The organism is Pseudomonas sp. R3-18-08 (genome assembly GCF_003852065.1).
Lineage (GTDB): Bacteria > Pseudomonadota > Gammaproteobacteria > Pseudomonadales > Pseudomonadaceae > Aquipseudomonas.
On sequence record NZ_CP027729.1, the window covers coordinates 628,504 to 742,403 of the forward strand.

At 61.6% G+C, this 113,900-nt stretch carries 100 protein-coding genes, 2 tRNA genes and 2 pseudogenes (2 of these 104 only partly in view); 57 read left to right on the top strand and 47 right to left on the bottom strand.

Annotated elements, in window-relative coordinates:
- A protein-coding gene (locus C4J92_RS02755; protein ID WP_124402877.1) for an MFS transporter crosses the window boundary here: on the bottom strand, positions 1 to 372 show its start. It extends 945 nt beyond the left edge of the window; only the first 372 of its 1,317 coding nucleotides appear in the window; the start codon lies at positions 370 to 372; the stop codon falls past the left edge of the window.
- Between the two features lie 222 nt (positions 373 to 594).
- Positions 595 to 1,515 carry a LysR family transcriptional regulator gene (locus C4J92_RS02760; RefSeq protein WP_124402878.1) on the bottom strand — a complete coding sequence of 307 codons (921 nt, stop codon included), beginning with the start codon at positions 1,513 to 1,515 and terminating at the stop codon, positions 595 to 597.
- Positions 1,516 to 1,737: 222 nt separating this feature from the next.
- Between C4J92_RS02760 and C4J92_RS02765 the strand changes: the two genes are divergently transcribed.
- The 5 genes from C4J92_RS02765 (at position 1,738) to C4J92_RS02785 (ending at position 8,508) form a co-directional block, all read left to right on the top strand.
- Positions 1,738 to 2,343 (top strand): YqiA/YcfP family alpha/beta fold hydrolase, encoded by a 606-nt coding sequence (locus C4J92_RS02765; protein ID WP_124402879.1) that lies wholly within the window; start codon positions 1,738 to 1,740, stop codon positions 2,341 to 2,343.
- 46 nt (positions 2,344 to 2,389) lie between these two features.
- Positions 2,390 to 4,294 (top strand): DNA topoisomerase IV subunit B, encoded by a 1,905-nt coding sequence (gene parE / locus C4J92_RS02770; protein ID WP_124361004.1) that lies wholly within the window; start codon positions 2,390 to 2,392, stop codon positions 4,292 to 4,294.
- The gene (locus C4J92_RS02775) at positions 4,294 to 5,289 is read left to right on the top strand and encodes an esterase-like activity of phytase family protein (RefSeq protein WP_124402880.1); all 996 of its coding nucleotides are present in this window, start codon (positions 4,294 to 4,296) and stop codon (positions 5,287 to 5,289) included. The genes parE and C4J92_RS02775 overlap by 1 nt, the downstream gene beginning before the upstream one ends.
- Before the next feature lie 70 nt (positions 5,290 to 5,359).
- Positions 5,360 to 7,624, top strand: coding sequence for a DNA topoisomerase IV subunit A (parC, locus tag C4J92_RS02780; RefSeq protein ID WP_124369376.1), 2,265 nt, complete (start codon positions 5,360 to 5,362; stop codon positions 7,622 to 7,624).
- Positions 7,625 to 7,797: 173 nt separating this feature from the next.
- Positions 7,798 to 8,508, top strand: coding sequence for a membrane integrity-associated transporter subunit PqiC (locus tag C4J92_RS02785; protein ID WP_124402881.1), 711 nt, complete (start codon positions 7,798 to 7,800; stop codon positions 8,506 to 8,508).
- A gap of 187 nt (positions 8,509 to 8,695) precedes the next feature.
- Here the strand turns inward: C4J92_RS02785 and C4J92_RS02790 are convergent, their stop codons facing one another.
- On the bottom strand, positions 8,696 to 10,228 hold the full coding sequence (locus C4J92_RS02790; protein WP_124402882.1) for an AhpA/YtjB family protein: 1,533 nt from the start codon (positions 10,226 to 10,228) through the stop codon (positions 8,696 to 8,698).
- Positions 10,229 to 10,361: 133 nt separating this feature from the next.
- Between C4J92_RS02790 and serB the strand changes: the two genes are divergently transcribed.
- Positions 10,362 to 11,576 (top strand): phosphoserine phosphatase SerB, encoded by a 1,215-nt coding sequence (gene serB / locus C4J92_RS02795; RefSeq protein ID WP_124402883.1) that lies wholly within the window; start codon positions 10,362 to 10,364, stop codon positions 11,574 to 11,576.
- Between the two features lie 116 nt (positions 11,577 to 11,692).
- Here the strand turns inward: serB and asd are convergent, their stop codons facing one another.
- The 3 genes from asd to C4J92_RS02810 are packed head-to-tail and all read right to left on the bottom strand — an operon-like array spanning position 11,693 to position 14,978.
- On the bottom strand, positions 11,693 to 12,553 hold the full coding sequence (gene asd, locus C4J92_RS02800) for an archaetidylserine decarboxylase (RefSeq protein ID WP_124365614.1): 861 nt from the start codon (positions 12,551 to 12,553) through the stop codon (positions 11,693 to 11,695).
- A 16-nt stretch (positions 12,554 to 12,569) separates the two neighbouring features.
- Positions 12,570 to 13,385: a thiosulfate sulfurtransferase gene (gene rhdA, locus C4J92_RS02805; protein WP_124369381.1), complete on the bottom strand. Its 816-nt coding sequence runs from the start codon at positions 13,383 to 13,385 to the stop codon at positions 12,570 to 12,572.
- A gap of 57 nt (positions 13,386 to 13,442) precedes the next feature.
- Positions 13,443 to 14,978 (bottom strand): HDOD domain-containing protein, encoded by a 1,536-nt coding sequence (locus tag C4J92_RS02810; RefSeq protein WP_124402884.1) that lies wholly within the window; start codon positions 14,976 to 14,978, stop codon positions 13,443 to 13,445.
- A 167-nt stretch (positions 14,979 to 15,145) separates the two neighbouring features.
- Between C4J92_RS02810 and motA the strand changes: the two genes are divergently transcribed.
- Positions 15,146 to 15,997, top strand: a complete 852-nt coding sequence (gene motA, locus C4J92_RS02815) for a flagellar motor stator protein MotA (protein ID WP_124402885.1) — start codon at positions 15,146 to 15,148, stop codon at positions 15,995 to 15,997.
- Positions 15,998 to 16,000: 3 nt separating this feature from the next.
- On the top strand, positions 16,001 to 17,020 hold the full coding sequence (gene motB / locus C4J92_RS02820) for a flagellar motor protein MotB (RefSeq protein WP_124361014.1): 1,020 nt from the start codon (positions 16,001 to 16,003) through the stop codon (positions 17,018 to 17,020).
- Between the two features lie 169 nt (positions 17,021 to 17,189).
- Here the strand turns inward: motB and rsgA are convergent, their stop codons facing one another.
- Complete coding sequence (rsgA, locus tag C4J92_RS02825) at positions 17,190 to 18,221, bottom strand: small ribosomal subunit biogenesis GTPase RsgA (protein WP_005784215.1); 1,032 nt, start codon at positions 18,219 to 18,221, stop codon at positions 17,190 to 17,192.
- A 108-nt stretch (positions 18,222 to 18,329) separates the two neighbouring features.
- Here rsgA and orn point away from each other — a divergent pair, with 108 nt between their 5' ends.
- Together orn and C4J92_RS02835 are read left to right on the top strand one after the other, a co-directional pair.
- Positions 18,330 to 18,872: an oligoribonuclease gene (gene orn / locus C4J92_RS02830; protein ID WP_010213620.1), complete on the top strand. Its 543-nt coding sequence runs from the start codon at positions 18,330 to 18,332 to the stop codon at positions 18,870 to 18,872.
- Positions 18,873 to 19,029: 157 nt separating this feature from the next.
- Entirely contained in the window at positions 19,030 to 19,647 is a 618-nt protein-coding gene (locus tag C4J92_RS02835; protein ID WP_177412764.1) for a trimeric intracellular cation channel family protein, read from the top strand.
- Here C4J92_RS02835 and queG read toward each other — a convergent pair.
- Positions 19,644 to 20,708, bottom strand: coding sequence for a tRNA epoxyqueuosine(34) reductase QueG (queG, locus tag C4J92_RS02840; RefSeq protein ID WP_124402886.1), 1,065 nt, complete (start codon positions 20,706 to 20,708; stop codon positions 19,644 to 19,646). The genes C4J92_RS02835 and queG overlap by 4 nt on opposite strands.
- A gap of 63 nt (positions 20,709 to 20,771) precedes the next feature.
- Between queG and C4J92_RS02845 the strand changes: the two genes are divergently transcribed.
- From C4J92_RS02845 to C4J92_RS02900, 12 genes are all read left to right on the top strand, one after another.
- Positions 20,772 to 21,632, top strand: coding sequence for an NAD(P)H-hydrate dehydratase (locus C4J92_RS02845; protein ID WP_124402887.1), 861 nt, complete (start codon positions 20,772 to 20,774; stop codon positions 21,630 to 21,632).
- Positions 21,620 to 22,090, top strand: coding sequence for a tRNA (adenosine(37)-N6)-threonylcarbamoyltransferase complex ATPase subunit type 1 TsaE (gene tsaE / locus C4J92_RS02850; protein ID WP_124402888.1), 471 nt, complete (start codon positions 21,620 to 21,622; stop codon positions 22,088 to 22,090). The genes C4J92_RS02845 and tsaE overlap by 13 nt, the downstream gene beginning before the upstream one ends.
- Positions 22,091 to 22,105: 15 nt before the next feature.
- The gene (locus C4J92_RS02855; protein ID WP_124361020.1) at positions 22,106 to 23,527 is read left to right on the top strand and encodes an N-acetylmuramoyl-L-alanine amidase; all 1,422 of its coding nucleotides are present in this window, start codon (positions 22,106 to 22,108) and stop codon (positions 23,525 to 23,527) included.
- The gene (mutL, locus tag C4J92_RS02860; RefSeq protein ID WP_124402889.1) at positions 23,527 to 25,440 is read left to right on the top strand and encodes a DNA mismatch repair endonuclease MutL; all 1,914 of its coding nucleotides are present in this window, start codon (positions 23,527 to 23,529) and stop codon (positions 25,438 to 25,440) included. The genes C4J92_RS02855 and mutL overlap by 1 nt, the downstream gene beginning before the upstream one ends.
- On the top strand, positions 25,440 to 26,411 hold the full coding sequence (miaA, locus tag C4J92_RS02865; RefSeq protein WP_124402890.1) for a tRNA (adenosine(37)-N6)-dimethylallyltransferase MiaA: 972 nt from the start codon (positions 25,440 to 25,442) through the stop codon (positions 26,409 to 26,411). Before mutL ends, miaA begins: the two co-directional genes overlap by 1 nt.
- 93 nt (positions 26,412 to 26,504) lie before the next feature.
- A complete protein-coding gene (hfq, locus tag C4J92_RS02870) occupies positions 26,505 to 26,765 on the top strand; it encodes an RNA chaperone Hfq (RefSeq protein ID WP_016976904.1) in 261 nt (86 codons plus the stop codon).
- A 12-nt stretch (positions 26,766 to 26,777) separates the two neighbouring features.
- The gene (gene hflX, locus C4J92_RS02875; RefSeq protein WP_124402891.1) at positions 26,778 to 28,079 is read left to right on the top strand and encodes a ribosome rescue GTPase HflX; all 1,302 of its coding nucleotides are present in this window, start codon (positions 26,778 to 26,780) and stop codon (positions 28,077 to 28,079) included.
- Positions 28,080 to 28,175: 96 nt separating this feature from the next.
- The gene (hflK, locus tag C4J92_RS02880) at positions 28,176 to 29,351 is read left to right on the top strand and encodes an FtsH protease activity modulator HflK (protein WP_124365625.1); all 1,176 of its coding nucleotides are present in this window, start codon (positions 28,176 to 28,178) and stop codon (positions 29,349 to 29,351) included.
- Positions 29,351 to 30,217 carry a protease modulator HflC gene (gene hflC / locus C4J92_RS02885; protein ID WP_003188064.1) on the top strand — a complete coding sequence of 289 codons (867 nt, stop codon included), beginning with the start codon at positions 29,351 to 29,353 and terminating at the stop codon, positions 30,215 to 30,217. The genes hflK and hflC overlap by 1 nt, the downstream gene beginning before the upstream one ends.
- 292 nt (positions 30,218 to 30,509) lie before the next feature.
- Complete coding sequence (locus tag C4J92_RS02890; RefSeq protein WP_124402892.1) at positions 30,510 to 31,697, top strand: ATP phosphoribosyltransferase regulatory subunit; 1,188 nt, start codon at positions 30,510 to 30,512, stop codon at positions 31,695 to 31,697.
- A 54-nt stretch (positions 31,698 to 31,751) separates the two neighbouring features.
- Positions 31,752 to 33,041, top strand: coding sequence for an adenylosuccinate synthase (locus C4J92_RS02895; protein WP_124402893.1), 1,290 nt, complete (start codon positions 31,752 to 31,754; stop codon positions 33,039 to 33,041).
- 140 nt (positions 33,042 to 33,181) lie between these two features.
- Positions 33,182 to 35,116, top strand: coding sequence for a methyl-accepting chemotaxis protein (locus C4J92_RS02900; RefSeq protein ID WP_124402894.1), 1,935 nt, complete (start codon positions 33,182 to 33,184; stop codon positions 35,114 to 35,116).
- A 90-nt stretch (positions 35,117 to 35,206) separates the two neighbouring features.
- On the opposite strand, the gene C4J92_RS02905 is transcribed toward C4J92_RS02900, so the two are convergent.
- From C4J92_RS02905 to C4J92_RS02915, 3 genes are all read right to left on the bottom strand, one after another.
- A complete protein-coding gene (locus tag C4J92_RS02905) occupies positions 35,207 to 36,760 on the bottom strand; it encodes an iron ABC transporter permease (protein ID WP_124402895.1) in 1,554 nt (517 codons plus the stop codon).
- Complete coding sequence (locus C4J92_RS02910; protein ID WP_124402896.1) at positions 36,760 to 37,785, bottom strand: iron ABC transporter substrate-binding protein; 1,026 nt, start codon at positions 37,783 to 37,785, stop codon at positions 36,760 to 36,762. The genes C4J92_RS02905 and C4J92_RS02910 overlap by 1 nt, the downstream gene beginning before the upstream one ends.
- Positions 37,786 to 37,927: 142 nt before the next feature.
- Positions 37,928 to 38,014, bottom strand: a tRNA-Leu gene (locus C4J92_RS02915).
- Between C4J92_RS02915 and C4J92_RS26905 the strand changes: the two genes are divergently transcribed.
- Positions 37,989 to 38,159, top strand: a complete 171-nt coding sequence (locus tag C4J92_RS26905) for a hypothetical protein (RefSeq protein WP_164485227.1) — start codon at positions 37,989 to 37,991, stop codon at positions 38,157 to 38,159. The two genes, C4J92_RS02915 and C4J92_RS26905, sit on opposite strands and share 26 nt — an antisense overlap.
- Positions 38,160 to 38,167: 8 nt before the next feature.
- Here C4J92_RS26905 and C4J92_RS02920 read toward each other — a convergent pair.
- Positions 38,168 to 38,254: transfer RNA gene (locus tag C4J92_RS02920), tRNA-Leu, on the bottom strand.
- Between the two features lie 225 nt (positions 38,255 to 38,479).
- On the opposite strand from C4J92_RS02920, the gene rnr reads away from it, so the two are divergent.
- The 7 genes from rnr to dnaB all read left to right on the top strand — a co-directional run bounded on the left by rnr (position 38,480) and on the right by dnaB (position 45,766).
- Entirely contained in the window at positions 38,480 to 41,113 is a 2,634-nt protein-coding gene (rnr, locus tag C4J92_RS02925) for a ribonuclease R (protein WP_124402897.1), read from the top strand.
- Positions 41,110 to 41,871: a 23S rRNA (guanosine(2251)-2'-O)-methyltransferase RlmB gene (gene rlmB / locus C4J92_RS02930; RefSeq protein ID WP_124402898.1), complete on the top strand. Its 762-nt coding sequence runs from the start codon at positions 41,110 to 41,112 to the stop codon at positions 41,869 to 41,871. The genes rnr and rlmB overlap by 4 nt, the downstream gene beginning before the upstream one ends.
- A 309-nt stretch (positions 41,872 to 42,180) precedes the next feature.
- Positions 42,181 to 42,603 carry a 30S ribosomal protein S6 gene (rpsF, locus tag C4J92_RS02935; protein WP_003236224.1) on the top strand — a complete coding sequence of 141 codons (423 nt, stop codon included), beginning with the start codon at positions 42,181 to 42,183 and terminating at the stop codon, positions 42,601 to 42,603.
- 28 nt (positions 42,604 to 42,631) lie between these two features.
- Positions 42,632 to 42,862, top strand: coding sequence for a 30S ribosomal protein S18 (rpsR, locus tag C4J92_RS02940; RefSeq protein ID WP_002551829.1), 231 nt, complete (start codon positions 42,632 to 42,634; stop codon positions 42,860 to 42,862).
- Positions 42,863 to 42,898: 36 nt separating this feature from the next.
- Positions 42,899 to 43,792, top strand: coding sequence for a hypothetical protein (locus C4J92_RS02945; protein ID WP_124361031.1), 894 nt, complete (start codon positions 42,899 to 42,901; stop codon positions 43,790 to 43,792).
- A gap of 18 nt (positions 43,793 to 43,810) precedes the next feature.
- Entirely contained in the window at positions 43,811 to 44,257 is a 447-nt protein-coding gene (gene rplI, locus C4J92_RS02950) for a 50S ribosomal protein L9 (protein WP_003171376.1), read from the top strand.
- 111 nt (positions 44,258 to 44,368) lie between these two features.
- Complete coding sequence (gene dnaB / locus C4J92_RS02955; RefSeq protein WP_003188079.1) at positions 44,369 to 45,766, top strand: replicative DNA helicase; 1,398 nt, start codon at positions 44,369 to 44,371, stop codon at positions 45,764 to 45,766.
- A gap of 6 nt (positions 45,767 to 45,772) precedes the next feature.
- On the opposite strand, the gene C4J92_RS02960 is transcribed toward dnaB, so the two are convergent.
- Positions 45,773 to 49,579: a dermonecrotic toxin domain-containing protein gene (locus tag C4J92_RS02960; RefSeq protein ID WP_256657447.1), complete on the bottom strand. Its 3,807-nt coding sequence runs from the start codon at positions 49,577 to 49,579 to the stop codon at positions 45,773 to 45,775.
- A 367-nt stretch (positions 49,580 to 49,946) separates the two neighbouring features.
- Here C4J92_RS02960 and C4J92_RS02965 point away from each other — a divergent pair, with 367 nt between their 5' ends.
- From C4J92_RS02965 to C4J92_RS02990, 6 genes are all read left to right on the top strand, one after another.
- The gene (locus C4J92_RS02965; protein ID WP_124402900.1) at positions 49,947 to 52,250 is read left to right on the top strand and encodes a YgiQ family radical SAM protein; all 2,304 of its coding nucleotides are present in this window, start codon (positions 49,947 to 49,949) and stop codon (positions 52,248 to 52,250) included.
- Positions 52,251 to 52,462: 212 nt separating this feature from the next.
- Positions 52,463 to 53,395 (top strand): NAD synthetase, encoded by a 933-nt coding sequence (locus C4J92_RS02970; protein ID WP_124402901.1) that lies wholly within the window; start codon positions 52,463 to 52,465, stop codon positions 53,393 to 53,395.
- A complete protein-coding gene (locus C4J92_RS02975; protein WP_124402902.1) occupies positions 53,392 to 53,841 on the top strand; it encodes a hypothetical protein in 450 nt (149 codons plus the stop codon). The genes C4J92_RS02970 and C4J92_RS02975 overlap by 4 nt, the downstream gene beginning before the upstream one ends.
- A 187-nt stretch (positions 53,842 to 54,028) precedes the next feature.
- A complete protein-coding gene (locus C4J92_RS02980) occupies positions 54,029 to 57,319 on the top strand; it encodes a DUF2126 domain-containing protein (protein WP_124402903.1) in 3,291 nt (1,096 codons plus the stop codon).
- Positions 57,320 to 57,476: 157 nt separating this feature from the next.
- Positions 57,477 to 59,963, top strand: a complete 2,487-nt coding sequence (locus C4J92_RS02985; RefSeq protein ID WP_124402904.1) for a circularly permuted type 2 ATP-grasp protein — start codon at positions 57,477 to 57,479, stop codon at positions 59,961 to 59,963.
- On the top strand, positions 59,963 to 60,853 hold the full coding sequence (locus C4J92_RS02990) for a transglutaminase family protein (protein WP_124402905.1): 891 nt from the start codon (positions 59,963 to 59,965) through the stop codon (positions 60,851 to 60,853). Before C4J92_RS02985 ends, C4J92_RS02990 begins: the two co-directional genes overlap by 1 nt.
- A 115-nt stretch (positions 60,854 to 60,968) precedes the next feature.
- Here the strand turns inward: C4J92_RS02990 and C4J92_RS02995 are convergent, their stop codons facing one another.
- Positions 60,969 to 61,151: a hypothetical protein gene (locus C4J92_RS02995; RefSeq protein ID WP_057724239.1), complete on the bottom strand. Its 183-nt coding sequence runs from the start codon at positions 61,149 to 61,151 to the stop codon at positions 60,969 to 60,971.
- 333 nt (positions 61,152 to 61,484) lie between these two features.
- Between C4J92_RS02995 and azu the strand changes: the two genes are divergently transcribed.
- Positions 61,485 to 61,931, top strand: coding sequence for an azurin (gene azu / locus C4J92_RS03000; protein ID WP_124402906.1), 447 nt, complete (start codon positions 61,485 to 61,487; stop codon positions 61,929 to 61,931).
- Between the two features lie 126 nt (positions 61,932 to 62,057).
- Here azu and nadE read toward each other — a convergent pair whose 3' ends face one another.
- The 3 genes from nadE to C4J92_RS03015 form a co-directional block, all read right to left on the bottom strand.
- A complete protein-coding gene (gene nadE / locus C4J92_RS03005; protein ID WP_124402907.1) occupies positions 62,058 to 62,885 on the bottom strand; it encodes an ammonia-dependent NAD(+) synthetase in 828 nt (275 codons plus the stop codon).
- A 3-nt stretch (positions 62,886 to 62,888) separates the two neighbouring features.
- A complete protein-coding gene (pncB, locus tag C4J92_RS03010) occupies positions 62,889 to 64,103 on the bottom strand; it encodes a nicotinate phosphoribosyltransferase (protein ID WP_124361042.1) in 1,215 nt (404 codons plus the stop codon).
- A 208-nt stretch (positions 64,104 to 64,311) separates the two neighbouring features.
- Positions 64,312 to 65,202 (bottom strand): LysR family transcriptional regulator, encoded by an 891-nt coding sequence (locus tag C4J92_RS03015; protein WP_124402908.1) that lies wholly within the window; start codon positions 65,200 to 65,202, stop codon positions 64,312 to 64,314.
- 154 nt (positions 65,203 to 65,356) lie between these two features.
- Here C4J92_RS03015 and C4J92_RS03020 point away from each other — a divergent pair, with 154 nt between their 5' ends.
- From C4J92_RS03020 to C4J92_RS03065, 9 genes are all read left to right on the top strand, one after another.
- Complete coding sequence (locus tag C4J92_RS03020; protein ID WP_124402909.1) at positions 65,357 to 66,847, top strand: aldehyde dehydrogenase family protein; 1,491 nt, start codon at positions 65,357 to 65,359, stop codon at positions 66,845 to 66,847.
- 175 nt (positions 66,848 to 67,022) lie between these two features.
- Positions 67,023 to 68,306 carry an FAD-binding oxidoreductase gene (locus C4J92_RS03025; protein ID WP_124402910.1) on the top strand — a complete coding sequence of 428 codons (1,284 nt, stop codon included), beginning with the start codon at positions 67,023 to 67,025 and terminating at the stop codon, positions 68,304 to 68,306.
- A gap of 374 nt (positions 68,307 to 68,680) precedes the next feature.
- Positions 68,681 to 69,817: a branched-chain amino acid ABC transporter substrate-binding protein gene (locus tag C4J92_RS03030; RefSeq protein WP_124402911.1), complete on the top strand. Its 1,137-nt coding sequence runs from the start codon at positions 68,681 to 68,683 to the stop codon at positions 69,815 to 69,817.
- 200 nt (positions 69,818 to 70,017) lie between these two features.
- Positions 70,018 to 70,932: a branched-chain amino acid ABC transporter permease gene (locus C4J92_RS03035; RefSeq protein ID WP_048727385.1), complete on the top strand. Its 915-nt coding sequence runs from the start codon at positions 70,018 to 70,020 to the stop codon at positions 70,930 to 70,932.
- Positions 70,933 to 70,934: 2 nt separating this feature from the next.
- The gene (gene livM / locus C4J92_RS03040) at positions 70,935 to 72,212 is read left to right on the top strand and encodes a high-affinity branched-chain amino acid ABC transporter permease LivM (RefSeq protein ID WP_124361047.1); all 1,278 of its coding nucleotides are present in this window, start codon (positions 70,935 to 70,937) and stop codon (positions 72,210 to 72,212) included.
- The gene (locus C4J92_RS03045; protein ID WP_124384883.1) at positions 72,209 to 73,084 is read left to right on the top strand and encodes an ABC transporter ATP-binding protein; all 876 of its coding nucleotides are present in this window, start codon (positions 72,209 to 72,211) and stop codon (positions 73,082 to 73,084) included. Before livM ends, C4J92_RS03045 begins: the two co-directional genes overlap by 4 nt.
- Entirely contained in the window at positions 73,081 to 73,797 is a 717-nt protein-coding gene (locus tag C4J92_RS03050; protein ID WP_124361049.1) for an ABC transporter ATP-binding protein, read from the top strand. The genes C4J92_RS03045 and C4J92_RS03050 overlap by 4 nt, the downstream gene beginning before the upstream one ends.
- A gap of 787 nt (positions 73,798 to 74,584) precedes the next feature.
- Complete coding sequence (locus C4J92_RS03060; RefSeq protein WP_124402913.1) at positions 74,585 to 75,352, top strand: SDR family oxidoreductase; 768 nt, start codon at positions 74,585 to 74,587, stop codon at positions 75,350 to 75,352.
- A gap of 179 nt (positions 75,353 to 75,531) precedes the next feature.
- Positions 75,532 to 76,437: a cation diffusion facilitator family transporter gene (locus C4J92_RS03065; protein WP_124402914.1), complete on the top strand. Its 906-nt coding sequence runs from the start codon at positions 75,532 to 75,534 to the stop codon at positions 76,435 to 76,437.
- A 108-nt stretch (positions 76,438 to 76,545) separates the two neighbouring features.
- Here the strand turns inward: C4J92_RS03065 and C4J92_RS03070 are convergent, their stop codons facing one another.
- The 5 genes from C4J92_RS03070 to ureE form a co-directional block, all read right to left on the bottom strand.
- Complete coding sequence (locus C4J92_RS03070) at positions 76,546 to 77,646, bottom strand: AGE family epimerase/isomerase (protein WP_124402915.1); 1,101 nt, start codon at positions 77,644 to 77,646, stop codon at positions 76,546 to 76,548.
- A 156-nt stretch (positions 77,647 to 77,802) separates the two neighbouring features.
- The gene (locus C4J92_RS03075; RefSeq protein WP_124402916.1) at positions 77,803 to 78,375 is read right to left on the bottom strand and encodes a HupE/UreJ family protein; all 573 of its coding nucleotides are present in this window, start codon (positions 78,373 to 78,375) and stop codon (positions 77,803 to 77,805) included.
- Between the two features lie 20 nt (positions 78,376 to 78,395).
- Entirely contained in the window at positions 78,396 to 79,010 is a 615-nt protein-coding gene (gene ureG / locus C4J92_RS03080) for an urease accessory protein UreG (RefSeq protein WP_017849719.1), read from the bottom strand.
- A 22-nt stretch (positions 79,011 to 79,032) separates the two neighbouring features.
- Complete coding sequence (locus C4J92_RS03085) at positions 79,033 to 79,707, bottom strand: urease accessory protein UreF (RefSeq protein ID WP_124402917.1); 675 nt, start codon at positions 79,705 to 79,707, stop codon at positions 79,033 to 79,035.
- Positions 79,704 to 80,204, bottom strand: coding sequence for an urease accessory protein UreE (gene ureE / locus C4J92_RS03090; RefSeq protein ID WP_124365654.1), 501 nt, complete (start codon positions 80,202 to 80,204; stop codon positions 79,704 to 79,706). The genes C4J92_RS03085 and ureE overlap by 4 nt, the downstream gene beginning before the upstream one ends.
- A 339-nt stretch (positions 80,205 to 80,543) precedes the next feature.
- On the opposite strand from ureE, the gene C4J92_RS03095 reads away from it, so the two are divergent.
- Positions 80,544 to 81,041, top strand: coding sequence for a C40 family peptidase (locus C4J92_RS03095; protein ID WP_124402918.1), 498 nt, complete (start codon positions 80,544 to 80,546; stop codon positions 81,039 to 81,041).
- Between the two features lie 4 nt (positions 81,042 to 81,045).
- Here the strand turns inward: C4J92_RS03095 and C4J92_RS03100 are convergent, their stop codons facing one another.
- Both C4J92_RS03100 and C4J92_RS03105 read right to left on the bottom strand, forming a co-directional pair.
- The gene (locus C4J92_RS03100) at positions 81,046 to 81,678 is read right to left on the bottom strand and encodes a TetR family transcriptional regulator (RefSeq protein ID WP_057702615.1); all 633 of its coding nucleotides are present in this window, start codon (positions 81,676 to 81,678) and stop codon (positions 81,046 to 81,048) included.
- Positions 81,679 to 81,829: 151 nt separating this feature from the next.
- The gene (locus tag C4J92_RS03105) at positions 81,830 to 82,201 is read right to left on the bottom strand and encodes a hypothetical protein (protein WP_124402919.1); all 372 of its coding nucleotides are present in this window, start codon (positions 82,199 to 82,201) and stop codon (positions 81,830 to 81,832) included.
- A 357-nt stretch (positions 82,202 to 82,558) separates the two neighbouring features.
- Here C4J92_RS03105 and C4J92_RS03110 point away from each other — a divergent pair, with 357 nt between their 5' ends.
- Positions 82,559 to 84,625, top strand: a complete 2,067-nt coding sequence (locus tag C4J92_RS03110; protein WP_124402920.1) for an AsmA family protein — start codon at positions 82,559 to 82,561, stop codon at positions 84,623 to 84,625.
- Between the two features lie 134 nt (positions 84,626 to 84,759).
- Here the strand turns inward: C4J92_RS03110 and C4J92_RS03115 are convergent, their stop codons facing one another.
- Positions 84,760 to 85,290 (bottom strand): bacterioferritin, encoded by a 531-nt coding sequence (locus tag C4J92_RS03115; RefSeq protein ID WP_124402921.1) that lies wholly within the window; start codon positions 85,288 to 85,290, stop codon positions 84,760 to 84,762.
- A gap of 236 nt (positions 85,291 to 85,526) precedes the next feature.
- Between C4J92_RS03115 and C4J92_RS03120 the strand changes: the two genes are divergently transcribed.
- Together C4J92_RS03120 and C4J92_RS03125 are read left to right on the top strand one after the other, a co-directional pair.
- A complete protein-coding gene (locus tag C4J92_RS03120; protein WP_124369412.1) occupies positions 85,527 to 85,826 on the top strand; it encodes a PsiF family protein in 300 nt (99 codons plus the stop codon).
- Positions 85,827 to 86,031: 205 nt separating this feature from the next.
- Positions 86,032 to 87,045 (top strand): AI-2E family transporter, encoded by a 1,014-nt coding sequence (locus C4J92_RS03125; protein WP_124361062.1) that lies wholly within the window; start codon positions 86,032 to 86,034, stop codon positions 87,043 to 87,045.
- Positions 87,046 to 87,170: 125 nt separating this feature from the next.
- Here the strand turns inward: C4J92_RS03125 and C4J92_RS03130 are convergent, their stop codons facing one another.
- Positions 87,171 to 88,439 carry an Hsp70 family protein gene (locus C4J92_RS03130; protein ID WP_124361063.1) on the bottom strand — a complete coding sequence of 423 codons (1,269 nt, stop codon included), beginning with the start codon at positions 88,437 to 88,439 and terminating at the stop codon, positions 87,171 to 87,173.
- A 236-nt stretch (positions 88,440 to 88,675) separates the two neighbouring features.
- Here C4J92_RS03130 and C4J92_RS03135 point away from each other — a divergent pair, with 236 nt between their 5' ends.
- Positions 88,676 to 89,614 carry a DnaJ C-terminal domain-containing protein gene (locus C4J92_RS03135; protein WP_124402922.1) on the top strand — a complete coding sequence of 313 codons (939 nt, stop codon included), beginning with the start codon at positions 88,676 to 88,678 and terminating at the stop codon, positions 89,612 to 89,614.
- A 128-nt stretch (positions 89,615 to 89,742) separates the two neighbouring features.
- On the opposite strand, the gene ureC is transcribed toward C4J92_RS03135, so the two are convergent.
- From ureC to C4J92_RS27110, 17 genes and pseudogenes are all read right to left on the bottom strand, one after another.
- Complete coding sequence (gene ureC / locus C4J92_RS03140) at positions 89,743 to 91,443, bottom strand: urease subunit alpha (protein ID WP_124402923.1); 1,701 nt, start codon at positions 91,441 to 91,443, stop codon at positions 89,743 to 89,745.
- Between the two features lie 114 nt (positions 91,444 to 91,557).
- Positions 91,558 to 91,863 carry an urease subunit beta gene (locus C4J92_RS03145; RefSeq protein ID WP_124402924.1) on the bottom strand — a complete coding sequence of 102 codons (306 nt, stop codon included), beginning with the start codon at positions 91,861 to 91,863 and terminating at the stop codon, positions 91,558 to 91,560.
- The gene (locus C4J92_RS03150; protein ID WP_124402925.1) at positions 91,860 to 92,393 is read right to left on the bottom strand and encodes a GNAT family N-acetyltransferase; all 534 of its coding nucleotides are present in this window, start codon (positions 92,391 to 92,393) and stop codon (positions 91,860 to 91,862) included. The genes C4J92_RS03145 and C4J92_RS03150 overlap by 4 nt, the downstream gene beginning before the upstream one ends.
- Before the next feature lie 5 nt (positions 92,394 to 92,398).
- Entirely contained in the window at positions 92,399 to 92,911 is a 513-nt protein-coding gene (locus C4J92_RS03155; protein ID WP_124361068.1) for a GNAT family N-acetyltransferase, read from the bottom strand.
- A gap of 9 nt (positions 92,912 to 92,920) precedes the next feature.
- Entirely contained in the window at positions 92,921 to 93,223 is a 303-nt protein-coding gene (gene ureA / locus C4J92_RS03160; RefSeq protein ID WP_003171437.1) for an urease subunit gamma, read from the bottom strand.
- Positions 93,224 to 93,367: 144 nt separating this feature from the next.
- On the bottom strand, positions 93,368 to 94,207 hold the full coding sequence (locus C4J92_RS03165) for an urease accessory protein UreD (protein WP_124402926.1): 840 nt from the start codon (positions 94,205 to 94,207) through the stop codon (positions 93,368 to 93,370).
- A gap of 31 nt (positions 94,208 to 94,238) precedes the next feature.
- A complete protein-coding gene (gene urtE / locus C4J92_RS03170) occupies positions 94,239 to 94,937 on the bottom strand; it encodes an urea ABC transporter ATP-binding subunit UrtE (protein WP_124365663.1) in 699 nt (232 codons plus the stop codon).
- A gap of 68 nt (positions 94,938 to 95,005) precedes the next feature.
- Entirely contained in the window at positions 95,006 to 95,839 is an 834-nt protein-coding gene (gene urtD / locus C4J92_RS03175) for an urea ABC transporter ATP-binding protein UrtD (protein WP_164487513.1), read from the bottom strand.
- Positions 95,836 to 96,903 carry an urea ABC transporter permease subunit UrtC gene (gene urtC, locus C4J92_RS03180; protein ID WP_124402928.1) on the bottom strand — a complete coding sequence of 356 codons (1,068 nt, stop codon included), beginning with the start codon at positions 96,901 to 96,903 and terminating at the stop codon, positions 95,836 to 95,838. Before urtC ends, urtD begins: the two co-directional genes overlap by 4 nt.
- Positions 96,903 to 98,404: pseudogene (urtB, locus tag C4J92_RS03185) on the bottom strand (urea ABC transporter permease subunit UrtB). Before urtB ends, urtC begins: the two are co-directional and overlap by 1 nt.
- Positions 98,405 to 98,540: 136 nt before the next feature.
- Complete coding sequence (gene urtA, locus C4J92_RS03190; RefSeq protein WP_124402929.1) at positions 98,541 to 99,806, bottom strand: urea ABC transporter substrate-binding protein; 1,266 nt, start codon at positions 99,804 to 99,806, stop codon at positions 98,541 to 98,543.
- A 196-nt stretch (positions 99,807 to 100,002) separates the two neighbouring features.
- Positions 100,003 to 101,364 (bottom strand): PepSY domain-containing protein, encoded by a 1,362-nt coding sequence (locus C4J92_RS03195; protein WP_124402930.1) that lies wholly within the window; start codon positions 101,362 to 101,364, stop codon positions 100,003 to 100,005.
- Positions 101,365 to 101,494: 130 nt separating this feature from the next.
- Complete coding sequence (locus C4J92_RS03200; protein ID WP_124402931.1) at positions 101,495 to 103,555, bottom strand: TonB-dependent copper receptor; 2,061 nt, start codon at positions 103,553 to 103,555, stop codon at positions 101,495 to 101,497.
- A gap of 93 nt (positions 103,556 to 103,648) precedes the next feature.
- Positions 103,649 to 104,038 (bottom strand): DUF2946 domain-containing protein, encoded by a 390-nt coding sequence (locus C4J92_RS03205; protein WP_124361077.1) that lies wholly within the window; start codon positions 104,036 to 104,038, stop codon positions 103,649 to 103,651.
- Between the two features lie 10 nt (positions 104,039 to 104,048).
- A complete protein-coding gene (locus C4J92_RS03210; RefSeq protein WP_124402932.1) occupies positions 104,049 to 104,531 on the bottom strand; it encodes a copper chaperone PCu(A)C in 483 nt (160 codons plus the stop codon).
- Positions 104,532 to 104,578: 47 nt separating this feature from the next.
- Positions 104,579 to 104,971 (bottom strand): DUF2946 domain-containing protein, encoded by a 393-nt coding sequence (locus C4J92_RS03215; RefSeq protein WP_124402933.1) that lies wholly within the window; start codon positions 104,969 to 104,971, stop codon positions 104,579 to 104,581.
- A gap of 96 nt (positions 104,972 to 105,067) precedes the next feature.
- Positions 105,068 to 105,160, bottom strand: a pseudogene (locus tag C4J92_RS27110) (DNA-binding protein); the annotation flags it as partial.
- Between the two features lie 410 nt (positions 105,161 to 105,570).
- Here C4J92_RS27110 and C4J92_RS03225 point away from each other — a divergent pair.
- On the top strand, positions 105,571 to 105,816 hold the full coding sequence (locus C4J92_RS03225; protein WP_124402934.1) for a DUF6124 family protein: 246 nt from the start codon (positions 105,571 to 105,573) through the stop codon (positions 105,814 to 105,816).
- A 58-nt stretch (positions 105,817 to 105,874) separates the two neighbouring features.
- On the opposite strand, the gene C4J92_RS03230 is transcribed toward C4J92_RS03225, so the two are convergent.
- The 4 genes from C4J92_RS03230 to cbiE all read right to left on the bottom strand — a co-directional run bounded on the left by C4J92_RS03230 (position 105,875) and on the right by cbiE (position 108,691).
- Positions 105,875 to 106,363, bottom strand: a complete 489-nt coding sequence (locus C4J92_RS03230) for a PIN domain-containing protein (RefSeq protein WP_124369426.1) — start codon at positions 106,361 to 106,363, stop codon at positions 105,875 to 105,877.
- A complete protein-coding gene (locus C4J92_RS03235; RefSeq protein WP_124402935.1) occupies positions 106,360 to 106,638 on the bottom strand; it encodes a hypothetical protein in 279 nt (92 codons plus the stop codon). The genes C4J92_RS03230 and C4J92_RS03235 overlap by 4 nt, the downstream gene beginning before the upstream one ends.
- A 125-nt stretch (positions 106,639 to 106,763) precedes the next feature.
- Entirely contained in the window at positions 106,764 to 107,489 is a 726-nt protein-coding gene (locus C4J92_RS03240) for a cobalt-precorrin-6A reductase (protein ID WP_124402936.1), read from the bottom strand.
- A complete protein-coding gene (cbiE, locus tag C4J92_RS03245; RefSeq protein WP_124402937.1) occupies positions 107,486 to 108,691 on the bottom strand; it encodes a precorrin-6y C5,15-methyltransferase (decarboxylating) subunit CbiE in 1,206 nt (401 codons plus the stop codon). Before cbiE ends, C4J92_RS03240 begins: the two co-directional genes overlap by 4 nt.
- 38 nt (positions 108,692 to 108,729) lie before the next feature.
- Here cbiE and cobG point away from each other — a divergent pair, with 38 nt between their 5' ends.
- From cobG to C4J92_RS03270, 5 genes are all read left to right on the top strand, one after another.
- Complete coding sequence (gene cobG, locus C4J92_RS03250) at positions 108,730 to 110,076, top strand: precorrin-3B synthase (protein WP_124402938.1); 1,347 nt, start codon at positions 108,730 to 108,732, stop codon at positions 110,074 to 110,076.
- Positions 110,069 to 110,695, top strand: a complete 627-nt coding sequence (locus C4J92_RS03255; protein ID WP_124402939.1) for a precorrin-8X methylmutase — start codon at positions 110,069 to 110,071, stop codon at positions 110,693 to 110,695. Before cobG ends, C4J92_RS03255 begins: the two co-directional genes overlap by 8 nt.
- Positions 110,695 to 111,426: a precorrin-2 C(20)-methyltransferase gene (locus tag C4J92_RS03260; RefSeq protein ID WP_124365677.1), complete on the top strand. Its 732-nt coding sequence runs from the start codon at positions 110,695 to 110,697 to the stop codon at positions 111,424 to 111,426. The genes C4J92_RS03255 and C4J92_RS03260 overlap by 1 nt, the downstream gene beginning before the upstream one ends.
- Positions 111,426 to 113,063 (top strand): precorrin-3B C(17)-methyltransferase, encoded by a 1,638-nt coding sequence (gene cobJ / locus C4J92_RS03265; RefSeq protein ID WP_124402940.1) that lies wholly within the window; start codon positions 111,426 to 111,428, stop codon positions 113,061 to 113,063. Before C4J92_RS03260 ends, cobJ begins: the two co-directional genes overlap by 1 nt.
- Before the next feature lie 237 nt (positions 113,064 to 113,300).
- Positions 113,301 to 113,900, top strand: partial view of a hypothetical protein gene (locus C4J92_RS03270; protein WP_124402941.1) — the 5' portion only. The gene runs 180 nt beyond the window's last position; the window shows 600 of its 780 coding nt (coding positions 1-600); it begins with the start codon at positions 113,301 to 113,303; the stop codon falls past the right edge of the window.

A 113,900-nucleotide genomic window follows, 5' to 3' on the forward strand; every position in this document is an offset into this window, starting at 1 on the left:
CAGCGGCGCGGCCAAGCCAATCTGTTCATAGGTGGGTGCGAAAGTGATTATTGCGGTGCCGAGCAACATGATCATGATCGACAGTGTCAGCGAGGCTTTTCGCCCGGCTTTGTCGGTGTAGGAACCCAGCACAATGGCGCCCAGCGGACGCATCAGAAAGGAAATGCCGAATGAGCCCACGGCCAGCAACAGTGAGGTGGTTTCGTTATCGGAGGGGAAAAACTGTTTGCCGATGACGACTGCAAAATAGCCGTAGATCAACAAATCATAGAACTCCAGCGCATTGCCGAAACTGGCAGCGATGATTTCCTTCCATGGGCCTCGTCGGGCTGGGGTCGTTGCCGAGGGTAAGACGGGTGATTGAGCGGTCATGGGTGTGCCCCGGGTGTATTTCACGTTTGGCATTCGGATTCGCCCAAGCTGCTACGCGGCCTGGCGAGATCGAAAGCGTTAATTGTTATGGGTGAAAGCCCGGATGAAAGTGAATCAATAGCGGTGTAGCGGCAATTGCTGATTCGGCACAGGTTTGAGCTGTTTTGGCACGGGCCAGGCCAGCCGCGGCTGGTAGCGGTGGTGGAGCGGAAAAACGGGCGATTATGAGGCGGGCGGCAGCGTTTCAAGCGCTGCCAACGCTTCCCATATCTTCATCACCATCTCGCTCTGGTTATCGCGTAACCGATGCAGCGAGACGTCAAAGCCGACGCAAAACTCGGCGCCGCCTGCAATCAGCAGTTCGCCCGACGCCAGCGCATCGTTGACGACCATCTGCGGTAACCACGCAAGGCCCTTGCCACGCTTGGCCATTTCCAGAATCGCATCATAGGAATCGGCCTGGTAAACCATCCGCAACGCCAGGCGCTGTGGCAGTCGCTCCAGGTGCTGCGCCAGCACGCCGCGCAGCGCAAGGGAAGGTGAAAAGGCCAGCCAGGGAATGGAGAGGGCGTTACTGCTTGCGGCTATCTGCTGGCGCGGTTGGCCCTGAGCGTCCGGCGCACTGACCGGTAGCAATTGTTCCTTTGCCAGCACTCGAGAGTCAAAACGCTGCGGGTCGATCAATGACTGGGTCAGCGGGCTGGAAAAGCTCAGCAGCAGATCGACTTCGCCAGCCGACAGCCGGCTGATGGCCTCTTGCGCACCGCTGGTGAGCAGTGACACCGCAAAACTGCCCAATTGCGGGTGCAGCGACTCATACCAGTCGGGGAAGAAGTCACAGGCCAGGGTTCGCCCGGTGGCGATACGCACGGGTTCATCGCGGCTCAGGGGGCCACCTTTGAATTGCGCTCTGACGGCGGTCAGCAGTTCCAGCGATTGGGTTGCAGCATCCAGAAACAGCGCGCCGCAAGGGGTCAATGACACCGGTTGTGTACGTTCGATCAATGGCGTGCCGACCCATTCTTCCAGCGCCCGGATACGGCGCCCGAACGCGGGGTGCGTGACGCACCGATTTTCCGCCGCGCGCGACAGGCTGCGGGTGCGGGTCAGTTCAATAAAGTCCTCAAGCCATTCCAGTTGCATGCTGTTTTCCCGCTCGGCGACCTATTTAACGCGCCGCCAGTACCGGCGAATTCCACAAGCAATGAAGAAAGGGTGCGCTGATCAAAAAATGAGCAGTTTGCAGCCGATCAGGTGCTTAAGGGTCGTGGAACGGATAGTAACGCCAGCGGCGATGGGCTGCACCCACGACCCCGCTGTTACCTGTAAACTGCGCCTCTTTGGCGCAAGCATGGAGAGCCCGGCATGTCCGCAATCTTGTATATCCACGGTTTCAACAGCGCACCGGCGTCCAACAAGGCCAGCCAGTTGATGACCGTGATGGACAGCCTGGGCCTGGCCGACCAGTTGCGTGTACCGGCCCTGCATCACCACCCGCGTCAGGCGATTCCTCAATTGGAGGAAGCCATCGCGCAACTGGGTCGGCCACTGCTGGTGGGAAGCTCACTCGGCGGCTACTATGCAACCCATCTTGCCGAACGCCATGGCCTCAAGGCTTTGCTGGTCAACCCGGCGGTCAGCCCCCATCGGATGTTTGACGGTTACCTGGGCACCCAGAAGAACCTCTACACCGATGAAACCTGGGAGCTGACCCACGACCACGTCACGGCATTGGCCGAGCTGGAAGTGCCGGCTCCTCAAGATGCCGCGCGTTATCAGGTGTGGTTGCAGACCGGGGATGAAACCCTGGATTATCGCCTGGCCCAGCAGTATTACCGGGCCTGTGCCTTGCGCATCCAGGCCGGTGGCGACCATGGTTATCAAGGGTTCGCCCAGCAATTGCCGGCACTGTTGAGCTTTGCCGGCATTGGCGCAGATCAGTATCAGTCCTTCGATTTTTCGTCACTGTAAAAATCGCGGGTCACTTTTTTAATCGAACGACTCACGACGAGACCCCATGGCCACTCCCAGCGCTAGCTCTTATAACGCCGACGCCATCGAAGTCCTCTCGGGCCTCGACCCGGTGCGCAAACGCCCCGGCATGTACACCGACACCAGTCGGCCGAACCACCTCGCCCAGGAAGTCATCGACAACAGCGTTGACGAAGCCCTGGCCGGCCACGCCAAGTCGGTGCAGGTCATTCTCCACGCCGATCACTCACTGGAAGTGTCCGATGACGGTCGCGGCATGCCAGTGGACATCCACCCCGAAGAGGGCGTGTCGGGCGTCGAGCTGATCCTTACCAAGCTGCACGCCGGCGGCAAGTTCTCCAACAAGAACTACCAGTTTTCCGGCGGCCTGCACGGCGTGGGTATTTCGGTGGTCAACGCGCTGTCCACGCAGGTCAGGGTCAAGGTCAAGCGCGATGGCAACGAATACCAGATGACCTTCGCCGATGGCTACAAAGCCACCGACCTGGAAGTGATCGGTACCGTTGGCAAGCGCAATACCGGCACCAGCGTGTACTTCGCGCCGGACCCGAAATACTTCGATTCGCCGAAATTCTCTATTAGCCGCCTCAAGCACGTGCTCAAGGCCAAGGCCGTGCTGTGCCCGGGCCTGTTGGTGAGCTTTGAAGACAAAGGCACGGGGGAGAAGGTCGAGTGGCACTACGAAGACGGCCTGCGCTCCTACCTGGAAGACTCCGTCAGCGACTTCGAGCGCCTGCCCAACGCGCCGTTCTGCGGCAGCCTGGCCGGTAACAAGGAAGCCGTCGACTGGGCGCTGTTGTGGTTGCCCGAAGGCGGCGACAGCGTGCAGGAAAGCTACGTCAACCTGATCCCTACCGCCCAGGGCGGCACCCACGTCAATGGCTTGCGCCAGGGCCTGCTGGATGCCATGCGTGAATTCTGCGAATACCGCAGCCTGCTGCCGCGCGGCGTGAAGCTGGCGCCGGAAGACGTGTGGGAGCGCATCGCCTTCGTGCTGTCGATGAAAATGCAGGAGCCGCAATTCTCCGGCCAGACCAAGGAGCGCCTGTCGTCCCGCGAGGCGGCGGCGTTTGTCTCCGGTGTGGTCAAGGATGCCTTCAGCCTGTGGCTCAACGAGCACCCGGAGCTGGGCCTGGCCCTGGCGGAACTGGCGATCAACAACGCCGGCCGTCGCCTCAAGGCCAGCAAGAAGGTCGAGCGCAAGCGCATCACCCAGGGCCCGGCATTGCCCGGCAAGCTGGCCGATTGCGCCGGGCAGGACCCGATGCGTTCCGAGCTGTTCCTGGTGGAAGGTGATTCCGCCGGTGGTTCCGCCAAGCAAGCGCGGGACAAGGAGTTCCAGGCGATCCTGCCGTTGCGCGGCAAGATCCTCAACACCTGGGAAGTCGACGGCAGCGAAGTCCTGGCCAGCCAGGAAGTGCACAACATTGCCGTGGCCATCGGCGTCGACCCGGGCGCGGCGGACATCAGCCAGTTGCGCTACGGCAAGATCTGCATCCTCGCCGACGCCGACTCCGACGGCCTGCACATCGCAACCCTGCTGTGTGCGTTGTTCGTGCAGCACTTCCGCCCGTTGGTGGATGCCGGTCACGTCTACGTCGCCATGCCACCGCTGTACCGGATCGACCTGGGCAAGGAGATTTTCTACGCCCTGGACGAAGCCGAACGCGATGGCATTCTCGACCGCCTGGTGGCCGAGAAGAAACGCGGCAAGCCACAGGTCACGCGATTCAAGGGCCTGGGCGAAATGAACCCGCCGCAACTGCGCGAAACCACCATGGACCCGAACACCCGGCGCCTGGTGCAGTTGACCCTGGAAGACTTTGCCGGCACGTCGGAAATGATGGACATGCTGCTGGCGAAAAAGCGCGCACCGGATCGCAAAGCCTGGCTCGAATCCAAAGGCAACCTGGCCGAGGTTCTGGGCTGATGCGCACAGGCGTCGCCCTGGCGATCCTGATGGTGTGCGGGTTGGCGGCCACTGATGTGGTTGCCGCGCCCGTGGCTGAGCTCAAGCTGGTGTCGGAACATTCGGTAGACGGCATGCGCGGCGGGAACCTGTCGGGCCTGGCGCTATGTGGCGAGCAATTGTGGACCGTCTCGGACCGTGATGATGAGCAGATTTACCGCCTGGACACCCGCGCGCCGGCCTGGACCGCCGAAGTGGTGAAGATCGACGTACCCCCCGTGCCCGAATCCGGCCTGCCGTGGGGTTTGCGCTCGCGCACCAAGGCGGCTTCGTTCGTTCGCGGTGGCGACCTGGATTTCGAAGGCATCAGCTGTGATGCCGCAGGCAACCGCTACATCGTCAGCGAAGCCCATGCGGCAGTGCTGCAGGTGCCGGTAGCAGGCGCTCCCGAGTGGCTGAAAATTGCCCCGAGCATGGTGCGCGAAGCCCGTGCCAGTGGCATGTTGCTGCACTTCAATGCGCTGTTCGAGGGCCTGACGGTGAACCCGCAAGGCGATCGGATCTGGCTGGCCGCTGAGCGTGAGCGCCGTGGCCTGGTCTCGATCAAGCGCGGGCAGAGCGTGTGGGATTGCGACGGTGCTTGCGTGTTGTTGAGCGAGGCCGGCCTGGAAGTGCAGCCGGCGCAGTTCCCCAACGCCAAGGCGGTGTCGAAGGACTTTGCCGACCTGGCGCTGTTCAACGGCAAGCTGTTTACCCTGGAGCGTAATGCGTTCCAGATTTGCCGGCGCGATACGGTGACGGCCAAGGTTGAGCTGTGCTGGTCGTTTGCCGACGAAACCCTGACGCCCGAGCGGCGTTACCCCCAGCCTTACGGCCTGGCCGAAGCTCTGGTGGTGGACGCCGACGGTGCCTGGATTGGCATCGACAATAATTTCGGCGCGCGTGCCGATGGTGAAAAGCGCCCGGTGGTCTATCGTTTCGCCGCCCCGGCCGGTGGCTGGAGTGCCCAGCCATGAGCCGTCACGATTTTGAATTGAATCAGCGCAGCGGCAATTCCGTTGCGCCTTACCCCATGATGAGGCCCGCATGAGTGACATCCTCGCAGACAGCTTAGATGGCGTAGAACGCCGATCGCTGGCTGACTTCACCGAAAATGCCTACCTCAACTACTCCATGTACGTGATCATGGACCGTGCCCTGCCGCATATCGGCGACGGCCTGAAGCCGGTACAACGGCGCATTATCTACGCCATGAGTGAGTTGGGCCTGGACGCCGATTCCAAGCACAAGAAGTCGGCGCGTACCGTCGGTGACGTGCTCGGTAAGTTCCACCCCCACGGCGATTCGGCGTGCTATGAAGCCATGGTGCTGATGGCCCAGCCGTTCAGCTACCGCTACACCCTGGTTGATGGCCAGGGTAACTGGGGTGCGCCGGATGATCCCAAGTCCTTCGCCGCCATGCGTTATACCGAGGCGCGCCTGTCGCGCTACTCGGAAGTACTGCTCAGCGAGCTGGGCCAGGGCACCGCGAACTGGGGGCCGAACTTTGACGGCACCCTCGACGAACCCCTGGTATTGCCGGCACGTTTGCCGAACATCCTGCTAAATGGCACCACCGGCATCGCGGTCGGCATGGCCACCGACGTGCCGCCGCACAACCTGCGCGAAGTCGCCACGGCCTGCGTGCGCCTGTTGGATGAGCCAAAAGCCACGGTCGAGCAGTTGTGTGAGCATATCCAGGGCCCGGACTACCCGACCGAGGCGGAAATCATCACACCGCGCGCCGACCTGCTGAAGATGTACGAAACCGGCAAGGGCTCGGTGCGCATGCGCGCCGTGTACCACGTCGAAGACGGCGACATTATTGTGACCGCGTTGCCGCATCAGGTATCCGGCGCCAAGGTGCTGGAGCAGATTGCCGCATTGATGCAGGCAAAACCGTCGAAATTGCCGCAAGTCGCCGACCTGCGCGATGAGTCCGACCACGAAAACCCTTGCCGCATCGTGATCATCCCGACCAATAGCCGGGTTGATCATGAAGTGCTTATGCAGCATTTGTTTGCCAGCACTGACCTTGAGTCCAGCTATCGGGTCAACGTCAACATCATCGGCCTGGACGGCAAGCCACAGCTCAAGAACCTGCGCAATTTGCTGGTGGAATGGCTGGAGTTCCGGGTGCAGACCGTGCGCCGCCGCCTGCAATTCCGCCTGGACAAGGTCGAGCGCCGCTTGCACCTGTTGGACGGCTTGTTGATTGCCTACCTCAACCTGGATGAAGTGATCCATATCATCCGTACCGCCGAGCACCCGAAGGCCGAGCTGATCGCGCGCTTCGAGCTGAGCGAAATCCAGGCTGACTACATCCTCGACACCCGCTTGCGCCAGTTGGCACGCCTGGAAGAAATGAAGCTGCGCGACGAGCAGGACGCGCTGCTCAAGGAACAAGCCAAGCTGCAGGCGCTGCTGGGCAGCGAAGCCAAGCTCAAGAAGCTGGTACGCAGTGAACTGATCAAAGACGCCGAAACCTACGGCGATGACCGCCGCTCGCCGATTGTCGAGCGCGCAGAAGCGAAAGCTCTGACAGAAACCGAGCTGTTGCCTAACGAGAAAATTACCGTCGTTCTGTCGGAAAAGGGTTGGGTTCGTTCCGCCAAAGGGCATGATATTGATGCCACCGGCCTGTCGTACAAGGCCGGTGATGGCTTCAAGACTGCGGCGGCTGGGCGTTCCAACCAATTTGCGGTGTTTATCGATTCGACCGGGCGTAGTTATTCGGTGCCGGCCCACACCTTGCCCTCAGCACGCGGGCAGGGCGAGCCGCTGACCGGGCGCCTCACGCCGCCGCCGGGGGCGAATTTCGAGTGCGTGCTGTTGCCGGACGATGATTCGCTGTACGTCATCGCGTCCGACGCCGGCTATGGTTTCGTGGTCAAGGGTGAAGACCTGCAGGCCAAGAACAAGGCGGGCAAGGCGTTGTTGAGCCTGCCGAACAACGCCAAGGTGATCCTGCCGCGGCCCGTGGAGGATCGCGAGCATAACTGGCTGGCCTCGGTGACCACCGAAGGGCGTTTGCTGGTGTTCAAGATCAGCGACCTGCCGCAGTTGGGCAAGGGCAAGGGCAACAAGATCATTGGTATCCCTGGAGAGCGGGTGGCCAGTCGCGAAGAGTACGTGACCGACATCGCCGTCATCCCCGAAGGCTCAACCCTGGTGCTCCAGGCCGGCAAGCGCACGTTGTCCTTGCGCCCTGACGACCTTGAACATTACAAGGGCGAGCGCGGTCGACGCGGTAACAAACTGCCTCGCGGCTTCCAGAGAGTGGATGCTTTGTTGGTAGAAACGCCTGCTTAAGGCGTACTAGAGGCCTTGATCTACGATTTAACGCGTAGATCGACGCTTTGGCGCTGGAGTCATGGCGCATATTCACGGATGATATGGCCTTTCCAGCGCCGGCGTGGCCGAGCGTATTTAGGTTATTTTTAGTATTACATTGTGGTTCGCCGTGCGGCAGCCACCTGGATGGGATGATGACTGCTCCACGCCTTCCTCTATTTTTGATGCTCGCTGGCCTGTTAGGGCTGGCGGGTTGCAGCACGCACCAGCCGGTGTCGCTGTACCAGCTGGACAGCGGAAGTCCGGCTCAGCCAGCACAAACCGCCGGCATGGCCGTTCTGCTGGGGCCGGTAATCGTTGCCGATTACCTGCAACGCGAAACCCTGCTGCAACGTCAGAACGACGGCAGCCTGCAAGGTTCCACCGATGGTCGCTGGGCGGGCAGCCTGTCCTCCGATATCAATCAATTGATGTTGCGTCAGGTGGCCGGCCAGTTGGACAGCCAGCGTGTGGTGTTGGCGCCGGGGCCATCCGGGTTTACCCCGGATGTGCAGGTGCTGCTGACGATCACGCGGCTTGACTCCGGTACCTCGCAACCGGCGATCCTGGATGCACAGTGGCGCCTGATCGACCGTCGCGGCCAGGTGCGGGACAACCGTATCGTGCACCTGCAGGAAGAACATACCGGCACCACGGCGTCCCAGGTCCAGGCCCAGGGCGTATTGTTGCAGCACCTGGCGCAACAGTTGTCGGTAGCGCTCAAGCCGCTGGCCAACCAGCCGCCAATTGCCGAGGCCCCGCGCAAGCAGGCACCGACACAGGCCAAACCGGCCACACCGGAAAAACCCAAGATGCCGATGGCGACACCTATTCGTACGGATTTGGAAGTGTTCAGGTTTTGACCTGAATGGCAGACAAACAAAAGGCCCGCTGAGTAAGCGGGCCTTTTTGTATCTGAAAATAGAAGCCATGGCGCAGTCAAATGTGGGAGGGGGCTTGCCCCCGATGGCGGTGGTTCAGTGAGTGATGTGCTGACTGATACTCCGCTATCGGGGGCAAGCCCCCTCCCACAGGGAGCAATTGCGTGCCTTATGTCTTTGTGCGCGTCTCATGCATCCGCGCCAGCTGCCGTTCCAGCATTGACGGATAAGGTTCCATCAAGCGCTCCACGCAGCTGGCACCCTCAGGGCTGGCTATCGGGCGGATGCGTGCGCGTTGGCGGATCAACGTGTCTTCACTGATCTTACGCTCCACCAGCAGCAGGTTGCGGCTGTGTTGCGACAAGGCCAAGGCATCCTGGGCGATCTCGGTCAGCAGCAGGTCGATCTGGCTGATGCCGAACAGGTCATCACCCACCGTCAAACCCAGCTGCAGTTGCAACGTGATGCCGCTGTCCGCCACTTCAATCTGCAGGGCATGACCCAGGGCGCGCAACAACTCGCCGCAGCAGATGGCGTTGGTCAGGTAGTCCTCGCCGCTGTCTTCGCTGTGGAACAGCATCAGCGTGCTGCCGTCGTTCAGGGTGTGCAGTTCGCTCTGGTAGAGCGAGGCGGCCTGGTCGAGACAGTCGCGGTAGCGTTCCAGCAGTTCCGTCAAGCGAGCGCGGGGCAGGCGGCGCAGTTGGTCCTGGGCACCCAGTTGCACGGCGAGTACGGCGCTGTACTGAGGTTCGCTGCTTTTGGCGGGAAGCAATTTGGGCGCTACGACGGGCGCGGCCTCGGCGGTATCGCGCAGGTCGGCGAACGGGTCTTCGTCGTCCAGCTCGTCTTCTTCGGCCTTGATTACATGCCGCGGCGCAGGCTTCAAGCCCGCTACCGGAGCGCTTTCGTCGAAGCCTGGGTCGCGCAGGTCGCGTACTTCAAACTCAGGTTCGTCGGTGTAGTCGGCGTCGCCGTACTCGGGTTCGGGTTCGACCTCAGGCACGGTCGGCTCCGGGGCGAAGCTGGCATGCAGCTGGCGCGCCAGGTCGCCGATTTCGTCCTGGCGGTCGGTGGCCGGAGTGTGTTCGTCGATATCGCGCAGCCAGATGCGCAGTTGCATCAACGGCGTAGAGATATGCCGTCCCAGGCGCAGGCTCAACGCCAGGGCCAGGGCCAGCAGGATCGCGCTCAAGATGCCCATGCTCTGCAGGCTGATGGTCATCGGCTGCTGGAATTGCTGCATGTCCAGGCTGATGCGCAATTGGCCGGCTTTTACATCCTGAAACGTGATATTGCTCTGATACAGGCCCTCGGCTTCGCCCAGCAGGCCGTTTTTCGGGCGTTGCCCGGCTTCGGCCATGATCCGGTTGTCCACGCTATAGATGGCGGCGTGGGCCACCAGCGGGTTCTTGGTCAGGTTGTTGAGCAATACGTTGAGGCTGAGGATGTCGTTGGACACCAACAACTCAGTCGCCGAGGTGGCGGTCTGGGTGGTCAGGCTCTCGCCGAGGGCGTCGGCCTGCTCGTGCATGGCCTGCTTGAACTGCAAACCCATCACGCAGGCGTAGATCACCAGGGCCAGGGCGACCAGGATCACGTTATGGCTGGCGATGCGTAATGCGATCGGTACACGGCGGTGGCGCAGTGCCCGGAAGATCAGCAGGAAGAAGTTATCGGTTTTTACTGGCGTGGGCCGGTTCACTTGCGCTCGGCTCTTGGTCCGTGAAGTTGACGCGCAGTATAGCGACAGGCCCATGACCGGCAAAGCGCTGGCTGTGCCCGATGGTCACTGAAAGTGGGTAGAATGCGGTTTTTTTCCAGCCTGGGGGTGCGCTTTGCGCGAAATTGTCCTGATCAACATCACAGGTCTTGACCGACCGGGTCTCACCGCTGCCATTACCGGCGTTCTGGCCCAGGGTGGTGTGAACATTCTCGACATCGGCCAGGCGGTGATCCACGACACCCTGTCGTTCGGCATCCTGGTGGAAATCCCCAGCAGCGAGCAGGCCTCGTCGGTACTCAAGGACATCCTGTTTACGGCCTACAAGCTGGATCAGCAGGTGCGTTTCACGCCGGTGTCCGAAGCCGATTACCAGCATTGGGTCGAAGGCCAGGGCAAAAAACGCCATATCGTGACGTTGCTCACCCGCAAGGTCACGGCCGAACAGTTGCAGCGCGTCAGCTCGATCACTGCGCACTACGGCTTGAACATCGACCATATCGACCGTCTGTCGGGTCGCATGCCCTTGGACACGCCCGCAGACAAAGGCAAGGGCTGCATCGAGTTCTCCGTGCGGGGTGAGCCGGCCGATGCGCAGGCGCTGCGCGCTGAATTCCTGAGCGTGGCCCAGGAGCTGAATGTCGACATCGCCTTCCAGGAAGATTCGCTGTTCCGGCGCAACCGTCGCCTGGCGGTGTTCGACATGGACTCCACGCTGATCGAAGCCGAGGTTATCGACGAACTGGCCAAGGCCGCCGGTGTGGGCGAGCAAGTCTCGGCCATTACCGAGCGCGCGATGGCCGGCGAGCTGGATTTTCGCGCCAGCTTCAAGGAGCGCCTGGCGTTGCTCAAGGGCCTGGATGTGAGCGTGCTCGATTCAATCGGCGCGTCCCTGCGCCTGACCGAGGGCGCCGAAACCCTGTTCGCCGAGCTCAAGCGCCTGGGCTACAAGACGGCCATCCTGTCTGGCGGCTTCACCTACTTCGCCAAGCAACTGCAGGCCAAGCTGGGCATTGACTATGTGTTCGCCAATGAGCTGGAAGTGGTGGATGGCAAAGTGACCGGCGTGGCGGTGGAGCCGATTGTCGATGCACAACGCAAGGCGGACCTGCTCAAGGAGCTGGCGCACAAGGAAGGCTTGCGTCTGGAACAGACCATTGCGGTCGGCGACGGCGCGAACGACTTGCCGATGCTGGCGATTGCGGGATTGGGTGTGGCGTTTCGCGCCAAGCCATTGGTCAAGCAATCGGCCAAGCAGGCGATTTCGACCTTGGGTTTGGATGGGGTGCTGTATCTGCTGGGCTTGCGTGATCGCGACGGTCAGCTGTAACTCGACAGATCGTTCCCACGCTCCGCGTGGGAATGCCTTCTGTGACGCTCTGCGTCAGGCTTTGGGGGCGCAGAGCGCCCTGCGCTGCATTCCCACGCAGAGCGTGGGAACGATCATCAGGCTTTAGGTGAGCCGATACCCTGGCCCATCTGCACCGGCGTGCCCGCCGCCAGTTCCTGCGCCCACTGCACCTGGTCCGGCCCGAACAGCACGATCGCGGTAGAACCCAGCTTGAAGCGACCCAACTCCGCACCTTTCTCCAGGTGAATCGGTGCGCGAGCAGCTTCGTCATAGCGGAAGGTTTTCAGCTCGCGTTTCGGTGGGGTTACCAGCCCGGCCCACACCGTCTCGATCGAAGCCACGATCATCGCGCCCACCAACACCACGGCCATCGGGCCGCGTTCGGTGTCGAACAGGCAGACAACCCGCTCGTTACGCGCAAACAGTTCCGGTACGTTCTCGGCGGTGGTCTGGTTCACCGAGAAAATCCGCCCCGGTACGTACACCATCTCACGCAAGGTACCGGCCAGTGGCATATGTACGCGGTGATAGTCCTTGGGCGACAAGTAGATAGTGGCGAAGTCACCGCCCATGAACGGCGCTGCCAGCGCGGCGTCGCCACCGAGCAATTCCAGCACGCTGAAACTGTGGCCCTTGGCCTGGAACACACGGCCATGCTCGATCGGGCCGAGCTGGCTGACAGCACCATCGGCCGGGCTCAGTACGGCGCCCGGGGTTTGGTCCAGTGGGCGCGCACCGTCTTTCAGCGCGCGGGTGAAGAACGCGTTGAAGTGCTCGTAGGCGGTCACGTCTTCAACCAGTGCCTGGGACATGTCCACTTGGTAACGCTTGGCGAACCAGCGGGTGAAGGCGTTCTTGAACCAGCGCACGCGGCACTCGGCAATGCAGCCGGCCAAGCGCGACAGCAGGTGGTGCGGCAGCAAGTACTGACTGAGGATAAACAACTGCTTTTTCATTAAGTGTCCTTAAGCTTCAAATCTCGACGGGGGTGTCGGGGTGGTTGCCCCATTCGCCCCAGGAACCGGCATAACCTTTGACTCGCGGATAACCGAGCGCCTTGGCCACCAGGTAGGTGAAGCCAGAGCGGTGGTGAGTCTGGCAGTGGGTGATGATTTCTTTATCGCGGGTCAGCCCGAGGTCTTCGAGGATTTGCGGCATGTCGCGGCGGATACGCAGGCTACGCGCCTTGTCCATGCCAGCGGTCCATTCGAAGTTCACCGCGCCGGGAATGTGCCCGGCTTTGGCCGCGAGCACTTTTTCGCCGGAATACTCCAGCGGGCCGCGTGCGTCCCAGATACCCAGGTCGGCTGCGCCCAGCCGGCTTTGCAGGTATTCGCGGGTGGCGGTGGGGCCGTCGTGCAGCGTAAGGCTGACCGGGCCACCGGCTGGCGCGGGCACCTCGGTGGAAACCGGATGCTTTTCTTCCAGCCACGCCAGAAGGCCGCCGTCGAGGTAGTGGTATTTCTGGTGGCCGATGACGTCGAGCATCCAGATAAAGCGCCCGGCCCAGCCGCCGCCCTCGTCGTCGTAGACCACATAGGTGGCGTCGGGGGTGTGGCCCAGCTCGCCGAACAGTTTTTCCAGGTCGGCCTTGTGCGGCAGCAGGCCTGGCGCGGGTGGCTGGCCCAATTGGGTGCGCTTGGGGTCAACGAAATGCGCGCCGGGGATATGCCCTTCGGCGTAGCGGGCGGCACTGGTGAGGTCCACCAGAATCAGGTGGTCGGCATCCAGGCGACCTTGCAGGTCGCTGGATTCGATCACCAGCGGCAAGCCAGAGAAGTCAGGCATGTGAGGTCTCCTGGGCACGAATATTGGCGATAAAGGAGGGCGATTGTAGCGCAAGCATCAGGCGCTGCGGTTGGTAAAGCTGTGCAGGGCCTTTTCGATGCATTGCGCGGTTTTACCAAAGGCTTGCACGGTGGTTTCCGAGAACGGCCCGCCACCCTGGTCCGCCACCATCAGCATCACCACGCGGCCATTGCAGCTCAGCGAGCGCAACAGCAGGTGCTCGCCGGTAAACAGGCGGCGCAGGATCGGTGGCAGCAGGGCGGCGAACTGCGCATGGTTGTCAGGGCTGAGACGCACCTGGGCGGACTTTTCCAGCAGGCGTTGCAGCAATGTACTGTTAACCACATCCAGGCTCAGGTTGGCAGCGTCCCTGGGCAAGCCATCGGCCTGATGCACACGCAAGGTGCTCAAAGCGCGATCCGCCATGAACAGCAATACGCGTTGCATGCCGCTGGCGACCAGGGCTTCCTTGGCGCAAGTGGTCAGGTGCATCGCATTGGCAAAGCGGCTCGGCTCGACCAATAGCTCGGTGCAGCGGCTGCGCCATAATGCCAGTGCTTCGGCCGTGGGCGGCGGCGCGGGCAACAGGCCACGATGGACTTTTTGCACATGCCACGGCCAGATCAGCGACAGGGCCGGGTGCCAGAGGTCAGGCATCAAGGTGCTGCGCGCGCTGGTCACCGCTTGTTGGTGCACTTGCTGCTGCACATCGCCCAATGGCTCCTGCAGGTACAGCGCAGTGAGGTATTGCCAGCGCTCGGTGTGCGGACAGGCCCAGGATTCCTGCGCCGACATTGCCAGGCCGTTGGCCAACAGTACGGTGTTGGCCGGCTGGTTCAGCCAGCGGCGCAGGTTGGGTTCGGCGTCGAGTAATTGCTGGTGGCGCAGAGGATCGTCTTCGCGCGCGATGCGCAAGGCCTTGACCAGCAGGCGACGCTCGCCCAGCAGCAGGTGATAGCCCTGGGACACCCAGATCGGCAGGTGCCAGGCCGCAGTCAGGCCAAGGCACAGGTCCAGCAGGCGCACGCCGAATAATTGCTGCTCGACCTGATGTGCCGACTCGCCTTTGTGGATCACCCGCAGTTCCCATTCCTCCAGGAGCTTGGGGTAGGCGACGGCCATCGGCCACAACGGTGACAGAAACAACAGGCTGCCCCAATGAATATCCTGCCACAGCCGCGCCAGGCGGTTGCCGAACAAGCCGTTGGCCTGCTGCGAGGCATGTTGGCTGATCAACAGCAGCTGGCGCAGCGCTACGGGAATTTCAAGGGCCGGCACCGAAGGCAGGCGTGCCAGCAGTTCCTCGGCGCGCTTGAGACCGAGGCGGTTGAGCGCCACTTCGAGGTTTTCCGCCGGTTCCGCCAGGCTGCCGTGAGTGTGGCTGTTGGCCTCGCGCATCACGCTGAGCACCAGGGCCGGGCTGTCCTGCATCAGCTCGGCAATGTCCCTTAATGAGCTGCGGCTGTCGCGGATGGCTTTGCACACACGCTCGTGGCTGGCCTGGGGAACGGGCAGCAGCACGTCGTCCAGGCACTTGATCCAGGCGGCGAGTGTGGCGGGTTTTGCAGTTGGAACTGTCGTTTCATTAGCCATGATTGGGGCGCGATCGTCACTTGTGTTCAACACGCCCGGAACGGGCTGAATTGGCTTTTCGCCTTAACGGGCTATAGTCTGGCGCAGTTTTGCCGATAAGTAGAACAAGAGTTTTTCAGCTGCACCCACTATGTCCATGAACCCGACGGCGCAAGTACAGATCCCCTATGGCTAAAATTATCGGCATCATTGTCGTCTTCGCAAGTGTGCTCGGTGGGTACGTCCTGTCCCACGGTAAAATTGCCGCGCTGATTCAGCCTTTCGAAGTGTTGATCATTGGCGGCGCCGCTTTTGGCGCGTTCCTGCAGGCCAACCCCGGCTACATGACCATGCACGTGATCAAGAAGTCGCTGGGCATGTTCAGCTCGCGCTTCTCGCACACGTTCTATCTGGAAGTGCTGGGGCTGGTCTACGAGATCCTCAACAAGAGCCGCCGCGAAGGCATGATGGCCATTGAAGGGGATATCGAAGACGCCGCCGCCAGCCCGATCTTCGCCAAGTACCCCGCCGTGCTCAAGGACGAGCGCATGACCGCGTATATCTGTGATTACCTGCGCATCATGTCCTCCGGCAACATGGCTCCCCATGAGCTTGAAGGCCTTTTCGACATGGAGCTGTTCAGCCTCAAGGAAGAGCTGGAGCATCCTTCCCACGCCGTGACCGGCATTGCCGACGGCATGCCCGGTTTCGGTATTGTTGCGGCGGTGCTGGGTATCGTGGTGACCATGGCTTCCCTGGGCGAGGGCGACCAGGCGGCCATCGGCATGCACGTCGGCGCGGCGTTGGTCGGTACCTTTTTCGGTATTCTCGCGGCCTACGGTTTCTTCGGCCCGCTCGCCACGTCGCTGGCCCACGATGCCAAGGAAGAGATCAACCTCTACGAAGCGATCAAGGCGTGTCTCGTGGCTTCGGCATCCGGCATGCCGCCATCGCTGGCGGTAGAGTTCGGACGCAAAGTGCTGTACCCGAAACATCGCCCAAGTTTCGCCGAGCTGGAACAAGCGGTTCGCGGTCGCTAAGCCATGGAAAACAACCAGCCGATCATCATCAAGCGCGTCAAGCGCTTCGCAGCGGGGCACCATGGCGGCGCCTGGAAAATCGCCTTTGCCGACTTCGCGACGGCAATGATGGCGTTCTTCCTGGTGCTGTGGCTGATGTCCACCGCTACCCCTGAACAGAAGATCGCCATCGCGGGTTACTTCAAGGACCCGATTGGTTTTTCGGAAAGTGGCACGCCCTTCGTGATCGACCTGGGTGGCTCGCCGCAGTTGGCGCCTGAGCGCACCATCAACCCGGAAGTGCAGACCGAATCGCCCCAGGAAAAAATCCCGATCGAGCGCGATAAGGTCGAAACCATGGCCGAACAGGTCGAGAAAGAACGCCTCGAGCTGCTGTTGCAGGAGCTGCAGACCAAGGTTGAGGAAAACCCGCAACTGCTGAAGTTCAAGGATCAGATTTCCTTCGAGATCACTCCGGAAGGCTTGCGCATCCAGATCACCGACGCGGCCAACCGGCCGATGTTCGATTCCGGCAGCGCACGCTTGAAACCGTACTTCGAAGATATCCTGCTGGCCATGGCCGACACCATCAAGGCGGTGCCGAACAAGATCAGTATCAGCGGCCACACCGATGCCAAGCCCTACGCGGGGCAGGGCGACTTCGGCAACTGGGAACTCTCGGCCAACCGCGCCAACGCCGCCCGCCGTGCGCTGGTGGCTGGCAGCTACCCGGACCCGCAAGTGGCGCGGGTGGTGGGCTTTGCGTCATCGCAGCTGTTTGACCCCAAGGAACCGTTCAACCCGATCAACCGTCGGATCGACATCGTCGTGCTGACCAAAAAGGCCCAGCGTGCGATCGAGGGCGATCAACCGCCACCGCCACAGCCGGCTCAGGGTGAAGGCGCCCCCGGTGAAGTACCGGCGGACCCGAATGCGCTCCCACCAGGGCAGGAGCCGCTGCCGGCCCATGAACTGCGCCAGAAGCTGAACCTGTTTGATGATGGCGGCGTGAAGGACCCGACGGCGCCTGCGCCGGGGTCGTAAAGCTCCAGATACAACAAGGCCGCGATTATCGCGGCCTTGTTGTATCTGCCGTCTCATTGTAGGAGCGAGCTTGCTCGCGAGAAACGTCAACGATAACGCGTGTATTCAGGATGCCCGCGTTGCGCTTGGGATCTTCGCGAGCAAGCTCGCTCCTACAGGGGCTGGCAGCTTAGTAACTGCTCTCAGGCAAGCTCGCAATAATCGACCGATAGCTGTTCATCCGTTGCTGCTGCACGCGGCCATCTTCCAGGGCCTTGAGCAATGCACACCCCGGCTCGCGGTCGTGTTTGCAGTCGCGGAAGCGGCAGGTGCCGATCAGGTCGTTGAACTCGATGAAGCCCGCTTCCACGTCGCTGCGGCTGACATGACCGAGGCCGAATTCACGAATGCCTGGGGAATCGATCAGCTCGCCGCCACCTGGGAAGTGAAATAGCCGTGCGGTGGTGGTGGTGTGCGTGCCTTGGCCGGACAGCTCCGACAGCGGGCCGACACGGGTGTCGACTTCCGGCAGCAGGCTGTTGACCAGCGATGACTTGCCCACGCCGGACTGGCCGACAAACACGCTGATACGCCCGTCTAACTGCTGTTGCAACTGTTCCATGCCGTTGCCGTGGTGTGCCGAGACTTCCAGCACGGGATAACCCAGGGTGCGGTAGACCGCCAATAACGCGTTAAGCGCCGGCGCGTTCTGCTCGTCGATCAAGTCGAATTTGTTCAGCAGCAGCAGCGGGCGGATACCGGCATGCTCGGCAGCGACCAGATAGCGGTCGATCAGGTTGGCGTGGGGCTCGGGCAGCGGCGCGAACACAATCACGATCATGTCGACGTTGGCCGCCACCGGCTTGAGCTGGCCGCGGCTGTCGGGGCGACGCAGTTCGGTGCTGCGGGGCAACTGGGCGACGATCACGCCGATGCCCTGGTTGCCGGCACGCCAGACGACCTTGTCGCCGGTCACCAGCGCAGGCAGGTTGGCGCGCAAATGGCAGCGGGATACCGAGCCGGCGAGCTCGCCTTCCAGCGCCTCGACTTCGACCTGTACGCCGAAGTGCGCGATCACCAGGCCCGTTTGTTCGGGACCCAGGTCGCCGCCCTCAAGCGCTTCCACGGCGGAGGACTCTCGTTTGGCGGCGCGCGCTGCGCGTTCACCTTGAATCTTTTCGATGCGCCAGTTTTGGCGACGATTGAGCTGGCGTTTGGCCATTGGTGTTCCGTGTCGATAATGCAAAAGTTGGGTGAAACGGTCGCGAGTCTAGCACGGCGCCGCCTGCTAAACTGCCCGGCTACGCCAAGGTGCCAAGAGAATCAAGCCATGCAAAACCCACAGAACCTGATTTGGATCGATCTGGAAATGACCGGTCTGAACCCCGACACCGACGTCATCATCGAGATGGCGACGATTGTCACCGACAGCAACCTCAACACCTTGGCCGAAGGTCCGGTGATCGCCATCCATCACAGCGATGCGGTGCTCGCCACCATGGACGAATGGAATACCCGCACCCACGGCAACTCCGGCCTGACCCAGCGTGTACGCGACAGCCGCATCAGCATGGCCGAAGCCGAAGCCGAAACCATCGCGTTCCTGGAAAAATGGGTGCCCAAGGGCAAATCGCCGATCTGCGGTAACAGTATCTGCCAGGACCGTCGCTTCCTTTATACGCATATGAAGGCGCTGGAGAGCTACTTCCACTATCGCAACCTGGACGTGTCCACCTTGAAAGAGCTGGCTGCACGCTGGGCGCCGGAGGTCAAAGACAGCTTCCACAAAGGCAGCACGCACCTGGCGCTGGATGATATTCGCGAGTCGATCGCCGAGTTGCAGCATTACCGCAAGCATTTCATCAAGGCTTGAAGACCTTCCGCCTTGGATCGTTCCCACGCTCCGCGTGGGAATGCAGCCCAGGACGCTCTGCGTCCCAATGTGGCAGGCGACTCGGTTTATCGCCAAGCGCCCCCTTTTGGTGCCATCAGCAAATGATTAGACTGCCGGCCTCTCTGCAAGGATCGCCATCATGCTGCTGATGCTCTACCTCATCGCCATCACCGCCGAAGCCATGACGGGCGCCTTGTCCGCCGGCCGGCGTGGCATGGACTGGTTTGGCGTGGTGCTGATCGCGTGCGTGACGGCGCTGGGTGGCGGTTCTGTGCGCGATATGTTGCTGGGGCATTACCCGCTGACCTGGGTCAAGCACCCTGAATACCTGGTGCTGACCTCCGTCGCCGCACTGGTGACTATCTTTATCGCACCGTTGATGCGCCATCTGCGCTCGCTGTTTCTGGCGCTGGATGCCGTGGGGTTGGTGGCGTTCACCTTGATCGGCTGCATGACCGCCCTGGAAATGGGGCATGGCATGCTGGTCGCCTCGGTCAGTGGCGTAATCACCGGCGTATTCGGCGGCATCCTGCGGGATATTTTCTGTAACGACATCCCACTGATCTTCCGTCGTGAGCTGTACGCCAGCGTGTCGTTCCTCGCCGCCTGGTTTTACTTGCTGTGCCTGTATCTGGAATTGCCCAGCGAACAGGCGATCCTGCTGACCTTGTTCAGCGGCTTTCTACTGCGCCTGCTGGCGATCCGGTTTCATTGGGAAATGCCCAAGTTCGTCTATAACGACGACGTCCACTAGCGGGCGGCGTGCTGGTTCAGCGCCCATTCCACATGCTCACGCACCAGTTCCGACGGGTAGTCGCGCCGCGCCTTCAAAGCTTCCAGCACCGGAATGCTCGAGGGGGCATTGCCCAGGCCCACCGCCAGGTTGCGCAGCCAGCGCTCGTATCCGGCACGGCGCAAGGGTGAGCCTTCGGTGCTGCTGAGGAATTTATCCTCGTCCCACATAAACAGTTCGGCCAGGGTCGCGTTATCCAAATTGTGCCGAGGCTTGAAATCGCTTTCGCCAGTGGGTCGGGCGAAACGATTCCACGGGCAAACGATCTGACAGTCATCGCAACCGAATACCCGGTTGCCGATCAGTGGGCGCAGGTCCTCGGGAATCGCGCTCTTGAGCTCGATGGTCAGGTAGGAAATGCAGCGCCGGGCATCCAGCACATAAGGGCCGACGAATGCGTTGGTGGGGCAGATGTCCAGGCACGCCGTGCAGCGGCCGCAGTGTTCGGTGGTATGGGGTGGGTCGACCGGTAACGGCAAATCGACAAACAGTTCGCTCAGGAAGAAATAGCTGCCGGCCTTGCGATTGAGTACCAGGGTGTTCTTACCGATCCAGCCGAGGCCGGCCTGTTCGGCGATGGCTTTTTCCAGTACGGGTGCGCTGTCGACAAAGGCCCGAAAGCCGAACGGCCCGATCTGCGCCTGGATACGGTCAGCCAGTTGCTGCACGCGCTTGCGGATCAGCTTGTGATAGTCGCGGCCCAGGGCGTAACGCGAGACATAGGCTTTTTCCGGCTCGGCCAGCAGTTGCGCCATTTTCGTGTCGCCGGGCAGGTAATCCATGCGCAGTGACACCACGCGCAAGGTGCCGGGCACCAGTTCTTCGGGGTGGGAGCGTTTGCTGCCATGGGCGCCCATGTAGTCCATCTCGCCGTGGTAGCCCGCGTCGAGCCAGCGTTGCAGGTGCTGTTCATGCTCAGCCAGGTCGAGGCCGCTGATGCCGACTTGTTGGAAACCCAGCTCGCGGCCCCAGTCTTTGATCGATTGGGCGAGGGCGGGCAGATCGGAGCTAATAGCGGGCATGAGACACAGGAAACCACAGGTTAGATGCGTATAATTCTGCCAGACATCGGAGCTTGAAGACGCATGCCTCAGACAAAACACGAAATAACCGACGTGCAGCCGCTGTTGCCCGGCCACTTGCCGCAACTGGCTGCGCGCTCCCCGGACGCCCATAAGGGCCAGTTTGGCCATCTATTGGTGATTGGCGGCGACCGAGGCTTTGGCGGCGCCGCGCTGCTCAGTGCCGAGAGCGCGTTGCGCAGTGGCGCCGGCATGGTGTCCCTGGCGACCCGTGTGGAGCATGTTCCCGCCGCGCTGACGCGTTTGCCGGAAGTGATGACCGTGGGCGTGAGTTCGGCTAATCAACTGATGGGCTTGCTGGAAAAAATCTCGGTCATTGTGATCGGGCCCGGTCTCGGCGATGCGTCCTGGGGTAAAAGCCTGCTGTCCGTCGCCGCCAATGCGCACCTGCCACAGGTCTGGGACGCCGATGCCTTGAATCAGCTGGCCACCGGCAGCGTCAGCCTGCCTGCCAACTGCGTGATCACTCCGCATCCAGGCGAAGCCGCGCGGCTGCTGGGCATTTCGACAGCCGAGGTTCAGGCCGACCGCCTTAAGGTGGCGTGCGCGTTGAGCCGTAAATTCGACGCAGTGGCTATCCTCAAGGGTGCTGGCAGTTTGATTGCCAGCCCGGACGGGCGCGTTTCACGTTGTGACCAAGGCCATCCCGCCATGGCGACGGCGGGGCTCGGTGACGTATTGGCTGGCCTCGTGGGTGCGTTGCTCGCCCAGGGCATGCCGGCGTATGAGGCAGGTTGCCTGGCCGTGTGGTTGCACGCCACGGCAGGGGATCGCCAGGGCACCTTCGGTCGCGGGCTGGCAGCGAGCGACCTGATACCTGCCATTCGTCAATTGCTGGAGGAGCAGTCGCCGTGCCTGAAGTAAATCTTTTCCTGGCCGATGAAGACGCGATGGTGGCGTTCGGCCACGTTATTGCGCGGGTGACCGGCGGGGCGGGGCTGGTGTTTCTCGAAGGTGACCTGGGGGCGGGCAAGACCACGCTGTCTCGGGGCATCATTCGCGGGTTGGGCCATACCGGTGCGGTAAAAAGCCCGACGTTCACCCTGGTCGAACCCTACGAGATCGGCGACGTGCGCGCCTTCCACTTCGACCTCTATCGCTTGGTCGACCCTGAAGAGCTGGAGTTCATGGGCATTCGTGATTACTTCGACGAAGACGCGCTGTGCCTGATCGAGTGGCCAGATAAAGGCACAGGCTTTTTGCCAAAGCCTGACATGACCATTACCATTACGCCGCACGAGCACGGACGTCAGCTGAAGTTGTTGCCCCAGAGCCCGCGCGGTGAAGCGTGGCGTGAAGCTCTGGCATTGGAATTCAAATAATTGGTGGGGTTAGGTATGCGCTTTCGCGCGTTGGTTGCTGTCGTGGGGGTGTTGCTTGCGGCAATGACTGTCAATGCTGTGGCTGCTTCACAGGTCAAGAGTGTCCGCCTGTGGCGAGCGCCGGATAACACGCGACTGGTGTTCGACCTGTCGGGCCCGGTCCAGCACAGCGTCTTTACCCTCACGGCGCCTGATCGCCTGGTGATCGACATCAACGGTGCGACCCTGGCCGCGCCGCTGAAAGTCTCCACCGCCAACACCCCGATTACGATGATGCGTTCGGCCCAGCGCACGCCGACCGATTTGCGCGTGGTCATCGACCTGAAAAAAGCCGTTACCCCCAAAAGCTTCTCCCTGGCGCCCAACGCCCAATATGGCAACCGCCTGGTGGTCGACCTGTTCGACAACCCCGCCGATGCCGCACCGCCGCCTGCGCCGACGCCCAGCGTGGCGACGGTGCCGGCGGTGCCGGTCAACCCCTCACAGCCGCAGGTCAAGCTGCCACCGCCGCCGCCCGCTCCGGCAGGCAAGCGCGACATTATCGTGGTGATCGATGCCGGCCACGGTGGCGAAGACCCGGGCGCGTCCGGCTCGCGCGGCCAGCATGAAAAAGACGTGGTGCTGGCCATCGCCCGCGAACTGCAACGCCAGGTCAATGGCATGAAAGGCTATCGCGCCGAACTGACCCGTACCGGTGACTATTTCATCCCGTTGCGCGGGCGTACCGAAATCGCCCGCAAGAAGGGCGCGGACCTGTTCGTATCGATCCACGCCGACGCCGCCCCTTCCTCGGCGGCGTTCGGTGCGTCGGTGTTTGCCTTGTCCGATCGTGGCGCCACGTCCGAGACCGCCCGTTGGCTGGCCGACAGCGAAAACCGTTCCGACTTGATCGGCGGGGCCGGCAATGTCTCCCTCGATGACAAGGACAAAATGCTCGCCGGCGTACTGCTCGACTTGTCGATGACCGCCTCGCTGACCTCCAGTCTGAACGTCGGCCAAAAAGTCCTGAGTAACATCGGCCGGGTCACGTCGCTGCACAAACAGCGCGTGGAGCAGGCCGGGTTCATGGTGTTGAAGTCGCCGGACATCCCGTCGATCCTGGTCGAAACCGGCTTCATTTCCAACGCCAACGAGGCCTCGAAACTGGCCAGTGCCAGCCACCAGCAAGCGTTGGCGCGCTCGATCAGCGCCGGCGTGCGCCAGTTCTTCCAACAGAACCCGCCACCGGGTACTTACATCGCATGGTTGCGTGACTCCGGCAAAATTGCCCAGGGCCCGCGTGACCACCGCGTGCAGCCTGGCGACACCGTGGCGATGCTGGCCGTACGTTTCCAGGTCACGCCCGCCGCCTTGCGCAGCGCCAACAACCTGAAAACCGACGAGTTGAAAATTGGCCAGGTGTTGACCATCCCCGGCACTGAATTGGCGGCGCAGTAATGAGCGAATCTGTGTTGAATAGTGGCTCGCGCATCGAACTGCTCAGCCCGCGCCTGGCTAACCAGATCGCCGCAGGTGAGGTGGTCGAGCGCCCGGCGTCGGTGATCAAGGAGCTGCTGGAAAACAGTATCGATTCCGGCGCCAAGCGCATCGACGTAGACGTGGAGCAGGGCGGCGTCAAGCTGCTGCGGGTACGTGACGATGGCAGCGGCATCTCTTCGGATGACCTGCCGCTGGCCCTGGCCCGTCACGCCACCAGCAAGATTCGCGACCTGGAAGACCTCGAGCGGGTGATGAGCCTGGGCTTTCGCGGTGAGGCCCTGGCCTCCATCAGCTCCGTGGCCCGACTGACCCTGACTTCCCGTACGCGCGGCGCCGAACAGGCGTGGCAAGTGGAAACCGAAGGCCGCGACATGGCGCCTCGGGTCCAGCCGGCGGCCCATCCGGTGGGCACCTCGGTGGAAGTGCGCGACCTGTTCTTCAACACCCCGGCGCGGCGCAAATTCCTCAAGGCCGAGAAAACCGAATTCGACCACCTGCAGGAAGTGATCAAGCGCCTGGCCCTGGCGCGCTTCGATGTGGCGTTCCATCTGCGCCACAACGGCAAGACCATCCTCAGCCTGCATGAAGCCAATGATGACGCCGCGCGCGCTCGGCGAGTGGCGGCCGTGTGCGGTGCCGGGTTCCTGGAGCAGGCGCTGCCGATTGAAATCGAACGCAATGGCTTGCGCCTATGGGGCTGGGTCGGTTTGCCGACCTTCTCCCGCAGTCAGGCCGATTTGCAGTATTTCTTCGTCAACGGCCGTGCGGTGCGCGACAAACTGGTGGCCCATGCGGTTCGCCAGGCGTACCGCGACGTATTATTCAACGGTCGGCATCCGACGTTTGTGCTGTTTTTCGAGGTCGACCCCTCGGTGGTCGACGTCAATGTGCACCCGACCAAGCACGAGGTGAGATTCCGCGACGGGCGCATGGTGCATGACTTCCTCTACGGCACCCTGCATCGCGCCCTGGGCGATGTGCGCCCGGATGACCAGTTGTCCGCACCAATCGTGACGGCGGTGGTTCGCCCGAGCGGCCCCGAGGCTGGCGAGTTCGGTCCCCAGGGCGAAATGAGCCTTGCTGGCAACCTGCTGCAATCATCGCAGCCGCAGCCGAATTATACGGCGCCCAACTCGGGCGCCGGCGCGGGTTATCAATATCAATATACCCCACGGCCGCAATCGACCGTGCCGGTGGCTGAGGCCCAGGCGGCTTACCGTGAATTCTTCGCGCCGTTGCCGGGTGCCGAGCCGGGCACGGTTGCCTTGCCCGAGGGCGGCGGTGATATTCCGCCGCTGGGCTACGCGCTGGCGCAACTCAAGGGCATCTACATCCTTGCGGAAAATGCCCACGGCCTGGTGCTGGTAGACATGCACGCCGCCCACGAGCGGATCATGTACGAGCGCCTGAAGATCGCCATGGCCAGTGAAGGGCTCAGTGGCCAGCCGCTGCTGGTGCCGGAATCCCTGGCAGTCAGCCAGCGCGAAGCCGATTGTGCCGAGGAACACCACGGTGTGTTCCAGAAGCTGGGCTTCGAACTGCAACGCCTGGGCCCGGAGACCCTGGCGATCCGTCAGATTCCTGCGCTGCTCAAGCAGGCCGAGGCCAATCGCCTGGTGTCCGACGTACTGGCGGACCTGATGGAATACGGCACCAGCGACCGTATCCAGGCGCATATCAACGAACTGCTCGGCACCATGGCCTGCCACGGTGCCATCCGCGCCAACCGCCGACTGGCCCTGCCGGAAATGAACGGCCTGCTGCGCGACATGGAAAACACCGAGCGCAGTGGCCAATGCAACCACGGCCGGCCGACCTGGACCCAGATGGGCCTGGATGATCTGGACAAACTGTTCCTGCGCGGTCGCTGATGAGTGCCTTGCCCCCCGCGATCTTCCTGATGGGCCCGACGGCCGCGGGCAAGACCGACCTGGCCATCGAACTGACCAAGGTCTTGCCGTGCGAGCTGATCAGCGTCGACTCTGCCCTGGTTTACCGGGGCATGGACATCGGCACGGCCAAGCCTTCGAAAGAGCTGTTGGCCCGGCATCCGCATCGGTTGATCGACATTATCGACCCGTCCGAAAGCTATTCGGCCGCAGACTTCCGTACCGACGCCCTGGCCGCCATGGCTGAAATCACCGCGCGGGGCAACATCCCGCTGCTGGTCGGCGGCACGATGCTGTATTACAAGGCTCTGCAGGAGGGCCTGGCGGACATGCCGCCCGCTGACGCCCAGGTGCGCGCCGAGCTTGAAGATCAAGCCGCGCGCCTCGGCTGGCAGGCCCTGCACGACCAGCTGGCGGCGGTAGACCCGGTGTCTGCGGCGCGCATCCACCCCAACGACCCCCAGCGGCTTACCCGTGCGCTGGAAGTCTGGCGCGTCAGCGGCCAGACCATGACTGAACACAGGCTGAAACAAACTGCGCAAAGTGCTGATGCAGGCGCATCTGGTCAGTCACAATTGCCCTATACTGTGGCGAATCTGGCCATCGCTCCGGCTAATCGCCAGGTGCTGCATGAACGAATTGCACAAAGATTCACAATTATGTTGGAACAGGGGTTTGTGGAGGAGGTCGTAGCACTGCGTTCCCGAGGTGATCTGCATCCAGGATTGCCTTCGATACGTGCTGTAGGCTACCGCCAAGTCTGGGATCATCTGGATGGCAAGCTGACGTCAGCCGAAATGCAGGAGCGCGGCATCATTGCCACGCGCCAATTGGCGAAGCGCCAGTTCACCTGGCTGCGCAGCTGGAGCGATTTGCACTGGTTGGACAGCCTGGACAGCGACAATCTGTCACGCGCCTTGAAATACTTGGGAACGGTCTCCATATTGAGCTGAGTCCTTGCAATTGCCGTCTATCCTTGGGGGTGTGACGGCCATGAGCTATTTATTTTCCGATTTTTATTATTGATCCTTAAAGGAGTGCGGCACATGTCAAAAGGGCATTCGCTACAAGACCCTTACTTGAATACTTTACGTAAAGAGAAAGTGGGGGTTTCCATCTATCTGGTCAACGGTATCAAGTTGCAAGGTACGATCGAGTCGTTCGACCAGTTCGTGATCCTGCTGAAAAATACCGTCAGCCAGATGGTTTACAAACACGCTATCTCGACAGTCGTCCCTGTTCGTCCAATCCGTCTGCCTAGCGCAGCAGGTGATGAAGCAGCTGACGCTGAGCCAGGTAACGCCTGATAGGAGTCTCCTTTGTTCTTTGAGCGCCACGGTGGTGGTGAGCGAGTGATCCTCGTTCACTTGGATGGACAGGACCCTGAGGCGCGCGAAGATCCGCAGGAGTTTCAGGAGTTGGCAAATTCGGCCGGCGCCGAGACCGTTGCGTTTTTTAACGTGCCGCGTCATCGGCCAACCGCCAAATACCTGATCGGCAGCGGCAAGGTCGAGGAATTGCGCGACCTGGTCCACGCTGAAGAAGCCGATCTGGTGATCTTCAATCACACCCTCACGCCCAGTCAGGAACGTAACCTCGAACGTGTCTTCGAGTGTCGCGTGATCGACCGCACCGGTCTGATTCTCGATATCTTCGCCCAACGCGCGCGCACCCATGAAGGCAAGCTGCAGGTCGAACTGGCCCAGCTTGACCACATGAGCACCCGCCTGGTGCGCGGCTGGACTCACCTTGAGCGCCAGGGCGGCGGCATCGGCATGCGTGGCCCGGGTGAAACCCAGCTGGAAACCGACCGACGCCTGTTGCGGGTTCGCCTGCGCCAGATCAAGGGCCGCCTGGAAAAAGTGCGCAGCCAGCGCGAGCAATCGCGTCGAGGCCGTTCGCGTGCGGATATCCCTACCGTGTCCTTGGTGGGGTACACCAACGCCGGCAAATCCACACTCTTCAACAACGTGACGAAATCGGACGTGTACGCGGCAGACCAACTGTTCGCCACGCTCGACCCGACCCTGCGCCGCCTGGATATCGGCGACCTGGGGCCGATCGTCCTGGCCGATACCGTGGGTTTCATCCGCCACTTGCCGCACAAGCTGGTCGAGGCATTTCGGTCTACGCTCGAAGAGTCGAGCAGTTCCGACCTGCTGTTGCACGTAATCGATGCGGCTGAACCGGATCGCATGCTGCAGATCGAGCAGGTGATGGTAGTGCTGGGCGAGATTGGTGCACAGGACTTGCCGATCCTCGAGGTCTATAACAAACTCGATCTGCTTGAAGGCGTTGAGCCACAAATTCAGCGCGACGAGAACGGCAAGCCCCAGCGGGTCTGGCTGTCGGCGCGTGATGGGAGTGGCCTGGAGCTGCTGGAACAAGCCATTGCCGAGTTGCTCGGCAGCGATTTGTTCGTGGGCACCTTGCGCTTGCCGCAGCGTTTTGCTCGACTGCGTGCACAGTTTTTCGAGCTGGGCGCGGTACAGAAAGAAGAACACGACGAAGAAGGTGTCAGCTTGCTGGACGTTCGATTGCCGCGCTCGGAGCTTAATCGACTGGTCAGTCGCGAGGGTGTTGTACCGGCAGAGTTCATCGAGCAACACACTTTGCAATAAAAGCCTGAGAAAGCGGTTGTGCCGCGGTGGCAGGCATTCTGTAGCATTGGTCGGCGCGCCGTGGGTGCGTCTTTGCTTTATCAGATGGAGAGCGCTATGGCTTGGAATGAGCCGGGTGGCAACTCGAATAATCAGGATCCTTGGGGTGGTAAGCGCCGCAATAATGGCGACCGCAAGGGGCCACCGGATCTCGACGAGGCCTTCCGAAAGCTGCAGGAAAGCCTGAATGGGTTGTTCGGTGGTGGAAAAAAACGCGGTAGTGACGAGGGTGGTCGCACGAGCAAGGGCGGTGGCTATGGCCTGCTGGGCCTGGGCCTTGTCGTGCTTGCGGCCGTCTGGCTGTACAGCGCGGTCTATGTAGTGGACGAGCAGGAGCAAGCCGTGGTGCTGCGCTTCGGCAAGTACTACGAGACTGTCGGGCCAGGCCTGAACATCTATTTCCCGCCGATCGACAAGAAGTACATGGAGAACGTCACGCGTGAGCGTGCCTACACCAAGCAGGGCCAGATGCTGACCGAAGACGAGAACATCGTCGAAGTACCGCTGACCGTGCAGTACAAGATCACCAACCTGCAGGACTTCGTGCTGAACGTCGACCAGCCGGAAATCAGCCTGCAACACGCAACCGAAAGTGCCTTGCGCCACGTGGTGGGTTCCACCGCCATGGACCAGGTGCTGACCGAAGGGCGTGAATTGATGGCCAGCGAAATCAAGGAGCGCCTGCAACGGTTCCTCGATACCTATCGCACCGGTATCACCGTCACCCAGGTCAACGTACAGAGCGCTGCCGCACCGCGTGAAGTGCAGGAAGCCTTTGACGACGTGATCCGTGCCCGTGAAGACGAGCAGCGTTCGCGCAACCAGGCAGAAACCTACGCCAATGGCGTGGTGCCGGAAGCCCGTGGTCAAGCCCAGCGCATCCTCGAAGATGCCAACGGCTACCGCGACGAAGTGGTCTCCCGTGCCAAGGGTGAGGCAGACCGCTTTACCAAATTGGTTGCCGAGTACCGCAAGGCACCTGAAGTGACCCGTGAGCGTCTGTACCTGGACACCATGCAGGAAGTCTTCAGCAATACGAGCAAGGTTCTCGTGACCGGCAGCAAGGGTGGGCAGAACAACCTGCTGTACCTGCCGCTGGACAAGATGATCGAAGGTGGTCGTAGCGGCGCCAGCGCGCCGTCCACCGGTTCGAATGCCGCTGCCAACGAAGCGAGCGCCCGTGCGGCCGCTGACTTGCTGCAACAGCAAACACGTACCAGGGAGAGCCGTTGATGAGCAATAAATCGCTGACCGCCCTGATTGTGGGCGTCGTCGTGGTCATCGCTGCCTGGAACTGCTTCTACATCGTGGCTCAGACCGAGCGTGCGGTGCTGCTGCAATTCGGTCGCGTGGTCCAGGCGGATGTCCAGCCGGGCCTGCATGTGAAAGTCCCCTACGTCAACCAGGTGCGCAAGTTCGACGCCCGCCTGATGACCCTGGATGCACCGACACAGCGCTTCCTGACCCTGGAAAAGAAAGCCGTGATGGTTGACGCCTACGCCAAGTGGCGCGTCAAGGACGCCGAGCGCTTCTACACCGCGACTTCCGGCCTCAAGCAGATTGCCGACGAGCGTTTGTCGCGCCGTCTGGAATCGGGCCTGCGCGACCAGTTTGGTAAGCGCACCCTGCATGAGGTGGTATCCGGTGAGCGTGATGCGCTGATGGCTGACATCACTCGTTCGCTGAACACCATGGCGGAGAAAGAGCTGGGTATCGAAGTGGTCGATGTGCGGGTCAAGGCCATTGACCTGCCGAAGGAAGTGAACCGCAGCGTGTTCGAGCGCATGAGCACCGAGCGTGAGCGTGAGGCCCGTGAGCACCGCGCCAAGGGTAACGAGCTGGCCGAAGGTATCCGTGCGGATGCCGATCGTCAGCGCCGTGTACTGCTGGCAGAAGCCTATCGCGAGTCTGAAGAGGCCCGTGGTGATGGTGATGCTCAAGCCGCGGCGATCTACGCCAAGGCTTACGGCCAGGACCAGGAGTTCTACGCGTTCTACCGTAGCCTGCGTGCCTACCGTGAAAGCTTCGCGAATAAGACCGACGTGCTGGTGCTGGACCCAAGCAGCGACTTCTTCCGCTACCTGGAAAAGTCCAAGTAACAGGCCTGTGATTCTGCAGGACCACTCCGTCGGGCGGCTAAAATGCCTGGCGGGGTGATCCTTTCAGAAAACGGGTGTATGATGCGGCAGCCGGGAAATTCCCGGCTTTTTTGCGTCTGCATGTTCGATTCGGCAGGCGTGACAGGTTTTTCGAGGAAAGTGCCCGACGAGGCCGGTTACAGGTCGTTCGTCACGTCGCTCTTGCGCGTGGTTTATGCAGGCGGCGGGTATTTTCTGCTTCACTCAAGGCTCGGCCGAGGGCTGGCCGCCCGGATCATAGGGGAATGGCGTAATGGCAACGGTAGACCGCTGGCTGCTGCCAGATGGCATCGAAGAAGTACTGCCACCAGAAGCTGCGCGCATTGAAGTAGCGCGTCGCCAGGTGTTGGATCTGTTCCAGAGCTGGGGTTACGAGTTTGTCGTGACTCCCCATATCGAGTACCTGGAATCCCTGCTGACCGGCGCGGGCCAGGACCTGGATCTGCGCACCTTTAAGGTTATCGACCCACAATCGGGCCGGCAGATGGGGTTCCGCGCCGACATCACGCCGCAAGTGGCGCGTATCGATGCGCACACCCTGCGCCGCGAAGGCCCGAGCCGCCTGTGCTACGCCGGCAGCGTGCTGCACGCCCAGCCGCGTGCCTTGTCATCGTCCCGGAGCCCGATCCAGTTGGGCGCCGAGCTGTATGGCGATGCGAGCCCGAGCAGCGACATCGAGGTGATCAGCCTGATGCTGGCCATGCTGCAACTGGCTGATGTGCCGGACGTGCACATGGACCTGGGCCACGTCGGTATCTACCGTGGCCTCGCTCGTGCCGCTGGTTTGTCCGGTGAAGCCGAGCAACAACTGTTCGACGCCCTGCAACGCAAGGCGATTGACGAAGTGATCGCCCTCACCGAAGGCGTGCCGGCTGACCTCGCGCAGATGTTGCGCGCGTTGGTCAACCTGTGCGGCGGCCGTGAAGTGCTGGTGGCTGCACGTGAACGCCTGGCCAATGCGCCAGCGCCGGTATTGGCGGCCCTGGACGATGTGCTGGCGATCGCCGAGCAGTTGTCGGCGCGCTTCCCGCAATTGCCGCTGTATTTTGACCTGGGCGAGTTGCGCGGCTACCACTACCACACCGGTGTGGTGTTCGCGGTGTTCGTTTCGGGTGTTGGCCAGGCCATCGCCCAGGGCGGTCGCTACGACGATATCGGCGCCGACTTCGGTCGCGCCCGTCCGGCCACTGGCTTTTCCACCGATTTGAAAACCCTGGTGACCCTGGGGCGTGCTGAGGTCGAGCTGCCGTCTGGTGGCATCTGGATGCCCGACAGTACGGACGCGGCACTCTGGCAGCAGGTTTGCCAGTTGCGCAGTGAGGGTCAGCGTGTCGTCCAGGCCTTGCCTGGGCAGCCATTGGCCGCCGCCCGTGAAGCGGACTGCGACCGGCAATTGATTCAGCAGAACGGGCTTTGGCAAGTATCGCCACTGGCTTCTTGAGTTTTCCTGCCGGCCATCGCCGGCACCAAGTTTGCGCGAATGAGGACAAGTGTTATGGGTAAGAATGTCGTAGTCCTGGGCACCCAATGGGGTGATGAGGGCAAAGGCAAGATCGTTGATCTGCTGACCGAACATGCTGCCGCCGTAGTGCGCTACCAAGGTGGCCACAACGCGGGTCACACCCTGGTCATCGATGGCGAAAAAACCGTCTTGCACCTGATCCCGTCGGGCGTACTGCGCGAAGGCGTGCAGTGCCTGATCGGCAACGGCGTGGTGGTTGCACCGGACGCCCTGTTGCGCGAGATCACCAAGCTGGAAGAGAAAGGCGTACCGGTGCGTGAGCGCCTGCGTATCAGCCCATCCTGCCCGCTGATCCTGTCCTTCCACGTGGCGCTGGACCAGGCCCGTGAAAAGGCCCGCGGCGAGCTGAAGATCGGCACCACCGGTCGCGGCATCGGCCCGGCCTACGAAGACAAGGTAGCGCGCCGTGGCCTGCGTGTGGGCGACCTGCTCAACATGCCGCGCTTTGAAGACAAGCTGCGTGAACTGGTGGATTACCACAACTTCATGCTGGTGGGTTACTACAAAGAACCGGCCATCGAGTTCGAAAAGACGCTGGCCGAGTGCAAGGAATACGCTGAGCTGCTCAAGCCGCTGATGCTGGACGTGACGGCCGAACTGCACGACCTGCGTCGCGCCGGCAAAGACATCATGTTCGAAGGCGCCCAGGGTTCGTTGCTCGACATCGACCACGGCACCTACCCGTACGTGACCAGTTCCAACACCACCGCTGGCGGCGTTGCTACTGGTTCGGGCGTTGGCCCGATGTTCCTGGACTACATCCTGGGCATCACCAAGGCTTACACCACCCGTGTAGGTTCGGGCCCGTTCCCGACTGAGCTGTTCGACGAAGTCGGCGCGCACCTGGCCAAGCAAGGTCATGAGTTCGGCGCAACTACCGGCCGTGCCCGTCGTTGTGGCTGGTTCGACGCCGTTATCCTGCGTCGCGCTATCGATGTGAACAGCATCTCGGGCATCTGCCTGACCAAGCTGGACGTACTCGACGGTCTGGAAGCCATCAACATCTGCACCGGTTACAAAGACGCCGAGGGTAATGACGTCGCTCCTACTGACGCCGACAGCTACGTGGGCCTGCAGCCTGTGTACGAAGAAGTGCCGGGCTGGACCGAGTCGACCGTGGGCGCCAAGACCCTGGAAGAGCTGCCAGCCAATGCCCGTGCTTACATCAAGCGCGTTGAAGAGCTGATTGGCGCGCCGATCGACATTATTTCGACGGGCCCGGACCGCAACGAGACCATCGTTCTGCGTCATCCGTTCGCTTAATAAGCTGTTGATGTAAAAAGCAAAGGGCTCCTTCGGGAGCCCTTTTTCGTTTGTGTCTGGCAAGCGGCACGACCCTTGCTGTGTTTCCTTCTTTCCGAGGTGCTATCAATTTAATGGCACCCGTGGTGGAGGGATTCCCAGTGTCTGCCGTTCTCTCGTTGTTACAAAGTCGTCTGTTGCGACCAGTGTTCGTTACCCTAGGTATCGCTCTTTTGGTGCAAGTGCTGGTGGCCGTCGCGCTGACGCGGAGCACCGTTACTGCCCTGGAGGCAGATTTGGGTAATCGCCTGGGCGTCGATAGCCAGAAGCTGTCCGGCGAATTAGCCCAGGCCGGCAAGGAAGTCACGTCCAGTCTGGACAGTTTGTCCACCAGCACCCGTCAGCGTCTGACCGCAGGGCTTTCCACGCGCCTTCAGGAAGAGCAGAGGCAATTGCGTGCGACCCTGGAAAAAGACCTGCAGGACTCTGCCAATGACATGGCCCAGTTGCTGGCGTCGGTGGCGCCGCGAGCCATGTGGGACAGCGATGTGCCGACCTTGTCGGAGTTCGCCCGGCGTGCGCAGCGTAATCCCAACGTGTTGTTCGTGGTGTATGACGACGCGGCGGGCGAGCACCTGACCCGTTACCTGAACCGTGAAAACCCGATCAACCAGGCCCTGCTGGCAAAGGGTGCGGGGGAGCGGGCCCTGGATAAAGTGCTGGACGCGGCCAAGACTGATCCTGCGGTGTATTACGTCGAAGCCTCGATCAGCCCCAACGGCGTGGAGATCGGCAAGGTCCGCATGGGGGTTTCCACCGCGTCGGTCGAGGCCGATCTGCAAGCGCTGGACAAGCGTTTTGCCGCGCTGATTGCCAGCGGTGATCAACTGGTCGGTGACAGCCTCAAAGGCGCAGCGGCGGATAGCGCTGCGGCCATGGGCGCGCGCCTGCAATCAGCACAAGCCACGGCCACCCAGATGACCGCCAACACTACCAGCGCGGTTCAAGAGGCTGCCGGCACCCTGCGCTGGCGCATCGGCATGGGCCTTGCGCTGGTCGGTCTTGGCGTATTACTGCTGATCGCCATCGTGCTCGGTCGCCGCGTCGTCAACCGCTTGAAGCTGCTGATCGCTGCCATGGATGATTTGGCGGCGGGCGAGGGCGACCTTACCAAGCGGGTGCAAATCAGCAGCAAGGATGAGATCGGCGACATGGCGTCGGCGGTCAATCGCTTTGTGGATAAGTTGCAGCCCATCGTGCGCGAAGCGGGTGAAGTGGCCCAGCGCACCGGTGTGGAAATCGGTGCGATGACCTTGCGCAATGCGGGCGCCGACAAGGCTGCCGGTTTGCAGCGTGATGAAGTCGCCGAGAGCCTGCGCGCACTGTCGCAGATGGCCGATGAGGCCCAGGCCGAAAGCCATGCCATGCAGGCGGCGCTGCAACAGGTGGTGGAGATTCGCCACGCGACGGATGAGAACTCACGCACGTCGGCCGAAGTTGGCAGTTTGATCGAAGCGTTGGCGGGGCAGGTGCAGGCGGGGTCACAGGTTATCGAGCGCCTGGCCCAACAGAGTGAGCAGATTGAAGTGGTGCTGACGGTGATCCATGGGATCGCCGAGCAAACCAACCTGCTCGCCCTGAACGCCGCCATCGAAGCGGCGCGCGCCGGTGAAACGGGGCGCGGTTTTGCGGTGGTTGCGGACGAGGTTCGCGCACTGGCCAGTAAAACCCAAAGCTCCACCGGTGATATCCAGGCGCATATCGTGGCGTTGCAACAGGGCGCGCGTGAGGCGGTGGACACCATCGGCAAGGCCGGGCGCCAGGCCAGTGAGGGCTTGCTGGTACTGCGCGAGAGCGTGCGTTTGCAGCAGACGGTGCAGGCTTCGGTGGAGCAGGTGCATGCGGCAATCGGCCTGGCGACACGTGCGGCCGAGCATCAGGCTCAGGGCGCACATGCGGTGCGTGGGCGCGTCGAGGTGATCCACGCCCAGGCCGAGCGTGCTGCGCAGGCAGTGGTGGAAACCACGGCCAGTGGCAAGGTGCTGGATGGGTTAGCGGCGCAGTTGAAGGCGAGTTTGGGGCAGTTCAGGGCTTAGTGGCGCCTGGACTGGCGCTATCGGGGGCAAGCCCCTCCCACATGGGAACGCATTCCAAATGTGGGAGGGGGCTTGCCCCCGATAGCAATCTCAACGGCTCAAATACATCCGCGTCGTAAGCAGATACACCGGCAACCCCGACACCAGGATCAACAACGCCGCATAAGGCGCAGCCGCCGCAAACTCCACATTCGACGTATGCGCCCACACGGCAGTCGCCAAGGTATTCAGCCCGGTCGGACTCAGCAGCAAGGTCGCCGTCAATTCCTTCATCGCATCCAGAAACACCAGGGCAAACGCCGCACCCAATGCCGGGAAGATGATCGGCAGTGTCACCCGGCAAAAAGCACTGAAGGGCGATGCCCCGAGCGTCCGCGCAGCCTCTTCCAGCTGGGGCGCGGCCTTGTTCAATGCCGTGCGTATCGGCGCCTGGGCCAGCGGCAGAAACAACAGCGCGTAGGCGATCAGCAGCAGCGCCGACGTTTGATACAGCGCCGGCACGTAATGCAGGGCGAAATACACCAGGGTCAGTGCAATCACCAGGCCGGGCAGGGCGTGCAGCAGGTAGGGCAGGCGTTCAGCCCAGATCGCCAGTCGGCCTTTATAGCGCACCACCAGCAAGCCTACCGGCACCGCCAACGCCAGGCACACCGCTGCGCCACCCAGGGACAGCGCCAGGGATGATAACAACGCTTCACTGATCTCGGCCACCGGAAACGCCGCCGACGAACCCACGGCCAGCCAATAACCGAGCATCCCCAGCGGAATGCCGCTGCCGATGACTGCCAGCGCCAGGCAATACAGCTGACCGAGCGGCGCCCACTTGCCCAATTTAACCTGTTCGGCATGCCGCGCCGCGCCCTGGCCGATACGCACATGGCGGCCCTTGCCACGCATGCGCAGCTCCAGCCACAACAGGGTCAGGCACATCGCCAGCAGCACCGCCGAGAGCATCGCCGCATTGGCATTGCTGAACTCCAGCTCGAATTGCTGATAGATCGCGGTCGTGAAGGTCTGCAGGCCGATGATCGACAAAGCGCCGAACTCCACCAGCATGTGCAGCGCAATCAGCAGCGCGCCGGCCACCAGCGAGGGCCACAGCAGCGGCAAGGTGATGCGCCGGAATACGCCCCAGCGGTTCAGGCCCAGGGTACGCGCCGATTCTTCCAGGGCGGGATCAAGATTGCGCAGTGTCGCGGCCACCGGCAGAAACACCAGCGGGTATTTGGACAGGCTCATCACCAGGATCGCGCCGCCGAGGCCTTCGAAGTTGGCGCTCAGCGACACCCAAGTAAAGCTGCTGACAAACGCCGGCACCGCAAACGGCAGGCACAGGATCACCCCCCAGAGGCGCCGCCCAGGCAGGTTGCTGCGCTCCAGCAACCAGGCCAGGGACAGGCCGACCACGCCGCACACCACCGTCACGCCCACCATCAGCGCCAGGGTGTTGCGCAGCAGCCCGAAGACATAAGGTCGCCACAGCAGATGCACCGCCTGCGCCCAACCAGCCTGCCAGGTCTTGAGCCCGACATAGGCCAGCGGCAACAGGCTCAGGCCAACCAGCAACAGCACCGGCAACAGCAGCCAGATCGAAGGGCGTTTGCGCCGGGGGCGAAAACCTGCGGCGCTGAGCGATGGGTTCATCAGTTCAAGCCAACGTCACGTTCCAGGTCCAGGGCCTCTTCGGCATTGCCCAGGTCGGCGGGGGTGACTTTCGGCGGCTGCAGTTCGTTGAAAGGCTTGAGGCCGCGATTGGACTGCATGCCTTTGCGCAGCGGGTATTCAGCCGAGGTGTTGGTGATCACGCGCTGGCCTTCTTCACTGGCCATGAACGCCAGCAGTTGCTGGGCTTCCTTGGGGTGTTTGCTGGATTTCAGCGCTGCAGCCGAAGACACCGTAATCAGACCGCCCGCATCGCCGTCGGTGAAGTAGTGCAATTGGGAGTCGAGGTTGGTTTTCTCTTTTTTCAGGGCAAACCAGTAATAGTTGTTCACCAGTACCGTAGCCACTTCGCCGTTTTCCACGGCTTTGAGCGCAACCATATTGTTGCTGTACACCTTGCCGAATGCGCGCAGGCCGGTCAGCCATTCTTCTGCGGCTTCACGTCCGTGCAGCTTGATGATCGCCACCGCCTGTTCCTGGAATGCACCGCTGGTGGGCACGAAGCCAACCTTGCCTTGCCACTCGGGACCGGCGAAATCCAGCACCGATTTGGGCAGGTCTTTTTCGGCAATCAGCTTGGGATTGAAAGCGACGACGCGGGTGCGTGCGGTCACGCCCATCCAGTCACCGTTACTGCCGACGTAGTCTTTGGGCAATACATCGAGGGTGCTGGCATCGATCCTGGCCAGCAGGCCTTGCTCGCCCAGCTTGTTCAGCGGCGGCGATTCTTCGGTGTAGATCACGTCGGCAGGCGAGCGGTCGCCTTCTTCGACGATTTGGCTGGCCAGTTGATTGCTGCTGCCTTTGCGTACATTGACGTGAATGCCGGTCTTGGCTTCGAAGGCTTTGGCGAGTTCATCGCCGACTTCCTTGTGCTGGCCGTTGTACAGGGTCAGGGAGACCTTATCGGCAGAATAGGCGGCGGGCGAGAGCAGGGTCAGGCCGAGCAGAGTGATGGTCAGGCCACGCAGAAGGGAGGTCTTGAGACGGATATCGCGGATCATCATCCGGGGTTTTCCTCACTTGTAAGCTACAAATTCTTACAAGGATAAACGATAAACCTTCTCAAGTGCGCATGAGCAGGCCCCACCATCAAGTTTTAAACCCCAGAAACGAAAAAAACCGCTTTCGCGGGTTTGATCTGAATTTTGGTGCCCAGGAGAAGACTCGAACTTCCACGACCTTGCGATCACCAGCACCTGAAGCTGGCGTGTCTACCAATTTCACCACCTGGGCATTATCAAGCAACGTTGCCGCTGTTGATGGGGCGAACTATACGGCGGGCTTTTTGATCTGTAAACCCCTGATTCAAAAAAATAAATCAGGTTTTACGTTAAGAATCAAAGACCTGAAACGAAAAAACCCGCTTTCGCGGGTTTGATCTGAATTTGGTGCCCAGGAGAAGACTCGAACTTCCACGACCTTGCGATCACCAGCACCTGAAGCTGGCGTGTCTACCAATTTCACCACCTGGGCAGCATCAACAACGTTGCCGTCGTCGATGGCGCGCACTATACGGAGCCCTTTTTCAGCTGTAAACCCCTGGTATGAAAAAAGCCTGGAAAATTCCCTCAATGGTCGTGCAAGGTACGCGTCGGTGGGCTACAAAGGGCTTTTAAACACTTGTTGATGCCTGAAATTTCCCGTTTCAATACGCGTATGCCAAACTAACCCGCATATAGACAAGGTGAAAACTCTCTAATGGCCGATTGGCAGTCCCTCGATCCCGAGGCCGCTCGTGAAGCGGAAAAATATGAAAACCCTATTCCTAGCCGCGAACTGATCCTGGCGCACCTCGCCGATCGTGGTTCGCCTGCTAGCCGTGAGCAGCTGGTTGAAGAATTCGGTCTGACCACCGAAGACCAGCTCGAAGCCCTGCGCCGCCGTTTGCGTGCGATGGAGCGCGACGCTCAGCTGATCTACACCCGCCGTGGCACCTATGCGCCGGTCGACAAGCTCGACCTGATCCTCGGCCGCATCGCCGGCCACCGGGACGGCTTCGGCTTCCTGATCCCGGATGATGGCAGCGACGACCTGTTCATGAGCCCCGCGCAAATGCGCCTGGTGTTCGACGGCGACCGTGCCCTGGCGCGTGTTTCCGGCCTGGACCGTCGTGGTCGTCGTGAAGGCGTGATCGTCGAAGTGGTGTCCCGTGCCCACGAGTCCATCGTCGGCCGTTATTTCGAAGAAGGCGGTATCGGCTTCGTCGTGCCGGATAACCCGAAGGTCCAGCAGGAAGTGCTGATCACCCCGGGCCGCAATGGCGCCGCCAAGGTCGGCCAGTTCGTCGAGGTGAAAATCACCCACTGGCCAACTGCGCGCTTCCAGCCCCAGGGCGACATCGTTGAAGTGGTCGGCAACTACATGGCGCCGGGCATGGAAATCGACGTCGCGCTGCGCACCTACGATATTCCTCACGTCTGGCCCGACGCTGTGCTCAAGGAAGCCGCCAAGCTCAAGCCGGAAGTCGAAGACAAGGACAAAGAGAAGCGCATCGACCTGCGCCATCTGCCGTTCGTCACCATCGACGGCGAAGACGCCCGCGACTTCGACGATGCGGTCTACTGCGAAGCCAAGCCTGGCAAACTGCGCCTGTTCTCCGGCGGCTGGAAGCTGTTCGTCGCGATTGCCGACGTGTCCAGCTACGTGAAGATCGGTTCGGCCCTGGATAACGAAGCCCAGGTGCGCGGCAACTCCGTGTACTTCCCTGAGCGCGTCATCCCGATGCTGCCCGAGCAGCTGTCCAACGGCCTGTGCTCCCTGAACCCGAAAGTCGACCGTTTGGCCATGGTGTGCGAGATGACCATCTCGAAAACCGGCGAAATGACCGACTACCAGTTCTACGAAGCGGTGATCCATTCCCAGGCGCGCCTGACCTACAACAAGGTCAGCACCATCCTGGAAACGCCGAAGACCAGCGAAGCCAAAGCCCTGCGTACCGAGTACGCCGACGTGGTGCCGCACCTCAAGCAGCTGTACTCGTTGTACAAAGTGTTGCTGGGTGCCCGTCATGTGCGTGGCGCGATCGATTTTGAAACCCAGGAAACCCGGATTGTCTTCGGTTCCGAGCGCAAGATCGCCGCGATCACCCCAACGACGCGTAACGACGCGCACAAGCTGATCGAGGAATGCATGCTGGCCGCCAACGTGGCCACCGCTGAATTCCTGAAAAAGCACGAGATTCCAGCGCTGTACCGGGTGCACGACGGCCCGCCGCCGGAGCGCCTGGAAAAACTGCGCGCCTTCCTCGGTGAGCTCGGCCTGTCCCTGCACAAAGGCAAGGACGGCCCGACGCCGAAGGACTACCAGGCTCTGTTGGCCAGCATCAAGGACCGTCCGGATTACCACGTGATCCAGACCGTCATGCTGCGTTCGTTGAGCCAGGCGGTGTACAGCGCCGATAACCAGGGCCACTTCGGCCTGAATTACGAGGCGTACACCCACTTCACCTCGCCGATCCGTCGTTACCCGGACCTGCTTACGCACCGCGCGATCCGCAGCGTGATCCATTCCAAGCAGAACACCCCGCACGTCAAGCGCGCCGGTGCCATGACCATTCCGAAGGCACGGATCTATCCGTACGACGAAGCGGCCCTGGAGCAGTTGGGCGAGCAGTGCTCCATGAGCGAGCGCCGCGCTGATGAAGCCACCCGCGATGTGGTGAATTGGCTCAAGTGCGAATTCATGAAGGATCGCGTGGGCGAGTCGTTCCCGGGTGTGATCACCGCCGTGACCGGTTTCGGCCTGTTCGTCGAGCTGACCGACATCTACGTCGAGGGCCTGGTGCACGTCACCGCCTTGCCGGGTGACTACTATCACTTCGACCCAGTGCATCATCGCCTGGCGGGCGAGCGCACCGGGCGCAGTTTCCGCCTGGGTGACACGGTAGAAGTGCAGGTCATGCGCGTCGACCTCGACGAGCGCAAGATCGACTTCGGTATGCCTGACAAGCCGGCCGAGCCTGCGGGTCGCAAAAAGCGTGGCGGCGAAACCACCGCACCGGCCAGCAAAGGCAAAGGGGCTCCTGCGAAAGCGGCGGCCGCCGAGCCTGCGCCAGCCAAGGCCGGTCGTCGTTCTTCGGCCAAGGAAAAGGCCCCGGAAGCCTATCGCCCAAGCGATGCTGCGGCGAAAAATGCCGAGCTGCGCAAGAGTCGCGAGTTGAAGCAGCAGTTGCTCAACGAAGCCAAAAGCGGTGGTAAAGCGGCGTCTGGGGGAAAGTCCCAAGGGGCGGAAAAACCGTCGAGCAAACCCAGTAAACACCGTAAAGGCCCGCCCAAAGCGGGTTCGGCCCCCGCGAAAAGCGGCGGGTCGCGCAAACCTAAGGCCAAGCCATGAGTCTGGAAAAAATCTACGGCGTGCATGCCGTAGAAGCACTGCTGCGTCACCACCCCAAGCGTGTCAAGCAAGTGTGGTTGGCGGAAGGTCGCAGCGAGCCACGCGTGCAGGCGCTGGTCGAGCTGGCCAACCAGAACAAGGTTGCCATCGGCCAGGCTGAACGCCGTGAAATGGACGTATGGGTCGAAGGCGTTCACCAGGGCGTGGTTGCTGACGTCAGTCCGAGCCAGGTGTGGGGCGAGGCCATGCTCGACGAGCTGCTCGACCGTACCGAAGGCGCGCCGTTGCTGCTGGTGCTGGACGGCGTGACCGACCCGCACAACCTCGGCGCCTGCCTGCGTTCGGCGGATGCTGCCGGCGCGCTGGCGGTGATCGTGCCTAAAGACAAGTCGGCGACCCTCACGCCGGTCGTGCGTAAAGTCGCCTGCGGCGCGGCGGAAGTGATTCCGCTGGTGGCCGTGACCAACCTGGCGCGCACCCTGGAAAAACTCCAGCAACGTGGCTTGTGGATTGTCGGCACGGCGGGGGAGGCTGAAGTCAGCATCTATCACCAGGACCTCACCGGCCCGACCATCCTGATCATGGGCGCCGAAGGCAAGGGCATGCGTCGCTTGACCCGTGAGCATTGCGATTATCTGGTGCACTTGCCGATGGCCGGTAGCGTCAGCAGCCTGAACGTTTCGGTGGCAACGGGCGTGTGCCTGTTTGAAGCCCAGCGTCAACGCGGTGCCAAGGCGAAGGCCAAGCCCAAGAAGTAAGCCAGGCCTGGCCTGGATCAACATGTGGGAGGGGGCTTGCTCCCGATGGCGGTGAGTCAGTCACAACATCTGTAACTGAAACACCGCTATCGGGAGCAAGCCCCCTCCCACATTTGTTTTTGTGGTGTTTGGGGGATTGTTCAAATAATCACCAATCACCTTGCGCCGCTCCTTCCCCTTCTCTACAATTGCGCCCCTTGCCCACCTGGCAGGCACGCATGTGCCTCCCCTGCGGCAAGATCCATAAGTGTCATTCACTCCTTGTCTGACCGTTTTTGAGCGGCAGGCTACAACCCGTAAGGAGCATTCATGCGTCATTACGAAATCATCTTTTTGGTCCACCCGGATCAAAGCGAGCAAGTCGGCGGCATGGTTGAGCGTTACACCAAGCTGATCGAAGAAGACGGCGGCAAAATCCACCGTCTGGAAGATTGGGGCCGTCGTCAACTGGCCTACGCAATCAACAATGTTCACAAGGCTCACTACGTGATGCTGAACGTTGAATGCACTGGCAAGGCCTTGGCCGAGCTGGAAGACAACTTCCGCTACAACGATGCAGTGATCCGTAACCTGGTCATCCGTCGCGAAGAAGCCGTTACCGGCCAATCCGAGATGCTCAAGGCTGAAGAAAACCGCAGTGAGCGCCGTGAGCGTCGCGACCGTCCTGAGCACGAAGGCGCTGATAGCGCTGATAGTGATGACAGCGACAACAGCGATAACGCTGACGAGTAATCCACGGACCTTTTAAGGAGCCTATCAAATGGCACGTTTCTTCCGTCGTCGTAAATTCTGCCGCTTCACCGCTGAAGACGTGAAAGAGATCGATTACAAAGATCTCAACACTCTGAAAGCCTACGTATCCGAGACCGGCAAAATCGTTCCAAGCCGTATCACCGGTACCAAAGCACGTTATCAGCGTCAGCTGGCCACCGCTATCAAGCGCGCCCGCTTCCTGGCCCTGCTGGCCTACACCGACAGCCACGGCCGCTGAGACCGGGCAGTCGACAAGTAGTAAGGGATTGAATGCATGCGCGCCTTAGCTGAGTTCATCATGCGCGGTCGTATGCAGGCCACTCTGGTAGTGGCTGGCTGTGCGGCATTGCCGTTGCTTTATTGGTTGGGTGCTGCCGCAGGTTGCCTTGTGCTCCTGCGGCGCGGTTTGAAGGACGCTCTTGGCGTTCTTGCCCTGGGTTTGTTGCCGGCCTTGATCTGGTGGCTGCAAATGGGTGATCCACGGGTACTTCTGGTACTGCTGGGGTCATCGAGCCTTGCGTTGGTTTTACGCGCAAGTGAGTCCTGGGTCCGCACGCTGCTGGTCAGCGTGGCATTGGGGTTGGTGTACTCAGTGATGCTTGGCGCGGCTTTCCGCCCGCAAATCGAGGCGCTGGCGCAGGAAATCGTCAAGATCCTGCCGCTGGCCCTCGGGGATCTCTACCAGCAATTATCGGTAGATGAGCGAGCGCGGTTTGCGTCACTGATTGCGCCGGTCCTGACCGGCCTGATTGCGGCTTTGTTGCAGGTTGTCAGCGTGCTGAGCCTGATTCTTGGGCGTTATTGGCAGGCGTTGTTGTACAACCCGGGTGGTTTTGGTCGCGAGTTTCGCAGTATCAGAATTCCTGCGGGGCCGGCGATGTTGCTGCTGGCGTGCATGGTTGTCGGGCCGAACTTCGGTCCACAGATGGCCTTGTTGGCGCCGATTTGCAGCGTACCGCTGGTGTTTGCCGGGCTGGCCCTGATTCATGGGCTGGTTGCGCGCAAGCGCCTGGCCAGGTTCTGGCTGGTGGGGTTGTACGTCACGCTGTTGCTGTTCATGCAGCTGATCTATCCGTTACTCGTGGTTTTGGCCATTGTCGACGGCCTGATTGATTTTCGCGGACGTCTGGCGTCGAAAGATGCCGATAGCGCGAACGGTGAAGGTTAAAAGTTAGAGGATTTTCACATGCAACTGATCCTTCTGGAAAAAGTCGCCAACCTGGGCAACCTGGGCGACAAAGTGAACGTTAAGGCCGGCTACGGTCGTAACTACCTGCTGCCATACGGCAAAGCCACCGCTGCAACCGCTGCCAACCTGGCTGCGTTTGAAGAGCGTCGTGCTGAGCTGGAAAAAGCAGCAGCAGACAAAAAAGCTTCGGCCGAAACTCGCGCTGCCCAACTGGCTGAGCTGGAAGTGACTATCACTGCCACCGCCGGTGACGAAGGCAAGCTGTTCGGTTCGATCGGCACCCACGACATCGCTGATGCACTGACCGCCTCCGGCGTTGAAGTGCAGAAGAGCGAAGTTCGCCTGCCGAACGGCACCATCCGCAACGTAGGCGAATTCGACGTAGCCGTGCACCTGCACGCCGAAGTTGAAGCCACCGTACGCGTTGTCGTGGTAGCAGCTTAAGCCGCACCTAACTGACTGGCACCTCGCGTGTCAGCCGGTTAACATCGGGCACGATCCTGTTTACAGGTCGTGCCTTTTGTTTTTCTACACACCCCTAAATTCCAAGTGGCCATGAACGAAATCTCCGCTCCTGAGCAATACGATCTGCAAACCGCTGCCCTGAAGGTGCCGCCGCATTCCATCGAGGCCGAACAGGCCGTGCTCGGTGGCTTGATGCTGGACAACAACGCCTGGGAACGCGTGCTGGATCAAGTCTCGGACGGGGATTTCTATCGTCATGACCACCGCCTGATCTTCCGTGCCATCGCCAAGCTGGCCGACCAGAACTCACCGATCGACGTGGTGACCCTGGCCGAGCAACTGGACAAGGAAGGCCAGACCTCCCAAGTCGGCGGCCTGGGTTACCTCGGCGAACTGGCGAAAAACACGCCGTCCGTCGCCAACATCAAAGCCTATGCGCAGATCGTCCGCGAGCGCGCCACCCTGCGCCAGTTGATCGGCATCAGCACTGAAATCGCCGACAGCGCCTTCAACCCCGAAGGCCGAACCGCCGCCGAGATCCTCGACGAAGCCGAGCGCCAGATCTTCCAGATCGCCGAAGCCCGCCCGAAAACCGGCGGCCCGGTCAGCGTCAACGACCTGCTGACCAAGGCCATCGACCGCATCGACACCTTGTTCAACACCGATGCCGCGATTACCGGTATTTCCACCGGCTACACCGACCTCGACGAGAAGACCAGCGGCCTGCAGCCGTCCGACTTGATCATCGTGGCCGGCCGTCCGTCGATGGGCAAGACCACCTTTGCGATGAACCTGGTGGAAAACGCCGTACTGCGCAGTGACAAGGCGGTGCTGGTGTACTCCCTCGAGATGCCAGGCGAATCGCTGATCATGCGTATGCTTTCGTCACTCGGCCGTATCGACCAGACCAAAGTGCGTTCCGGCCAGCTCGAGGATGACGATTGGCCGCGCCTGACCTCGGCGGTCAACCTGCTCAACGACCGTAAGCTGTTCATCGATGACACTGCCGGTATCAGCCCGTCCGAAATGCGCGCGCGCACCCGTCGCCTGGTGCGTGAACACGGCGACATTGCGTTGATCATGATCGACTACCTGCAGTTGATGCAGATTCCGGGTTCCAGCGGCGACAACCGCACCAACGAGATTTCCGAAATCTCTCGGTCCCTCAAGGCCCTGGCCAAGGAATTCAACTGCCCGGTAGTGGCGCTGTCCCAGCTCAACCGTTCCCTGGAGCAACGTCCCAACAAACGTCCGGTGAACTCCGACTTGCGTGAATCCGGCGCGATCGAGCAGGATGCCGACGTGATCATGTTCGTGTACCGCGACGAGGTGTATCACCCCGAAACCGAGCACAAAGGCATTGCCGAAATCATCATCGGCAAGCAGCGGAACGGGCCGATCGGCTTTATCCGCCTGGCGTTCATCGGTAAGTACACACGCTTTGAGAACCTTGCGCCGGGCAGCTACAACTTCGATGACGATGAGTAATCGGCTTCAGGCGTTTGCCTGAGGGAGCGCACCGAACAGCGCCCTCACCGTGGGCTCGTTGTATTGGTAATTCCAACGCAACTCGGCACCGGCAGGGATATCTTCACTGGCAAAGAATGCACTGAGGAAAAAGTTCTCCCTGGGTTGCTCAGCAATCTGTGTCGTGACGTTGAACCGCGCAACCTCTACGTTATAGCCCGTGGATGCCTGCCTGATCGGCAGATTTGCTTCGTACTCAAAAATCGTATTTATTCGCGAAAGTACGTTGTCACCCGACAAAATGACCGGCTGTGGTGCAGCGGGAATGGGTTCAAAAGGTTTGACGTCGATCAAATAGGGATCCTGCCGATAAGCCGCCACATAATACGGCACCAGTTCCCCGCCATAGACGCCGAGCGCCTCACCTTTTATCAACGGCTTCCTGCTTATGACGGTCTGCTCGCCGATCATCACTGCCTCCTGCACACACTTTTGGTGGGCCGCGGTGAAGGGTGTCACTTCTAGTTTGTCTTCATAGAGGCGTGCAACCCGTTCATACCCTTCCCACTGCAAAAAAGGCAGGATCAGCTCCTTGCTGAAAGTTTGATCGGACGTGAGCGATTTGCTGCGGATTTGTATGCTTCTGATCCGCAATGGGCGACCTGTTAAATCGCGCAGGGGGTAGCGGCCATTGTTGGCGCGATCATAAATGCGTCGATAGTTCTGGCTGTGTTGATAGCTTCGTGTGGACCGCATGGTCTCCATCTCCTTCGGCGTATACAGGCTGTTGACCGTGCCTTCTTCTGCTGAGTCGTATTCGCTGGATGAGTGCGCCGACTCAAACTCGTCGCTGAGCTCCATCAGCTCGCCCGACGGCGAAGCAGCCGCTTGCATGCCACCCATCAACCCCTGGCTGCTCGGATCGATATCCCAGCCACCGGCGGTTTTTGCGCGCAGATAGGGCCGGTAAGCCCTGAACGGGCTGCGGGCATCGATCAGTCGCCATTTCTGCCCTTCGGCTTTGACCTGAAAGTAGTTCCCGCCCTCCAGGACGTAATAGTGATAGCCACCGTTGGGCAGCGGGGCTGACTGATGGATACCATCAGCGCGCAGCGTCAGGCCTGCCGGGGCGGTTTGCGTGGCGAACAGTGGATCAAGCGCAATACCGAGGGTCTGCACTGGCGCCGTTGGGGCTAGCCGGGCGAGCGGCGGCAGCGGCGGTTTGGCGATCATTGCCAGGCTATGCTGGTGGATGGCTTGTTTGAGCGTGCCTGCATTCGACCCACGCAAAAGCACGCTGCGCTCGGCCTCGGTCAGCGTATGTTCCAGCGCGCTGAACAGCGTGCTCGGTGCATGCAGCTCTGTCGCCTCGGCGTCCTGCACGGCGTACTGTTCGCCCTGGCGGATCAGGATGTGACGCACACTGTCCTGTTCGCTGCCAATATGTCCCAGCAGCGGGCCGCTGTTATCATTCTCGTACACTTCGATGCGGCGTGCGCCTGGCCAGCCTGGCAACTGTTCCAGAGTGTGCAGCACCAGTGGCACGCTCTCGTTACTGCTCATCGAATCGAGAAAAATGCCTTTGTGGATGCGTGCGCTGCGCGCCACGTCGCTGTATTGGGTGGCTTCCCACTCTTGTGTTGACGGCAGTTTTTTCTCCTGGTGCAGGCGTTGCCGTTCCTGCGGGCTGAGGGTGGTTTCCATTTCTTCAAGGTGACGCTTGGACAGTTCGGGCATGGTTGGGCGAAGGTCCTGTTCAACTTGGCTGACGGGTTCCTCGCCGTGGCTATCGAGCAACGAAAACAGGCGCTGGCGTTGTGCCGGAACGCTTTCCTGCAGGCGTAAGGCAAGGTTTTCGACCGGGGTGAAATAGTCGATGTACAGCGCAGGTAGCAATTGATTGAATTCTTCCCGCGGCATCTGCTCCTCCAGTGCATGCAGCAGTTCGCCTTTTCTGAAGCGTGAAGCGCTCACCTCGATCGCGTTGGCGCCGCTACCGTGGCTGATCAGTACCTGTTGCCGTTCGTCGACGATTTTCAGCCGCCGGGTCGCAGGCCATTCCGGCAATGCACACACCAGGTGGAACTGGATGAAGGGGGACTGCGGTGTGACCTTAGTGCCTTCGGCGCGATCGAGGTTGAAGTCGGCGATCTCCTGGTCCAGGTTGAAGTGCTTGATCGTGTCCCGCAGCAACGGCGGCGGCCTCAGCATGTCCTGATGGAGCTCGCGCAGGCCGGCGCTGTCCATGCCGCCGAGCAGGAGGATCGGCTCAACGGCGGGCTGTTTGATCGTGGCTCCGTCAGGGCCCAGGCGTTGGATCAGCTTGAGGTCGTCCCAGTCGGCGGGGGTCTCATGCTCGACGCGCCATCCGCCGACAGAGTTGCCCCGCACGGGCGGCGCGTAGGCGTCGGGGTCGGTGGGGTGGGACAACTGCCATTGCTGGCTATCGGGCGCCCGTTGCAAGGCATGAACCTGATCATCGAGCTTCAGGTAATACCGCTGCGCGTGTTCATACAAACCTTGTTTATCCGCGACCAGGCTGTCGGGCAGCATCTTGGGATGCCGATAGGGGGTCAGGTCGGGGTTCCACAGGCGCAAGCCCTTGTTGGCCACGTGCACTTTCAGCAGTTTTACACCGAAGCCGGCGGTCTTGATCACGCCTGCGGTGGCGACAGCCATCGCGACGTCGTCCACCGCGTCGAGAAAGTCGTTCAAGGCCTCTTCGCTATCGCCGCGGCTCCAGGCGGCGAAGCCGTCATAGACGGTATTGAGCAACTGCAAGGCGCTGACGGCCAACAGCACTTCACCGACGATTGGAATGAATGACGCGGCAAAAAACAACAGTGACTTACCTAGTTCCAGATAGCCCTGCAGACGCTTTTGCCGGCTCATCAGGTCGACATCGGCAGTGGGCACGGCCAGGATGCGCGCGTCATTCCTGATCTGGATGATGCGTTGCGTAGCCATGTCCTGAAACACATGCGTACGGACCGGGGTCAGGTTGAGCCTGCTCTCCAGGTTCGGGCGCGCACTCGGCGACGGTCGCGGGGCCAAATGCAACAGGCTGCCCTGATGTTGCAGCGGTACCAGACGAGTGAAAAAAGCCAGGTACTGCGGCTGTTCCAGGCGTTCGGCCAGGCCGTGGTGGAGATCCTCCCAGGTTGGATGCAGGCGAAACGCCGCGCTGGGGTCCTGGGGTGTGTAGAGAACCATCGGCAGCCCGATCGCCGACGCCTGAATCACCATGACATTGGGCAGAACAACATCCTGGAGGGTCAAAAGGCTGCACCGTATGTCGATGTTATTTCCAGTGGTCTGGAGGCTGCGCAGCTGCAGAAACTGCCAGGTAGTGAACGCCTTCTGCAGGTAGGCGATATGCAGTGCGACCCCAAAGGCAAGCTGCTCTTGACTGGACAAGAGTTGCAGGACCTCGGCGGCGGTACGGGACGTGCCGGAGTTGGGCGCGGGTTCAAGCACGTTATCGATATGCGCGAGGTACTGGCTGCCGATATCCAGATTGCGGCAGACGCTGGCGAAGCGTGTCGCAGCAATAATGCTCAGCACTTCGCCGGTGGGGCCGGGATTGTAAATGGCGGTGCCGGTTTCCATGCCGCCGGTCTCGGCTTCGGTCGCTTCGAAATTCTGCAGGGCCGCTTCCAGCAGCGTCTGCCGGGTGGTGCGGGCGTGTGTACGGATCAGGCCCAGCAGATGATGGTTTTTCCATTCACGGGACAAGATGGCGTTCTCGTCGTCCTGCAAACCGAAAAACTCGGTTCGCAGGGTCTGGCGTAACAAAGGCCGGGCAAACTCCTCGGGGTTCTGCAGTTCATCCATCAGGGCCTTGAGGTCGTGCCTGGCCTGATTGCTGCTGATCAGGTCGCGGCGAAAATCGGCGAGCTGCGAAGCCGGCGCCTGGGTCAGCCAGGCTGGTAAGTTGGATTTGATAAATGCCTTGTGGGGCGATTGTGGCAAGGGACTGCTCATGGGCTAGGCCATCCGGAGTGATGATTGACCTGCCGCAGATTACCCATGGAATTTTCGATCAACGGTTAGCGGATTAGCCCCAGTGCCTTTTATAAAGGAGCTTAGTTTGCCGGCCCGCGAGCCTATGGCTTAAAAGCCGACCGCTATCGTCGGAATTGGTCAAAATTTGTGCTATATTCCGCGCCCGCGATTTTTCATCTCAACACCGGTCACCGTCATGCAAACAGCCAAGCCGTTATTTGACTATCCCAAGTACTGGGCCGAATGTTTCGGTCCTGCGCCATTCCTGCCGATGAGCAGGGAGGAGATGGATCAGCTTGGCTGGGATTCATGCGACATCATCATCGTCACCGGTGATGCCTACGTTGACCATCCGTCGTTCGGCATGGCGATCATCGGCCGGCTGTTGGAGTCCCAGGGCTTTCGCGTCGGGATCATTGCCCAGCCGAACTGGCAGTCCAAAGACGACTTCATGAAGCTCGGCGAGCCGAACCTGTTTTTCGGCGTCGCGGCCGGCAACATGGACTCGATGATCAACCGCTACACCGCCGACAAGAAAATCCGTTCCGACGACGCCTACACCCCAGGCGGCATGGCCGGCAAACGCCCGGACCGCGCCAGCCTGGTGTACAGCCAGCGCTGCAAGGAGGCCTACAAGAACGTGCCGATCGTGCTCGGCGGCATCGAAGCGTCCCTGCGCCGCATCGCTCACTATGACTACTGGCAGGACCGCGTGCGCAACTCGATCCTGATCGACGCCACCGCCGATATCCTGCTGTACGGCAACGCCGAGCGCGCGATTGTCGAAGTCGCCCAGCGCCTGTCGTGGGGCCACAAGATCGAAGACATCACCGATGTGCGCGGCACCGCGTTCATCCGCCGCGACACCCCGGCCGGCTGGTACGAAGTGGACTCCACGCGCATCGACCGTCCGGGCAAGGTCGACAAGATCATCAACCCGTACGTCAATACCCAGGACACCCAGGCTTGCGCTATCGAGCAAGAGAAAGGCCCTGTCGACGATCCGGAAGAAGCCAAGGTCGTGCAGATCCTGGCCAGCCCGCGCATGACCCGCGACAAGACCGTGATCCGCCTGCCGTCGGTGGAAAAAGTCCGTGGCGACGCGGTGCTCTATGCTCACGCCAACCGCGTATTGCACCTGGAAACCAACCCGGGCAACGCCCGCGCCCTGGTGCAGAAGCACGGTGAAGTAGACGTGTGGTTCAACCCGCCGCCCATTCCCATGACCACTGAAGAAATGGACTACGTGTTCGGCATGCCGTACGCCCGCGTACCGCACCCGGCGTATGGCAAGGAGAAGATTCCGGCCTACGACATGATCCGTTTCTCGGTGAATATCATGCGTGGCTGCTTCGGCGGCTGCACCTTCTGCTCGATCACCGAGCACGAAGGCCGCATCATCCAGAACCGTTCCGAAGAGTCGATCATTCGCGAAATCGAAGAGATCCGCGACAAGGTGCCGGGCTTTACCGGGGTGATTTCCGACCTCGGCGGCCCGACCGCAAACATGTACCGCATCGCCTGCAAGAGCCCGGAAATCGAATCCGCGTGCCGCAAGCCGTCGTGCGTGTTCCCCGGCATCTGCCCGAACCTGAACACCGACCACTCCTCCTTGATCCAGCTGTACCGCAGCGCCCGTGCGTTGCCGGGTGTGAAGAAAATCCTGATTGCCTCCGGCCTGCGCTATGACCTGGCCGTCGAGTCGCCGGAATATGTGAAAGAGCTGGTCACCCACCACGTTGGCGGCTACCTGAAGATCGCCCCGGAACACACCGAGGAAGGTCCGCTCAACCAGATGATGAAACCGGGCATCGGCAGCTATGACAAGTTCAAGCGCATGTTCGAGAAGTACACCAAGGAAGCCGGCAAGGAACAGTACCTGATCCCGTACTTCATCGCCGCCCACCCCGGCACCACCGATGAAGACATGATGAACCTGGCCCTGTGGCTCAAGGGCAACGGCTTCCGCGCCGACCAGGTGCAGGCGTTCTACCCGTCGCCTATGGCCACCGCCACCGCGATGTACCACTCGGGCAAGAACCCGCTGCGCAAGGTCACCTACAAGAGCGACGCGGTGACCATCGTCAAGAGCGAAGAGCAGCGCCGTCTGCACAAGGCGTTCCTGCGCTACCACGACCCGAAAGGCTGGCCGATGCTGCGTGAAGCGCTGACCCGCATGGGTCGCGCCGACCTGATCGGGCCGGGCAAGGACCAACTGATCCCGCTGCACCAGCCGTCCACCGACAGCTACCAGAGCGCCCGTCGCAAGAACTCGACGCCGGCCGGCAGCCACAAGGTCGCCAAGGAAGCCACCACCAAAATCCTCACCCAGCACACCGGCCTGCCACCCCGTGGCAGCGACGGCAGCAACCCGTGGGACAAGCGTGAACAAGCCAAGGCAGCGGCCCAGGCGCGAAACAAGCAGGCGGCGAAGGAACGTACCGATGCGGCGAAGGGCAAAGGCGGCAAGCCTGCGCGTAAGCCGGTTGTGCCGCGTTGATTGCAGCGTGAATATGCAAAACGCCAGCCTCGTGCTGGCGTTTTGCTTTCTGGCCGGTGGTGAGCCTGTTTGGTAAGGTGGCGGGCATTGGATCCCTATCGGGAGCAAGCCCCCTCCCACATTCTGACCTGTGAATACATTCAAAATGTGGGAGGGGGCTTGCTCCCGATAGCGCCCGTCCAGTCCCCACCCAAACCAAGGAAGAACGCCCCATGAGCAACCCCCTGCTCACCATCGGCATGGACTCCAACCGCTCCCAGTTCATGGCGCGCCAGCGTATTGAGAGCCAGATCAACCTGCCGCGCCTGTTTGCAGCCATCGATGGCGACCCCGGGATCGTCGGCGCTGGCGTCGTCTATATCGACGCCGACCTTAATGTGGTCACCCTGCGCGAATTCAAGCCGATTTGCAGTATCAAGCCCAAGCGCATCATTTTACGCGAGGCGCAGAAGTACATTTCGCCTGCCCAGTTTGTGGAACAGGTGAAGACAGATCCCCGTGAAGGGCGCCTCCAGAAGGAGGCATTTGATATGGGTCTTTCCTGCGGCGCAGCGGTGATCGGTTGGATCGTGGTGTTCAGCGGCAGCGTCGCCGTTCCGTTCACAGCCGGTGCCAGCGCTTTTGTCGTGGGCATTGGCATTACGGCAGCGCTGGCCAGCAGCGCCCAATGCGGGTTTGGTGTTGCGCGTACCTATAACGAAGTGCTTGATCCAGATGCCAACGACCGCATGGACGACGCCGAATGGTATGGCGCGGTTTCACCCATCCTCGATGCGGCCTCGCTGGTGGGTATCGGCACGGGGGCCTTGACCACGGTTAGGCTGCTCAAGGCCAACAAGGCCGCCGCGTTGGGTAAGAGTTGGTATGAACTGCTCAAGGGCCTGAGCCGTCAGGAGCGCAAGAAGTTGACCAGGGAGTTGCTCAGCCTGCGCGATCCGAGCCTGACGCCCAAGTTACTCAAGCTGCAGCAGCGCGCCGGCAAGCTGACCAAGAGCTACAGCTCCACCGAAATCCGTCACGCCACCCTGACCCAATTGAAAGATGCGCTGGGCGGCCTATTGGGTATCACCGGTAGCTATCGAACAGGGCATGTCGGTACGGCCAGCACCATTGCGATTGGCTTGTACGAGGATTTGACCGAATGAGCGGCTTCCCCGATATGCGCAGTTTTCTCGCCCGTTATTTTCCGGTGTTCATGGGGACTGTTTTCATGGCGATCTTCTCCGGCTCAGTTGCCGTTTCCACGGCGGGCGTGACCTATTTGCGTGGGGTAGAGCCAGCGCTCAAGTCCAATTATTCCGGGGCTGCGATCCTGCTGCTGGTGGCGGTGCTGGTGTTTGGCAACGTGATGATCGCGCGTGGCTATCCCTGGGCGGCCAGGCTGGTGGCGGGATACCTCGGCGCATGCCTGTTGTTCGTCTTGCCGATGATTCAGTACGACCTCAATCGCCTGGTGTACGGCTCGGCGGTGTTATTCCCTCTGCTGGGGTTGCTGTTGCTCAACAGCAAGCGCCATCGCGAAATGCGTCAGCGGCTACTTGAAATTCGCCACCTGCGCCAAGCCCTCGGCGCCAGGCACAAGGCCCCATGACTGGGTAGATTCGCCACCTCCCTCCAAGGGTTCGCCACAAATATGTGCGGCGGTCGCACCACGGAACGTACGATGGCGTTGTTTTGGTGCTGTACTGCACCGGGTCCCACGATTAAGCGCAATGACTGCCGCTCTGGCATAAGTCTTGCGCGCGTTGTGCCCATGCCCTGGCTCGCAGGAGGCCGCCGTGTCGATTCATGTCGCGTTGCACCACGTTACGCATTACCGCTACGACCGCGCAGTCGAACTCGGCCCGCAGATTGTGCGCTTGCGCCCGGCTGCCCACAGCCGCACGCGGATTTTGTCCTATGCGCTGAAAGTGCTGCCCGAGCAGCATTTCATCAACTGGCAGCAGGACCCCCAGGGCAACTACCTGGCGCGTTTGGTGTTTCCGGAAAAGACTGACCAACTGCGCATCGAAGTCGATCTGGTCGCCGAGATGGCGGTATTCAACCCTTTCGACTTTTTCCTCGAGCCCTACGCCGAGAACATCCCTTTCAGCTACGCCGCCGATGAGCAGCGCGAGCTGGCGCCCTACCTGGAAACCTTGCCGCTGACGCCGAGGTTTGCCGCCTACCTGGCCGGTATCGACCGTACGCCGTTGCCGGCCGTGGATTTCCTGGTCGGGCTCAACCAGCGCCTGGCCGCCGATATCGGCTACCTGATCCGCATGGAACCGGGCGTGCAAACCCCGGAATTCACCCTGGAAAACGCCTCGGGCTCGTGCCGCGATTCGGCCTGGCTGCTGGTGCAACTGCTGCGCAACCTGGGGCTGGCGGCGCGGTTTGTCTCTGGCTACCTGATCCAGCTCACCGCCGACGTCAAAGCCCTGGATGGCCCCTCCGGTACCGAAGTGGACTTCACCGACCTGCACGCCTGGTGCGAGGTGTATCTACCCGGCGCTGGCTGGATCGGCCTGGATGCCACCTCCGGGCTGTTCGCCGGTGAGGGGCATATCCCGTTGGCCTGTAGTCCAGATCCGTCGTCCGCCGCACCAATCAGTGGGCTGGTGGAACCGTGCGAGTGCGAATTCACCCACGAAATGTCGGTAGAGCGGATTTGGGAGGCCCCGAGGGTCACCAAGCCCTACACCGAAGAGCAGTGGCTGGCGATCCAGGCCCTGGGTCGGCAGATCGATGGTGACCTGCTCAGGGACGATGTGCGCCTGACCATGGGCGGCGAACCGACATTCGTCTCCATCGACGACCCCGACGGCGCCGAGTGGAACACCGCCGCCCTGGGGCCGGACAAACGCCGCCTGTCCGCTGAACTGTTCCAGCGCCTGCGCAAGCACTACGCGCCGCAGGGCCTGGTGCACTTCGGCCAGGGCAAGTGGTATCCCGGCGAGCAATTGCCGCGCTGGTCGCTTAACTGCTACTGGCGCCGCGATGGGGTGCCGATCTGGCACAACAGTGCGCTGATCGCCGATGAGCAAGCAGACTATGGCGCGGATGGCCCGTTGGCCGGGCGCTTCCTGGCCAGCGTCGCCGAACGCCTCAAGCTGCCGGCGCACTTTGTGTTTCCGGCGTTCGAAGACAACTTCTATTACCTTTGGCGCGAAGGTGCGCTACCGCAAAACGTCAGCGCCCAGGACCCGCGCCTGAGTGACGATCTGGAGCGCGAACGCCTGCGAAAAGTCTTCGGCCAAGGCCTGGATAAAATCATCGGCCAGGTGCTGCCGCTGGCGCGCACTGCCGCCAATGATCGCTGGCAGAGCGGGCGCTGGTACCTGCGCGACGATCACTGTCGCCTGGTGCCCGGCGATTCGCCGTTGGGTTATCGGCTGCCGTTGGCCTCGCAGCCCTGGGTGACGGCGGCGGAATATCCGTTCGTGCATCCGACCGACCCGAATCAGGATCAACCGCAACTGCCCAGCACCGCGCAATTGCAAAGCCATGGCGAGCCCGCGCCGAGTGAGGAGCGTGAGCCACAGCTGGATGAATCCGCCGACTGGCTGACCCGCACCGCGCTGTGTGCCGAAGCACGGGAAGGGCGCCTCTATCTGTTCATGCCGCCGCTGGAGCGCGTGGAAGACTATCTGGAGTTGGTGACGGCCATCGAGGCCACCGCTGAAGAACTGCATTGTCCGGTGTTGCTGGAGGGCTATGAGCCGCCGGCCGATACGCGCCTGAGCAACTTTCGCGTCACGCCGGACCCTGGCGTGATCGAGGTCAACGTGCAGCCGTCCGCCACCTGGGACGAGTTGGTGGAACGCACCGAGTTTCTTTACGAAGAGGCGCGGCAAACCCGCCTGACCACGGAAAAATTCATGATCGACGGCCGCCACACCGGCACCGGCGGCGGCAACCATTTCGTGTTGGGCGGCGCGACACCCAAGGACTCACCGTTCCTGCGCCGGCCCGACCTGCTGCGCAGCCTGATCAGTTACTGGCACAACCATCCATCGTTGTCCTATCTGTTTTCCGGCCTGTTTATCGGCCCGACGTCCCAGGCGCCACGGGTGGATGAAGCGCGCAACGACGCACTGTATGAGCTGGAAATCGCCTTTGCGCAAATGCCCGCGCCGGGCGAAGAATGCCCGCCCTGGCTGGTCGACCGGCTGCTGCGCAACCTGCTGATCGACGTGACGGGCAATACCCATCGTGCCGAGTTCTGCATCGACAAGCTCTATTCCCCCGACGGCGCCACCGGCCGTCTGGGCCTGTTGGAACTGCGCGCATTTGAAATGCCGCCCCATGCGCGCATGAGCCTCACCCAGCAGTTGCTGTTGCGGGCGCTGGTCGCGCGTTTCTGGCGTGAACCTTACGCGCCACCGAAGCTGGCGCGCTGGGGCACCGAACTGCATGACCGCTATTTGCTGCCGCACTTTATCGAACAGGATTTCGCGGATGTGATCGTCGAGCTCAACGCCGCCGGTTATCCGCTGCGCGCCGAGTGGTTTGCCGCGCACCTGGAATTCCGATTCCCCAAGGTCGGCGACTATGCCGTCAGTGGCATCGAACTGGAACTGCGCCAGGCCCTGGAACCCTGGCATGTGCTGGGCGAGGAGGGCGCGGTGGGCGGCACGGTGCGTTATGTGGATTCGTCCCTGGAACGCCTGCAGGTGAAATTAAGCGGCTTGCCGGCGCAACGCTATCTGCTGACCTGCAACGGCATCCCGGTGCCGCTGCAGCCCACCGGCCGCGTCGGCGAGTTCGTCGCCGGCGTGCGTTACCGCGCCTGGCAGCCGTCCAACTGCCTGCAACCGACCATCGCCGTGCATGCGCCGTTGGTGTTCGACCTGCTGGACACCTGGATGCAGCGCTCGCTGGGCGGCTGCCAATATCATGTAGCCCACCCGGGCGGGCGCAATTACGACAGCTTGCCGGTGAATGCCAATGAAGCCGAGAGCCGGCGGATGGCGCGGTTTTTCCGCTTGGGGCATAGTCCAGGCAAACTGGATGTGCCAACTGTAGTGGTGAACGATGAATTGCCAATGACCCTGGATTTACGCCGCTTCCCCAATAAAAATGATTGAACGCGATCCAAATGTGGGAGGGGGCTTGCTCCCGATGGCGGTCTGTCAGTCAGAATATCTGTTGCTGATCCACCGCCATCGGGAGCAAGCCCCTCCCACAGGGGATTTGCAGTGTTTGTTGAGTTAACCTGAGCCCCTTGCCTCTGCCGAGCGTTCCATGTCCGATTTGCTCGACCGTTACCCCCTGACCCCAGGCACCTATCACGAACTGCTGGATGACAGCGGCGATGTGCGGGCCCATTGGCAGCGCCTGCTCGACCACCTGCAACGCAGCACGCCGGCCCAACTGGCCCAGCGCCAGGCATTGCTGACCCGGCAGATTCAGGAAAACGGCGTGACTTACAACGTCTACGCCGACCCCAAGGGCGCCGATCGTCCGTGGGAACTGGACCTGTTGCCCCATGTGCTGGCCGCTGATGAGTGGCAGCATCTGTCGGCTGGTATTGCCCAGCGGGCGCGTCTGCTCAATGCCGTTCTCGCCGACCTCTATGGCCCGCAGCGCCTGATCAAAGAAGGCCTGCTGCCCGCCGAACTGGTCTTTGGCCACAACAACTTTCTCTGGCCGTGCCAGGGTATCCAGCCGCCGGACGGGACCTTTCTGCACCTGTTCGCCGTAGACCTGGCCCGCACGCCGGATGGTCGCTGGTGGGTGACCGCCGACCGAACCCAAGCCCCGTCGGGCGCCGGCTACGCCCTGGAAAACCGTACCATCGTGTCCCGCGCCTTTCCGGATTTGTACCGTGACCTGCAGGTGCAACACCTCACCGGTTTCTTCCGCACCCTCCAAGACACCTTGGCCCGCCAGGCGCCCGGCGATGACCAGCCGCCGCTGATCGTGCTGCTCACGCCGGGGCGCTTCAACGAAAGCTATTTCGAACATCTCTACCTCGCCCGTCAGCTCGGTTACCCGCTGGTGGAAGGCGGCGATCTCACCGTGCGCGACAGCACGGTGTTCCTCAAAACCCTCAGTGGCCTGCGCCGCGTAAACGCGATCATGCGTCGCCTGGACGACGACTTCTGCGACCCCTTGGAGCTGCGCACCGATTCGGCCCTCGGCGTACCCGGCCTGCTCGATGCCGTGCGCCAAGGCAATGTGCTGGTGGCCAATGCCCTGGGCAGCGGCGTGCTGGAGTCGCCGGGGCTGCTCGGTTTCCTGCCGAAGATCAACGAGTTTTTATTTGGTGAACAACTGATCCTGCCGTCCATCGCCACCTGGTGGTGCGGTGAGGCGCCGGTGCTGGCCGAGGCGCTGGAAAAGCTGCCGCAGTTGCTGATCAAACCGGCATTCCCCTCGCAGAGTTTTGCCCCGGTATTCGGGCGCGACCTGAACGCCGACCAACGCCAGGCCCTGGCCGAACGCATGCGCGCGCGGCCTTACGCTTACGTCGCCCAGGAGTTGGCGCAGCTGTCCCAGGCGCCGGTGTGGCATACCGTGGATGACCACTTGCAACACCGTGCCATCGGCATGCGCGTGTACGCCGTGGCCAGTGACGACGGCTACCGCGTGCTGCCCGGCGGCTTGACCCGTGTGGCCGCCGACGCCGACGCCGAAGTGGTGTCGATGCAGCGCGGCGGTGCGAGCAAGGACACCTGGGTACTCGGCGAGCGTGCCCCCGGTGGCGAACAATGGCGCGCCCAGCGCGCGATCGGGGCGCACGACCTGGTGCGCCGCGATCCGTATCTGCCGTCACGCGTGGTGGAAAACCTGTTTTGGTTTGGCCGTTATTGCGAGCGCTGCGATGACAGCGCGCGCTGGCTGCGCATCGTGCTGGCGCGCTATGTCGACGGTGACGATCCGTTGGCGCTGCAGGCGGCGGTGGAGCTGGGTGAGAGCCTGCGATTGTTGCCGGATGAAGGGGCGCTTCCCGAACGCTTGCTGGCCGCGTTGCTCGGCGATGACTGGCCGTCGAGCCTGCGCGCCAATTTGCAGCGTTTGCAGTGGGCGGCGTCCCAGGTGCGTGGCAAATTGTCCCGGGAAAACTGGCAGGCCCTGGTGGAGTTGCAACGCGAAGCCCTGCAACTGGAGAGCGAAACCCCGGACTTCGGCGAGTTGCTGGATTTCCTCAACCGCCTGGTGATGTCCCTGGCGGCGCTGTCGGGGTTTGCCCTGGACGATATGACCCGCGATGAAGGCTGGCGCTTCTTGATGATGGGCCGGCGTATCGAGCGCCTGCAGTTTCTCAGCAGCAGCCTTGCCGCGTTCCTGCGCGGTGTGGCGGTATTCGATCAGGCGGGGTTGGAGTGGTTGCTGGAGCTGGGCAACAGCAGCATCACCTACCGCTCGCGTTACCTGGCAGTGCCGCAACTGATTCCGGTGCTCGACCTGCTGTTGCTCGACGAGCAGAACCCCCATGCGGTGCTGTTTCAGCTGAAACTGGTGAGCCGTACCTTGCGGCGCTTGAACGATGATTTCGGCGTGCCACGGGAAACCGGCCTGGGGCCGTTGGTGGAGCAGTTGGCGCGCTTTGACCTGGGTTGCCTGGAGAACCCGCTGTTCGGTGAATCCAGCGTGCGCGCCGCGTTGGACGGCCTGGCCGACCTGCTGCAAGCGGTGGCCGATGAGAGCGGGCAAGTGTCGGATCGCCTGGCCTTGCGTCACTTTGCCCATGTGGATGATGTCAGCCAGCAAACGGTGTCGGTGTAATGAGCGCGCGCTACCAGATTTTCCATGACACCCATTACCACTATGACAGCCCGGTGTCCCTGGCCCAGCAGCTGGCGCATTTATGGCCGCGGCCCTGTGCGTGGCAGCGCTGCACCTGGCAAACCCTGGATATCAGCCCGCCGCCTTCTTCACGCCGCGATGAACTGGACGTGTTCGGCAACCCGATCACGCGCGTGGCGTTCGAGCGGCCCCATGATGAACTGCTGGTCAATGCCGGGCTGACCGTGGAAGTGCTGGCGCGACCCGCGTTGGACTTCCGGCAATCGCCGCCATGGGACCGCACCCGTGACAGCCTCACCTACAGCAGCCAACCGCTGTCGCTGGAGGTGATCGAAGCCTGCCGCTATCGCTTCGAATCGCCTTACGTGCATTTGAAAAAAACCTTCGTCGAATTCTCCGAAAGCTGCTTCCCGCCTGGCGCGCCCTTGTTGATAGGCGTGCAGGCATTGATGCACAAGATCTTCAGCGAATTCACCTTTGATGCCGAAGCCACTCAGGTCGCCACGCCACTGGTGGAAGTGCTGGAGCGCCGTCGCGGCGTGTGCCAGGACTTCGCCCACCTGATGCTCGCCTGCCTGCGCTCGCGGGGGCTGGCGGCACGCTATATCAGCGGCTACCTGCTGACCCAGCCACCGCCCGGCCAGCCACGGCTGATCGGCGCCGATGCGTCGCACGCATGGGTGTCGGTGTTCTGCCCGGAGTCGGGCTGGGTGGATTTCGATCCAACGAATAATGTGCAGCCGGCGCTGGAGCACATCACCCTGGCGTGGGGCCGGGATTTTTCCGATGTGTCGCCGTTGCGAGGGGTGATCCTGGGAGGAGGGAGCCATGACCCGGAGGTGCGGGTGACGGTGATGCCGCTGATGTAACGGGATCGTTCCCACGCTCTGCGTGGGAACGCCTGCGGTGACACTCAGCGTCACTGTGCGCCGGGACGCGGAACGTCCAAGGCTGCATTCCCACGCAGAGCGTGGGAACGATCAATTATTCAGCCGGGTCTTTCGGTGTTTCAGTCTCGTCTGCTGCCACTTCACCTTCCGCATCCGGGTTCAGTGCGCCCGCTTCTTCATCTGCAGCGGCTTTCTTGCGTTGCAGCTTTTCCTCTTTCTTCTGTTCCTTGGCCAAGTCTCTCTGACGTTTGGCGAAGGAGTAATTAGGTTTGGCCATGGGCGATCCTCTAGGGTACGAAGGTGAGGGTGGGCGGCGCGCGGCTGCCTTGGGTCGCTATGGTAGCAGCTTAGCAGCGCGCTTGGCCTTCACTTACCGCTGGCGTAAGCGGCCAGCAGGCCGTGGAACAGTTGATTGAGGTGCATGGCTCAGGCTCCAAGGGGGGCTGGGCCGATCATATTCGGTTGCCGCGACGTTGGCTGGTAGATTGTATTGATCAGTCTGATAGCCTAAAGTTGTATACAATCTGTTGATGCAGATCATAAGAACTCACGCCTGAATGAGGCACCCTTGTCGCAATACGCGTTATTCAACCCTGCCTTGGAGATTCACATGTTCGCCAAACTCGTTGCTGTTTCCCTGCTGACTCTGGCTAGCGGCCAGTTGCTTGCCGCAGAGTGCAAGGTCACTGTCGACTCCACCGACCAGATGTCGTTCAACACCAAAGAAATCACCATCGACAAGAGCTGCAAGCAGTTCACCGTCGAGCTGACTCACTCTGGCAACCTGCCCAAGAACGTGATGGGGCATAACTGGGTGCTGACCACTGAAGCCAACATGCAGACTGTGGCTACTGACGGTATGGCTGCAGGTATCGATAAGGATTATCTGAAAGCCGGTGATGACCGCATCATCGCCCACACCAAGATCATTGGTGCTGGCGAGAAAGACTCGGTGACCTTCGACGTCTCCAAGCTGAAAGCCGATGAGAAGTACAGCTTCTTCTGCTCGTTCCCCGGCCACATCTCGATGATGAAAGGTGCCGTGGTTCTGAAGTAACACCGCGTTATCGTTCATCGGGGGCAAGCCCCCTCCCACATTTGAATGTATTCACAAATCAAAGTGTGGGAGGGGGCTTGCCCCCGATGGCATTTTGGCAGTCACTGCAAAATCAGCTGCCTCACCTCAAGGCGCAAAGGGCATCACCCGCTTGTGCTCAGTCTTGCGGTACGTCTCGCAAATAATCCTGAACGCCTCCTCACGCACCGGCTCACCGTGCAGGAATGCATCGATCTCGGCATAGGTCACGCCATGTGACGCTTCGTCCGGCTTGCCCGGCGACAGGTCTTCCAGGTCGGCGGTCGGCACTTTCTCCACCAACGACTCCGGCGCGCCGAAATGCCGCGCAATCGCCCGCACCTGGTTTTTCACCAGCCCGCTCAGCGGCGCCAGGTCGCAGGCGCCGTCACCGAACTTGGTGAAAAAGCCCATGACCGCTTCCGCCGCATGGTCGGTACCGATCACCAGCCCACCGGCCGCGCCCGCGATGGTGTACTGCGCGACCATGCGCATGCGCGCCTTGGTGTTGCCCAGTACGAAGTCGCGGGAGGCCACCGGTTTGCCCTCGAACGCCGCGACTTCATTGGCCAGGGCTTTGACCGCCGGGCCGATGTTGACGGTGTGGCGCTCGTCCGGCTCGATGAAGTCCACCGATGCCTGGGCTTCGTGTTCGTCGAACTGGGTTTCGTAGGGCAGGCGCACGGCGATAAACCGAAAGGCCTCGTCGCCGCTGCTGGCGCGCAGTTCCTGCACGGCGCGCTGGGCCAAGAGGCCTGCGGTCAGGGAGTCGACACCGCCACTGATGCCCAGTACCAACGACTTGAGCCCGGAATTGCGCAGGCAGTCCTGGATAAAAGCCACGCGCCTGGCGACTTCTGCCTCAAGGGCGGCCTGGTCTTTGAACGGCGCTTGCACCTTGAGCTGCTGCGCAATCTCACGCTGTACGGCTTGCATGATTCACTCCTTGCTGGATAGGGCAGGTACTTTGAAAACGTGACGCAAATAGGCGACGAAATTGGGGTCGGTGCAGTGGGTCTTGCCCGCTTCATCGGAAATCTTCGCGACGGGCTGGCCATTGCAGGCGGTCATTTTAAGCACGATGCTCATCGGTTCCACCCCTGGAATATCGCAGGTCAGGTTGGTGCCGATGCCAAAGCTCACATTGATGCGACCGCGCAGCGCACGGAAAATCTCCAGGGCCTTGGGCAGCGTCAGACTGTCGGAGAACACCAGGGTCTTGCTCATCGGCTCGATGCCGAGCTTGTGGTAATGAGCGATGGCTTTTTCCGCCCACTGCACCGGGTCGCCGGAGTCGTGGCGCAGGCCATCGAACAGCTTGGCGAAGTACAAATCGAAGTCGCCGAGGAACGCGTCGGTGGTGATGCAGTCGGTCAGGGCGATGCCCAGCAGGCCACGGTATTCGCGGACCCAGCAATCGAGGGCGGCGATCTGGCTGTCGATCAGGCGCGGGCCGAGTTGTTGGTGGGCCATGATCCACTCATGGGCCATGGTGCCCAACGGTTTCATATCGAACTCGCGGGCCAGGTGCACGTTGCTGGTGCCGACAAAACGCCCGGGGAAGTCGTGCTTGAGCACGCTGACTACTTCCTCCTGCACCCGGTACGAGAAGCGCCGACGCGTGCCGAAGTCGGCCACCTGCAACTCGGACAGCTCATCGCTGCTGGCGTTGGCGGTCAGCCAGTCGAACTTGCGGTACAGCTGCTCGCGGGCCTGTTCTAGGATCACGGTCTGGTAGCGGTAGCGGTTACGCACTTCGCTGACGATGGCCAGCATCGGCACTTCAAACAGGATCACATGCAGCCACGGCCCGCGCAGGCGGATAAACAGCTCGCCGTTCTCGATACCGGTCTGCACGTAGCGCAGGTTGAAGCGGAACAGCCCGAGGAAACGCAAAAAATCCGGCTTCATGAAGCTGATGCGCTCCAGGAAACCCAATTGGTCCGGGCTCAGGCTCAGCTCGGCGAGGCGTTCGATCTGGTAGCGGATCTCCGCCAGATAAGGGCGCAGGTCTTCGCTGTTGCGGCAACGGAACTCCCATTCAACTTCCACGTTCGGGTAGTTGTGCAGCACCGCCTGCATCATGGTCAGCTTGTAGAAGTCGGTGTCGAGCAGGTTCTGCACGATGCGATCGGCAAACACACTCTCGCTCATAACGGGAATCTCCAGACGGGTCGGCGAGGGGCGCCGGCCTTTACGCTCAATTGAGGAAGGGGGCTAGTGGCGCATAGACCTGTGGGGTTTTGCCAGTGATTTTTTTGGCAAGGCAACTGACGCTATCGGGAGCAAGCCCCCTCCCACAGGTTGGAATGCATTTCAAAATGTGGGAGGGGGCTTGCTCCCGATAGCGATATTCCAAGCACTACACAACTTGTTCCATCATCCACTTCACAAATTCACGCACCTTGGGCACCTCCGCCGAATGCTCCGGATAGGAGAGGTAATACGCATCCTGGCTGGGCATTGCATGCTGCCAGGGAATCACCAGCTTGCCGTCGGCCAGTTCCTCTTCCACCAGAAAGCGCGGCAGCAGCGCCACGCCGCAGCCGACTTGCGCTGCGCGAATGCACATATAGAAGGTGTCAAAGCGCGGCCCGTGATAACTGTGCTCGGTGTGAAAACCCTGGCTGGCGAACCAGTCATGCCAGCCCTGGGGGCGTGAGGCGTTTTGCAGCAGCACCAGCTCGCTCAGTTGGGTGGGGTCGGTGAACGGCGCTGTCGGCAGGCTCTCCGGGGCGCACACGGGGATGAGTTCTTCGCTGAACAACTTCAGGCTTTCGGTGCCAGGGCGTGAACCCTGGCCGAAGTAGAACGCCATGTCGGCCTTGCCTTGCAGCAGTTCGTCCGGTTCCTGTTCGTTGCACAGGTCCAAATGAATCTGCGGGTGGCGCAGGCGCCAGCCCTTGAGGCGCGGCACCAGCCAGCGCGCACCGAATGTGTAGGGCGTGGACACGCGCAGTACTTCGGTTTCGCCGCCGTAGGAACGCAGGTAGTGGGTAGACATCTCCACTTGGGTAAGGATCTTGCGCACTTCCACCAGGTACAGATCGCCCGCCGGGGTCATCTGCAAGCGGCGCCGCACCCGGCGAAACAGCAGGTGTTGCAGCAACTCTTCCAACTGCGCCACCTGTTTGCTCACCGCGCTTTGGGTGAGGTTCAGTTCCTCGGCGGCGCGGGTAAAGCTCAGGTGGCGGGTGGCGGCTTCGAAACACTGCAGGGCGGTGATCGAAGGCAAATGTCTTTTGTTCAGCACGGCATGCCTCTTTTTATTCTTTGCATGAATAAACGGAATGATATCTCGCCTAATCGTCGTTTGTTGGCAAGTCTTGGGCCAGCTACAAATGAGGCCTGGATCGCCGCGCCGGTTGCGGCGCACATTTTTCTGCTTTTGTTTGAAGGAGTGACCCATGGTTGCCGCATTGCTTGACCGTCTAGGGGTAAACCCGGCGCTGTACCAGGCGGGTACCCAGCCCGTGCATTCGCCGATCGATGGCAGCCGTATCGGCAGTGTGCACTGGGAAGGCGCCGCCGAGGTGGAGCAGCAGGTCAGTCGCGCCGAGCATGCATTCGACGCCTGGCGCAACGTGCCGGCCCCGCGTCGCGGCGAGCTGGTGCGCCAGTTGGGCGACATGTTGCGCCAATACAAGGCCGACCTTGGCGAGCTGGTCTCCTGGGAAGCCGGCAAAATCACCCAGGAAGGCCTGGGGGAAGTGCAGGAAATGATCGACATCTGCGACTTCGCCGTCGGCTTGTCACGCCAACTCTACGGCTTGACCATCGCCTCCGAGCGCCCCGGCCACCATATGCGGGAAACCTGGCACCCGCTGGGCGTGGTCGGCGTGATCAGCGCGTTCAATTTCCCGGTGGCCGTGTGGGCGTGGAACACCACGCTGGCGCTGGTGTGCGGCAATGCGGTGATCTGGAAACCGTCGGAAAAGACCCCGCTCACCGCGCTGGCCTGCCAGGCGCTGTTCGAACGGGTGCTGAAGAATTTCAAGGATGCACCGCAGTACCTCAGCCAAGTGATTATTGGCGGTCGCGATGCCGGCGCCGCGCTGGTGGATGACCCGCGCGTGGCGCTGATCAGCGCCACCGGCAGCACGCGCATGGGCCGCGAAGTGGCGCCGAAAGTTGCCGCGCGCTTTGCCCGCAGCATTCTCGAACTGGGCGGCAACAATGCGATGATCCTCAGCCCCAGCGCTGACCTGGACATGGCCGTGCGCGCCATCCTGTTCAGTGCGGTCGGCACCGCCGGCCAGCGGTGCACAACCCTGCGCCGGCTGATCGCCCATGAATCGGTCAAGGCCGACATCGTCACCCGCCTCAAGGCTGCCTACGCCAAGGTGCGCATCGGCCACCCGCTGGAAGGCAACCTGATCGGTCCGCTGATCGACAAGCACGGCTTCGACAACATGCAGGACGCCCTGGAGCAAGCCCTGAGCGAGGGCGGCAAGGTGTTCGGCGGCAAGCGCCAGCTCGAAGACCAGTTCCCCAACGCCTACTACGTGTCGCCGGCGATTGTGGAAATGCCCGAGCAGAGCGACGTGGTGTGCACCGAAACCTTCGCGCCGATTCTGTATGTGATCGGCTACACCGACTTCGCCGAGGCCCTGCGCCTGAACAACGCGGTGCCACAAGGCTTGTCGTCATGCATCTTCACGACCGATGTGCGCGAAGCCGAGCAGTTCATGTCGGCGGTGGGCAGTGACTGCGGCATTGCCAACGTCAACATCGGCCCGAGTGGCGCGGAAATCGGTGGTGCGTTTGGCGGTGAGAAGGAGACGGGCGGCGGGCGTGAGTCGGGCTCGGATGCGTGGCGCGGGTATATGCGGCGCCAGACCAATACCGTGAACTACTCGCTGGAGTTGCCGCTGGCTCAGGGCATTACCTTCGACTGATTTCTCAAGTCGAAGTGAAGGCAAATGTGGGAGGGGGCTTGCCCCCGATAGCGGTGGATCAGCTGTGCATCGGTTGCCTGACACACCGCCATCGGGGGCAAGCCCCCTCCCACAATTGATCGGATTCAAAGTGTAAAAAAACCGTTGTTTGTTAGGTCCTCTGCGGAGTCTGGCAATGCCCTTACGCGAAACATGTTTGTGGGAACACCTCACCCCGAGCCGGCCGGATCGCGCCGCGCTCAAAGGCGAAATCAAGGTGGATGTGTGCGTGATCGGTGCCGGCATCACCGGTTTGTCGGCGGCCATTCACTTGCTCGAACAAGGTAAAAGCGTCGCGGTGCTGGAGGCTCACCGCACCGGCCACGGCGGTTCGGGGCGCAACGTCGGGCTGGTTAACGCCGGCATGTGGATCCCGCCGGACGAGATCGAAGCCGGTTTCGGCGAAGCCGTGGGCAGTCAGCTCAACCGCATGTTGGGTGCCGCGCCGTCGCTGGTATTCGGCCTGATCGACAAATACGCCATCGATTGCCAACTGCGCCGCGAGGGCACTTTGCACATGGCGCACAACGCCCGTGGCGAGGCGGACTTGCGCAGCCGGGAAGCGCAATGGAAGCGCCGGGGTGCGCCGGTCGAGTTGCTGACCGGGCAGGCGTGCGAGCAGGCCACCGGCACCACGAAAATCGCCGCCGCGTTGCTGGACCGACGCGCCGGCACTTTGAACCCGATGGCCTACACCAGCGGCCTGGCGAATGCGGCAGTCGGGTTGGGCGGGCAGTTATTCGATCATTCCCCGGTGACCCAGCTTGAGCGCCAGGGCGCAGACTGGCTGGTGCAGACCGCCCAGGGTGCGGTGCGGGCCGCACAGGTGGTGATCGCTTCCAATGCCTACACCGAAGGTGAATGGACCGAGCTGCGCCGCAATTTCTTTCCCGGTTATTACTATCAGGTCGCGTCGGCACCGCTCACCGATGACGCCGCCACACGCATCCTGCCGGGTGGCCAGGGCTCATGGGACACGCGCCAGGTGTTGAGCAGCATCCGCCGTGACGCCGATGGTCGCCTGTTGCTCGGCAGCCTGGGCAATGGCAACCAGAAGCCGGCCTGGTTCCTCAAGGCGTGGGCCGATCGGGTGCAGCAGCACTACTTCCCGTATCTCAAATCGGTGCAGTGGGAATACACCTGGACCGGCTGCATCGCCTTTACGCCCGATCACCTGATGCGTTTGTTCGAGCCGGCGCCGGGGCTGGTGGCGGTCACCGGCTATAACGGGCGCGGGGTGACCACCGGCAGCGTGGTCGGTAAAGCGTTTGCCGACTATTTGTGTCACCAGAATCCCCAGGCGCTGCCGATTCCCTTTACACCGATGCAACCGCTGGCGGGCGCAGGCCTGCGCAGTTGCCTGTATGAAGCGGGATTCTCGCTGTATCACGCCGGGCAATGTCTGCGGATCGTGATCTGATCCGCGAAATAGCGCGCGGAAGCCGGCATTTTCTTAGCCGGCTACCCATCTGTATTGGTGCAAGTCGTAGCAATCGCGCACTGTAAATGTGCAGTTCCGTTACGCAGCTGGTTACAAGTAGTGGAGCTGTCGTTTATCCCTCCGGTTGCAGGTGCCACCGTTCGGGGTTGTACTTTTTTGGTGTGCCGGTTGCACCTGTCGGAGCTAGACGGTTGCACGTCCTGGCGAAAGGACTCGAAACGCCAGCAATAACAATGACACCGTGTCTTTTTGAAGAATAAAAAAGTAATGGCACGCGGCTTGCTCTGAGCTTTCAGTGAAAAGTTTGAATGCAAGTTGTCGTGCCAAAAATCAAAAATATCGGAGCACCACTCATGTCCCAGACGTTTTACAAGAAAGGTTTTCTGGCCCTCGCCGTTGCAGCGGCGCTGGGTGTTTCTACGTTTGTTCAAGCTGATGTGAAAATTGGTGTGGCAGGCCCGATGACGGGTGCCAACGCCGCTTTCGGTGAGCAGTACATGAAGGGTGCCCAGGCGGCAGCCGATGAGGTCAACAAGGCGGGTGGCGTCAACGGCGAGAAGATCGTGCTGGTGGCCGGGGATGACGCCTGCGAGCCAAAACAAGCGGTGGCCGTGGCCAACCGCCTGGCCGACCAGGACAAAGTGATCGGCGTGGTCGGGCACTTCTGCTCCTCCAACACCATCCCGGCCTCCGAGGTGTATGACGAGGCGGGCATCATCGCAATCACCCCAGGCTCCACCAACCCACAGGTGACCGAGCGCGGCCTGGGCGCCATGTTCCGCATGTGCGGGCGTGACGACCAGCAAGGCATCGTCGCCGGCGACTACATCGTCGACGTGCTCAAGGGCAAGAAAGTCGCGGTCATCAACGACAAAGACACCTACGGCAAGGGCCTGGCCGACGCCACCGCTGCCCAGTTGACCAAGCGCGGCGTGAAGCCGGTGCTGGAAGAAGGCCTGACCCGTGGCGAAAAAGACTTCAGCGCCCTGGTCACCAAGATCCGCTCCCTGGGCGCCGACGTCGTGTACTTCGGCGGCCTGCACCCGGAAGCCGGCCCGCTGGTTCGCCAGATTCGTGAAGCCGGCTTGAAAGACGTCAAGTTCATGTCCGACGACGGCATCGTGACCGACGAACTGGTGGCGACCGCCGGTGGTGCGCAGTACGTGGACGGCGTCTACATGACCTTCGGCGCCGACCCGCGCCTGTTGCCGGACAGCAAGGCGGTGGTCGAGCAGTTCCGTAAAAACGGCACCGAGCCCGAAGGCTACACCCTGTACGCCTACGCCTCGATCCAGGCCCTGGCCGCCGGCTTCAACGGCGCCAAGTCGAACAAGGGCGAGGACGCGGCCAAGTGGTTGAAGGCTAACCCGGTTAAAACCGTCATGGGCGAAAAGGCCTGGGATACCAAGGGCGACCTGAAAATCTCCGACTATGTGGTTTACCAGTGGGACAAAGACGGTAAATACCACCAGCTGGAAAAGCAGAAGTAAGGCTCTGCACCACAGTCCCAATGTGGGAGGGGGCTTGCTCCCGATAGCGGTGGATCAGGTTCAAATCTATTGACTGGCACACCGCAATCGGGAGCAAGCCCCCTCCCACAGGAGACCGTGCTGTTATCAAGATCTGTCTTTTCCTCCAGAAGAACCGCACACCCACCGGTGTGCAGGTTCTCACCGCGTGAGATTGCGTTATGGATGGTATTTTCCTGCAGCAACTGGTCAACGGCCTGACCCTCGGGTCGGTCTATGGCCTGATCGCCATCGGCTACACAATGGTCTATGGCATCATTGGCATGATCAACTTCGCCCACGGCGAGGTTTATATGATTTCCGCTTACCTCGCGGCGATCAGTCTGGCACTGCTGGCTTACTTCGGCATCGAATCCTTCCCGCTGCTCATTCTCGGCACTTTGGTCTTCACCGTCGTCGTCACCGGCGTGTACGGTTGGGTCATCGAACGTGTCGCCTACAAACCGCTGCGCAACTCCACCCGACTGGCTCCGCTGATCAGCGCCATCGGTATCTCGCTGATCCTGCAGAACTACGCGCAGATCGCCCAGGGCGCCAAGCAACAAGGTATTCCCACCCTGCTGGCCGGCGCCTGGCGCGTCGATATCGGCACCGGGTTCGTGCAACTCACCTACACCAAAGTGTTCATCCTCGTGGCGGCATTCGCCGGCATGGCGTTGCTCACCTACATCATCAAATACACCAAGCTCGGCCGCATGTGCCGCGCCACCCAGCAAGACCGCAAGATGGCCTCGATCCTGGGCATCAACACCGACCGCGTGATCTCCTACGTATTCGTCATCGGCGCCGCCATGGCCGCCCTGGCCGGCGTGCTGATCACCCTCAATTACGGCACCTTCGACTTCTATGCCGGCTTCATCATCGGCATCAAGGCGTTTACCGCAGCGGTACTCGGCGGCATCGGCTCCCTGCCTGGGGCGATGCTGGGCGGGATCATCCTCGGTATCTCCGAGTCGCTGTTCTCGGGGTTGATCAACTCCGACTACAAAGACGTGTTCAGTTTCTCCCTGCTGGTGGTGATTCTGATTTTCCGTCCCCAGGGCCTGCTTGGTCGCCCACTTGTGGCGAAGGTGTAAACATGTCTGCTGCCAAATCTATCGATATCAAGAAAAGTGTGGTCGATACGGTCCTCGCCGGGCTGATTTCGCTGATCGTGTTCGGCCCGATCGTCGGCGTGGTGCTCGACGGCTACAGCTTCAACCTGGAACCGGCGCGCGTGGCCACGTTGGTCGCCATTGTGATGGCCGGGCGCTTTGCCCTCAGCCTGTTCCTGCAAACCCCCAAGGGCGTGAAGATCCTGCAGGGTTTCGAAAGCAGCGGCTCCGGAGTGCACGTGCGGGCGCCGGACTACAAGTCGCGGCTGCGCTGGATCATTCCGGCGCTGATCGTGATCGCCATCGTGTTTCCGATCTTTGCCAACAAGTACCTGCTGACCGTGGTGATCCTCGGGCTGATCTACGTATTGCTCGGCCTGGGCCTGAACATCGTGGTGGGCCTGGCCGGTCTGCTCGACCTGGGTTATGTGGCGTTCTACGCCATCGGCGCCTACGGCCTGGCGCTGGGTTACCAATACCTCGGCCTGGGTTTCTGGACGGTGCTGCCGCTGGCCGCCATTGCGGCGGCGTTGGCGGGGTGCATACTCGGCTTTCCGGTATTGCGAATGCATGGTGACTACCTGGCCATCGTGACCCTGGGCTTCGGTGAAATCATTCGCCTGGTGCTCAACAACTGGCTGTCGTTCACCGGTGGCCCGAACGGCATGCCAGTACCTTCGCCGACCTTCCTCGGCCTGGAGTTCGGCAAGCGTGCCAAGGACGGCGGCATCCCGTTCCACGAGTTCTTCGGCATCGATTACAACCCCAATATCAAGTTCATGTTCATCTACATCGTGCTGTTCCTGGTGGTGCTGGCCGTGCTGTACATCAAGCACCGCCTGACCCGCATGCCGGTCGGGCGTGCCTGGGAAGCCCTGCGCGAAGATGAAATCGCCTGTCGCTCCATGGGCCTGAACCACGTACTGGTCAAGCTTTCGGCGTTCACCATCGGTGCCTCCACGGCTGGTTTGGCCGGGGTGTTCTTCGCCAGTTACCAGGGCTTCGTCAACCCGTCGTCGTTTACCTTCTTCGAGTCGGCGTTGATCCTGGCCATCGTGGTCTTGGGCGGCATGGGCTCGACGGTCGGTGTGGTGATCGCGGCGTTCGTGTTGACCGTTGCCCCGGAACTGCTGCGCAGCTTCTCTGAATACCGCGTGCTGCTGTTTGGCGTGCTGATGGTGGTGATGATGATCTGGCGACCGCGCGGCTTGATCCGCATCAGCCGTACCGGTGTGACACCACGTAAAGGAGTGGCGCCATGAGCAAGGAAGTCGTCCTCTCCGTTGAACACCTGATGATGCACTTCGGTGGCATCAAGGCCTTGAGCGATGTGAGCCTCAAGGTGAAGCGCAACTCGATCTTCGCCCTGATCGGCCCCAACGGCGCCGGCAAGACCACCGTGTTCAACTGCCTCACCGGTTTCTACAAGGCCAGTGGCGGCAAGATCGAACTCAACGTGCGTGGCAAGCAGACCAATGTGATCCAGTTATTGGGTGAGCGCTTCCAGGCCACCGATTTCGTCTCGCCGAAAAGCTTCCTCAGCCGGGTGTACTACAAGATGTTCGGCGGCACCCATTTGGTGAACCGCGCGGGCCTGGCGCGGACCTTCCAGAACATTCGCCTGTTCAAGGAAATGTCGGTGCTGGAGAACCTGCTGGTGGCGCAGCACATGTGGGTCAACCGCAACATGCTCGCCGGTATCCTCAACACCAAGGGCTACCGCAAGGCCGAAAGCGATGCCCTCGACCACGCGTTCTACTGGCTGGAAGTGGTCGACCTGGTGGACTGCGCCAACCGCCTCGCCGGCGAGCTTTCCTACGGCCAGCAGCGCCGCCTGGAAATCGCCCGCGCGATGTGCACGCGGCCGCAGATCATCTGCCTGGATGAACCGGCGGCGGGCCTCAACCCCCAGGAGACCGAAGCCCTCAGCGCGATGATTCGCCTGCTGCGCGACGAACACGACCTCACGGTGGTGCTGATCGAACACGACATGGGCATGGTGATGAGTATTTCCGACCACATCGTGGTGCTGGACCACGGCAACGTGATCGCCGAAGGCGGGCCGGACGCGATCCGCAACGACCCGAAAGTGATCGCCGCCTACCTGGGCGCGGATGAAGAGGAACTCGTATGAACGGGCCTATCCTCGAAATGAAGGACCTGGACGTGTTCTACGGCCCGATCCAGGCCCTGAAAAAAGTCTCGCTGTACATCAACGAAGGCGAAACCGTCAGCCTGATCGGCTCCAATGGCGCGGGCAAATCCACGCTGCTGATGTCGATCTTCGGCCAGCCACGGGCCGAGTCGGGGCAGATTCTCTACAACGGCGTGGACATTACCCACAAGTCGTCCCACTACATCGCCTCCAACGGCATCGCGCAATCGCCGGAAGGGCGGCGGGTATTCCCCGACATGACCGTCGAGGAAAACCTGCTGATGGGCACCATCCCCATTGGCGACAAGTTCGCGCAGGAAGACATGCAGCGCATGTTCGAGCTGTTTCCACGGCTCAAGGAGCGGCGTAACCAGCGCGCGATGACCATGTCTGGTGGCGAGCAGCAAATGCTCGCCATCGCCCGCGCGCTGATGAGCCGGCCCAAGCTGTTGCTGCTCGATGAGCCCAGCCTGGGCCTGGCGCCGATCGTGGTGAAACAGATCTTTTCCACCCTGCGCGAGCTGGCCTCCACCGGGATGACCATCTTCCTGGTGGAGCAGAACGCCAACCACGCCCTGCGCTTGTCGGACCGCGCCTACGTCATGGTCAACGGCGAGATTCGCCTGACCGGTACGGGCAAGGAACTGCTGGTGAATGAGGAAGTGCGCAACGCCTACCTGGGCGGTCACTGACTGCGCGGTATCCTGTGGGAGGGGGCTTGCTCCCGATAGCGGAGTGTCAGTTTCAGATGTGCTGACTGACAAAACGCTATCTGGAGCAAGTCGAATCGTCGCACCGCCCCTCCCACATTGTTTTGTGTGATCCACAAGGCCTGCGCCAAATTGTGGAAAACAAATTCAGCCCCCCTCCAAAGCGCGACATATAGCCGCCGCAAATCCCTGTTTTGTCACAGTTTTGACTTGTCCCCATCCGCTGTGGAACCGGCTGTGGGTAAGGTGGGAGTAGCTGGCTGCAAGCCTCTGAAACCGTGGCTTGCAGCGGTGTGGTTAGTATTTGACCAGCCACTTTTTCGGGACCCTTCGAGGGGTTTGTCAACCTGTTTAAAGACACAGGTATATGACCGTTGCGTGTCACTCCTGCCTGTGGATAAGTCTGTGACTAAACTATGGAAAGACTGCCGCAGAGGCCGGAATGACTGGCCTGGAGCCATCGTCTAGATGTTCACCGGGGAAAACGCCTACATACGCCTCTACCCAGGTCAAGCAAAAAACTTTCTAAAAGCTCCTGCAGGCCTTGTATCACGCGGCTCAAGACGATTCGCACTTGCCCCCAAAGACTGTGGGCGCAGTTGTGGATAACCTGCGCGTATGTGGCTGCAGGCCTTGATCTGCATAGCTCTGCCAAACGTGGTTAAAAAATGATCAGGCGAGTATGAAGGTGCGCGCTTAGCGGTTGCCGCGAGGGCAGCGTAAGGGCATTCTGCTGGCAACTTTTCCCGTTGCCCGCAAGGAGACCACCATGTCCGACACGCTGTTTATTACTGGCGCCACTTCAGGTTTCGGTGAAGCCTGTGCCCGCCGTTTTGCCGAAGCCGGCTGGAAACTGGTGCTCACCGGCCGGCGTGCCGAGCGCTTGAATGCGCTGGTCGAAGAGCTTTCCAAGCAAACCGAAGTGCATGGCCTGGTGGTGGACGTGCGTGATCGCAAAGGCATGGAAGACGCCATCGCCAATTTGCCGCCATCGTTCGCCACGTTGCGCGGGCTGATCAACAACGCCGGCCTGGCCGTGGGCACCGACCCCGCGCCCAAGTGCAACCTCGACGACTGGGAAACCATGGTCGACACCAATATCAAAGGGTTGCTGACCACCACCAACCTGCTGCTGCCGCGCCTGATCGCCCATGGCCGTGGCGCCGGGATCATCAACCTGGGTTCCATCGCCGGTAACTACCCTTACCCGGGCAGCCATGTGTATGGCGGGTCCAAGGCGTTCGTGAAGCAGTTCTCGCTGAACCTGCGCTGCGATCTGCAAGGCACCGGTGTGCGGGTGACCAACATCGAGCCGGGCTTGTGCGAGAGCGAATTTTCCCTGGTGCGTTTCGGCGGCGACCAGGCGCGTTATGACGCGACCTACGCGGGCGCCGAGCCGATCCAGCCGCAGGATATTGCCGACACGATCTTCTGGGTGCTGAATACGCCGGCGCACGTGAATATCAACCGCTTGGAGCTGATGCCGGTGAGCCAGACCTGGGCTGGGTTTGCGATTGAGCGTGGGGCCAAGGGCTAACTGATTGTTCCCACGCTCCGCGTGGGAATACCGCTGGGGACGCTCTGCGTCGCGCTTTGCTGGTGACGCAGAGCGTCACACCATGCATTCCCACGCAGAGCGTGGGAACGATCAAAGGTACACTCCGCTCCTGAAAACCCTCCGCACTGTGCGGTTTAAAGGTTTTGACGGGAGGAAATGTGAGTAACCGAGGTGAGCAGGCACTGCTCAAACAATCGACCATCCTGATGTTCGCAGTTGCGGTCGCCGGGATTGTCACGGGTGTGATATCCGGCGCCCAATCCATTCTGTTCGACGGCTTTTTCTCGCTGATCGCCACCGCCATCAAGGTGTTGATGCTGATCACGGCCAAGCTGATCGCCAAGAAAAGCAACGAGCGGTTCCAGTTCGGCTACTGGCACCTGGAGCCTATGGTGCTGTTGATCGAAGGCAGCTTTCTGCTGTTGATCGCCATCTATGCGTTCCTCAACGGCGTGTTCGGCATCATCAATGGTGGGCGCGAGATCGAGTTGGGGCTGGTGATCATTTATGCGGCGGTGTTTACCGTGGTGGAGTTCGCCTACTTCTTCTATGTGCGCTACCGCAATCGCACGCTGAAATCCTCGTTGATCCAGTTCGACAACATCAGTTGGCTGGTGGACGCGATGCTGTCGGTGGGCCTGTTGATCAGCTTTCTGGCGGCACTGTTGCTCAAGTCCCAGGGGTATGGCGAGTGGGCGGTGTACGTCGACCCGCTGATCCTGATCCTGTTGGCCCTGAGCATGCTGGCGCCGGCGTTCAAGATCCTGCGCCCGGCGTTGCGTGAGGTGCTGGGGATCGCCCCGGATCACCTGGACGACACCGTGCGTGAAGTGATGGACGCGGCCAAGGCCAGGCATGGTTTCGATGACTACGTGTCCTATGTGCAAAAGCACGGGCGGGCGCGGTTCATCGAAATCCATGTGGTGTTGCCGGCGGATTACCCGGTGGATAACGTCGCGGCCCTCGACCTGCTGCGCGAAGAGATATCCACAGGGCTCGGCACGCCGGATGCGGCTCGTTGGCTGACCATCAGTTTTACCGGGGATCGCAAGTGGATTGCGTGAAGTCAGTCAGACCGAGGTAAGGCTATCGGGAGCAAGCCCCCTCCCACACTTTGATTTGTGAATACATTCAAATGTGGGAGGGGGCTTGCTCCCGATGAGGCCTGAAGGTCAGCCCAAATGCTGGATCAGGCCCTGATAGCAAGTCGCCAAGTGATACGGCGTGGTCGAGGGCATGTCCCGTCGGCTCACCGCACCCTGGGCATCCAGGCATTCATGCCAGCCCTTGTCGTGCAGGAAGTTGTTCTGCAGCGCCAGCAACTGGCGTTGCAGCACCGCTTCGCTGCCGGGTCGCAAGGTCAACGCCCGCAGGTATTCAGCCTGGGCCCAGATACGCTGAGTGCCGTCGCGCACGCTACCGTCCAGGGCAAGCATGCCACTGACCGCACCGCTTAACTTATCCACACCCTTTTGCTCAGCATAGGCAAACGCCCGCATCAGTGACGCATGCAGCGCTGTACCGAGCAGCACCTGCGACGACTCGAGCAAAAAGAACCACTCGAACTGATGCCCTGGCTCGAACCAGTTATCCACAGCGCCCAGGGGTTTTTCCATCATCACGCCGTGCTGGCGGTCGATAAAGCGCTTTTGCAGGGCGCCAGCCAAGTCCAGCAATGCGTCACGCGTGAGGGGATCGTCACGCACCGCCAGTGTGGCGAGAAAGCCTTCGGCCAGGTGCATCAGCGGGTTCTGCAAGGGGCCCGACTTGAGGCTTGACCAGTTGCGCTCCAGCACCGCTTCGTAGAGGCCGTCGCCGCTGGCGAAGCGTTCGGCGACCACGGCAAGCGCGGCATTGAGCACTGATTCCACCAACGGTTCACGCACCTTGGCCCAGTAATGGGCGCAGGCAAAGATGATGAAGGCGTGGGTATAGAGGTCTTTGCGTTTATCCAGCGGCTGCCCGGCGGGGTCGATGCTGTAGAACCAGCCGCCGTGTTCGGCGTCGTGGAAGTGCCGTTGCAAGGAGCGGAACAGGGTGGCGGCGCGTTCCTCGGCAAAGGCTGCACCGGGTTCGCCGATCAGGCTGGCGAACAGGTACAACTGCCGGGCGCAGGCCATGGCGCGGTAGCGTTGTGGAGGCAACGGCTGGTGATCGGCGTCCAGTGCCTCGTACGGCAGCGCCAAGTCGGCATTCCAGCCCGGGCCCTGCCAGAGCGGCACGATCAGGTCGTGGAAGTGCGTGAGCACGGAATTCAAAAGAGGTTGGGGCATCGGCTGGCGTCGTCACGGCAGGGGTGTGGCGCGCATGGTATCAGGCTGATCGTTCCCACGCTCTGCGTGGGAATGCTTTTCATGACGCTCCGCGTCATGCGTGGGAACGCGGAGCGTCCCCGGCTGCATTTCCACGCGGAGCGTGGGAACGATCTATCAGCCCGCCAGCAACCAGACCCCAGTTGCAGCGGAAGCAGCCCCGGCCACCCGCACCAACGGTGCCGCCGCCGCTGGCAGCAAACGTACCACCGCATAGCCCGCCGCGTGCAGCGCCGCCGTCGCGCCGACAAACCCCGCCGCATACGCCCAGGGGCTGGACATGTCCGGCAGTTCCAAACCATGGGCCACGCCGTGAAACAGCGCAAACAACGCCGTCACACCCACCGCCACGAACAGCGGTGGGCGTACCGCCAGCGCCACTGCCAGGCCCAGCGCCAGCACCGACGCAGCAATCCCGCTTTCCAGCGCCGGCAATTGCAGGCCTTCAAAACCGAGCATGCCGCCGATCAACATGGTAGCGACGAAGGCGCAAGGCAGGGCCCAGCGTGCATTGCCTTTTTGCTGCGCTGCCCACAGCCCGACCGCAACCATGGCCAGCAAGTGATCGAGACCGCCCAGCGGGTGGCTGATGCCGGCAACCAGGCCATTGTCGCCGTGACCCGGGTGAGCAAACGCGAGGGCGGGGGCCAGCAGCAATGTGGCGGCGGCGAACAGTTTCTTGAGGTTCATACACAGGCTCCGTAGGGGGATCAGGCAGCGGTCAGCAGGCCTTGGCGTTCGATAAAGGCGACGATTTCATCCAGGCCGACGCCGGTTTTCTGGTTGCTGAACACAAAGGGTTTGCCATTGCGCATGCGTTGGGTGTCGCTGTTCATCAACTCCAGCGAGGCACCCACCAGCGGCGCGAGGTCGATCTTGTTGATCACCAGCAGGTCGGATTTGCAAATACCGGGCCCGCCCTTGCGCGGGAGTTTGTCGCCGGCGGACACATCGATCACATAGATGGTCAGGTCTGACAGCTCGGGGCTGAACGTCGCCGACAGGTTGTCGCCGCCGGACTCCACCAGAATCAGGTCCAGGCCGGGAAAACGCCGGTTGAGTTGGTCCACTGCCTCCAGGTTGATCGAGGCATCTTCGCGGATGGCGGTGTGCGGGCAGCCGCCGGTTTCCACGCCGATGATGCGCTCCGGCGCCAGGGCCTGGTTGCGCACCAGGAAATCGGCGTCTTCGCGGGTGTAGATGTCGTTGGTGACCACCGCCAGGTTGTAGCGGTCGCGCAGCGCCAGGCACAGGGCCAGGGTCAGGGCGGTCTTGCCGGAGCCCACCGGGCCGCCGATGCCGACGCGCAGGGGTTGTGTGTTCATGTCAGGTTCTCCAAAAACAGTCTCAGGAACGGAACAGGCGGCTGTACTGGCGTTCATGAGCCATGCACGCCAAAGACAGGCCAAAGGCGGCGCTGCCCAGATGATCGGGTTCGATGCGGTCGGCCTCCTGCTGGGCCTGTTGCAGCAGCGGCAGCAGCTCGCTGGTCAGGCGCTGCGCGGCTTGCTGGCCCAGGGGCAGGGTTTTCATCAGCACGGCCAGTTGATTTTCCAGCCAGCTCCATAGCCAGGCGGCGAGCGCGTCGTCGGGGCTGATTGCCCAGGCCCGCGCGGCCAGCGCCCAGCCGAGGGCGAGATGGGGTTCAGGGTGTTGGGCAAGAAAGTCGCGGGCGGCGGCGTCCAGTTCCGGCAAGCCATTGAGCAGTTGCTGCAGGGAGTAGCCCATCTGCCGGCTCTCCTGATACAGCTCGCGGGTTTCGCGGCTGGCACGGTGTTCTTCACACAGCTGCGCCAGGCGTGGCCACGCCTGTTCAGTGGCCGCGCGGCAATGGGCGAGCAGCAACGGCGCTTCGAAACGCGCGAGGTTGAGCAGCAATTGATCGCTGATCCAGCGCCGCGCGCTGGCGGCATCGTTGACGCGGCCGTTGTCCACGGCCATTTCCAGGCCCTGGGAATAGCTGTAGCCACCAATCGGCAACTGCGGACTGGCCAGGCGCAACAACGCCCAGGCTGGGTTCATAGACGCACGCCGAACTGATGCAGTTTGGGCGCGTAGTTGAACGCTTCATCGCCATGCCGCGAATGATGATGGCCACCGCCATAGGCCCCGTGTTCAGGCTGGAAGGGCGCCTCAATGGTGTGCACGTCGGCGCCCAGCTGCTCAAGCATGGCCTTGAGCACGTAGTCATCGAGCAGGCGCAGCCAGCCATCGCCGACCTGCAGGGCCACATGGCGGTTGCCAAGGTGATAGGCGGCGCGGGTCAGTTCAAACGCGTTGCGGCAGGTGACATGCAGCAGCTGTTCAGGGCGCGCGCAGACACGTACGACGCGTCCGTCTTCAGCTTGTAGGAATTCGCCATCATGCAGCGGCGGTTGCCCACGCTCCAGAAACAGGCCGACGTCCTCACCCTCGGCACTGAAACAGCGCAGACGGCTTTTGCTGCGGGCTTCGAAGTTCAGCAGCAGTTCGGCGGCCCAGAGGGCTTGCGGGGCGATTCGGCGGTGGATCACCAGCATCAGAAAGCTTCCGGCTATGAGCGATAAGGGAGCTAGAGCAAGGGGCTTGCCAACCCGGCAGGCGCGTAGGAATTTCCTGTCAGCAGGGCGCGAGCGCCACAAGGCAGGGCACTCGCTGAGTGCGTCCGTGTTGCAATTTGGTGCGCTTAAGCGGGTTTTAGCACCGGAAAAGGGCATTTTGCGTGGTGAACGGCCGTGTGTTGCATGAAACTTCTTTCATCCAATTCTTCGTGGCGTTTTTAAGGATTTTTCCTACAAGGCCACGGGAATCGGCCTTCGTGGAGTTACACGGGGGTTGTTTAAGATTCGCGCCGTGTTTAATTCACTGCGATGTTCATCATGTTCAAGTCACTTATCTGTTCCGTCATTGTCAGCCTGTCGTGCCTTATCTCATCAGCCTCGGCCACTCTTCAACAGCCGCCCACCTTTATTTCCAAGCCCGCATCGTCCTCGGTCGACGATGTGATCGACCGGGCCCATCAATTGCTCGGCACACCCTACAAGTGGGGCGGTACGTCTACCGAGCAAGGGTTCGATTGCAGCAGTTTCCTGGTCTATCTGTTCAAGACCGAAGCGAATATTCAGCTTCCACGCACCACGGCTGCAATGCACCGTTCCACCGCCGCGACCATCAAGCGCACTGCGTTGAAGCCGGGCGACGCGGTCTTTTTCAAAGGCAACGGGCAGGGGCGGGTGAGTCACGTCGGGCTGTATATCGGCGAAGGCAAATTCATCCATTCACCGCGTACCGGCAAGAATGTGCGTATCGATTCGTTGAGCAATACCTATTGGAGCAAGAACTACACCACGGCCAAGCGCTTTCATACGGCCGGCTGAGGCATTACTCGGTACTGCCCAGGCCTTGCCAATGCTTGAGGCCGATAAAGATGAAGCGCAATTGCTGGGTGATCTTCGCCTGGGGCGTGAGATGGGCAGGCAACGCGTGGGCGGGTGGGTCGATGATGTCGGGCAGGGTGGCGAACACGCTTTTGACGATGAGGTCGGCCATTACGTGCAAACCTTCGGCATCCAGGTGTTGCAGCTTGGGCATCAGCGTGAGGTCGGCCGCCAGGTCGCGGGTGATGTCTTCGCGCAGGGCGCCGATGGCCTGGCGCACCGCCAGGCAACCGCCATATTGTTCGCGGGCCAGGAACAGGAATTGGGAACGGTTGGCCGAGACCACATCGAGAAAGATCCGCACGGACGCATCGATGATCCCGCCCATCACGAATTCGTTGTGACGCACCAGGCGAATCGTGGCGCGGAAGGTCTGGCCGACTTCACTGACCAATACGAGCCCAAGCTCGTCCATGTCGGCGAAATGGCGATAGAACCCGGTAGGCACGATACCCGCTGTCTTGGCCACTTCGCGCAGGCTCAGGCTGCCAAACCCACGGCCACACTCCATCAGATGGCGGGCAGCGTCCATCAAGGCGAGGCGGGTCTGTTGCTTCTGTTCGGCGCGGGGCAGCATGAGCGGATGGGCTTTGTCGGCGAGTACAGCGACGCACTCTAGCAAAACCGCTTTGCCGGCGTCGAACTTGGCGGGGGCGAGACGTGACGCGGTCTATATAAAAGCGAAAGCCCGATCGACAGACCGGGCTTTTTTATGGGCCACCATGGGCTTAGCTCTGTGCTTGATGCAGTTCTTCCAGACGGTCGGCACCGCCTTCGGCAAGACCTTGGGTGTAGGCGCGATCATTGGCTTGTTCAGCACCGCCTTCTACCAGACCTTTTTCTTGCAGGCGGTCGTTGCCACCTTCGGTCAGGCCTTCGGTGTAGGCGCGTTTGTTGGCCTGTTCCGAACCGTTTTCAGCGACAGCGCCTTTGGCGTAGTCACGGTTTTCGTCTTCTTGCGAACCGCTGCGCGCCAGGGTCTGGCTGGACTGCACGGCTTGGGCTTTGTTCTGTGGAGTGGCCTGTTCGGCGGCTGGCAGGGCAACGGCACTGGAAGCCAGGATGGATAACAGGACGGTAGCGAGTACTTGGCGTTTCATGAGGGTTGCTCCTTGGGAGGGCGATAAAGTGGGTACAGGGCTAATGCTACTCTTGATAAGTCGATATAAAAGTTCATAAAGACAATGGTAATAATCAACAGAATTGATTGTTCCCACGGGAGGCTCTAGAACGCGCCTCTCAAGCACGCGGTTTTGCACCGAGGTGGGTATTTTCGACACGAACCTGGGTAACAATGGTGCGTCGTGGATGATCAACCTTGTCTGGTTGATCAGGAAAATCGGTTTTTTCAGCTAAATCGGCCGTTGCGTTAAACCCCCAGGCACTTTGCCAGTCGTAGTCCTATAAGCTGTGTCAAAGGCTGTTGCCCAGCCAGTCGTATTCAGGAGCCCTGTGCAATGACGCGCACTCGAAAAATTGTCGCTTGGAGCTGCGCCAGCTTCGTTCTGTTGATTGCCATCGCGGTATTGGTCCTGGTGTTCTTCGACTGGAACCGCATCAAGCCCCCCCTCAATGCCAAGGTCTCCGAAGAGTTGCACCGCCCGTTCGCCATCAATGGCAACTTGGCGGTGGTGTGGCAGCGTGAGCCCGACGAAGGCGGCTGGCGCGCGTGGGTGCCGTGGCCCCATGTGATTGCCGAAGACCTGAGCCTGGGCAACCCCGACTGGTCCAAGCAGCCGCAGATGGTCACGCTGAAGAAAGTCGAGTTGCGTATTTCGCCGTTGGCCTTGCTGGCACAACGCGTGGTGATTCCGCGTATCGACCTCACCGAACCGAGCGCCGACCTGCAGCGCCTGGCTGACGGCCGGGCCAACTGGACCTTCAAGTTCGACCCCAAAGACCCCGACGCCGAGCCTTCCAGCTGGGTGGTGGACATCGGCGCCATCGGCTTCGACAAGGGCCACGTCACCCTCGACGACCAGACCCTCAAGACTCGCCTCGATGTGATCATCGACCCGCTGGGCAAACCGATTCCTTTCGGTGAAATCGTCGGTGACGCCGATGCCAAAAAGGCCTTGGAGAAAGGCTCGGCGCCGCAGGACTATGCGTTCGGCCTCAAGGTCAAAGGCCAATATCATGGCCAGGCGCTCGCCGGCACCGGCAAGATCGGCGGGTTGCTCGCCTTGCAGGACGCGGCCAAGCCTTTCCCGCTGCAGGCCCAGGTCAAGATCGCCGACACCAGCATCGCCCTGGCCGGCACCCTGACCGACCCGCTTAACCTCGGCGCCCTCGACCTGCGCCTGAAGCTGTCGGGCAGCAGCCTCGGCAACCTCTACCCGTTGACTGGTGTGACATTGCCCGATTCGCCGGCGTACTCAACCGACGGCCATTTGATCGCCAAGCTGCACGAAGCCAGCGGCGCTTCATTTCGGTATGAAAACTTCAACGGCAAGATCGGCAACAGCGACATCCACGGCAACCTGGCCTACGTTGCCAGCCAGCCACGGCCCAAGCTCAGCGGCGCGCTGGTGTCCAACCAGCTGCTGATGGATGACCTGGCACCCTTGATCGGCGCCGACTCCAACGCCAAGCAGAAAGCCCGTGGCGGCGAAAGCAAACAACCGGCCACCAAAGTCTTGCCGGTGGAAGAGTTCCGCACCGAGCGCTGGCGCGAGATGGATGCCGACGTGGAATTCACCGGCAAACGCATTGTGCACAGCGCCGACCTGCCTTTCACCGACCTCTATACGCACCTGGTGCTCAATGATGGTGAGCTGAGCCTTGAGCCCCTGCGCTTCGGCGTGGCCGGCGGCAAGCTCGATGCGCAGATCCGCTTGAACGGCCGCACCACGCCGATGGAAGGCCGCACGAAACTCACGGCGCGTAACTTCAAGCTCAAACAGCTGTTCCCGACCTTTGAACCGATGAAAACCAGCTTTGGTGAGCTCAACGGCGACGCCGATATTGCCGGGCGCGGCAACTCCGTGGCGGCGCTGCTGGGCACGGCCAACGGTGACTTGAAGATGCTGATCAACGATGGCGCCATCAGCCGTGGCCTGATGGAAATCGCCGGCCTTAACGTGGGCAACTACGTGGTGGGGCGCCTGTTTGGCGACAAGGAAGTGAAGATCAACTGCGCGGCGGCGGACTTCGGCATCAAGACCGGTTTGGCGACGACACGCTTGTTTGTGTTCGATACCGAGAACGCGATCATCTACGTCGATGGCACAGCAAATATGGCGACCGAGCAGTTGGACCTGACCATCACGCCGGAGTCCAAGGGCTTTCGTCTGTTCTCCCTGCGCTCGCCGTTGTATGTGAACGGGCCGTTCATCAAGCCCAATGCCGGGGTCAAAGCCATCCCCCTGGCGCTGCGCGGCGCGGGCATGGTCGCCCTGGGTGTGATCGCCGGCCCGGCTGCCGGGTTGCTTGCACTGGTTGCCCCAAGTGGCGGCGAGCCGAATGCGTGCGCACCGTTGTTGCAACAGATGCGAGAAGGCAAGGCGCCGAAAACCGTGAAGTAATAACCGACTGCACCTGAAACCAAATGTGGGAGGGGGCTTGCTCCCGATTGCGGTGTATCAGCCAATCAATCTTTGACTGAGACACTGCCATCGGGAGCAAGCCCCCTCCCACATTGGTATTGCGGTATTACGGGTTACAGACCCTGCAGAATATCCGCCATGTCATCGGCGTGTTCTTCTTCCTGGGCCAGGATCTCTTCGAAGATGCGACGGGTAGTCGGGTCTTTATCGCCGATGTACTGAATGATCTCGCGATAGCTGTCCACCGCGATGCGCTCGGCCACCAGATCTTCGTAAACCATTTCCTTCAGCGAATTGCCCGCCACGTATTGTGCGTGGGAGTTCTTCGACAACAGGTCGGGGTTGAACTCCGGCTCGCCGCCCAGTTGCACGATGCGTTCGGCGAGTTTGTCGGCGTGTTCGGCTTCCTGGGTGGCGTGCTCCAGGAACTCGTCGGCGGCGACGCTGGCTTTCAGGCCGCTGGCCATGAAGTAATGACGCTTGTAGCGCAACACGCAGACCAGCTCTGTGGCCAACGCTTCGTTGAGCAGGCGGATGATTTCTTCGCGGTCGGCACCATAGCCTTCGGTCACGGCACCGTTTTCGACGTTCTGGCGGGCGCGGCTGCGCAGGGTCGCAACGTCAGTCAAGTGTGCTTCAGTCATCTCAATCTCCTGGGGCTAATCCGGTTTTACGCCACGCTCTGCCGGCGTGATCGCTCCAGGTTGTGAGTCGCGCAAGGGACGAAAAGTTTTATCGGATTTAACCGGATGTGTCATGAGCACTCCGTGTACTGGCATCGCGGCGATTGGAATATCCATGGCCGGTGAAGTTGTAACGAGTTTTGACTACACTGCGCTGTAGGCCGCGCCCTTCGGCACGGTAACCGGGAGAAAACTCCATGAAGATGCTGCGTATTCCGTTGATCATGATGAGCCTGCTGCTGTGTTCCCAAGGTTTTGCCGCCACCGCCCAGCAAAACAAAATGACCACCTGCAATGCCGAAGCCTCTACCAAGACCCTCAAGGGCGACGAGCGCAAGGCCTTCATGAAGACCTGCCTGTCGGCCCCGGCGGCCAATGACGCCAAGACCCTGACCCCGCAGCAGCAGAAGATGAAGGATTGCAACGCGTCGGCGAAAACCAAGGCGTTGGCCGGTGATGCGCGCAAGACGTTCATGAGTACTTGCCTGAAGGGTTAATCACAATTGTGCAGGCGCTGCTGATCAAATGTGGGAGGGGCGGTGCGACGATTCGACTTGCCCCCGATAGCGCAATGTCAGTCAACCGATTCATAGGCTGATTCACCGCCGCCCACACTTGATCGCATTCACAACCGCCCCCTCGCTTGATTCCCGCAAGGCTGGCAGACTGCCCATCCTTTAACGCCGTTCGTTTTGAGGCTGTATGCCAACGTTTTCTCAGCGTCATGTGTTGTTGCTGTCCAGCTACATCATCATTTTCGGCGGGTTGCTGCTGGTGCTGCCGCTGAAACTGCTGCCCAGCCTGCTGGCCGGCCTGTTGGTCTATGAACTGGTCAACATGCTTACTCCCCAACTGCAGCGCCTGATCGAAGGGCGGCGTGCGCGCTGGCTGGCGGTAGCCTTGCTTGGCACCTTGATCGTCAGCGTGCTCACGCTGATCTTCGCCGGCGCGATCAGCTTTCTGCTGCACGAAGCGGAAAATCCCGGCGCCTCGCTGGATAAATTCATGCACGTGGTCGACCGCGCACGCGGCCAGTTACCGCCGTCCATCGATGCCTATCTGCCCGCCAGCGCCGCCGAATTCCGCGTGGCCATCGGCGACTGGCTGAGCAAACACCTGAGCGAACTGCAACTGGTCGGCAAAGACGCGGCTCATATGTTCGTCACCTTGCTGATCGGCATGGTGCTCGGCGCGATCATCGCCCTGCAGCGCGTGCCCGACCTGACCAAGCGCAAACCCTTGGCCGCCGCGTTGTTCGACCGCCTGCACCTGTTGGTCCAGGCGTTTCGCAACATCGTCTTCGCCCAGATCAAGATCGCCGCGCTCAACACTGCCTTCACCGCCGTGTTCCTCGCCGTGGTGCTGCCGCTGTGCGGCATTCACCTGCCGCTGACCAAAACCCTGATCGTGCTGACCTTCCTGCTCGGCCTGCTGCCGGTGATCGGCAACCTGATGTCCAACACCCTGATCACGATTGTCGCGTTGTCGCTGTCGATCTGGGTCGCGGTGGCGGCGCTGGGGTATTTGATCGTGATCCACAAGGTCGAGTACTTCCTCAACGCGCGCATCGTCGGCGGGCAGATCAGTGCCAAGTCGTGGGAGTTGCTGCTGGCGATGCTGGTGTTTGAGGCCGCGTTCGGGCTGCCGGGGGTGGTGGCGGGGCCGATTTATTATGCGTATTTGAAGAGTGAGCTGAAGCTCGGCGGAATGGTTTAAGCCGTGTTTTGCCTGGGCGGGCCTCATCGGGAGCAAGCCCCCTCCCACATTTTGACCGTGTTCACAAATCAAAGGTGGGAGGGGGCTTGCCCCCGATGAAGTCACCACGGTGTTTCAGGTGAAATTCAGCAACCGTAGCGCTTACTCGCCTCAATCGCCAACCCACTGCCAATACTGCCAAAGATATTGCCTTCCACATGCCGCGCATTCGGCAGCATCGCCGAGATGCTGTGGCGCAGTGCCGGGATTCCGCTGGAACCACCGGTGAAGAACACCGTGTCCACCTGGGCCACATCCACCGAGGCGTCGTTGAGCAGTTGGGTCACGCTGTTGCGCACGCGCTCGAGCAGGCCATCGATGGCCGATTCGAACAGGTTGCGGCTCAGTTCCACGCTCAAGCCAGGCTCAACCCGGTCCAGCAACACCAGGCGGCTGTCTTCATGGGTCAGCTGGATCTTGGTTTCTTCTACTTCCATCGCCAACCAGTGCCCGGCACGCTGTTCGATCAGCTTGAACAGGCGGTCGATGCCGCCGGTGTCTTCGATGTCGTAGCGCATGCTGCTCAGGGCCAGCTGGGATTTCTGCGAGTACACCGAGTTGATGGTGTGCCAGGTAGCCAGGTTCATGTGGTGGCTGGTCGGCATGTAGGCGCCGCTTTTCATGCGGCTGCCGTAGCCGAACAGCGGCATCATGCCTTGCAGGCTGAGCTGCTTGTCGAAGTCGGTACCGCCGATGTGCACGCCACCAGTGGCGAGGATGTCGCTCTGGCGGTTGTCGTTGTGACGACGGTCCGGCGACAGGCGCACCAGGGAGAAGTCGGAGGTACCGCCGCCGATATCGACGATCAGCACCAGCTCTTCTTTTTCGATGGTCGACTCGTAGTCGAACGCGGCGGCAATCGGTTCGTACTGGAACGAGATGTCCTTGAAGCCGATCTTGCGGGCCACATCGACCAGGGTGTTTTCCGCTTCCTGGTCGGCCATCGGGTCGTCATCGACGAAAAACACCGGGCGCCCCAGCACCACTTCTTCGAACTCGCGGCCGGCGGTGGCTTCGGCGCGGCTCTTGAGCTGGCCGATGAACAGCGCCAGCAGGTCGGTGAACGGCATCGCCGTGCCCAATACGCTGGTGTCGTGCTTGATCAGCTTGGAACCCAGCAGGCTCTTGAGCGAGCGCATCAAGCGGCCTTCGTAGTTCTCCAGGTATTCATGCAGCGCCAGGCGACCGTACACCGGGCGGCGTTCCTCGAAGTTGAAGAACACCACCGACGGCAGGGTGATCTTGTCGTCCTCCAGCGCGATAAGCGTCTCCTCGCCGGGGCGGATCCAGCCGACGGTGGAGTTGGACGTGCCGAAGTCGATGCCGCAGGCACGGGCTGGGGATGGGTTTTTCATGTCGATCGGGTTCCGGTTGCAAAACGGCCGCGCAGTGTATGCCAGTCGACGCCGGATGCGTAGGCCGACCATCCGTTAAATAGCGCTTGAAAGCGCGCGATTCGCCCCCACATCTGGTGCATACGGCAAGTGCCTGTAAAACTCCGACGCACCCCAGGCCGCAAGACTCAACACGTGCAAACCAGCGCACCTTGTGTCCGGGCTGTGCGATCTCGTTTAAGGATGGTGAACCACCGATGGATTTCAAAGACTACTACAAGATATTGGGTGTCGAGCCGAGCGCCGATGACAAGGAAATCAAAGCCGCCTATCGCAAGCTCGCGCGCAAATATCACCCGGACGTCAGCAAGGAAAAAGACGCCGAAGCCAAGTTCAAGGACGCGTCCGAAGCCTATGAAGCCCTCAAGAGCGCGGACAAGCGTGCCGAGTACGACGAGCTGCGCAAATATGGCCAGCACGGTCAGCCGTTCCAGGGGCCACCTGGCTGGCAGAGCCGTGGCGGCTTTGGCGGTAGCGCGGGCACTGAGGATTTCTCGGACTTCTTCAGCTCGATCTTCGGCTCGCGCAGTGACGGGTTCGGCGGCGGCCAGCGCCGCCCTGCCGGGCGCAAGGGCCAGGACGTGGAGATGCAGCTGTCGGTGTCCCTCGAGGAGACGCTGTCCACCGAGTCCAAGCAGATCAGCTTCCAGGTGCCTCAGTACGACGCTTCTGGCCGGCACGTGAGCAATACGGTCAAGAACCTGAACGTGAAGATCCCGGCCGGTGTGGCCGACGGTGAACGTATCCGTCTCAAGGCCCAGGGCGCGCCCGGTATTGGCGGCGGTGCCAACGGTGATCTGTACCTGATCATCAAGTTCGCGCCGCATGCCAAGTTTGAAGTGGATGGCGAAAACCTGGTGATCAACCTGCCGCTGGCGCCGTGGGAATTGGCGCTGGGCACGGAAGTCCCGGTGCCTACGCTGACCGGCAAGATCAACCTCAAGGTGCCCGCCGGCAGCCAGAACGGCCAGCGCATGCGCGCCAAGGGCCATGGGTTGCTGAACAAGGCTGGCCAGCGAGGTTTCCTGTTCGTGCAGCTCAAGGCGGTGATGCCGCCGGCAGGTAGCGACGAGGTGAAAGCGTTGTGGCAGGAGCTGGCCAAGAAAGCCAACTTCAATCCGCGCGAAAACTTCTAAGCTGCCTTACTGTAGGAGCGAGCTTGCTCGCGAAGAACGTCAACGATAACGCGTACAACCTGAATAAACGCGGCGTCTTTGAGTGCTTCGCGAGCAAGCTCGCTCCTACAGTTACAGTGAGGCGGTTGTCAGAACAGGAAATAGCGCTGCGCCATCGGCAGTACGTCAGCGGGTTCACACCACAGCAATACACCATCGGCCTTGACCTGATACGTCTGCGGGTCCACCTCGATATCCGGCAGGTAATCGTTATGGATGAGGTCGCTCTTCTGCACCTCGCGACAGCCCTTGACCACCGCAATCTGTTTTTTCAAACCCAGGGCCTCGGGCAGGCCGGCCTCCTGTGCCGCCTGGCTGATAAAGGTCAGGCTGGTGGCATGCAGTGAGCTGCCGAAGCTGGCGAACATCGGCCGGTAGTGCACCGGCTGCGGTGTGGGAATCGAAGCGTTGGCATCGCCCATCAGGCTCGAGGCAATCGCGCCGCCCTTGAGGATCAGCGTGGGCTTGATCCCGAAGAACGCCGGGCGCCACAGCACCAGATCGGCCCATTTGCCAACTTCGATGGAGCCGACGATATGGCTGATGCCATGGGTGATCGCCGGGTTGATGGTGTACTTGGCGATATAGCGCTTGGCGCGAAAGTTGTCGTTGCCCGGGCCGTCACCGGGCAGGGCGCCGCGCTGTTTTTTCATCTTGTCGGCGGTCTGCCAGGTGCGGGTAATCACTTCGCCGACGCGGCCCATGGCCTGGCTGTCGGAACTGATCATCGAAAACGCGCCGAGGTCGTGCAGGATATCTTCGGCGGCAATGGTCTCGCGGCGGATGCGGCTTTCGGCGAAGGCCACGTCTTCGGCGATGCTCGGGTCCAGGTGATGGCAGACCATCAGCATGTCCAGGTGTTCATCGATGGTGTTGCGGGTGAACGGCCGCGTCGGGTTGGTGGAGCTGGGCAGCACGTTCGGCAAGCCGCAGGCCTTGATGATGTCCGGTGCATGCCCGCCACCGGCCCCTTCGGTGTGGTAGGTGTGTATGGTGCGGCCCTTGAGCGCGGCGAGGGTGGTTTCGACGAAGCCGGATTCGTTGAGAGTGTCGCTGTGGATTGCCACCTGCACGTCGTATGCATCGGCGACGCTCAGGCAGTTATCGATGCTGGCGGGTGTGGTGCCCCAGTCTTCGTGCAGCTTCAAGCCAATGGCGCCGGCCTTGACCTGTTCGATCAACGGCTCGGGCAGGCTCGCGTTGCCCTTGCCGGTAAAGCCGATGTTCATCGGGAACGAATCACTGGCCTGCAGCATGCGCGCCAGGTGCCAAGGCCCTGAGGTGCAGGTGGTGGCGTTGGTGCCGGTGGCAGGTCCCGTGCCGCCGCCGATCATGGTGGTGATGCCGCTGGTCAGCGCCTCTTCGATCTGCTGCGGGCAGATGAAATGCACATGGGAGTCGATACCGCCGGCGGTGAGGATCATGCCTTCGCCGGCGATCACTTCGGTGCTGGCGCCGATGGCCATGGTCACGCCGGGCTGGATGTCGGGGTTGCCGGCTTTGCCAATGGCGTGGATGCGGCCGTTCTTAAGGCCCACGTCGGCCTTGACGATGCCCCAGTGGTCGATGATCAGCGCGTTGGTGATCAGGGTGTCGACCACTTCGTGGGCGAGTAACTGGCTCTGGCCCTGACCGTCACGGATCACCTTGCCGCCGCCGAATTTCACTTCTTCGCCATACACGGTGAAGTCCTGCTCGACTTCGACGAACAGCTCGGTGTCGGCCAGGCGGACCTTGTCGCCAACGGTGGGGCCGTACATGTCGGCATATGCCTGACGATCGATTTTCATATCTCGTTCCTCGGTATGAGCTGCAAGCTGTTAGCCGCAAGCGTCAAGTAAAAGCCAATGGGGCGCCGCAAACTGCTCTTTCTTGCAGCTTGCAGCTGATCGCTTGCAGTCGGCCTAAAGCTCGCCCATGACTCTCCCCGCAAACCCATACACTCGCCGCAATCCGCTCAGGTCGACGAGCTCGACAGTCCTCGCCTGCCCCGGCTCAAACCGCACCGCCGTCCCCGCCGGAATATTCAGGCGCATGCCACGGCTCGCGGCGCGGTCGAAGGTCAGCGCATCATTGGTCTCGAAAAAATGATAATGCGAGCCCACCTGAATCGGCCGGTCGCCACTGTTGGCCACGCTCAGGCTGATGGTGCGCCGGCCCACGTTCAGTTCGATCTCGCCAGGCTGGATCTGGAATTCGCCAGGAATCATGCAGGTTGCCCCAGGGTCTTGAAGTAAATGGCGGTCGGGCTGTAGCGCCCGTCCGGGCTTTGGCAGTAGTCGGGCAATTCGCCGACCTTGGTGTAGCGCAGCGACTGGTAGAAGGCCTCGGCGCCGGAGCCGGCTTCGGTGTCGAGGTAGAGCAAACCGCGCTTGTGCTGGCGTGCGGCGAGTTCCAGGGCATTCATCAATTGCTGCCCCAGGCCGTGGCGCCGCGCACAGCTGTGCACCAGCAGCTTCTGCACCTCGGCACGGTTCAGGCCATTGGCTTTCTGGCACAGCGCCAACTGCACGCTGGCGACCACCTGCTCATCGCGCACCACCACCCACAGCAACAGGCTGGCGTCTTCGATGCCGGCTTGCACACCGCTCAGGTACACGCGGGCCTGGGCCTCATCGAAGTCGGCCATGAAACCCACCGAGGCGCCATGCCGGACCGCGTCCAGCAACAGCTCGATCAAGCCGAGGCGGTAATGGGCAAAGCTTTCAGCATTGACTCGACGCAGTTGCGCAGCGCTCATCGATCTCACTCCTTGGGCGGTTCGGCGCCCGGGTTCAAGGCCAGTTGCATAAAGGTCAGGTCGAGCCAGCGGCCGAACTTGATACCCACTTGCGGCATCTGCCCGGTGGTGATGAAACCCAGGCGTTCATGCAGGCGGATCGAGGCCAGATTGCCGCTTTCGATGGCCGCGACCATCACCTGTTTGCCGCCGCTGCGCGCGCGTTCGATCAGGGCCTGCATCAAGCGCGGGCCGAGGCCCTTGCCGCGCTGGTCGTTGCGCACGTAAACCGAGTGCTCGACGCTGTAGCGAAAGCCTTCGAAGGGCCGCCAGTCGCCGAACGAGGCGTAGCCGGTGACTTCGGCGTTTTCCACCGCCACCAGGATCGGATAGCCCTGGGCCTGGCGGGCGCTGAACCACGCCTGGCGGTTAGCCAGGTCGACCGGCTGTTCGTTCCAGATCGCCGTGGTGTTCAACACTGCGTCGTTGTAGATATCGCGGATTGCCGGCAGGTCTTGCTCGGTAGCATCACGAATCATTGCCGCGCCTCACGCAATGGGTTGATGGACAGTGACCAGCTTGGTGCCGTCCGGGAAGGTGGCTTCGACCTGGATGTCCGGGATCATTTCCGGAATGCCTTCCATCACTTGCTCACGGCTGAGCAGGGTCGTGCCGTAGTGCATCAGGTCGGCCACAGTGCGGCCATCGCGGGCGCCTTCCATCAGCGCGGCGGAAATATAGGCGATGGTTTCCGGGTAGTTGAGCTTCACCCCACGCGCCAGGCGGCGTTCGGCTACCAGGCCGGCGGTGAAGATCAGCAGTTTGTCTTTTTCCCGTGGGGTCAAATCCATGGTTCAGTCCGTCGTGAAATACATTCATAAATACAAGGAGATCAAGTGTGGGAGGGGGCTTGCTCCCGATAGCAGGGTGTCAGCCAATACATCTGTTACTGACCCACCGCCATCGGGAGCAAGCCCCCTCCCACATTTTGATCTTCATGTGCTCCAGATTCTCGGTGATACCGCTTCGCGGCCAAGCAGCGCCGGGCGCAACAGTTTCCATAATTCAATCAACCATCCCCGCGCCAGCAGCGCTTCGCTGGCCAGGCAGCGCGCGACCAGCAAACCGGGCAGTTGGGTCAAGTCGCCGCGCACCGCGTTGGGCAGTGAGCGGCAGTGTTCGAGCAATTGAGCATCGACTTCACCGGTTACCAGCAACGTAGCGAACACCGGTTGCCCATCCAGCCCGATAGGCGAATCCAGCAGCCCATCGCCGCCCACAATGCGCTGGCGCTCATGCCAGAGCAACTGGCCGTCGCGACGGATATCAAGGTGCGATTGAAAGTGGCCGAGGTCGAACCGTTCGCCGCTGGCCGGGCGCCCGAGGGCGACCACGTCCCAGTAGAACAACCGCGCATCGCCGTGCAGGTCGATGCGCGTGCTGAGTTCGGCCTGGGCGGCGCTGAATACGATGGTTTCCTGGGGCAGCCATTCCAGGGTCGCGCCGGCCTCCACGCGCAAATTCAACTGCTGAAACGCCGGGCCGCTGGCGCGGTACCACTTGGCCGCGCCGGGGCTGGTCAATTGCGCCCAGGCGCCTTGGGCAACCTGTGCGCTGATATCGAGTCGATCACCGCCGGCAATGCCGCCGGGCGGGTGCACGATGATGTGCTGGCACACCTCGGGGCCTTCGGCGTACAGGTGTTTTTGCACGCGCAGCGGGCCGAGGTGACGGCGCAGCACCGGGCGTGTGGTGTCGCCGAAACGCGCATAGCCGAGTTCCAGCTCGGCGCGCCAGCTGGGGGTGAACAGGGCAGGGGTGACGGGGAGGTTCATGGTTTTGTGCTTATCGTTAGGACGCTACAGATTAGATGGTTACCAGTCCGCGTACACCCTCGCTTTGCATATTTTCCCCCCGGCCCTGCTGCACGATTTCGCCACGGGACATCACCAGGTACTGGTCGGCCAGTTCAGCGGCGAAGTCGTAGAACTGCTCCACCAAGAGAATCGCCATGTCACCGCGTGCCGCGAGTTTCTTGATCACCGCGCCGATTTCCTTGATCACCGAGGGCTGAATGCCTTCGGTGGGCTCATCGAGAATCAACAACCGCGGGCGACTCGCCAAGGCGCGGCCGATGGCCAACTGTTGCTGCTGGCCGCCGGACAAATCCCCTCCGCGCCGGTGCTTCATCTGCAGCAACACCGGGAACAGCTCGTAGATAAAGGCCGGCACTTCCTTGGCTTGGGCACCGGGGAAGCGCGAAAGGCCCATCAGCAGGTTTTCTTCCACCGTCAGCCGGCCGAAAATTTCCCGGCCCTGGGGCACGTAGGCAATGCCAGCATGTACGCGCTGATGCGGCTTGAACCCGGTGATCGGCTTGCCCTCCCAGCTCACCGCGCCTTCCTTGGCCGGCAGCAGGCCCATCAGGCATTTGAGCAGGGTGGTCTTGCCCACGCCATTACGCCCGAGCAGGCAGGTGACTTCGCCGATCTGCACGTCAAACGACAGGCCGCGCAGGATGTGGCTACCGCCGTAGTACTGGTGCAGCTTGTCGACTTGCAGCATTCTCAAACCTCCTGATGAAAGGACGCGGAGCGTCCGGGGCGGCATTCCCACGCAGAGCGTGGGAACGATCAGCGACCGAGGTAGACCTCGTTCACCCGCTCATTTTCCTGCACCTGTTCCAGCGACCCCTCGGCCAACACGCTGCCCTGGTGCAACACGGTGACGTGGTCGGCAATCGAGCCGACAAAGCCCATGTCGTGCTCCACCACCATCAACGAATGCTTGCCCGCCAGGCCCTTGAACAGTTCGGCGGTGAATTCGGTTTCGGCATCGGTCATGCCCGCCACCGGTTCGTCCAGCAGCAACAGTTGCGGGTCCTGCATCAGCAGCATGCCGATCTCCAGGAACTGCTTCTGCCCGTGGGACAGCAACCCGGCCGGGCGCTGTGCCGAGGCCGTGAGGCGGATGGTGTCGAGCACTTCATCGATGCGGTCTTTCTGCTCGCCGCTCAAGCGTGCGCGCAGGCTGGCCCAGACGGACTTGTCGGTCTTCTGCGCCAGCTCGAGGTTTTCGAACACCGTGAGGGCTTCGAACACCGTGGGTTTCTGGAACTTGCGGCCGATACCCGCCTGGGCGATCTGCACTTCGCTCATGCCGGTCAGGTCCAGGGTTTCGCCGAACCAGGCCTTGCCGTGGCTGGGCCGGGTCTTGCCGGTGATCACGTCCATCAGCGTGGTCTTGCCTGCGCCGTTGGGGCCGATGATGCAGCGCAGCTCGCCGACGCCGATGTAGAGGTTGAGGTCGTTCAAGGCCTTGAAGCCATCGAAGCTGACGCTGATGTCCTCCAGGGTCAGGATGGTGCCGTGGCGGGTGTTCAGGCCTTTGCCCGCAGCCTGGCCGATACCGATGGCCTCGCGGCCGCTGCCCGCGTCGAAAATAGGTTCAAGCATGACGTTCCTCATTTCTTCAGCAGGCCGATAACGCCCTTGGGCAGGTACAGGGTGACCAGAATGAACAACGCCCCGAGGAAGAACAGCCAGTATTCCGGAAAGGCCACGGTGAACCAGCTCTTCATGCCATTGACCACGCCGGCGCCGAGCAACGGGCCGATCAAGGTGCCGCGCCCGCCCAGGGCCACCCACACGGCGGCTTCGATGGAGTTGGTCGGCGACATTTCGCTGGGGTTGATGATGCCCACTTGCGGCACATACAACGCCCCCGCCAAGCCGCACAACACTGCGCTCAATACCCACACGAACAGCTTGAAGCCGCGCGGGTCATAGCCGCAGAACATCAGACGGTTTTCCGCATCACGCAACGCGGTGAGCACCCGGCCGAACTTGCTGCGGGCCAGGCGCCAGCCGAGGTACAGGCTCGTCACCAGCAGCAGCACCGTGGCCACGAACAACACCGCCCGCGTGCCCGGTTCGGTGATGCCGAAGCCCAGGATGCTGCGGAAATTGGTAAAGCCGTTGTTGCCGCCGAACCCGGTCTCGTTGCGAAAGAACAGCAGCATCCCGGCAAAGGTCAGGGCCTGGGTCATGATCGAGAAATACACGCCCTTGATCCGCGAGCGGAAGGCGAAGAAGCCGAACACCAGAGCCAGCAACCCCGGCGCCAGCACCACCAGGCACAGCGCCCACCAGAAGTGTTGGGTGCCCGCCCAGTACCAGGGCAATTCGGTCCACGACAAAAAGGTCATGAACGCCGGCAACGCATCGCCGGACGCCTGGCGCATCAGGTACATGCCCATCGCATAACCGCCCAGGGCGAAAAACAAACCGTGGCCCAGGGACAACATCCCGGCGTAGCCCCACACCAGGTCGAGCGCCAGGGCGACGATGGCATAGCAGAGGATCTTGCCCACCAGCGTCAAGGTGTAGGCGGAGATATGAAAGGCGTTTTCCGCCGGCAACAGCGACAGCAACGGCAGCGCCAGCAGCACCGCGAGCAGGATCGCGCCGACGGTGATCGTCACCTTGGGGCCGGCTTTCTGTGCGGCCGTAAGCATCAATGGCTGGTTCATCAGTCGATCACCCGTCCTTTCAGTGCGAAGAGTCCTTGCGGGCGTTTCTGGATAAACAGAATGATCAGCGCGAGGATCAGGATCTTGCCGAGCACGGCGCCGATCTGCGGTTCAAGAATCTTGTTGGCGATGCCCAGGCCGAAGGCCGCCGTGACGCTGCCGGCAAGCTGGCCCACACCGCCAAGCACCACCACCAGGAACGAGTCGATGATGTAGCTCTGGCCCAGGTCCGGGCCGACGTTGCCGATCTGGCTCAGGGCGACGCCGCCCAGCCCCGCGATGCCGGACCCCAAGCCAAAGGCGAGCATGTCTACCCGCCCGGTCGGCACACCGCAGCAGGCGGCCATGTTGCGGTTCTGGGTGACGGCGCGCACGTTGAGACCCAGGCGCGTCTTGTTCAGCAGCAGCCAGGTCAGCGCCACCACGAACAGCGCAAAGGCAATGATCACCAGGCGGTTGTACGGCAGCACCAGGTTGGGCAGCACCTGAATGCCCCGGACAGCCAGGCGGGGTTGGACACTTCGACGTTCTGTGCGCCGAACACCAACCGCACCAGTTGGATCAGCATCAGGCTGATGCCCCAGGTGGCGAGCAAGGTTTCCAGCGGGCGGCCATACAGGTGACGAATCACCGTACGCTCCAGCGCCATGCCGATGGCGGCAGTGACAAAAAACGCCACCGGCAGCGCGATCAGCGGGTAGAACTCGATGGCCTGGGGCACGTAGCGCTGCATCAGCATCTGCACGACATAGGTGGAATAGGCGCCGAGCATCAGCATTTCGCCGTGGGCCATATTGATCACGCCCAGCAGGCCGAAGGTGATCGCCAGGCCCAGGGCCGCGAGCAGCAGAATCGAGCCCAGCGACATGCCGCTGAAGGCTTGGCCGAGGATCTCCCCGACCATCAATTTGCGTTTGACCTGGGCCAGGCTGGTTTCGGCGGCGGTGTGCACGGTGGCTTCGGTTTCGACGCCGGGCGCGAGCAAGGCTTCGAGGCGAGTGCGGGCCAGCGGGTCGCCCGTGCTGCCGAGCAAGCGCACGGCGGCCAGGCGCACCACCGGGTCGCTGTCGACCAGTTGCAGGTTGGCCAGGGCCAGGCTGAGGGCGCTGTGCACTTGCTCATCGGGCTCGGTGGCGAGCCGTTGGTCGAGGAATTTAAGCTGGGCCGGCACCGCGCTTTTTTGCAGGGTGCGCGCCGCATCAAGGCGTACCTTGGGATCGGCCGCGAGCAGTCGCTGGCTGGCCTGTACATTATCGATCAGGCCGCGCAGGCGGTTGTTCAGGCGCACGGTCTTGGTTTCACCGTTGACGGTGAGTTGGCCTTGTTGCAGGGCGTCCACCAGTTCGATGCGCGCCGGGTCTGGCTGGGCGGCCCAGTCCTGAAGGAGCTTGGCTTGCTGCGCCGGGTTGGCGTTGATGAAGTCTTCGGCGTCGCTGGCGTGTGCGGCCAAAGGCAGCAACAACAGCAAGGCGAGTAAATAGCGATTGAGGGCAGCGGGCATAAACAAGTGTCCTAGTCATGCACGGACAGTGTGGGAGGGGGCTTGCTCCCGATAGCGGTGGTTCAGTGCCAGATGCATTGCCTGGCACACTGCTATCGGGAGCAAGCCCCCTCCCACATTTGGCCTGTGGTGGGGCTTAGTTGCTCTTCACGGCGTAATCGGGCTTCTTGTCATTGCCCGGAATATACGGGCTCCACGGTTGCGCACGAATCGGCTCATTGGTCTGCCACACCACCGAGAACTGCCCGTCAGCCTGGATTTCGCCGATCATCACCGGCTTGTGCAGGTGGTGGTTGGTCTTGTCCATGGTCAGGGTGAAGCCGGACGGAGCGGCGAAGGTCTGGCCGGCCAGGGCTTCACGCACTTTGTCGACGTCGGTGGACTTGGCCTTCTGCGCCGCCTGCGCCCACATGTGGATGCCCACGTAGGTGGCTTCCATCGGGTCGTTGGTCACGGCCTTGTCTGCGCCTGGCAGGTTGTGTTTCTTGGCGTAGGCTTTCCAGTCGGCCACGAACTTCTGGTTCACCGGGTTCTCCACCGACTGGAAGTAGTTCCAGGCCGCGAGGTTGCCCACCAGTGGCTTGGTGTCGATGCCGCGCAGCTCCTCTTCACCCACGGAGAACGCCACCACCGGTACATCGGTCGCCTTCAGACCCTGGTTGGCCAGTTCCTTGTAGAACGGCACGTTGGAGTCGCCGTTCACGGTGGAAATCACTGCGGTCTTGCCGCCGGCGGAGAACTTCTTGATGTTGGCGACGATGGTCTGGTAATCGCTGTGGCCGAACGGGGTGTAGACCTCTTCGATGTCTTTGTCCGCCACGCCTTTGGAATGCAGGAACGAGCGCAGGATCTTGTTGGTGGTGCGCGGGTACACATAGTCGGTGCCCAGCAGGAAGAAGCGCTTGGCGCCGCCGCCTTCTTCGCTCATCAGGTACTCCACCGCCGGGATCGCCTGCTGGTTCGGCGCCGCGCCGGTGTAGAACACGTTCGGCGACATCTCTTCGCCTTCGTATTGCACCGGGTAGAACAGCAGGCCATTGAGCTCTTCGAACACCGGCAAGACCGATTTACGCGACACCGAGGTCCAGCAACCGAACACCACGGCGACCTTGTCCTGGGTCAGCAACTGGCGGCCTTTCTCAGCGAACAGCGGCCAGTTGGACGCGGGGTCGACCACCACCGGTTCGAGCATCTTGCCGTTCACACCGCCCTTGGCGTTGATCTCGTCGATGGTCATCAGCGCCATGTCCTTGAGCGAGGTTTCGGAGATCGCCATGGTCCCGGACAACGAGTGCAGGATGCCGACCTTGATGGTCTCGGCGGCCTGGAGGGTCCAGGTCATGCCCATGGCGGCAATGGATGCCGACAAAGTGAAAGCCTTGATCAAGCTGCGACGCTTCATGGTGCGATCTCCGTAAAACCGATAGTTTTTGTTGGGCAGATACACACGACTTTGCAAGGGCTGTGCCTGCTACGCGAGGCACAGGATTACAGGCGGGTTCGGGAGGCGCTTAGGCATAGTGGCGCACCAGCATGGCGCCACATTCCGTTGCGCAGTGCACGGCAAGCTTCAAAACAGGGCGTTGCGCAATCCACTACTACGCGGTGACGCTGACCCGTGACAGGATCAGGCGGTCCAGCACCCACACGACGATCAGCGAAGCGCCCACCAACGGGAAAATGATTGCCAGGCCGAGCATGATCGCCGTGGCGGTTTTCCATCTGGGCAAATCATGACGCAGGGGCGGCACACCCAGCCCGCCCTGCGGCCGACGCTTCCACCAGATCACCACGCCACTCACCGCGCTGAGCAGGATCATCAGGCAGATCACCAGCACGATCAGTTGGTTGACCCAGCCGAACATCTTGCCTTCGTGCAGCATCACGCCGGTTTCGGTGGCGCGTGCGACGCCGTTGTAATGGGCCCAGCGCACGTCGGCGAGCACCTTGCCGGTGTACTGGTCCACATGCAGCGTGGCGTCGTTGCGTGGGTCGTCGGCGAACACCGCGACCGTGAACACGCCCGTGGCCGTGGTGGGGAAGGTGATGCTGTAGCCGGGCTCGACCTTGCGCGCCGTGGCCAGGTCGACCACCTGTTGCAGGCTGACGGTGGGCGCGGCGGGGCCTGCATGCATGGCGCCGTGGTTCATGTGTTCGGCGTGGTCGCCGGACATCGGCATCGGTGTGTTTTCCATGGCCCAGGGCACGGTCTGCTGGCTGGCGGTATTGAGGCTGCGCGCCTGCTGGTCCGATTGCGGCACGTTGTTCCACATCGCCGCCGGGAAGGTGTTCCACAGGTCAGCGTATTGCTTGCCCCAGAACCCCGTCCAGGTCATGCCGCTGAGCAGCATCACCAGCAGGAAAGCCGCGCCCCAGAAGCCGGCGACAGCATGCAGGTCGCGCCAGAACAACCGCCCTCGGCTGCCCAGGCGTGGCCATAACACGCCCGCCGATGACTGACCGCGCGGCCACCACAGGTACAGGCCGGACACCACCAGCATCACGCCCCAACCGGCAGCGAGCTCAATCAGGCGGTCACCCGTGGTGCCGATCATCAGCTCGCCATGCAGGGCGCGGGCGATGGCTTGCAGGTTGTTCTTGGCGTCCTGCTCACCGAGCACGGTGCCGCGATACGGGTCAACGAATACAGTGATTTCGCGGCCTTGGTGTTGCATCACGAACTGCGCGCTGGCGGTGGCATCGGCGGGCGGCAGGTATTTGCTGATCGCGGCCTGGGGGTAAGCGGCCTTGGCCCGTTGCAGTTGCGCGTCGGCGCTGAGTGCCTGCGCGGCGGCGGGCACTTTGAGCAGGTCGCCGTACATCAGGGGATCGAGCTGGGGTTTGAACAGGTAGATGATGCCGGTCAGGGCCAGCAGCACCATGAAGGGGGCGACGAAGAGCCCGGCGTAGAAGTGCCAGCGCCAGGCCAGGTTGTAGAAGGAGGTTTTTTGAGTGGTCATCGAGGGCTCCGCAAGGCTTTGATTTATTTGTGTCAGTTACACCGCCATCGGGAGCAAGCCCCCTCCCACATTGGAATGCATTCCAAATGTGGGAGGGGCGGTGCGGCGATTCGACTTGCCCCCGATGCTTTTAGAAGCTCATATCCACCTTGGTCCAGAGGGTTCGCCCCGGCTCCTTGATGGCCTGCGGGTCGCTGGCCGGGTAACCGAACCCGGCATTCCCCGCCAGATTCAAATGCTCGGCATAAGCCTTGCCGAACAGATTGTCGACACCGGTACTGACCTTGAAGTTTTTATTGATGCGGTACGCCGCGTTCAGTGAGAACACACCAAAGCCGCCGCTCTTGTCGAAGTCCTTGCCGACCACATTGCCCTTGTTCGGGTCGATACGGTTTTGCGCCGCGACCACGCGCCACAAGGCCCCGGCGCTCCAGTCAGCTTCGCTGTAGGTCAGGCCCAGGCGCGCATCCAGCGGCGGCATCTGTGGCAGTGCCTTGCCGTCGCTGCTGTTCTTGCCCCAGGCGTAAGCGAGGCTGGCGTCGGCTTTCCAGTGTTGCGTCAGTGTGTAGGCCGCACCCAGTTCACCGCCCATGATGCGCGCGTCGACATTGCGCGCCTGGGAGGTGGTGCCCATCATGCCGGGCCGGTAGTCGAACAGGATGAAGTCGTGCACTTGGCCGACGTAAGCCGAGGCCCACGCTTGCAGGTTGGCGGTTTTGTATTGCGCGCCGACATCCAGCTGGGTGGTCTTCTCGGGCTTTACGCCGTCGAAGGCATTGGCCGAGCCGACCGCGCCTGTGTTGGGGGAAAACAGCTCCCAGTAATCCGGGAAGCGTTCGGCGTGGCCCACGCCGGCATACAGCGTGGTGGGGGTGTCCGCCAGGTCGTGCTCGTAGCGCACAAAGCCTGACGGCAAGGTATCGGCGCGGGTGTCGCCGGCGGTCGGGTTCGGGCGCGACATCATTCCCGAGCCGGTGCGTTGGCGAAAATCCTTGGCCGAGGCGCGGTCCAGGCGTGCGCCGGTGATCAGGCGGTCGCGGTCGGCGGCGTACCAGGTCAGCTCGCCAAATACGCCGTAGTTGTGGAAGTTGGCGTCCTTGTCGCGCGGCAGCTCCTTGTAGGTGTCGACGCCCATACTGCTGCGCGCGCGATGTTCGTTGGTCTGCGCGTCCAGGCCGCCGATCAATTGCACATCGGCCCAGCGCCACGTGGCCTTGACCCTTGCACCGAGGGTGCGGCGGTCGACGTTGGAGGCCATGGGCCCGGCCATCATGCCGGTGCCGGACGGTACGCGCAGGCTGTAGTTGTCCATCACATGGTCGGCGTAGTTGTAGTAGACCTGAGCCTCAACTTTATCCAGCACCTCGCCGAGGTTGGACTTCTCGAAGCGCAGCCCCAGGCTTTCGCGCAGGAACTGCGACCCGTCCATACCGCGCCCGGCGTAACGTGCCTCGCCATCGCCACGGCCGGCGGTGAGTTCGAGCAGCGTATCCGCGTCGGGGGTGAAGCCGACGGCGACATCGCCATTCCATTTGTCATAGCGCGACGCGACCGTGTCGTTGTTGCCGTCCTTGTAATCGTCGGCGTGGGCCTGGTTGCCGATCACCCGCACATAGCCCAGCGGCCCGCCGGCAGCGGCATCGATGACCTTGTCGAAACGGCCGTTGGAACCGGCCAATACGCTGGCGTTGAGCCGCGTGCCCAGCTCGCCGAAGTGTTCCGACTCACGCTCGAACAGCACGGTGCCGGCTGACGCACCGGGGCCCCACAGCACGGTTTGCGGGCCCTTGATCACGGTGAGCTTGTCGTAGGTTTCCGGCGAGATGTACGAGGTGGGCGCGTCCATCCGGCCGGGGCAGGCGCCGAGCATCATGCCGCCGTTGGTGAGGATATTCAGGCGCGAGCCGAACATGCCGCGCAGCACCGGGTCGCCATTGGTGCCGCCATTGCGTACCAGGGCGAAGCCGGGGATGGTCTTGAGGTAGTCGCCACCATCGCTGGCGGGCACTGGCTGGCGTGGGTCTTTCGGGTTGGTGACCACGGTGAGTGGCGAGCTGGGGGCGATCGCGGTGATCACCGTAGGGCTCAACTCGTGTTCGTCCGCGTGGGCCTGCGGAGCAAGCAGTGCGCCGCACAGTACGGCAAAAGCAGGGGCAACCCCCAAACGGGTGTCGGCAGAAAACCTGGACATGAAAAATTCCATCAATCAATCGTAAACGACACGGCCAGCAGCCTGCGGCTGTCTGTTTAAAGTCGGCCGGTGTGAAGTAACGCGATGTAGGGCTTACGAGGCGATGGGCGGCGCGCGACTGCGGGCGCCGGGGAAGATGCTTTGCCGGGCATGGCCCAGGCGCGGGGCGGGGGGAAGGGCGTTGGCGGGCGGCGGGGCGTCGAGGGCAATGAAGGACACGCCGCCGGGCAGGGCCGGGCAACTGAAGAGCAGGCTGCAATAGCCGCACTTTTCCCAGAGTACGTGGTGCTCGTCGGGGGTTTTGGTGGGCTTGGGCTCGCCATGGCAGCTCGGCATGTCCATCGACATACCGGCGTGATGATCCATCGGCATCGCTTGGGAAATCAGCGGGCCGATAAAGATCATCAGCATGGCGAACAGACTGATCCAACTGCCACGCATCAGGCGCGGGCGTGGAGACAGCCTGGCGCGAGAGGCGCCCATCAAGGTCAGCCTATTGGGCGTGCTGATGCGCGTGGGCGGGCACCGGCGGCGTTTTCTGCACCGATACGTTCACGACGACATTGCCGGCCTTTTCAAAGGTCAGGGTCAGCGGGAACTGCTTGCCGTCGGCCAACAGGCTGCGGTCTTTGAGGCCCAGCAGCATGACGTGGTAAGCCATCGGCGCGAAGGTCAGCTCGCCCTTGGCCGGCACGGCGACGCTGGGCACTTGTTGCATCTTCATCAGGTCGCCTTGCATCACATGCTCGTGCAACTCGGCTTTTTCGGCGACGCTGGTTTCGACGCTGAGCAGGCGGTCCGGGGAAGCGCCGGTGTTATGAATCACGAAGTACGCCGCAACGGTGGGCGCATTCGGCGGCAATTCCTGGGACCAGGGATCGCTGACCAACAGGTCGCCGACCTTGTAGTCATCGGCATTGGCGGCACTGAACACCGGCAGCAGCAACGCCGCCAAAAGCAGGGAAGATTTGAGCATGGCAGTTCTCCAGAACAGTTCTAAACGCAGTTCACTTGCGAAGAAGATCAGACCGTTGGAGAGGCGCGGGGGTTGAGGCTCGGCCATTGCTGGCGTGGCGTGGGGTTTTGCAGTGCAGGCGCCGGCAGGCCGCGCAGGGCTTCGAACCCTGTGACATACAGCCGCGGCACATGCCCCGGCAACGCCACCCACGATGCCGAACCTGAGCAACACCAGCAATGCTGCATGGCAGAGTGATCATCCGGCGCCGCCGGAACCTCCAGCGTGCTTAGGGCGAGCGTCTTCAAGCTGGCGCCGTTGGAAGAGCAGAAACTGCCCCACATCAACCGCTTGACCGGGTCATCCGCCTGCTGCATCGCACTGGCCAGCGGCATGGCAAACGCATTGAACAGCACTGCAAGGCAGGCGATCCAGGCAATTGCAAAGCGTTGACGGGCCATGGCGGATAATCCGTAGGGTTAAACGATCAGGCGGGTATTTAGCCTGATCGGGGGGATAAGTAAAAAGGGGCGGTGTGGTTTGGTGTCGCAGTGCTATCAGATTGCCGTGGCGTGAAGCTTGAGACCCAAGGCCTTTATTACTTTCATGATAGTCGCGAACTCGGGATTACCAGTGCTGGAGAGGGCTTTTCGATCGTTCCCACGCTCTGCGTGGGAATGCAGCCCAGGACGCTCTGCGTCTGCTCTAGTAATTGTGACGCGGAGCGTCACGGGATGCGTTGCCACGCGGAGCGTGGGAACGATCAAACAGAAATCTCCGACAACTCTTTGAGGTTGCCGGTAGGAAACTCAATCTCTAGTCTCCGTACACCGCTGCAAACTCAGCGGTCGGGCGTCGCGGCTCGGATTGATTAAGCATTGCCTCCTTTCAGTTGACGCTTTTTTATCGTCTACTGTTCGGCGCTATGGTGGCTGTGCGCGGGATACCTTCGGGTATGCCGGCTTCCTTAATCTCCGGTCCGCGAACCTGCGCACAGCTGCCACCCCCATCGCGTCGCGGCGATTAGTTGGCAGCTCCACTTAGATTAAGGAGCTTCACAATGATCAAACCCACCCCAAATCCCCCCATCCGGCTGTTCACCGTGGCCGATGGAGTCAGCACCGAAGACCTGCTGGTCAACCTCAGCGAAACACTCGCCTCGGCCAATGCGCTGAGTTGCGACATTGCCTTTAACCTGGAAGGCGCACCACGCGAGGAATTGCTGGGCGTTGCGCAGTTGATCGAGCTGGCACAATTGCTTGCTGACAGGGTGCACGAAGGTGGAGGACAGGCTGCAAGTCGTTAACAAGTTCGATGAGCGATCGTTCCTGCGCTTAAGCGTGGGAATGATCGTGTGGCAGGTATCAGACCTCCCAACTGGCTTCCCGTATATGATTGAAATTAACGACATCTACGCAGTGCTGATGAGCAAACCCAGCGACCCTGAGATCGTCAGTTAAAACCAGATAATTATCTTTTGCTGCGGCAACAATGCCGACGTCGGTAAGACCGTAGGGCGATAGCTCATAATCACGACTTATAGCCAAAGCTGGATTATGAATCTCGATTATTGTTGACAGTGAATTTTTTAATGTTGAATAAAAATCGCGCAGCTTGCTTCCATGAAGTCCGTTTGTAAGGTTACTGACTTCAGCGAGTATGTGAGGGGTTGCAACAAGCTTTTCGAACTGATCAATCACTTTGAGTAGAAGTTGATAGTCGTCATCGCTGTAGCCGCGTGTTCTCTTGAACGCTACGATGCTGGACGTTCCTCCTATCAGGGCCAGGAGTAGCAAATTAGTGTCAACGATGAGTCCTTTTCTTCGATATTGCTTGATGTAGGCCTCTATCATACTTCGCGAATCTTCATGGAGCGGAACTCGCCAGTCTCCGAGTCAATGATGAATGTTTTGTATTTTCGTGCATACATGTGTCCCGCGAGAGATGCACCTAGTCGTTCATATTGATTGGGGTTGGGAACATTGATGCCCAGTGTAATGGCCCAGGTTTTATTATCTGGATTCAACTCTACTTCCTCGAGCATCAGGTCTTGCAGGGCTGTCTCTTGTCCGAGAAAGTCGTTTGCGGCTGCCTTGGCAACTTGGACGGCTTCTTTAACTTCTATCATGTCAGCTCCTGAATATCCTTGGGTCTGGCTTGAACTGTTCCTGGAGTTTAGCACTTCGTGTTGTGGGTTCATCGCCGTCCCTTGTAGCAACAATAGATTGGATAGAGGTGGCGGATGATCCTGATCTATCGAATGAAATATGCCAACGAATCGATTGTTTCCGCGGGCGACAAAAGCTCCCTGTCCACCGCCGCCAACACCGGCCGCTTCAACACCAACACCGGCACCCCGCGTTCCCGCGCCACTTCCAGCTTCGGCTCGGTGGCCGTGCTGCCACTGTTCTTGCTGATCAGCACATCAATCCCGCGTCGTTCAAACAGCGCACGTTCGTCTTCAATCAGGAACGGGCCGCGTGCGCCAATCACTTCACAGCGATCATTGCCCGGATACACATCCAGCGCGCGCAGCGTCCAGAATTGGTTGGCGGGGATTTCGTCGAGGTGCTGCAACGGTTCGCGACCCAAGGTGAAGAGGGGACGATTGAACGGTTTGAGTGCTTCGATCAGCTCGGCCCAATCACTGACCTCACGCCAATCGTCACCGGCCTGCGGCTGCCAGGCCGGTCGACGCAGCGCCCAGCAGGGGACACCGCACAATTGCGCCGCCCGTGCCGCGTTCTGGCTGATCTGCGCTGCATAAGGATGGGTCGCGTCGAGGATCAGGCTGATCCCCGCATCCCGAACAAACTGCGCCAGGCCCTCAGCGCCACCGTAACCGCCGACCCGTACCTGGCAGGTCAGATCGGTCGGCACACGCCCCACGCCCGCCAGGCTGTAGATATGTTCCGGCCCTAACGTCCGCGCGATGGCCAGCGCTTCGGTCACACCGCCCAGCAGCAGAATCCGTTTCATAGCGGCTTGACCACTTCCAGCAAGGTAATCGGCAGCGCCTGGCGCCAGGTATCGAATTCTCCCAGCGGCTGGGCCTGGGCCACATGGATGCGCGTCAGTTCGCCGCCGTGCTCGGCGCGCCAGTTCATCAGGGTCATTTCACTTTGCAGGGTTACGGCGTTGGCGACGAGTCGACCACCGGGGCGCAGCTGTTGCCAGCAGCTGTCGAGTACGCCGTCGCGGGTGACGCCGCCGCCGATGAAGATGGCGTCGGGTGTCGGCAGGCCATGCAAGGCGTCCGGGGCGGTGCCGCGTACCAGGTGCAGGCCGGGCACGCCGAGGGCGTCGCGATTGTGTTCGATCAAGTCTTGGCGGCCTGCGTCGGCTTCAATCGCCAGTGCGCGGCAGCTGGGATGCGTGCGCATCCATTCGATACCGATGGAACCGCTGCCTGCGCCCACGTCCCACAGCAGCTCGCCCGGCATGGGGGCCAGGCGCGCGAGGGTCATGGCGCGCACATCGCGCTTGGTCAGTTGGCCGTCGTGCTTAAAGGCGCTATCCGGCAGGCCTGCCAGGCGCGACAGGCGTGGCGTGTCGGGCGAGGCCAGGCACTCGATGGCGACCAGGTTCAGATCGGCGGCCGAGTGGTGCTGCCAATCCTCGGCCAGGCCGTCGACACGTCGCTCATTCGTCCCGCCCAAGTGTTCAAACACGCTCAATCGGCTCGGCCCGAACCCGGCCTCGGTCAACACCGCAGCGATCAACGCAGGGCTGCCACCGTCATTACTCAGCACTAACACGCGCACACCGCTGGCCAGATGCGCGTTGATTGCCGCGACGGGCCGCGCCACCACGGATAACGTCACCACGTCCTGTAACGGCCAGCCCAAACGCGCGGCTGCAAGGGATACCGACGACGGCGCGGGCACAATCAGCAACTCTTGCGCCGCAATCTGTCGCGCCAGACTGGCGCCCACGCCATAGAACATCGGGTCGCCGCTGGCCAATACGCACACCGGTTCACCGCGCCGCGCCAGTACCGGTTCCAGGGAGAACGGGCTCGGCCACAACTCGCGCTCACCGCGAATGCACACCGGCAACAGGTCCAACTGGCGCTGCGCCCCTATAATCCGCGTGGCGCGCAGCAAGGCGTGCCGGGCGTTTCTGCCCAGGCCCTTGAAGCCGTCTTCACCGATGCCTACTACCGTCAGCCAGGGCGACATATCAATTCCTTGAGCGACATCCGACGGGCAGGCTTTTCATGCCGTCGGACAAAGCAGGCATAATACCGCGCCTTTACCCGTCAACCGGAAGCCCCGTGAAGCCAACGCCCGCTCTGAATACCTTGCGCCCCTCGGCTTGTCCGGGGTTGTTGCGCATCGTCCAGGCGTTGGACGGCGGTATTTGTCGGATCAAACTGGCCGGTGGCTCGATCACCGCAGCCCAGGCCAACGCCGTGGCGGACGCTGCTCAGTCGTACGCGGGCGGGGTAATCGAGGCGACCAACCGCGCCAACCTGCAGATTCGCGGGATCGGCGCCGAGCAGGAGGCCTTGATCGCGATGTTGCTGGCGGCAGGCCTCGGCCCGAGCACTGCGGGCGGTGATGACGTGCGCAACCTGATGCTCAGCCCCAGCGCCGGCATCGACCCGCAGATGCTGTTCGACACGCGCCCACTGGCCGGGCAGATCCTCGCCACCCTGGAAAACCATCCACGCTTTCATGAGCTGTCGGCCAAATTCGCCGTGCAGCTGGATGGCTTCGAGGCCTTGGCGATGCTCGAACATCATCACGATCTGTGGCTGTCGGCCTTCGAACAGGCGGGTAAAACCCTGCTCGCGTTCGGCCTGGCCGGCTGTCCTGGCCTGAATGCACCGTTGGCCGCTGTGCGCTTGGACCAGGGCCATGCGCTGGTGGTGGCCGTGCTCGAAGCCTTTCTCGACCTGGCCACGCCGGAACAAACGCGCATGCGCCAGCTGGTTGTGGATAACTTACTGAGCCGCCTGCGCCTGCCGCTACTGCCGGCGGATGGCTTCAACCGCCCGGCCAGCGGCGCGTCAGGCCATCCGGGCAGTTATCCACAGCGCCAGCAAGGCCGGTTCTATGTCACCGCCGTCGCGCCATTGGGCCGCCTGGATTCGGCGATGCTCAAGGGCGCTGCACAGCTGGCCTGCGAGTATGGCGACGCCACCTTGCGGTTCACCCCTTGGCAGGGCGTGCTGCTGCCTAACCTCACACAGCCAGGCGTGGTGACCGAGCAGTTGGCGCAACTGGGCTTTCTCTGCGCAGCCGAGCAACCCCTGGCGCGGATGATCGCCTGCACCGGTTCCAGTGGCTGCGGCAAAGGCTTGTCGGATACCAAAACCGACGCCGTGCAATTGGCCGCCCTGCAACCGGGTCACGACGTTCACCTGTCCGGCTGCCCGCGTTCCTGCGCCGCCGCACACACCGCGCCGGTCACCTTGCTGGCGGTGAGCCCCGGCCACTACGATCTCTATTTTCGCGATGCTGCTCATCCAGGTTTTGGCCGGCTGCACGCGCGCACTCTTTCTATTGACGCGGCGGGTGCCTTGCTGCGCGCTCGCCCACGGAGCAACACCGATGATTGATTACATCCGCGACGGTCAGGAGATCTATCGCAACTCCTTCGCCATTATTCGCGCGGAGGCCAACCTGGCGCGTATCCCGGCGGATCTGGAGAAACTCGCGGTGCGGGTGATTCATGCATGCGGCATGGTCGAGGCCATCGACGGCCTGCAATTTTCCGACGGCGCAGGCAAGGCCGGGCGCGACGCGCTCGCGGCGGGCGCAGCGATTTTATGCGATGCGCGGATGGTCTCCGAAGGCGTGACCCGTGCGCGCCTGCCGGCCAACAACAAGGTGATCTGCACCCTGCGTGACGACAGCGTGCCGGAGCTGGCGCGCGAGCTTGGCAACACACGCTCCGCCGCTGCCCTGGAACTTTGGCGCCCGCATTTGGCCGGCAGCGTGGTAGTGATCGGCAACGCACCGACCGCCTTGTTCTACCTGTTGGAAATGCTCGACGCCGGCGCGCCGAAACCGGCGTTGATCCTCGGTTTTCCGGTGGGTTTTGTCGGTGCCGCCGAATCCAAGGCGATGCTCGCCGCCGATAGCCGTGGCGTGCCGTTCGTGATCATGCAGGGCCGCCTGGGTGGCAGCGCCATGGCCGCCGCCGCCGTCAATGCGCTCGCCACGGAGGTTGAATAATGCCTGCACGCGGACGTCTGATCGGCCTGGGCGTAGGGCCCGGCGACCCGGAACTGATCACCCTCAAGGCCCTGCGCTTGCTGCGCGAATCGCCGGTGGTGGCGTACTTCGTGGCCAAGGGCAAGAAGGGCAATGCCTTCGGCATCATCGAAGACCACCTGGTGCCCCAGCAAACCCTGATGCCGCTGGTGTACCCGGTGACCACCGAGGCGCTGCCGGCGCCGCTGTCCTATGAGCAAGTGATCAGCGATTTCTACGACACGGCCAGCGTCGCCGTGGCCGCGCATCTGGATGCCGGCCGCGATGTGGCGGTGATCTGCGAAGGCGACCCGTTCTTCTACGGCTCTTATATGTACCTGCATGACCGCCTCGCCGAGCGCTATGAGGCGCAGGTCATCCCCGGCGTGTGTTCGATGCTGGGCGGTGCTTCGGTATTGGGCGCGCCGCTGGTGTATCGCAATCAGAGCCTGTCGGTGCTCTCCGGCGTGCTGCCCCACGATGACCTCAAGCGCCGTCTGGCGGACGCGGATGCGGCGGTGATCATGAAGCTGGGGCGCAACTTTCCCAAGGTGCGCCAGGTATTGGAAGAACTCGGCCTGGCCGGGCGCGCGCTGTACGTGGAGCGCGCCACCATGGCCAATCAGAAAATCGTGCCGCTGGACCAGGTGGAGCCGATGTCGTCGCCGTATTTCTCGTTGATCATCGTACCCGGTGAACGGTGGCAAGGTTGATGAGCCCGGCGATTGTCATTCTGGGCCAGGGCAGCCTGGCGACCGCGCGCAGGATCCAGCAGCTTTATCCGGCTGCGCTGATCCATGGCCTGGACGGTCGGGTTGAGGGTGCAGACCAACGCTACAGCGAATTCGGCGCCACCCTGCGCCAGCTCTACCAGCAAGGCACGCCGCTGATTGCGTTGTGCGCCGCCGGCATCTTGATCCGCACCCTTGCGCCGCTCTTGCTCGAAAAAGGCGAGGAGCCGGCCGTGCTGGCCGTCGCCGAAGACGGCAGCGCCGTGGTGCCGCTGCTGGGCGGCCTGGGCGGCGTGAATGTGATGGCGCGGGAGATTGCCGCCGTGTTGGGCGTGGCAGCGGCGATCACCACCAGCGGCGAGTTGCGGTTCGGCACCTGCCTGCTCAACCCGCCCACGGGCTATGCGTTGGCGGACCTGGAGCTGGGCAAGCGCTTTGTCTCGGACCTGCTGGCCGGTGAAAGCGTGCGCATCGAAGGCGTGGCGCCCTGGCTGGAGCAGGCCAATTTGCCGCAGGATCCGCAGGCACGCCTGGCGATTCATGTGGGCAGTGCCGAGCGTACGCCTGCCGCCAACGAATTGCTGATCTACCCGAAGACGGTCTGCGTCACCTGCAAGCCCGGTGCGCACCTGGCGGCACGTGTGCGCACGGCCTTGCAGGAGGCCGGCGTTGCCGTGCAAGCGCTGGCTTGCCTGCTGGCGAGCGACACGCAGATGGCCGAAGCCTCGTTGCATGAGGCGGCGCTGGAGTTGGGTGTGCCGCTGCGGTTTGCCAAGCTTGAGCCGCACGCGGACATCACCCTCAGCGTGGCCGAGCAGCCGGTGGATGTGTCACAGGTAGGCCGCCCGCGCGGCCGTCTCGCCGTGATCGGCCTTGGCCCTGGCGCCGCTGACTTGATGGTGCCGGCCGTCAAGGCCGAGTTGGCGCGCAGCACCGATGTGCTGGGCTACGAAACCTACGTGCGCATGGCCGGGCCGTTCCGTGACGACCAGGTGCAGCATTGCACGGACAACCGCGAAGAAATGCAACGCGCACGTCACGCCTTCGAACTGGCCGCCCAAGGGCGCTCGGTGGTAGTCGTGTCGTCCGGCGACCCCGGTGTATTCGCCATGGCCGCTGCGGTGATCGAGGCATTGCATGAGTCCAGCGACCCAGCCTGGCATCAGGTCGACCTGCAGATCCTGCCTGGCGTCTCGGCGTCCCTGGCCACCGCTGCCCAGGCGGGCGCGCCGCTGGGGCATGATTTCTGTGTGATGTCGCTGTCGGATAACCTCAAGCCCTGGTCGATCATCGAAAAGCGTCTGGACCTCGCGTCCCAGGCCGACCTGGCGCTGGCGTTCTACAACCCGATTTCCCGTGCGCGCCCGTGGCAACTGGGGCGTGCGCTGGAGATCGTCGCCCAGCACCGCACGCCTGAAACACCGGTGGTACTGGGCCGTGATATCGGTCGCCCCGGCCAGACACTGCGCGTCACCACGCTGGGCCAGCTCACCCCGGACCAGGTGGATATGCGCACCATGGTGCTGGTCGGCTCGTCCACTACCTGCACCTTTGCGCGTGCCGGCGGCGGGGAGTGGGTGTACACACCGCGCTGGTACGGCGGTAAACCCACCTCCTGAAAACACCTCGGCGGCGGTCTGAAAGCTCCGAATGACTCAAGGATTTTCCTGTAGTCGTTCGGGGCTTTTTCTTTTTTTCACGACGAAACCATGAAGCCCTTCGTGCATGCCGCGCTATTGCTGGACGGCGCGTTTGGCCGAGCCGCGCCAAGGGATGTTTGTCGCCTGGAAAGCCCGTCGGTCAGTGGACTAGTGTGGTTACAAGCCCCGAGTCGGGGTGTACGTGGAGAATTGGAAATGGAGCGACATCACAGAAGGATCAACAGTACCAAAAGGCGCAAGTTGATTGCCGCCTACAAATTGCCGGGTGCGCCAGGCACGCACGCGGCTTTACCGCTGGACACCGAAGATGACTGCAATGCGGCGGTGGTCAACAACGGCGTGATTTCCTTTGCCGAGGGGTTGTCCGGGCTTAACCGCGAGTACATTCGCAAAAGCTACCTGTTGGCCAGCAGTTATGTGAGCGATGTATTGAAGGTTCATCGGGGTACCGAGGCCTGGTACGAGGAATTTATCAAGGTCATGGTCAGCCTCGGCTGGTTGCCGTTGCGCAGCAGTTTTGAGCGAGTCTCACGCGTCGGCGAGGGGCTGACGGTGCAACTGGCGGCATTGAATATCATCGGCGCGATGCTCGCTTCGATGTCGTTGTCGGGGCCGCTGCTCAGCCTGCTGCCGAAACTGGCCGCGGATGCGCTGGAAGCCTTGAAGCAACAGCCGGCGTCGTTCGATTTGTTCAAGCGCAACTGCAGCGTGCACCAGGGCGGTGACTTTGGCGTGGCGTCCTGCGCGCAAACCAATGGCGAAGTGATGATGGTGCTGGTGACCTACAGCAGCCGT

Coding starts and splice junctions, on each gene's coding strand:
- C4J92_RS02760 (WP_124402878.1), bottom strand. CDS start 1,515: ATGCAACTGGAATGGCTTGAGGACTTTATTGAACTGACCCGCACCCGC.
- C4J92_RS02765 (WP_124402879.1), top strand. CDS start 1,738: ATGTCCGCAATCTTGTATATCCACGGTTTCAACAGCGCACCGGCGTCC.
- parE (WP_124361004.1), top strand. CDS start 2,390: ATGGCCACTCCCAGCGCTAGCTCTTATAACGCCGACGCCATCGAAGTC.
- C4J92_RS02775 (WP_124402880.1), top strand. CDS start 4,294: ATGCGCACAGGCGTCGCCCTGGCGATCCTGATGGTGTGCGGGTTGGCG.
- parC (WP_124369376.1), top strand. CDS start 5,360: ATGAGTGACATCCTCGCAGACAGCTTAGATGGCGTAGAACGCCGATCG.
- C4J92_RS02785 (WP_124402881.1), top strand. CDS start 7,798: ATGATGACTGCTCCACGCCTTCCTCTATTTTTGATGCTCGCTGGCCTG.
- asd (WP_124365614.1), bottom strand. CDS start 12,553: ATGAAAAAGCAGTTGTTTATCCTCAGTCAGTACTTGCTGCCGCACCAC.
- rhdA (WP_124369381.1), bottom strand. CDS start 13,385: ATGCCTGACTTCTCTGGCTTGCCGCTGGTGATCGAATCCAGCGACCTG.
- C4J92_RS02810 (WP_124402884.1), bottom strand. CDS start 14,978: ATGGCTAATGAAACGACAGTTCCAACTGCAAAACCCGCCACACTCGCC.
- motA (WP_124402885.1), top strand. CDS start 15,146: ATGGCTAAAATTATCGGCATCATTGTCGTCTTCGCAAGTGTGCTCGGT.
- motB (WP_124361014.1), top strand. CDS start 16,001: ATGGAAAACAACCAGCCGATCATCATCAAGCGCGTCAAGCGCTTCGCA.
- rsgA (WP_005784215.1), bottom strand. CDS start 18,221: ATGGCCAAACGCCAGCTCAATCGTCGCCAAAACTGGCGCATCGAAAAG.
- orn (WP_010213620.1), top strand. CDS start 18,330: ATGCAAAACCCACAGAACCTGATTTGGATCGATCTGGAAATGACCGGT.
- queG (WP_124402886.1), bottom strand. CDS start 20,708: ATGCCCGCTATTAGCTCCGATCTGCCCGCCCTCGCCCAATCGATCAAA.
- C4J92_RS02845 (WP_124402887.1), top strand. CDS start 20,772: ATGCCTCAGACAAAACACGAAATAACCGACGTGCAGCCGCTGTTGCCC.
- C4J92_RS02855 (WP_124361020.1), top strand. CDS start 22,106: ATGCGCTTTCGCGCGTTGGTTGCTGTCGTGGGGGTGTTGCTTGCGGCA.
- mutL (WP_124402889.1), top strand. CDS start 23,527: ATGAGCGAATCTGTGTTGAATAGTGGCTCGCGCATCGAACTGCTCAGC.
- miaA (WP_124402890.1), top strand. CDS start 25,440: ATGAGTGCCTTGCCCCCCGCGATCTTCCTGATGGGCCCGACGGCCGCG.
- hfq (WP_016976904.1), top strand. CDS start 26,505: ATGTCAAAAGGGCATTCGCTACAAGACCCTTACTTGAATACTTTACGT.
- hflK (WP_124365625.1), top strand. CDS start 28,176: ATGGCTTGGAATGAGCCGGGTGGCAACTCGAATAATCAGGATCCTTGG.
- hflC (WP_003188064.1), top strand. CDS start 29,351: ATGAGCAATAAATCGCTGACCGCCCTGATTGTGGGCGTCGTCGTGGTC.
- C4J92_RS02890 (WP_124402892.1), top strand. CDS start 30,510: ATGGCAACGGTAGACCGCTGGCTGCTGCCAGATGGCATCGAAGAAGTA.
- C4J92_RS02895 (WP_124402893.1), top strand. CDS start 31,752: ATGGGTAAGAATGTCGTAGTCCTGGGCACCCAATGGGGTGATGAGGGC.
- C4J92_RS02905 (WP_124402895.1), bottom strand. CDS start 36,760: ATGAACCCATCGCTCAGCGCCGCAGGTTTTCGCCCCCGGCGCAAACGC.
- C4J92_RS02910 (WP_124402896.1), bottom strand. CDS start 37,785: ATGATGATCCGCGATATCCGTCTCAAGACCTCCCTTCTGCGTGGCCTG.
- rnr (WP_124402897.1), top strand. CDS start 38,480: ATGGCCGATTGGCAGTCCCTCGATCCCGAGGCCGCTCGTGAAGCGGAA.
- rlmB (WP_124402898.1), top strand. CDS start 41,110: ATGAGTCTGGAAAAAATCTACGGCGTGCATGCCGTAGAAGCACTGCTG.
- rpsF (WP_003236224.1), top strand. CDS start 42,181: ATGCGTCATTACGAAATCATCTTTTTGGTCCACCCGGATCAAAGCGAG.
- rpsR (WP_002551829.1), top strand. CDS start 42,632: ATGGCACGTTTCTTCCGTCGTCGTAAATTCTGCCGCTTCACCGCTGAA.
- C4J92_RS02945 (WP_124361031.1), top strand. CDS start 42,899: ATGCGCGCCTTAGCTGAGTTCATCATGCGCGGTCGTATGCAGGCCACT.
- rplI (WP_003171376.1), top strand. CDS start 43,811: ATGCAACTGATCCTTCTGGAAAAAGTCGCCAACCTGGGCAACCTGGGC.
- dnaB (WP_003188079.1), top strand. CDS start 44,369: ATGAACGAAATCTCCGCTCCTGAGCAATACGATCTGCAAACCGCTGCC.
- C4J92_RS02960 (WP_256657447.1), bottom strand. CDS start 49,579: ATGGATGAACTGCAGAACCCCGAGGAGTTTGCCCGGCCTTTGTTACGC.
- C4J92_RS02965 (WP_124402900.1), top strand. CDS start 49,947: ATGCAAACAGCCAAGCCGTTATTTGACTATCCCAAGTACTGGGCCGAA.
- C4J92_RS02970 (WP_124402901.1), top strand. CDS start 52,463: ATGAGCAACCCCCTGCTCACCATCGGCATGGACTCCAACCGCTCCCAG.
- C4J92_RS02975 (WP_124402902.1), top strand. CDS start 53,392: ATGAGCGGCTTCCCCGATATGCGCAGTTTTCTCGCCCGTTATTTTCCG.
- C4J92_RS02985 (WP_124402904.1), top strand. CDS start 57,477: ATGTCCGATTTGCTCGACCGTTACCCCCTGACCCCAGGCACCTATCAC.
- C4J92_RS02990 (WP_124402905.1), top strand. CDS start 59,963: ATGAGCGCGCGCTACCAGATTTTCCATGACACCCATTACCACTATGAC.
- C4J92_RS02995 (WP_057724239.1), bottom strand. CDS start 61,151: ATGGCCAAACCTAATTACTCCTTCGCCAAACGTCAGAGAGACTTGGCC.
- azu (WP_124402906.1), top strand. CDS start 61,485: ATGTTCGCCAAACTCGTTGCTGTTTCCCTGCTGACTCTGGCTAGCGGC.
- nadE (WP_124402907.1), bottom strand. CDS start 62,885: ATGCAAGCCGTACAGCGTGAGATTGCGCAGCAGCTCAAGGTGCAAGCG.
- pncB (WP_124361042.1), bottom strand. CDS start 64,103: ATGAGCGAGAGTGTGTTTGCCGATCGCATCGTGCAGAACCTGCTCGAC.
- C4J92_RS03020 (WP_124402909.1), top strand. CDS start 65,357: ATGGTTGCCGCATTGCTTGACCGTCTAGGGGTAAACCCGGCGCTGTAC.
- C4J92_RS03025 (WP_124402910.1), top strand. CDS start 67,023: ATGCCCTTACGCGAAACATGTTTGTGGGAACACCTCACCCCGAGCCGG.
- C4J92_RS03030 (WP_124402911.1), top strand. CDS start 68,681: ATGTCCCAGACGTTTTACAAGAAAGGTTTTCTGGCCCTCGCCGTTGCA.
- C4J92_RS03035 (WP_048727385.1), top strand. CDS start 70,018: ATGGATGGTATTTTCCTGCAGCAACTGGTCAACGGCCTGACCCTCGGG.
- livM (WP_124361047.1), top strand. CDS start 70,935: ATGTCTGCTGCCAAATCTATCGATATCAAGAAAAGTGTGGTCGATACG.
- C4J92_RS03045 (WP_124384883.1), top strand. CDS start 72,209: ATGAGCAAGGAAGTCGTCCTCTCCGTTGAACACCTGATGATGCACTTC.
- C4J92_RS03050 (WP_124361049.1), top strand. CDS start 73,081: ATGAACGGGCCTATCCTCGAAATGAAGGACCTGGACGTGTTCTACGGC.
- C4J92_RS03060 (WP_124402913.1), top strand. CDS start 74,585: ATGTCCGACACGCTGTTTATTACTGGCGCCACTTCAGGTTTCGGTGAA.
- C4J92_RS03070 (WP_124402915.1), bottom strand. CDS start 77,646: ATGCCCCAACCTCTTTTGAATTCCGTGCTCACGCACTTCCACGACCTG.
- C4J92_RS03075 (WP_124402916.1), bottom strand. CDS start 78,375: ATGAACCTCAAGAAACTGTTCGCCGCCGCCACATTGCTGCTGGCCCCC.
- ureG (WP_017849719.1), bottom strand. CDS start 79,010: ATGAACACACAACCCCTGCGCGTCGGCATCGGCGGCCCGGTGGGCTCC.
- C4J92_RS03085 (WP_124402917.1), bottom strand. CDS start 79,707: ATGAACCCAGCCTGGGCGTTGTTGCGCCTGGCCAGTCCGCAGTTGCCG.
- ureE (WP_124365654.1), bottom strand. CDS start 80,204: ATGCTGGTGATCCACCGCCGAATCGCCCCGCAAGCCCTCTGGGCCGCC.
- C4J92_RS03095 (WP_124402918.1), top strand. CDS start 80,544: ATGTTCAAGTCACTTATCTGTTCCGTCATTGTCAGCCTGTCGTGCCTT.
- C4J92_RS03100 (WP_057702615.1), bottom strand. CDS start 81,678: ATGCTGCCCCGCGCCGAACAGAAGCAACAGACCCGCCTCGCCTTGATG.
- C4J92_RS03105 (WP_124402919.1), bottom strand. CDS start 82,201: ATGAAACGCCAAGTACTCGCTACCGTCCTGTTATCCATCCTGGCTTCC.
- C4J92_RS03110 (WP_124402920.1), top strand. CDS start 82,559: ATGACGCGCACTCGAAAAATTGTCGCTTGGAGCTGCGCCAGCTTCGTT.
- C4J92_RS03115 (WP_124402921.1), bottom strand. CDS start 85,290: ATGACTGAAGCACACTTGACTGACGTTGCGACCCTGCGCAGCCGCGCC.
- C4J92_RS03120 (WP_124369412.1), top strand. CDS start 85,527: ATGAAGATGCTGCGTATTCCGTTGATCATGATGAGCCTGCTGCTGTGT.
- C4J92_RS03125 (WP_124361062.1), top strand. CDS start 86,032: ATGCCAACGTTTTCTCAGCGTCATGTGTTGTTGCTGTCCAGCTACATC.
- C4J92_RS03130 (WP_124361063.1), bottom strand. CDS start 88,439: ATGAAAAACCCATCCCCAGCCCGTGCCTGCGGCATCGACTTCGGCACG.
- C4J92_RS03135 (WP_124402922.1), top strand. CDS start 88,676: ATGGATTTCAAAGACTACTACAAGATATTGGGTGTCGAGCCGAGCGCC.
- ureC (WP_124402923.1), bottom strand. CDS start 91,443: ATGAAAATCGATCGTCAGGCATATGCCGACATGTACGGCCCCACCGTT.
- C4J92_RS03145 (WP_124402924.1), bottom strand. CDS start 91,863: ATGATTCCTGGCGAATTCCAGATCCAGCCTGGCGAGATCGAACTGAAC.
- C4J92_RS03150 (WP_124402925.1), bottom strand. CDS start 92,393: ATGAGCGCTGCGCAACTGCGTCGAGTCAATGCTGAAAGCTTTGCCCAT.
- C4J92_RS03155 (WP_124361068.1), bottom strand. CDS start 92,911: ATGATTCGTGATGCTACCGAGCAAGACCTGCCGGCAATCCGCGATATC.
- ureA (WP_003171437.1), bottom strand. CDS start 93,223: ATGGATTTGACCCCACGGGAAAAAGACAAACTGCTGATCTTCACCGCC.
- C4J92_RS03165 (WP_124402926.1), bottom strand. CDS start 94,207: ATGAACCTCCCCGTCACCCCTGCCCTGTTCACCCCCAGCTGGCGCGCC.
- urtE (WP_124365663.1), bottom strand. CDS start 94,937: ATGCTGCAAGTCGACAAGCTGCACCAGTACTACGGCGGTAGCCACATC.
- urtD (WP_164487513.1), bottom strand. CDS start 95,839: ATGAGGAACGTCATGCTTGAACCTATTTTCGACGCGGGCAGCGGCCGC.
- urtC (WP_124402928.1), bottom strand. CDS start 96,903: ATGAACCAGCCATTGATGCTTACGGCCGCACAGAAAGCCGGCCCCAAG.
- urtA (WP_124402929.1), bottom strand. CDS start 99,806: ATGAAGCGTCGCAGCTTGATCAAGGCTTTCACTTTGTCGGCATCCATT.
- C4J92_RS03195 (WP_124402930.1), bottom strand. CDS start 101,364: ATGACCACTCAAAAAACCTCCTTCTACAACCTGGCCTGGCGCTGGCAC.
- C4J92_RS03200 (WP_124402931.1), bottom strand. CDS start 103,555: ATGTCCAGGTTTTCTGCCGACACCCGTTTGGGGGTTGCCCCTGCTTTT.
- C4J92_RS03205 (WP_124361077.1), bottom strand. CDS start 104,038: ATGGGCGCCTCTCGCGCCAGGCTGTCTCCACGCCCGCGCCTGATGCGT.
- C4J92_RS03210 (WP_124402932.1), bottom strand. CDS start 104,531: ATGCTCAAATCTTCCCTGCTTTTGGCGGCGTTGCTGCTGCCGGTGTTC.
- C4J92_RS03215 (WP_124402933.1), bottom strand. CDS start 104,971: ATGGCCCGTCAACGCTTTGCAATTGCCTGGATCGCCTGCCTTGCAGTG.
- C4J92_RS03225 (WP_124402934.1), top strand. CDS start 105,571: ATGATCAAACCCACCCCAAATCCCCCCATCCGGCTGTTCACCGTGGCC.
- C4J92_RS03230 (WP_124369426.1), bottom strand. CDS start 106,363: ATGATAGAGGCCTACATCAAGCAATATCGAAGAAAAGGACTCATCGTT.
- C4J92_RS03235 (WP_124402935.1), bottom strand. CDS start 106,638: ATGATAGAAGTTAAAGAAGCCGTCCAAGTTGCCAAGGCAGCCGCAAAC.
- C4J92_RS03240 (WP_124402936.1), bottom strand. CDS start 107,489: ATGAAACGGATTCTGCTGCTGGGCGGTGTGACCGAAGCGCTGGCCATC.
- cbiE (WP_124402937.1), bottom strand. CDS start 108,691: ATGTCGCCCTGGCTGACGGTAGTAGGCATCGGTGAAGACGGCTTCAAG.
- cobG (WP_124402938.1), top strand. CDS start 108,730: ATGCCGTCGGACAAAGCAGGCATAATACCGCGCCTTTACCCGTCAACC.
- C4J92_RS03255 (WP_124402939.1), top strand. CDS start 110,069: ATGATTGATTACATCCGCGACGGTCAGGAGATCTATCGCAACTCCTTC.
- C4J92_RS03260 (WP_124365677.1), top strand. CDS start 110,695: ATGCCTGCACGCGGACGTCTGATCGGCCTGGGCGTAGGGCCCGGCGAC.
- cobJ (WP_124402940.1), top strand. CDS start 111,426: ATGAGCCCGGCGATTGTCATTCTGGGCCAGGGCAGCCTGGCGACCGCG.